Here is a 113575-nt window from a genome sequence, read left to right on the forward strand (position 1 = left end):
GCCGGTGGGGGTGACCCGCATGGTGCCACACGTCACAGGGGGGTGGAACGGCGGGGTGGGTGGTTCCCGCGGCTTTCCGGTGGTGCGGCAACGGCGGAGCGCCGTGCCCGAGTTCGCGGGCGCTGCCGGGAACTCGGGCATGTCAGGGGTGCGTTGTCCGCGGTGGGCGGCCGTCCACGGCACCGGGGCGGGCGGCGTGGGCCGCCCGCCCCGGTGGGTGGTGGTTCAGCGGCCGGCGCCGCCGTCGGCGTTGGGACCGGAGTAGTCCTCGCCGTAGGAGCCCTTGGAGGGGCGGCGGCGGCGCATGGGGGGCTCGACGCCGTCGGCGAGGCGGCGGGCGGTGAGCAGGAAGCCGGTGTGGCCGATCATGCGGTGGTCGGGGCGGACGGCGAGGCCCTCGATGTGCCAGTTGCGGACCATCGACTCCCAGGCGCTCGGCTCGTTGAAGCAGCCGATCTCGCGGATGGACTCGACGGTCCGGGCGAGCTGGGTGGTGGTCGCCACGTAGCAGCAGACGATGCCGCCGGGGACGAGGGCCTTGGAGACGGCTTCCAGGCACTCCCAGGGGGCGAGCATGTCGAGGACGACGCGGTCGACCTCGGTGTCGCTCAGGTTGTCCTGGAGGTCGCCGACGGTGAGCTGCCAGGCGGGGTGAGGGCCGCCGAAGTAGCGCTCCACGTTGGCCTGCGCGATCTCGGCGAAGTCCTCGCGGCGCTCGTAGCTGTGCAGCATGCCCTGGTCGCCGATGGCGCGCAGCAGGAAGCTGCTGAGCGAGCCGGAGCCGACTCCGGCCTCGACGACGCGGGCGCCGGGGAAGATGTCGGCGAAGGCGAGGATCTGCCCCGCGTCCTTGGGGTAGACCACGGCGGCGCCGCGGGGCATGGACAGGACGTAGTCGGGGAGCAGGGGGCGGAGCGCCAGGTAGGCGACGTTCCCCGTGGTGCGGACAACACTGCCCTCGGGAGCGCCGATCAGCTCGTCGTGCGGGAAGGAACCCTTGTGGGTGTGGAAGTTCTTTCCCTCTTCGAGCGTGAACGTGTAGTGGCGTCCCTTGGGGTCGGTGAGCTGGACCTGGTCCCCGACCTTGAAGGGCCCGCGACGGCGGGCGGCACCGGTCGGTTCGGACATGTGACCAGCCTACCGGTCCCCGGGGAGCGCGCCGACCATGGTCGCGGCCAGCTCAGCTGGGCCGTGCCATCGCCTTGACGAAGGCGCGTTCCACGTCGGCGGCCGAGAGGACTCCGTAGATCTCGCCGGAGTCCTCGACCACGAGGTACTCGGTGGCGGGGGCGGCGCGGAGGGCGTCGAGGAGTTCTTCGCCCGCCAGTTCGGCGGAGACGCGCATGCCGTCGGTGAGGTCCTGGGCGAGGCCGCCGACGGCGACCCAGGGGCGGCGGTGTTCGGGTACGCCGACGATGGCGGCCTCGCGGACGAGGGAGAGGGGTTCGCCGTCGGGGTCGACGACGACGAGGGCGCGGGCGCCGGCCTCGTTGGCGCGGCGCAGGGCTTCGGACAGGGGGGTGTCGGTTTCGACGGGGACGGCGCGGCGGGTGAGGGCGCGGGCCTGGAGTTCGGGCAGGTGTTCGCGCAGGCGGGCCATGCGGAGGCTGTTGCCGGCGCCGGTCCAGATGATCGCGGCGAGGATCGCGGCGAGCAGGGCGTCGAGGACGGTGTCCATGCCGACGCTGTCCTCGGCGGCGGAGCCGAGCAGGCCGGACTGAGTGAGGAGCGGCAGTCCGATGAGGACGGAGACGGCGAGGGCGCGGCCGACCCAGGCGGCGGCGACGGTGCCGCTCATGGGTTTGCCGGTGATCTTCCAGACGACGGCGCGGAGCATGCGTCCGCCGTCGAGGGGCAGGCCGGGGAGCAGGTTGAACGCGGCCACGATCAGGTTGGAGGCCATGAGGCCGGCGAGCAGGACGCCGGGGACGGTGCCCGGTTCGACGGCGAGCAGGGCGAGGTAGAAGACGCCCGCGAGGACGAGGGAGAGCAGGGGGCCGACGAAGGCGAGGACGAATTCGCGGCCGGGGGTCTCGGACTCCTTCTCGATCTCGGAGACGCCGCCGAAGAACTGGAGCTGGATGCGGCGCACCGGCAGTTTGTAGCGCAGGGCGGCGATGGTGTGGGCGAGTTCGTGGACGAGGACTGAGGCGTAGAAGGCGACCGCGAAGAAGAGGGCGACGAGATAGCGTGCGGCGCCGAGTTCGGGCAGGACGCGGTCGAGCTGGCCGCCGAAGACCCAGGTGATGAGGGCGGCGACGAGGAACCAGCTGGGGGCGACGTACACGGGGACGCCGAAGGGGCGGCCCATCAGGATGCCGCCGCCGGGCTCCTTGGGGCGTGCGGGAGGTTTGGGGGCGGCGTCCCTGGGGGCGTCGGGGCGTGCGAAGGCCGCCGTGCGCTCCTGTTCGTCCTCCGGCGCCTTGTCGAGGTCGACCGGGTCGGTCGGAGTTGCCGGGGCCCTCGGCGGTTCGTCCGCGGTGGGCGTGGGCGCGGGGTCCGCGGGGTCGCCTGGGGGCCGGGCGGCGGTGGGTTCTTCGGCGGGGTGCTGCTCGTCGGGCTCGCCGGTGGGCCGGGAGGAGTCCGGTGCGTCGGGCCGCTCGGGGGCTTGCGCTCCGGGGGCGTCGGTGGGGGTGGACGGTTCGTCGGGGGTGTGCGGGGCCGGGGTGGGGGCGTCGTTCTCGGCCGGTGGCTCGGTCGCGTCGCGGTGTGCGCGCTCGGGCGCCTCGTCGCTGTCGGACCGCGGCTGCCCGCTCCCGCCGCTCGTCTCCACGATGTCCCCTCGTTCGAAGCGTCTTCCGCGCCCGGTGGCCGGGCGGAAGGGTCTGCGGTCGATGCTATGCGGTCGCCGGGGCACGTTCCGCCCCGGCACCCCTCTGTTCTCCTCTGTTCTCCCCCGCGTCGCACCGGGCACACGGGTGTCGCGGTGCGGGTCGCCGGGCGGAGGCGGTGCGGGCCGGTGGCTGTCACTGTCAGTGGTGGGCCGTATGGTCTGAGGTCATGGAAACCAGCACCGACGGCGCCGGCACCGTCCCCGTGGGCGGCGAGGACGGCCGTCCCGCCGTGCGGGCCGCCGCGCCGCCTGCCTCGCTGTCGCCGTCGCGCGCCAGTGACTTCATGCAGTGTCCGCTGCTGTACCGGTTCCGGGTGATCGACCGGCTGCCCGAGAAGCCGAGCGAGGCGGCCACGCGCGGCACGCTGGTGCACGCGGTGCTGGAGAGACTCTTCGACGCGCCGGCGGCGGAGCGGACGGCGCCGCGGGCCAGGTCGCTGGTGCCGGGGCAGTGGGACCGGCTGCGGGAGACCCGGCCGGAGGTCGTGGAGCTGTTCGCGGACGACGCGGAGGGCGAGCGGCTGGCGCGCTGGCTGGCCGAGGCGGAGCAGCTGGTGGAGCGCTGGTTCACGCTGGAGGACCCGACGCGTCTGGAGCCCGCCGAGCGGGAGTTGTTCGTGGAGGCGGAGCTGGAGTCGGGGCTCAGGCTGCGCGGGATCATCGACCGGGTGGATGTGGCGCCCACCGGGGAGGTGCGGATCGTCGACTACAAGACGGGCAAGGCGCCTCGTCCGGAGTACGCCGAGGGCGCGCTGTTCCAGATGAAGTTCTACGCGCTGGTGGTGTGGCGGCTGAAGCGGGTGGTGCCGCGCCGGCTGCAGCTGGTGTATCTGGGCAGCGGTGACGTGCTGACGTACGACCCGGTGATCGCGGATCTGGAGCGGGTGGAGCGCAAGCTGCTCGCGCTGTGGGAGGCGATCCGGGTGGCCACGGAGAGCGGTGAGTGGCGGCCCCGGCCGACGAAGCTGTGCGGCTGGTGCGACCACCGGTCGGTGTGTCCGGAGTTCGGGGGCACTCCCCCGCCGTACCCCCTCCAGATCCTCCAGGTGAGGTCGCCCGAGTCGGGCGTCGACGGGCAGGGCAGAATGGGTCCGGACTAGGGTCTTCGGTGGATCAGGCCCGGGCCGGGGGGCCCGAAGCCGGTCTGATCCCGTATCAGGCTCTAGCGAAGGAGACTTTCGTGGCCGTCCGGGTCCTACTGGTCGACGACCAGCCGCTGCTGCGTACCGGCTTCCGGATGATTCTGGAGGCGGAGCAGGACATCGCGGTCGTCGGGGAGGCCGGTGACGGTCTGCAGGCACTCGACCAGGTGCGGGCGCTGCAGCCCGATGTGGTGCTGATGGACATCCGTATGCCCCGGATGGACGGGGTGGAGGCGACGCGGCAGATCACCGGCCCCGGGCGGGACGGTCCGGCGAAGGTGCTGGTGCTGACGACGTTCGACCTGGACGAGTACGTGGTGGAGGCGCTGCGGGCGGGTGCCAGCGGGTTCCTGCTGAAGGACGCTCCGGCCAATGAGCTGGTGCAGGCGATCCGGGTGGTGGCGGGCGGGGAGGCGATGCTCGCGCCGAGCATCACGCGCCGGCTGCTGGACAAGTACGCGGAGCATCTGCCGTCGGGCGACGAGCCGGTGCCGGACACCCTGCACACGCTGACCGACCGTGAGGTCGAGGTGCTGAAGCTGGTGGCGCGGGGTCTGTCGAACGCGGAGATCGCCGCCGACCTGTTCGTCAGCGAGACCACGGTCAAGACGCATGTGGGGCATGTGCTGACCAAGCTGGGGCTGCGCGACCGGGTGCAGGCGGCGGTGTACGCGTACGAGAGCGGGCTGGTGCGCCCCGGCGCGCAGTAGGTACCGCGCATCGTGTTCACGCGCCGAGGGCGCCCTCTTCGTCGGAAGAGGGCGCCCTCGGTGTGTGCGGCCGGGTGACGTCAGCCCTTGCTGAGCTCCCAGAAGCGGAAGACGGTGGAGGCGTCCAGGCAGTACTCCAGGCCGTAGACGTCGTCGCCGACGACGGCGTACTGCTTGGCCTGCCAGATGGGCAGGAGGGGGACGTCGGTGGCGACGATGTTCTGGAGTTCGGCGTACTCCTTCTCCGTGGCGGAGCGCTCGCTCTCGGCGGCGGTCTTGGGGAGGAGTTCACCGGTGATGGTGGTGTTGCTGTAGTTGTTGTCCAGCACGTTGCCCTTGCCGAAGAAGGGGCCGGTGAAGTTGTCGGGGTCCGGGTAGTCGGGGACCCAGCCCTTCACATAGACGCCGTACTTGCCGGCGGCGATGTCCTTCTCGTACTGGGCGAAGGCGACGGATTTGACGTCGGCGTCGAACAGGCCGCTGTCGTTGAGCTGCTTCGCGATGGCCTTCAACTCCTGGTCGGTGGAGGGGCCGTAGCGCGACGGGGTGGACCAGAGGGTCAGCTCGACCTTGTCGGTGATGCCGTCGGCGCGGAGGGCGGCCTCGGCCTTGTCCGTGGAGGGGCGGGCGCCGTAGGTGTCGAAGAAGGCCGTGTTGTGGCCGGTGATACCGGCCGGGATGATCGAGTACAGCGGTGTGGCGGTGCCCTGGTACACCTCGTCGACGAGGGCTTCGCGGTCGAGGAGGTGGGCGATGGCCTGGCGGACGCCGAGCTTGCCGGCGACCGGGTCGTCCATGTTGAAGACGAGGTGCTGGACCTCGGCGCCGGTGCCGTCGACGATGTCGACGCCGCTGGCGGTGGAGGTGTCGGTCTCGATGTCGGAGATGTCGGAGGCGCTGAGGCCGCGGTAGGTGACGTCGAGGTCGCCCTCCAGCAGGGACTTCTTCAGGGCGTCCTGGTCACCGTGGAAGAACCGGAGGGTGACGCCGGTGTTCTCGACGTCGGCGGTGCCCTTGTAGTTGTCGTTGACGGTGAAGACGGCCTCGTCCTCGCCGAAGGACTCCAGCTTGTAGGGGCCGGAGCCGACCGCCTCGCCGTCCTCGCGGAGTCCGTCGGCGTCGTAGGAGCTCTCGTCGACGATGGAGCCGGCGCCGGAGGCGATCTTGCTGGGGAAGGTGGCGTCGGCGTACTTGAGGTCGAAGCGGACGGTCTTGTCGTCCGGGGTCTCGACCTTGTCGAGCATGGGGAACATGATCGCGGGGCCGGCGTCGTCGTTGATCTTCAGCATGCGGTCGAAGGAGAACTTGACGTCCTTCGCGGTGAGCGCCTCACCGTTGCTGAACTTCAGCCCGCTCTTGAGGGTGCACTCGTAGACCTTGGTTCCGCCGTCGGTGAAGGAGCACTCCTCGGCGAGGTCCGGTTCGGGCTCGGTGGCGCCGTTGGGGAAGCTCAGCAGCGACTGGAAGACGTTGTTGAACAGCAGCCAGGACCCGGGGTCGTAGCCGGAGGCCGGGTCGGTGGCCAGGACGTCGTCGGACATCCCCATCACGATGGCGGAACCTGAGTCCCCGGATCCCCCCGAGTCGGAGCCGCAACCGGTCAGCAGGCCGGCGGCCAGCCCTGTCGCGATGGTCAGGACGGGCCACTGGGTGCGTATGTTCACGTATGGATGCCTTGTGTCGTCGGTGTATTGCGGGCGCTCCGGTTCCCCCGAGGCCGCCAACGGGCCCTGGTCCGGAGGGTGGTTGAGGTCCGGTCAGTTGCCGCGGCCGCGGCCCAGCTCCCAGAGCTGGAGCGTCGAGGCGGCGTTGAGGGCGTACTCGGCACCGGTGATGTCGTCCCGGGCCGCGACGTACTGCTTGCCCTGCCACAGCGGGAGGATCGGCACGTCCTCGGCGACGATGTCCTGGATGCCGGTGAGGCTGCCCGCGGCGGTGAGACGGTCGGCCGCGCGGCGGGACTCGGGGATCAGCTTGCCGCGGATCTCGCTGTTGGCGTACGGCGAGCCGAGGAAGTTGTCCTTGTCGAGGAAGGGGGCGAGGTAGTTGTCGGCGTCGGGGAAGTCCGGGAACCAGCCCATGCCGTAGACCGCGTACTCGCCCTTCTGCTCGGCGGGGCGGAACGTGGACCAGGGGGTGCCCTTGATGGTCACGTCGAACAGGCCGCTGTCGTCGAGCTGCTTCTTCAGCAGCTCGAACTCCTTCTTCGTGGCCGAGCCGTAGTGGTCGGTCGTGTAGTGGAGGGTCAGCTTCACCGGGGCGGTGACGCCCGCGCTCTGCAGGGTCGACTTCGCCTTGGCGACGTCCGGGTCGCCGTACTGGTTGAAGAAGGAGTTGGAGTGGCCGGTGATGCCGGCCGGGACCAGCGAGAAGAGGGGCTCGGCCTGGGTGCCGTAGACCTTGGCGACGAGTTCGCCGCGGTCGATGACCTCGGCCATGGCGCGGCGGACGGCGGTGCTCTTGACCGGGGCGGCGTCGGTGTTGAAGGCGAGGTAGCGGATCTCCAGGCCGGCGGACTCGATGACGTCGATGTCGCCGTCGGTGGACTCGGAGAGCTTGGTGATCTGCTCGGGCGTCATGGTGCGGGTCATCAGGTCGATGTCGCCGGCCTTCAGGGCGCTGCCCATGGCGTCGGCGTCCGCGAAGGAGCGCAGCTCGACCTTGTCGTTCTTCGGGTCCAACTGCCCCTTGTAGTGGGGGTTCTTGGTGAACACGGCCCGGACCAGCTCGTTGTTCTCGACCTCGGCGTCCAGGGTGTACGGGCCGGAGCCGTCGACCTGGAAGCCGTCGCGCAGCTTGCCCTTGTCGTAGTCGGCCGGGTTGACGATGCCGGCGACGGGGGTGGACAGCTTGTACGGGAGGGTCGCGTCGGGGCTGTTGAGGTGGAAGATCACCTCGTTGTCGCCCTTGGTCTCGACGAGGTCGATGGTGGACAGCAGGGCGAAGACACCGCTGTCGGCCTTGAGGGAGCGGGCGCGGTCGATGGAGAACTTGACGTCCTCGGCGGTGACCGGGGAGCCGTCGGCGAACTTCAGGCCGGTGCGCAGCGTGCAGGCGTAGCGCTCGTTGCCGCTGTCGGTGAAGGAGCACCGGGAGGCGGCCTCGGGTTGCGGTTCGCCGTCGCCGCGCGGCTGGACCAGGAGGGTCTGGACGGTCTGGCGCAGGATGTTCCACGTGCCGACGTCGTAGGCGTAGGCCGGGTCGATCGGGGCCGGGGCCTCCTTCGAGGCGGTGAACCGGTCGGTGGTGCCGACGACGATCGCGTCGCCGCTCGCGCCCGCGCCGTCGGTGGCGCCGCAGGCGGCGAGCACCGGGGCGAGCAGTCCGATCACGGCCGGCAGCACCAGGGTCTTGCGGTTCATGCTCGGTTTCTCCAGAGCTGTGGTCCGGGACGGGTGCCTGCGGGGTGGTGCGAGCGCGTCACGGGAAGTACGGCGATGTTCTCGCGTCGAGATTAGCCCGCACCGCCGAACAGGCCCGCGCGTACCGGAGTTGAGTTCCCATCACGCTGCGGAACCGGGTGTGGACACAAACGGTGTAGTGCGCACGGAATGTTTGGGTGCAGCCTTCGCCAATCGGGACACAAGGACGTGTCGAACTCCCCCGAATGCGGGATTTGAACCCGTCCGGAGGCCGCCCCGGACCCATGCGGGAGTGGCAAAGGTCACAGCCGAAAAGGGGTTCCCGGGCCCGGGAATTCAGTCATTACGACCGGACCGAATTCCCCGGCACCCGGCTCTGTTCACGATCTTGGAATTCCTTGCGCTTTCAATTGCCTGTCGTCACCATCAGACCGCGCAGAAATGGCAGGTCGACCTCTTCCAGCGAGGTCACGACGGTGCGGCGGACGGCGGGGGCGATGGGGGCGACGGACGGGACGGCGACCACATGGCAGCCGGCGGCCTCGGCGGCGGCGACACCGGTCGCGGTGTCCTCGATGACCGCGCACCGGATGGGCTCCGCGCCGAGGCCGGAGGCCGCGAGGAGGTAGGGGTCGGGGAACGGCTTGGTCCGCTCGACCTCGTCGCCCGCGACGGTCAGGGCGAAGTGCTGGGGGCCGAGGGAGGCCAGGACGCGGTCGATGATGCGCCGGTGCGAGGCGGAGACCAGGGCCGTGGGGACGCCGTGGGCGGCGAGCTCGGCGAGGAGCCTGGAGGCGCCGGGCATCAGGGGCAGCGCGCGCCCGATGCGGGCCTCGAAGCCGTCGTTGAGCAGCACGCTCAGCTCGGGGAGGGTGATGTCGGCGCCGGTGGCCTCGATGAGGAAGCCCGCGCTGCGGCTCATGGGGCCGCCGACCACGACATGGCGCCAGGAGTCGTCGAGAGCGTGGCCGAGGCCGGCGAAGACCTCCACCTCCACGTCCCACCAGAACCCCTCGGTGTCCACCAGGGTGCCGTCCATGTCGAGGAGCACGGCCTGCAGCGCGGAGCCTTCGGCCGTACGGGTTCCTGGCGCGGGAATCGTCGTGGTCATCCGGCGCACCTCCTTGGGGGACGAGCAGGCCGGTTCCCGGATGGGGAACCGGCCTGCGGTGGACCGACCAGTCTACGACGTCGCGCCCACAAACGCCTCGCGGGCGAGCCGGCCCCCGCCCGGCAGGGGCCGCGACCAGCGACGACGGCGCCGCGGCCGCCCCCGGGCCCCGCGAAGCCGCCCCCGACTCGTCCCGGTGGAGCTACCGGGCGTTGAAGTACTTCGCCTCGGGGTGATGGATCACGATCGCGTCGGTGGACTGCTCGGGGTGGAGCTGGAACTCCTCCGAGAGCTGGACGCCGATCCGCTCGGGCTCCAGCAGTTCCGCGATCTTGGCGCGGTCCTCCAGGTCGGGGCAGGCGCCGTAGCCGAGGGAGAAGCGGGCGCCCCGGTACTTGAGGTCGAACATGTCTTCGATCGCGGCCGGGTCCTCGCCTGCGAAGCCCAGTTCAGAGCGCACTCGGGCGTGCCAGTACTCGGCGAGGGCCTCGGCGAGCTGCACGGACAGGCCGTGGAGTTCGAGGTAGTCGCGGTAGGAGTTGGCCTCGAAGAGCTTGGCGGTCTCCTCGCCGATGCGGGAGCCGACGGTGACGACCTGGAGGCCGACCACGTCGGTCTCGCCGGACTCCTCCGGGCGGAAGAAGTCGGCCAGGCACAGCCGGCGGCCCCGACGCTGGCGCGGGAAGGAGAACCGGGTCCGCTCGTTGCCGTCGTCGTCCAGGATGATCAGGTCGTCGTCCTTGGAGACGCACGGGAAGTAGCCGTAGACGACGGCCGCTTCGAGGAGGTTGTCGGTCTGCAGCTTGTCCAGCAGGCCGCGCAGCCGGGGCCGCCCCTCGGTCTCGACCAGCTCCTCGTACGTGGGCCCGTCGCCGGTGCGGGCCTGCTTGAGGCCCCACTGGCCCTTGAAGAGGGCGCCCTCGTCCAGCCAGGTCGCGTACTCCTTGAGCTGGATGCCCTTGATGACGCGGGTGCCCCGGAACGGGGGCGTGGGGACGGGGTTGTCGGTGGCGACGTCGGAGCGGACGTGGCCCTCCTCGGGGCGTTCCTCGACCGCCGTGGCGGTGGCCGTCGCCCGTACCCGGCGCTGCCTCAGCTCGGGCAGGGCCGCCCCGGGGACGCCGCGCTTGACGCCGATGAGCGCGTCCATCAGGCGCAGGCCCTCGAAGGCGTCGCGGGCGTAGCGGACCTCGCCCTCGTAGATCTCGTACAGGTCCTGCTCGACATACGCCCTGGTCAGGGCGGCGCCGCCGAGGATCACAGGGAAGTCGGCGGCCATGCCCCGCTGGTTCAGCTCCTGAAGGTTTTCCTTCATGATCACCGTGGACTTGACCAGGAGGCCGGACATGCCGATGACGTCGGCCCGGTGCTCCCTGGCCGCGTCGAGGATCGCGGAGACCGGCTGCTTGATGCCGAGGTTGACGACGTTGTAGCCGTTGTTGGACAGGATGATGTCGACGAGGTTCTTGCCGATGTCGTGGACGTCGCCGCGGACGGTTGCCAGCACGATGGTGCCCTTGCCCTCGGCGTCCGACTTCTCCATGTGCGGTTCGAGGTGGGCGACGGCCGTCTTCATGACCTCGGCCGACTGGAGCACGAACGGCAGCTGCATCTGGCCGGAGCCGAACAGTTCGCCGACGACCTTCATGCCGTCCAGCAGGGTGTCGTTGACGATGTCCAGGGCGGGGCGGGTCTGCAGGGCCTCGTCGAGGTCGGCTTCCAGGCCGTTCTTCTCGCCGTCGATGATGCGGCGCTTGAGGCGCTCCTCCAGCGGGAGGGCGGCCAGTTCCTCGGCCTTGCCGGCCTTCAGGGACTTGGCGGTGGCGCCCTCGAACAGGGCCATCAGCTTCTGCAGGGGGTCGTAGCCCTCGGCGCGGCGGTCGTGGATGAGGTCGAGGGCCGTCTGCACCTCCTCCTCGCTGAAGCGGGCGATGGGGAGGATCTTCGAGGCGTGCACGATGGCGGAGTCGAGGCCGGCCTTCGCGCACTCGTCGAGGAAGACGGAGTTGAGGAGGATGCGGGCGGCCGGGTTGAGGCCGAAGGAGATGTTCGACAGGCCCAGCGTCGTCTGGACGTCGGGGTGGCGGCGCTTGAGTTCCCGGATCGCCTCGATGGTGGCGATGCCGTCCCCCCGGGACTCCTCCTGGCCGGTACAGATGGTGAAGGTCAGGGTGTCGATGAGGATGTCCGACTCGTGGATGCCCCAGTTGCCGGTGAGGTCGTCGATGAGCCGTTCGGCGATCTCGACCTTCTTCTCCGGGGTGCGGGCCTGCCCCTCCTCGTCGATGGTCAGCGCGATCAGCGCGGCGCCGTGCTCCTGGGCCAGCGCGGTGACCTTGGCGAAGCGGGACTCGGGGCCGTCGCCGTCCTCGTAGTTGACGGAGTTGATGACCGCGCGGCCGCCGAGCTTCTCCAGCCCCGCCCGGATCACGTCCACCTCGGTGGAGTCCAGCACGATCGGCAGGGTGGAGGCGGTGGCGAAGCGGCCGGCGAGTTCGGCCATGTCGGCGACGCCGTCGCGGCCCACGTAGTCGACGCAGAGGTCGAGCATGTGGGCGCCCTCGCGGATCTGGTCGCGGGCCATCTCCACGCAGTCGTCCCAGCGCGCCTCCAGCATCGCCTCACGGAACTTCTTCGAACCGTTGGCGTTCGTCCGCTCGCCGATGGCCATGTACGAGGTGTCCTGGCGGAACGGCACCGTCTGGTAGAGGGAGGCGGCGCCGGGCTCGGGGCGCGGGGCGCGCGCGGTGGGCGTGAGTTCCCGGACGCGCTCGACGACCTGCCGCAGGTGCTCCGGGGTGGTGCCGCAGCAGCCGCCGACGAGGGAGAGGCCGTACTCGCGGACGAAGTTCTCCTGCGCGTCGGCGAGTTCGGGGGCCGTCAGCGGGTAGTGGGCGCCGTCCTTGGTCAGCACCGGCAGGCCGGCGTTGGGCATGCAGGACAGCTGGATGCGGGAGTGGCGGGCCAGATAGCGCAGATGTTCGCTCATCTCGGCCGGGCCGGTCGCGCAGTTCAGGCCGATCATGTCGATGCCCAGGGGCTCCAGCGCCGTCAGCGCGGCACCGATCTCGGAGCCGAGCAGCATGGTGCCCGTCGTCTCGACCGTCACCGAGACGATCAGGGGGACGTCGTATCCGGCCGTCTGCATCGCGCGGCGGGCGGCGATGACGGAGGCCTTCGTCTGCAGCAGGTCCTGGGTGGTCTCCACCAGCAGGGCGTCGGCGCCGCCCGCGAGCAGGCCCTCGGCGTTCTGCTGGTAGGCGTCCCGGATGGCGGTGAAGGTGGTGTGGCCGAGGGTGGGCAGCTTGGTGCCGGGACCGATCGAGCCCAGCACCCAGCGCGGGCGGCCGTCGCGCGCGGCGAACTCGTCCGCCGTCTCGCGGGCGATGCGGGCGCCGGCCTCGGACAGCTCGGCGGTGCGTTCGGGGATGTCGTACTCGCCCAGGGCGGTGAGGTTCGCGCCGAAGGTGTTGGTCTCCACGCAGTCCACGCCCGCGTCGAAGTACGCGGAGTGCACCGAGCGGACGATGTCGGGGCGGGTGACGTTGAGGACCTCGTTGCAGCCCTCCAGCTGCTCGAAGTCCTCCAGTGTGGGGTCCTGTGCCTGAAGCATCGTGCCCATCGCGCCGTCGGCGACCACCACACGGGTGGCGAGGGCCTCACGCAGGGCCTCGGATCGGGCCCGGCCGGCGGCGGCGGACGAGGGGGACGGGTTCGGCAACGAGGCCATGGAGCTGCTCCCTGGAGTGCGACGGCTGTCGGCTTTGCGGCCTCCCATGGAAGCCGCACGCCGCAAGGGTAGCCCGCGGCGCCGCGGATGGTCAGGGCGGTCCACGGGGCGGACGGGCGTGGCGTACGCGGCCGAGTGCGGTTTACTCCGACGACGAAACGAACGCCGGACACCGCTCCGACACCACACGCACACCTCACGATCACACGGCCGTCGCACCCGCACCGGACGAACACCGCACGGGCACAGGGGCGGCACCGCGCGACGGGGTGTGTCCGAAAAGCTGGTGACGGCTATTAGCGAGAGGTCGGCAACGACCGGTAGTGTTCGACATTGCCGAACGATGGAAGTTCAGTCGCGTACGGCGGTCGAAGGGGACGGAGGCAGGACGGCGATGGCACGGAACATCCAGTCGCTCGAACGGGCGGCCGCGATGCTGCGGTTGCTCGCGGGCGGCGAGCGGCGGCTCGGCCTGTCGGACATCGCCTCGTCGCTGGGCCTCGCCAAGGGCACCGCCCACGGCATACTGCGCACGCTCCAGCAGGAGGGGTTCGTCGAACAGGACGACGCCTCCGGGCGCTATCAGCTGGGCGCGGAGCTGCTGCGGCTCGGGACCACCTATCTGGACGTCCACGAGCTGCGGGCCCGCGCGCTGGTCTGGACGGACGACCTGGCCCGCTCCAGCGGCGAGAGCGTCCACCTCGGGGTGCTGCACCTGCAGGGCGTGCTGATCGTGCACCACGTCTTCCGGCCCGACGACAGCCGGCAGGTCCTGGAGATAGGGGCCATGCAGCCCCTGCACTCCACCGCTCTCGGCAAGGTCCTCGCCGCGTACGACCCGGTCGCGCACAGCGAGGTCCTGGAGGCCGAGCGCAAGGCGTTCACCGACCGGACCGTGCACGCTCTGGACGACTTCGAGAACGTCCTGGACCTCACCCGCGCGCGCGGGTACGCGGCCGACGTGGAGGAGACCTGGGAGGGCGTGGCGTCCGTCGCCGCCCCCATCCACGACCGGCGGCGCATGCCCGTCGGCGCGGTGGGCATCACCGGCGCCGTGGAGCGGCTGTGCCGTGCGGGCGAGCTGCGCCCCGAGCTGGTCGCGGCCGTGCGGGACTGCGCCCGCGCGGTCTCGCGCGACCTGGGCGCGGCACGGTTCTGACGGCCGCCGCCTGACACGGCGAAGGCCGGGCCGCCCCCACCGGGCGTCCCGGCCTTCGCCGTACGCGCGCGTGCCCGCTCCCCGCCGCGGGGGCGCGCCCACCCGTCGCCGCACACGCGTGCGAGACCTCCGCCGCGCGCGCCGCCACGCTCCGCCGTACGCGCGTGCCGTCGCCCGCCCCGCCCACCTGCTCGCACGGGCCCCTAGCAGCAGTTTCAAGATCGATGGGCCGGTTCGATCAATAACGATCGTGTTTTCGACAACACAGCTCTTGACGCGCCCGTAACACCGAAGCAAGACTCCCGTCCATCGGTCGACATTGTCGAACACCTACCGGCAATACGCGCTAGAGTGTGACAACGCCATGGGCCGAACTCTTTCCCCTGGACGAAGGACAAAGGAGTCGCGGGTGTCCAGCTCCGACATCTTCATCGGCGAGACCATCGGTACCGCCCTACTCATCCTGCTCGGCGGCGGCGTCTGCGCGGCCGTCACCCTGAAGGCCTCCAAGGCCCGTAACGCCGGTTGGCTCGCCATCACCTTCGGGTGGGGCTTCGCCGTTCTGACGGCCGTCTACACCTCCGCGCCGCTGTCCGGCGCCCACCTCAACCCGGCCGTCACCCTCGCGCTCGCGCTGAAGAAGGACGGCATCCCCTGGGGCGACGTCCCGATCTACTGGGGCGGTCAGCTGCTCGGCGCGATGATCGGCGCGGCGCTGGTCTGGGTCGCCTACTACGGCCAGTTCCACGCCCACCTCACCGACCGCGAGATCGTCGGCGAGCCGGCGGAGGCCGCGAAGACCAAGTCGGTCGAGGCCCGGGAGAAGGGCGCCGGCCCCGTGCTCGGCATCTTCTCCACCGGCCCCGAGGTCCGCGTCGCGTGGCAGAACGTCGCCACCGAGGTCATCGGCACCATCGTGCTCGTCCTGGCGGTCCTGACCCAGGGCCTGAACGGCGACGGCAAGGGTCTCGGCACGCTCGGCGCCCTGATCACCGCGCTCGTCGTGGTCTCCATCGGTCTGTCCCTCGGTGGCCCGACCGGTTACGCGATCAACCCGGCCCGTGACCTCGGTCCGCGCATCGTGCACGCCCTTCTGCCCCTGCCCAACAAGGGTGGCTCCGACTGGAGCTACTCCTGGGTCCCGGTGGTCGGCCCCCTGATCGGCGCCGCCATCGCTGCAGGCATCTACAACGTCGCTTTCGCCTGAGAGCGCCGAGCCGCGGGTCCCGGGAAACCCGGGATTCCGCGGAACACTCGGTACGCGCCGTACGTACAGCCCCATACCCAGTGAACTTTCAGGAGCACACCGTGACCGACGCACACACCGCCGGGCCCTTCATCGCCGCCATCGACCAGGGCACCACGTCCAGCCGCTGTATCGTCTTCGACCGCGACGGACGCATCGTCTCCGTCGACCAGAAGGAGCACGAGCAGATCTTCCCGAAGCCGGGCTGGGTCGAGCACGACGCCACCGAGATCTGGACGAACGTCCAGGAGGTCGTCGCCGGGGCCATCGAGAAGGCCGGCATCACCCGCGACGACATCAAGGCCATCGGCATCACCAACCAGCGCGAGACCACGCTGCTCTGGGACAAGAACACCGGTGAGCCCGTCCACAACGCCATCGTCTGGCAGGACACCCGGACCGACGCCCTGTGCCGCGAGCTCGGCCGCAACGTCGGCCAGGACCGCTTCCGCCGCGAGACGGGCCTCCCGCTGGCCTCGTACTTCGCCGGCCCCAAGGCCCGCTGGCTGCTCGACAACGTCGAGGGCCTGCGCGAGCGCGCCGAGGCCGGCGACATCCTCTTCGGCACCATGGACAGCTGGGTCATCTGGAACCTGACGGGCGGTGTCGACGGCGGCAAGCACTACACCGACGTCACCAACGCCTCCCGCACCATGCTGATGAACCTGCACACCCTGGAGTGGGACGACAAGATCGCCGAGTCCATCGGCGTCCCGCTGTCGATGCTCCCCGAGATCCGTTCCTCCGCCGAGGTGTACGGCGAGGTCACCGGCGGCCGGCTCGGCGACCTGCTGGGCGGCATCCCGGTCGCCTCCGCGCTCGGCGACCAGCAGGCGGCCCTGTTCGGCCAGACCTGCTTCGAGGAGGGCGAGGCCAAGTCCACGTACGGCACCGGCACGTTCATGCTGCTGAACACCGGTGAGAAGATCATCAACTCCTACAGCGGCCTGCTGACCACGGTCGGCTACCGGATCGGCGACCAGAAGCCGGTCTACGCGCTGGAGGGCTCGATCGCCGTCACCGGTTCGCTGGTGCAGTGGATGCGCGACCAGATGGGCCTCATCTCCACCGCCGCCGAGATCGAGACCCTCGCGCTCTCGGTCGAGGACAACGGCGGCGCGTACTTCGTACCGGCCTTCTCCGGTCTGTTCGCCCCGTACTGGCGCTCCGACGCCCGCGGTGTGATCGCCGGCCTCACCCGGTACGTCACCAAGGCGCACCTCGCGCGCGCCGTCCTGGAGGCCACCGCCTGGCAGACCCGCGAGATCACGGACGCCATGACCAAGGACTCGGGCGTCGAGCTCGCGGCGCTCAAGGTCGACGGCGGCATGACCTCCAACAACCTGCTGATGCAGACCCTCTCGGACTTCCTCGACGCGCCCGTGGTGCGCCCGATGGTCGCCGAGACCACCTGCCTCGGCGCCGCCTACGCCGCCGGTCTCGCCGTCGGCTTCTGGAACAGCACCGACGACCTGCGCGCCAACTGGCGGCGGGCCGCCGAGTGGACCCCCCGCATGGACGCGGAGACCCGCGACCGTGAGTACAAGAGCTGGCTCAAGGCCGTCGAGCGGACCATGGGCTGGCTCGAGGACGAGAGCTGAGCCGGAGCCCGCGACGGCTCCGACACCGGCTCTGATGAGGAGTAATAACCCGACATGACCAGTCAGACCACCCTGCAGACCCTGCCTGCCCTGGGGACGCGCCCGGCGTCCGGCTCGAACCCGAGCCGTGCCGAGACCCGGGAGCAGCTCTCCAAGGCGTCGTACGACCTCCTCGTGATCGGCGGCGGCATCCTGGGCATCTCCACCGCCTGGCACGCCGCGCAGTCCGGGCTCAGGGTGGCTCTGGTCGACGCCGGCGACTTCGCCGGCGCCACCTCCTCCGCCTCCTCCAAGCTGCTCCACGGCGGCCTGCGCTATCTGCAGACCGGCGCGGTGAAGCTGGTGGCGGAGAACCACTTCGAGCGCCGTGCGGTGTCCCGCCAGGTGGCCCCCCACCTGGCGAACCCGCTCACGTTCTACCTCCCCGTGTACAAGGGCGGGCCGCACGGCGCGGCGAAGCTCGGGGCGGGCGTCTTCGCCTACTCCGCGCTGTCGGCGTTCGGTGACGGCGTGGGCCACCTCCTCTCCCCCGCCAAGGCGGCGCAGGACGTGCCCGAGCTGCGCACCGACAACCTCAAGGCCGTTGCCGTGTACGGCGACGACCAGATGAACGACTCCCGGATGGCCCTGATGACGGTCCGCGCGGCCGTCGAGTCGGGTGCCGTCGTCCTGAACCACGCCGAGGTCACCGGGCTGCGGTTCACCAAGGGCCGGGTGACCGGTGCCGAGCTGCGCGACCGGCTGTCCGGCGACGAGTTCGGCGTCGACGCCCGGCTCGTGCTGAACGCGACCGGGCCGTGGGTCGACCACCTGCGCAAGATGGAGAACCCGGACGCGGCCCCCTCGATCCGCCTCTCCAAGGGCGCGCACCTGGTCCTGAAGCGGACGGCTCCGTGGAAGGCCGCGCTCGCCACCCCCATCGACAAGTACCGCATCACCTTCGCCCTCCCCTGGGAGGACATGCTGCTGCTCGGCACCACCGACGAGGTGTACGAGGGCGACCCGGCGGATGTCGCGGTCACCGAGAAGGACACGGCCCAGATACTCGACGAGGCCGCGTTCTCCATCCGCGACCAGCAGCTCGACCGTGACCTGATCACCTACTCGTTCGCCGGTCTGCGGGTGCTGCCGGGCGGTCCCGGTGACACCGCGAAGGCCAAGCGCGAGACGGTCGTCACCGAGGGCCGGGGCGGCATGCTGTCCGTCGCGGGCGGCAAGTGGACGACCTTCCGGCACATCGGCCGCACGATCATGAAGAAGCTGGAGGCGCTCCCCGGCCACCCGCTGGGCGAGGACTTCGAGCCGGTCGCCTCCCTGCCCAAGAAGCTGCCGCTGCCGGGCGTCGCCAACCCGCGCGCGGTGGCCCACCGCCTCCTCGTCGACCGCCCGGCCCCCGGCCCCCGCATGGGCGCCGACACGGCCCGCCATCTGGCCACGCACTACGGCTCACTCGCCTTCGACATCGCCCGCCTCGCCAACGAGAGCCCCGAGCTGGGCGAGCGCGTCCACCCGGACGCCCCCGAGATCTGGGCGCAGGTCGTCTACGCCCGCGACACCGAGTGGGCCGAGACCGCCGACGACGTGCTGCGCCGCCGGACGACCCTGACGATACGAGGGCTGGCCACGGACGAGGTCCGCGCGAAGGTCCAGGCCCTGCTCGACAAGAAGTAACCGGGTTTCGGCGCCGGCCTCCTCCCCTGACCGGGGCGGGCACCGAGCGGAAGGGGCGGCTCCACACCTGTGGGGCCGCCCCTTCGGCATGCCCGACCGGCTGATGCGCCTCTCGCTGCCACGCCGGTCCCGTCGAGCCGGCCGCCCTGCGCGAGGCGTTCTCCGTGGACGACGGCGGGCAGTCGGCCCTCGGCTGGACGGCCGTGCACGCCTTCGAGGCGGAGCACGGGGTGGTGCTCCCAGAGCCGTACCGCACGTGCGTGGCGGAGGTGCCCGACGGACCGTGGCAGGGCCCGCCGGAGTACGGGCTCGTGGGGCCGGCCGGCCTGCCCGTGGACCGGGGCGACGGGGCGACGGGGCGACGGGGCGGACCGTGCCCTGGGCGAGCCGTTCGCGCTCACGGCCGCGTGGCTGTGGGAGGAGGACGAGGGGCCCTACGAGGACCCGGACTCCGTGATCGACGCGGTGAGCGACCATGGCTCCGTCGTGCTCGGGACCGATGGCCGCGCCATGAACTGGCATCTCGTCGTCACCGGCCCCCATCGGGGACACATAGGGCACGTCACCGATGTGGGTGCCCTGCCGTTCGGCGCGGAGTTCGGCCACACGACCTCCGCGCCCGGCTTCGCCGACTGGGTCGCCCACTGGGCCGCCGGGAAGGAGTGGTTCGACGCCGAGTCATCCCCGTGGTGAGGCCACGAGGTCGCGGACGGCGTCCGGTGAGGTCAGCTCCGTACGGCGGACGACGAGTTCACGGCCCAGCAGCAGCGCCCGACGCGACGCCGGGACCGGGTCGGGCAGGGTCGTCAGGTCGGTGAGGTGGGCGAAGCCGATGATGCGGCGGACGATCTCCGTGCCCGCGAAACCCAGGGACTCCGTCCAGACGCGACGCAGGAAGCGGTCCAGATAGGCGTCGTCGAAGAAGGTGTCGACGCGGGACGGCCACAGCCGCCGGAACTCGGTCTCGAACGCCTCCCAGGACAGCCGGAGCTGCTCGCCGTGGTCCGTGAGGGCCCCCAGGGCGCGGGCCCGTTCCTCGGAGACGAGCGCGTTGGCCCAGTACAGTCCGAGGTCGAACCCGATGGGGCCGACGAAGGAGAACTCGGGGTCGAAGACCCGCACCACGTGGGCACCCTCACGTTCGCCGACCATGACGCTGCCCGAGTGGAGGTCGCCGTGAAGGAGGGCCTGGGCGCTCGTCATGAAGACATGGCGCAGGTCGGCGACCTCGGTGCGCAGCACGGTGTCCGCGCGGAAGGCGGCGGCCAGGTCGTCGAGGGCCGGGTGCCAGTGGTTGTGTGCGTGCTCGATGTACGGCTCCGAGAGGACGACGTCCTCCGTGATCTTGCACAGCTCGGGGTTGACGGAGGCGGCGAGCAGCGCCTTGCGGTCGGCGGAGTCCATGCCGAAGTCGCTGGTGGCGAAGGAGAGCCGGGCGACGAGGCGGCCGATCTGCGGGGAGGTGTGCGGGCCGTAGGAGGCGCCCTCGTTGAGGAGGGTGCGCAGGACCTCCAGGTCGGAGAGGTCCTCCATGACCAGGGCGTGGTTCTCGGGGTCGTAGCCGTGGATCGACGGGATCTCGTCGGGCGCGACCTCGGCGAGCTGCTCGTACGCGCGTGCCTCGGCGTCGGAGCGGTCGGGGCTCAGCGGCCAGGACGGGCCGGCGACCCGGACCCAGGGCAGGGCCTGCTTGACGGCGAGACCCCGGGTCCCGGCGGCGTTCGAGGCGAGGAAGACGCGGTTGACGTTGCCGTCCGAGACCTCGCGGACGGTGATGTCGTCGGTGTCGTCCCAGTGGCCCCGCTCGCGCAGATACGCGGGGATGTCGTCGGTCTCCAGGATGCGGTAGCCCATGGTCGGTGAACTCCCTTATGCGGTGCGGCGCTTGGACAAGGTGAAGCTGAAGACCAGGGCGAGGATGAGGACCGCGCCCTCGACGACGTCCTGGGTGTAGTACGGCAGGCCCTTGATGGTGAGGCCGGTGGTGATGATGCCGATGAGTACGGCGCCGAGGGCGGTGCCCCAGACGTTCGGGCGGCCCCGGCCGAGGACCGAGGTGCCGACCAGGGCCACGGCGACCGCCTCCAGCAGCTGGGAGGTGCCGGCGCTCACATCGCCCTGGCCGATGCGGGAGGCCAGGATCAGGCCGCCGACGGAGGCGAGGACGCCGGACAGGACGTAGGCCAGCGCGCGGTACGCGCCGACGCGGATGCCGGCCAGACGGGATGCCTCGGGGTTGGCGCCGATGGCGTAGAAGACGCGGCCCCAGCGGGTGCGGGCCAGGAAGACCCAGGCGGCGACCGTCAGCGCGCCGAAGACGACCACCGAGATCGGGATGCCGAGGACCGTGCCCCGGTCGATCTCCAGGAAGCCGGCGGTGAACCTGCCGGGGGCGGTCGTGCCGTCCTCCAGGGTCATGCCTGGGGTGATCGACTGGCCGTCGACCAGGATCAGCTTCGTGCCCTGGATGACGAACATGGTGCCGAGCGTGGCCAGCATGTCGGGGATCTTCATGACCACGATCAACAGGGCGTTGAGGAGGCCCGCGAGGGCGCCCGCCGCGAGGACCGCGAGGATCGCGACCGTGCCGACCTGGTTGAGGACGACCATGCTCTGGGCGGCGACCGAGACGCCGAGGCCGGCGACCGCGCCCACGGACATGTCCATTCCGCCGACGGCCATGGTGAGGGTGACGCCCAGGCCCAGGATGGCGGCGACGGAGACGTAGCGGAGGGTGTCGAGGAGCGTCGCCGACTCGCGGAAGGAGCCCTCGCTCAGCGCGAAGTACGCGAAGAGCGCGACCGTGACGAAGATGAAGCCGTACTTGATGACGGCGTTCTGGACGCGTACGGCCGTGGAGGTGGCGGGCGGGAGCGCCGCCTTGGCGGGGACCTCGGTGCTCTGGGTGGTGGTCATGGGTGCTTCCTCGGACTTCCTGGTCCTGGTCCTGGTCCGGGTGTCGGTCCTGGTCCCGGGGCTGGGGCTGCTGCGCGGCGGGCCGGGGTCACACGGACGCCGAGATGGTCTGGATGACGCGGTCTCGCTCCGCGTCCTCGCCGTACGCGTCGAGGTGGATCTCTCCGGCGGCGAGCACGACGACCCGGTCGGCGACCTCCAGGACCTCGTCCACGTCGGCGGACAGGACGAGCACGGCGGCGCCCTCGGCGGCGAGCGCGCGGGCGCGGCGGCCGATGTCGCGCCGGGCGCCGATGTCCACGCCTCGGAACGGTTCGTCCAGGATGAGGACGCGTGGGGTCTCGGCGAGCCAGCGGCCGACGACGACCTTCTGCTGGTTGCCGCCGGACAGTTCCTCGACGGTGCTGTGCTCGTCGCGGGTGACGACGCCGAGGGCGGCGATGGTGTCGCGGCCGAGGGCGTTCTCCCTGGCCGTGTTCATCAGGCCCAGCCGGGACAGGGACTTCAGGAACGGCAGGGAGATGTTGCGGGCCACCGACCAGCCGGGGACGAGGGCGTCGGCGTGCCGGTCCTCGGGGACGAGGTGGACGCCGCCGCGGATGGCGTCGGCGGGGCGGCGGGGCGCGTAGGGCCTGCCGTCCAGTGCGACCGTGCCGGTGGTGAAGGGCTCGGCGCCGAAGAGGCCGCGGGCCAGTTCGGTCTTGCCGGCGCCCAGCAGACCGACGACGCCGGTGACCTCGCCGGCGCGGATGTCGAGGTCGAGCGGGGTGCGGCCCTCAAACAGGCGTACGCCCTTCAGGGCCAGGACGACGTCCTGCTGTTCGCCCTTCCGGACCGGGCGGGCGGTGGTCGTCTCGTGGGCCTGGGCGAGCATCGCGCGCAGGGCGGCGTCCCAGTCGAAGGGGCGGGCCTGGTCCTCGGTGAGACGGCCGTCCCGCAGGACGACCAGCCGGTCGGCGAGTGCGTCGATCTCGCCGAGTCGGTGGGAGACGTAGAGGACGGCGATGCCGTCGTCCCGCATCCGCTCGACGAGCGCGAACAGGCGCTCGGCCTCGGCGGCGGAGAGCGCCGAGGTCGGTTCGTCGAGGATGAGCAGGCGGGGGCGGGTGGCGAGGGCGCGGGCCAGGATGAGCAACTGGCGGTCGGAGATGCCGAGTTCGGTGACGTCCTGCTTGAGGACGGCGTCGGTCCAGTCGAGGCCGAGGCCGGCCTGGATCTCCCGGGCGCGGGCCAGCAGCCTGCCGCCGTTGAGGAACGGGTTGCCGCGGCTCTGCGCCAGCTCCTCGAAGACGAGGTTCTCGGCGACGGTGAGCCCGGGTACGACTCCCTCGCCGATGCGCTGGTGGACGGTCTGGATGCCCAGCTGCCGTGCGGCCAGGGGGCTGTGGAGGGCTACCGGAACGCCGTCGACCAGGACCTCGCCGCCGTGGTCGGCGTGGACCCCGGACAGGATCTTGATCAGCGTGGACTTGCCGGCCCCGTTCGCGCCGAGCAGCGCGACCACGCTGCCCGGCGCGATGTCCAGCGAGACCGAGGCGAGCACCGGCTTGCCCCCGAAGGCCTTGCTGATGTCCCGCAGGCGGACGGCGGGGAGGGCGTCGCCGCCGTCCGCCCGCTCGGGGCCCGTGTCAGTGGGCGACATTGGAGATCCAGTCGGCGGTCGAGACCTGCGAGAGGTTCAGCGCGGGGAGCGCCTCGCGCAGCTGGGCCATGTTCTCGATCTTCTTCTCGCGCAGGAAGTCCTGGGTGATGGCGACGGCCGGGAACTCGACCGAGGTCTTGTTCAGCTGGCCCGCCAGCTCCAGGGCGGTCGTACGGACCACGGCGGCGCCCACGGCGGACGGGTCGGTGCCGGCGGTGGCGACCCAGGGGCTGTCCTTGGCGGTGATGGCCTGGATGTCGGCGTTGGAGACATCGGCGCCGAAGACCTTCACCTTGTCCTGGAGCTTCTTGTTCTGCACGGCGAGGACGGTGCCCTTGGCCAGCTCGTCGTAGGGGGCGAACACGCCCGCCACGTCGGGGTGCTGGGTGAGGGCGGCGGAGACGAGGGGAACGTTGTCGGTGGCCGTGGAGTCGGTGACCTTGCCGACCTTGAACGCCTGCTTCCAGCCCTGCGTGTCGACCGTGGACTTCCAGACGGTGTCGCGCTTGTCGAGGGCCGCGTACCCGGCGACGTTGACGTAACCGACCTTGGCGTCCTTGCCGACCTCCTTCGCCATCACGTCGAGGACGGCCTGCGCCATGCTCGCGTCGTCCTGCTTGGTGGAGACGACGCCCTTGGTGTCGGTCTCGACGTCGTAGACGACGACCTTGATGCCCTTCTTCACGGCCTTGTCGATCTCCGGCTGGATGGTCGCCGGGAAGCCGTGGTCGATGATGATCGCCTTGGCACCGGAGTTGATCGCCGAGGACAGGTCCGTGGCCTGCTTGGCGTTGTCGGCCTGGGCGTCGTAGACCGTGAGGTCGATGCCGAGGGCCTTGGCCTGCGCCTTCGCGCCGTTGCCCCATTGCTCGAAGTAGTCGCCGGCGCCGCTCTGGCGGACGAGGGCGACCTTGACCGCGCCGTCGGCGAAGGGAGCCGGCTTCTTGCCGGTGGCGGCCGAGGCCTTGGCGGCGGTGCCGCCGGTGTCCTTGGAGGCGTCGGTGGACTGGGAGCAGGCCGACAGGAGCAGGGCCGAGGCGGAGGCGAGGGAGAGGGCGGCGAGGGGGAGGCGGGTACGGCGGGACGAGCGGGACATGACGGCTCCAGGTGCGGTGCGGTGCGAGGGGAGAAAGGGATTACGCGATCCGGAGCAGGGGGCGGAAATGCGCCACCGTGCGGTGCACGGCGAACGCCCGGGACGTCAGGGCGCGTCGGGGCGCGTCGGGGCGCGTCGGGGCTCCGGGAGTGGTCAGCGACAGCTGGCCGTGGTCGACCGGAGCAGGTCCACGTACAGCCGCCGTACGAGCAGCAGCGTCTTCATACGCAGATCATGAGAACGATTTCAGCCATGCGTCAAAGAAATGAGAGCGGTTTCTCAGCACGTGAGACAACGACTACGTCACACGTGGCGGGTACACGGACCGGCGTTACCATCGCGGTACCGGCACCCGACCGGCACCACGGTGAGGCCCTGATGACGACTTTCGACGCGACGGCGCAGCGCATGCCCGGTACGCGCTGTTGTCCCGGCGCCCCGTGTCACCGCTGACCGGTCGCTCGCCCCCTCACCTCTCCCGCCTCCCAGCCTCCCGGGTGCTCGTCTCGGTATCCGGACATCCCTTCCTGACTCCTGGAGTTGCTCTCATGACCCTGCTGACCACCTGGCCCGAATCCGGACCGGAGACCCTGGTGCGCCGCACCTCCGACCCCGTCGAGATCGCGGCCGCGCTGGCGCCGCTCGGGGTGCGTTACGAGCAGTGGCCGATCCGCGAGGACGTGCCGTCCGACGCCGACAGCGACACCGTGTTCGCCGCGTACGGCCCGGAGATCGACCGGCTCAACGCCGAGGAGGGCTTCACCACCGTCGACGTCCTCGGACTGCACCCGAGCGACGACCCCGAGTTCCCGGCGAAGGCGAAGGCCGCGCGCGCGAAGTTCCTCCAGGAGCACACGCACGACGACGATGACGAGGTGCGCTTCTTCGTCTCCGGCTCCGGCATCTTCTATCTGCACGTGAACGGCGAAGTGCACGCGGTCTACTGCGAGAAGGGCGACCTGCTGGGGGTGCCGCGCGGTACGACGCACTGGTTCGACATGGGCACCAGCCCGTCGTTCACCGCGATCCGCTTCTTCCACGAGGAGGACGGCTGGATCGGCACCTTCACCGGCTCCACCATCGCCTCCCGCTTCCCCGACTACGACACGATCGACGCGGGGTACCGGCAGGACAGGGCAGCGGCGTGAGCCAGGCTCCCGACGACCCGCTCCCCGTCGACTCCGTGGTGCTCGACATCGAGGGCACCACGAGCGCCACGGGGTTCGTCGTGGACGTGCTCTACCCGTACTCCCGCTCTCGCTTCGGAGCACTGCTCTCGGAACGGAGCGGCGATCCGGAGGTGGCGCGGGCCATCGCGCAGGTGCGGGACCTCATCGGCGAGCCCGACGCCGACCACGCGCGCGTCGAGAAGGCCCTGAACGAGTGGCTCGACGAGGACCGCAAGGCGACCCCGCTGAAGACCCTCCAGGGCGTCATCTGGTCCGAGGGTTTCGCCCGCGGGGACCTCGTCTCGCACTTCTACGACGACGTCCTCCCGGCCCTGCGCGCCTGGCACGCGGCGGGCGTGCGCCTCCACGTGTACTCCTCGGGCTCCGTGGCCGCCCAGCGCGCGTGGTTCCGGTCGAGCCCCGAGGGCGATCTGCTGCCGCTGGTCGAGGGGTTGTACGACACCGAGAACGCGGGACCGAAGCAGGAGGCCGCCTCGTACCGCACGATCGCGACGGCGCTCGGCCTCTCCGCGACCCCCGAGCGCATCCTCTTCCTCTCCGACCGGCCCGGCGAGCTGGACGCGGCACGGGAGGCCGGCTGGCGGGCCGTCGGCATCCGCCGGCCCGGGGAGCCGTACTACGAGCAAGGCGTCGGCGACCACGCCCAGGCGGGGACGTTCGACGAAGTCACCATCACCGGGAGCACCGCATGACCACCGAGATCTCCGCACTCGACCTGGAGGAGGCGGGGGCCGTCCTGGCCGCCGAGTCGGCCCGCTTCGCCTCCTTCGGCTGGATGCGCGGCACGTCGGGCAACCTCTCGGTGGTCCTGTCGCGCGATCCGCTGCGGCTGGCGGTCACCGCGAGCGGCCACGACAAGGGCGAACTCACCCCGGCGGACGTGGTGCTGGTCGACGGCGACGGCGCCGCCGTCAGGGGCGGCAAGCCCTCCGCGGAGGCCGAGCTGCACGCGCGCGTCGCCGCGCTGACGGGCGCCGGCGCGGTGGTCCATGTGCACACGGTCGCCTCCGTGGCGATGGGCCGCCGGGAGCCGGGCGGCATCGTCTTCCGGGACCTGGAGATGCTCAAGGGGATCGGCCGCCCCGCCCACGACGTCGAGGTCACCCTCCCCGTCATCGCCAACAGCCAGGACATGTCGGTCCTCGGCGACCGCCTGGAGGCCGCCCGCGACCCGCACATGCCCGCGGTGGTCGTCGCCGGACACGGCCTGTACGTCTGGGGCGCCACCCCCCGCCAGGCCCGTCACCACACCGAAGTGGTCGAGTGGCTGCTGGAGTTGGAGCTCACCCAGCGCTGACCACACCTGAGCCGGCCATCCGTGGGAAGGCGGCCCCGGTCGAGGTGACCGGGGCCGCCTTCCCGTACGGCGGGCGCGTGCCGTCCCTACCGCAGGCGCTCCCCCGGCAGTTCGCCCGCCGACACCTCCCACACGCCCTGCTCGGTGACCAGACCCGTCACCAGGCGGCCCGGGGTCACGTCGAACGCCGGGTTGTGGCCCCGCGACCCGGCCGGGGCGGTGCGCATGCCGCCCCACTCCAGCACCTCGTCCTCGCCCCGGAGTTCGATGTGGATGTCGGCGCCGGAGGCGGTGGCGACGTCGACCGTGGTGGTGGGGGCGGCGACGAGGAAGGGGATGCCCGCGTCGGCGCAGGCCAGGGCGATGCCCACCGTGCCGACCTTGTTCGCCGTGTCGCCGTTCGCCGCGATGCGGTCCGCGCCCACGACGGCCGCGTCGACCTCGCCCCGCAGGATCGTTCCGGCGGCGGCGGCGTCCGCCTGGACGTAGTGCGGGATGCCCTCCTGGGCCAGCTCCCAGGCGGTCAGCCGGGATCCTTGCAGCAGGGGACGCGTCTCGTCGGCGTAGACCACGTCGAGGCGGCCGCGCGCGTGGAGTTCACGGATGACGCCGAGCGCCGTGCCCCATCCGGCGGTCGCGAGCGCCCCCGTGTTGCAGTGCGTCAGCACGCGCAGCGGACGGTCGACGCCCACCCTCTTCAGCAGCCAGTCGGCGCCGTGCGCGCCCATCATCCGGTTCGCCTCGACGTCCTCGCGCTGGACGGCGGCGGCCTCCTCCAGCACCGCCTCCAGCCCCTCGTCGAAGCGGGTCATGACGCGGTCCACGCACACCATCAGGTTCACGGCGGTCGGCCGGGCCTCGCGGACCCGGGCGACGGCGGCACGTACCTCCTCGGCCGTCCAGCCCTCGCGCTCACCCTCCAGGATCGCGATCGCCACACCGTAAGCGCCCGCCGCCCCGATCGCGGGCGCGCCCCGGACGACCAGGCGCTGGACGGCGGAGACCAGGGCCTCGACGTCGCGGATCTCGACCGTCTCGGTACGGTGCGGCAGGACCGTCTGGTCGATGAGCGCGAGGCTGGTTCCGGTCCAGTCGACGGCACGCAGTTCCTGGGGCATAGCGGGGCACTCCTGGTGTTCCGAAGATGCCCGACACCGTACATGACCTCGGAAAACCGACGGGAACCACCGTTCGACGCGGCGGGGCGGAGCGGACTGACCTGATCCTGCCCCTCGCCGGCGTCGGCCGATTCGGAGGCTTTGGCCTGATAGAGGCGACGGAGCCTCCATAATGTCCTGAGACATCGGATGTCTGAACGACAGGGAGGGTTCGCCCATGGCAGTCACCGACGAGGCGATCGAGAAGATCAAGGGCATGATCGTCTCCGGCGCGCTGCGCCCCGGCGACCGGCTCCCCAAGGAGAGCGAGCTGGCCGCCGACCTCGGGCTGTCCCGCAACTCGCTGCGCGAGGCCGTGCGTGCCCTGTCGCTGATCCGCATCCTCGACGTACGGCAGGGCGACGGCACCTATGTCACCAGCCTCGATCCCCAGCTCCTCCTCGAAGCGCTGAGCTTCGTCGTCGACTTCCACCGCGACGACACGGTCCTGGAGTTCCTCGCCGTGCGCCGGATACTGGAGCCGGCCGCCACGGCGATGGCCGCCCTGCGGATCAGCGAGCAGCAGCTGGACGCGCTGACGACCCAGCTGGACAAGCTCGGCACCGAGCCGTCGGTGGAGGAACTGGTCGCCTGCGACCTGGAGTTCCACCGGGGCATCGTGCAGAGTTCCGGCAACTCCGTCCTGTGCTCGCTCCTCGACGGCCTGTCGGGGCCGACCACCCGGGCCCGCATCTGGCGCGGACTGACCCAGGAGGACGCCGTCAGCCGGACCCTGCACGAACACCGCGCCATCCTGGCCGCCCTGCGCGACCGGGACGCCGACGCCGCGCGTTCCTGGGCCACGGTGCACATCGCGAGCGTGGAGCAGTGGCTTCGTTCCACGCTCTGAGAAGTCGATCACCCGCGGGCCCGGACCGCCGACGCGTGTTTGTGCCGTGCGAACGGGGCATTGATCCGTTCACTCCCCCGTGCAAGGGGGCTGCGGAGGCCCCCTCGGCACGCCGTAAGGTTGGGGCGTACGCGAGGGCACGTCGGAAGGAGGCGCTGGGTGATCGAGCTGGAGGGGGTTCCCGAGCTGATCGACCCAGTGATGGTGGCCGCGTTCGAAGGCTGGAACGACGCCGGCGACGCAGCCTCCACCGCGGTCGCGCATCTGGACAAGGAGTGGAAGGGCGAGGTGTTCGCGGCGCTGGACGCCGAGGACTACTACGACTTCCAGGTGAACCGTCCCACGGTGTGGCTGGACGGCGGCGTGCGGAAGATCACCTGGCCGACGACAAGGTTGTCGGTGGTCCGGGTCGGCGGTGACAAGCCCCGCGATCTGGTCCTCGTCCGGGGCATCGAACCGTCGATGCGGTGGCGTTCGTTCTGCAACGAGCTGCTGGGCTTCGCGCACGAGCTGGGCGTGGAGCTGGTGGTCATCATGGGCGCCCTGCTCGGGGACACCCCGCACACACGTCCGGTCCCGGTCAGCGGTGTCACGTCCGACCCGGACCTGGCGCGGCGGATGGACCTGGAGGAGACCAAGTACGAGGGCCCCACGGGGATCGTCGGCATCCTCCAGGAGGCGTGCACGCACGCGGGCGTCCCGGCCGTCTCGCTCTGGGCCGCGGTGCCGCACTACGTGTCGCAGCCGCCGAACCCGAAGGCGACGCTGGCCCTGCTGAACCGGCTGGAGGACCTCATCGACGTGCGCATCCCGCTGGGCGAGCTGCCCGAGGACGCGCGTGCCTGGCAGGTGGGCGTGGACCAGCTGGCGGCGGAGGACAGCGAGGTCGCCGAGTACGTGCAGACGCTGGAGGAGGCCAGGGACACGGCGGAGCTGCCGGAGGCGTCGGGAGAGGCGATCGCGCGCGAGTTCGAGCGGTATCTGCGGCGCCGTGACGGGGGCGGTCCCGCGTCGGGCGGTCACGCCACGGTCGACGGCGGCGACGGGACCGCCGGGGCGTGGAATCCCAAGGACAATCCCAGCGGGCGTACGCGTCCGCCGAAGCCGGCGCGGCCCGAGGCCGACACGGAGGCCGGGACCGGGACGGACGCCGGGAGCGAAGCCGGAAGCGATGCCGGGACCGAGGACGAGGATTCGTCGGACGACTGAGACGCCCTGGCCCGGCGGGTGCCACCGCGCGGAATCCGGCGGCTTCGTGGTGGCTGCTCGCGTGGTTCCCCGCGCCCCTTCGGGACACGGGGAACGCACCGGCCGTCACCGCGTGGTCAGCGCTTCACCGCCACCACCGCGTACGAGGTGTCCGGCGTCGGGGTCGTCGTGAAGCGGGCGTTGGGCAGGTAGAGGCGGTTGTTGTGGGCCGCGGCCGTCGTCGGGACGTCGAAGTCGGGGTTCATCAGGCGGTCCTCGAAGATGCCGCTGCGGCCGTCGGCCGAGAGGTTGAACACGTCGATGGCGTTCTGCCGGTTCTGGACGACGTAGAGCCGCCGTCCGAGGAGCAGCAGGCCGTCGCCGTTGGTGAGGGGTGCCGCGTCGCCGAGGTCGACGAGTTCGGTGACTCCGGTCGCGGGATCGACCCGGTGGAGGCCGCCCGCGCCGGACTGGACGACCAGGAGGGCCCTGCCGTCCGGGGTGCCGGTGATCCCGTTGGCGTTGACGACCTCGCCGGGGGCCTGGGTCCAGTCGCCGCTCAGTGCGACCGTGACGACCTTGTCCGGGCCCGGCAGGCGGCCGTTGCCGCCGAGCGGCAGGGCGTAGAGGGCGGGCTGGAACGAGTCGGTGAACCAGGCGGCGCGCGGGGTGAGGAAGACGTCGTTGGCGAAGGTCGGCGTCTTCGTGGTGAGCCGGTACGACGCGATGATCCTGCCGGTACGGACGTCCACCACCCGGGCGCCCTGAGCGCGCCCGGCGACGAACAGCCGCCCCCGGTCGTCGAGTTTCAGCCCGACGGAGGGCGTGCCGGGGCCCGCGGAGACGATGCGCCCCTCGCCGGTGCGCAGGTCGGCGCGGTAGATCGAGCCGTCGCCGAGGGAGCCCAGGTAGGCGTGGTGGCCGCCGATGGCGATGCCCTCCGGGCGGAAGCCGCCCGGGAGCGGGATGAGGTCGGGCCAGGTGCTCTCGGAGGCGGAGGCGGAGGCGGAGGCGGAGGCGGAGGCGGTCGCGGCCGAGGATCCGACGAGCAGTGCGGCCGCGCCGGCGGCGGACGTCGTGAGCAGGGTTCGCCGGCTGAGGTGACGGGCGGAGGGGGGTTGCGAGGCCTGCGGGGGTTGCGGGGGTGCCACTGATCGTCCCTTCCACGAAGGGACCGGCAGCTGGCCGGTCCGGCCTTTCGACTGACGTCTGTCATGCCATCACATGCCGACCTGCCCCGCAGCCCTTCGCCGGTCGACCGACAGGGCCTTGACAGCCCCCGGCGCGGCTTCCTGCCGGATTGTGCCGGTCCGGCCCCCGCGCCGCTCTCGTGCCGGGGGCCCCGGGCCTGGGGGGCACACGAGGAACGGGCGGAGCGGTACGTGAGGAACGGTCAGGTACGGCCGGCCGAGGGCGCGGGGCGTACCGGGGCCGGAACCGGGGCCGAGAGCGTTCGCGGCGACGGGTGTCCGGGGGCCCCTGTTCTCCTCCGGGGCGGGTGGTACTCGTGAACTCCCGCCCAGGCTGCGCCTCTTCGCGTGCCGGCGGAACGGAACGAGAGTCCCGGGAATGACGGAGGGGCGCCTCCCCCGGCCGGAGGAGGCGCCCCTCCGCTCTCGTCCCGTGTCTGACGCGCGGGACACGGGTGCCGGCTGCGACACCTGTGCAGAGTCGTTACTTCAGGTGGGTCACAGAGCCACGCCGAGCAGCGCGTCCACGGCACGGGACACGATGCCGGGCGCCCCCTCGTCCGTACCGCCCCGCTCCTCCTGGAGCGCGGCCCAGCGGTCGACCGCGGTGAGTGCGGTCGGCGCGTCCAGGTCGTGCGCGAGGGCCTCGCGGATCTCCTCGACGAGGGCCTCGGCGGACGGCCCGTCCGGCCGGGAGACGGCGGCGCGCCACCGGCCGAGGCGGTCGACGGCGTCCTGGAGCACCTGGTCGGTCCACTCCCAGTCGGCCCGGTAGTGGTGGGCGAGGAGCGCGAGCCGTATCGCGGCCGGGTCGACCCCGTCGCGGCGCAGCCGGGAGACGAAGACCAGGTTGCCCTTGGACTTCGACATCTTCTCGCCGTGCAGCGCCACCATGCCGGCGTGGACGTACGCCTTGGCCATGGGGAACTCGCCGGTCAGGGCCTGCGCGTGCGAGGCGCCCATCTCGTGGTGCGGGAAGGCGAGGTCGGAGCCGCCGCCCTGGACGTCGAAGCCCATGCCCAGGTGGTCGAGGGCGATGGCGACGCACTCGATGTGCCAGCCGGGCCGGCCGCGGCCGAGGGAGCCGCCGTCCCAGCTGGGCTCGCCCTCACGCGCGGCCATCCAGAGCATCGGGTCGAGGGGGTTCTTCTTCCCGGCCCGGTCCGGGTCCCCGCCGCGCTCGGCGGAGAGCAGCCGCATCGTGGCGGCGTCCAGGCGCGAGACCTTGCCGAAGTCGGGGTCGGCCTCGACGGAGAAGTAGATGTCCCCTTCGAGTTCGTACGCGGCACCGGAGGCGAGGAGCCGCTCGACGAGCGGAACGATTCCGGGGATGGCCTCGACCGCGCCGATGTAGTGGCGCGGCGGGAGCACCCGCAGGGCGGTCATGTCCTCGCGGAAGAGGGCGGTCTCCTTCTCGGCGAGGGCCACCCAGTCGATGTCGTCGCGCGCGGCCCGCTCCAGCAGGGGGTCGTCGACGTCCGTGACGTTCTGGACGTAGTGAACCTGCCGCTTGGTGTCGAGCCACACGCGCTGGACGAGGTCGAACGCGTTGTAGGTCGCCGCGTGACCCATGTGGGTCGCGTCGTACGGGGTGATACCGCAGACGTAGATACGGGCGACGGGACCGGGGTCAAGGGTGATGAGCCCATCGGTCGCGGTGTCGTGGATCCGAAGGTCGCGGCCCTTGCCGGGCAGGACGGGGACCTCAGAAGCGGGCCAGGCATGCATGCCACGAGCCTAACCCGATCGCTGCGAGGTCATGCGGGGTCCCTCCGGGGGATCGGCCGGGACACCTTCCGGTTCGGGGGGACAGGCTGTTCTGCGGCTTGCGCCGGACGTGGCTGCTCGCACGGTCCCCGCGCCCCTGACGGGGCGCACCCGTGGCAGGGGTGGGCTACAGCGGTGCCTCAGACCGGGGGCCAGGGGATCGCCGGCCACTCGCCGCTCGGCTCCGGGTGGCGTCCGCTCCTCAGCAACGCGGCCACCCGCTCCCGCGTGGCGTCCAGCTCGGCCGGTGTGATCAACGCGACCAGCTTCGCGGCCAGCGGTCCGCCCTCGGCCAGTGCGCCCCGCAGCCGGCCCAGCACCTCGACGGCCTCCTCGGTGAGCGGTTCCCCCGCCCACCCCCACAGCAGCGTCCGCAGCTTGTTCTCGACGTTGAAGGTCACCCCGTGGTCGATGCCGTACAACCGCTCCCCGGCGGCCGGCAGGAGGTGTCCGCCCTTGCGGTCGGCGTTGTTGACGACCGCGTCGAGCACGGCGAGCCGTCGCAGCCGCCGGTCGTCGGCGTGCACGAGGAGCGCGGTCTCGCCGTCCCCGACCTCCGCGAAGCCGACGGCCTTCCAGCCCTCCCCGGCCTCCTCGCCCTCCACGAGGGCCAGCAGTTCGGAACCGGCCTCGCCCTCGATCCACAGCTGGCACATGCCCTGGCCGTAGGGCCCGTCGCGCAGCACGGTGGGCGGGACCAGCCCCCAGCCGGTCGCCTCGGACACCTCGTACGCGGCGACCTCCCGCTGCGCGAGCGTGCCGTCGGGGAAGTCCCACAGGGGCCGCTCCCCGGCGACGGGCTTGTAGACGCAGGCGGCCTCCCGGCCCTGGTGGGAGACCGTGCAGTACAGCACCGCGTTGGACGCCTCCCGCACCTGCCCGCGCACGGTCAACTCGCCCTCGGCGAGCAGCTCGACGGACGGCAGGTCGGGCGACGACGAGCCGGCGGAGGCAGCGGAGGCGGAGGAGGTCACGCCCCCCGCCGGTATCCGTTCTGGCGCGGACATACGTGTCCCTCCGGATCGAGCGGCAGACTGCACAGCGGGCACGGCGGCCGCCCCGCGTTGACGACGTCGAGGGCGCGCTTGGCGAAGGCACGGGCCTGGGAACCGGTGAGGCGGACGCGGAGCATCGGCGGGCCGTTCTCCTCGTCCTGGAGCATCCGCTCCTCCGCCTCGGCCAGGTCCTCCTCGGAGTCGGCGTCCAGCTCGACCAGGGCCTGGGCCTCGACGATCATCCGCTCCTCGTCGCCGTCCCAGGCCAGCGCCATGGTGCCGACCCGGAACTCCTCCTCGACGGGGGCCTCCAGCGGCGCCGTGTCCGACACCTCGGTGGGGGCGACGGCCGGCACCGCGGCGCTGCCGCCGCTGCGCCGCACGACCTCGTCGAGCAGCTCGTCCATGCGCTCGGCGAGCGCGGCGACCTGGGTCTTCTCCAGGGCGACACTGGTGACACGCTGCCCGGAGGAGGCTTGCAGGAAGAAGGTCCGGCGCCCGGGCAGCCCGACCGTACCGGCCACGAAGCGGTCCGGGGGGTCGTAGAGGAACACCTGACGGGACACGTCCTGTCTCCATTGGAATCGACGTCGGGACCGGTCGCGCCGGCTGTTGACTGGTTCAGCGCCGCCGCGACCGCTTCACCCTACTGCGGTTGACGATCACGGTGCCCCCGCACCGCCCCCGACGGTCGCGTCACCGCTCGGGGGCTGCTCGCGCGGCGCCAGGGACGCGAAGTCCCCGGTGTCGCCGAGACGGACGAGAAACGGCCTGAGTCGGGTGTAACGGATCGCGGTGATGGAACACGGTTCGACAGAGATCCGCTGGAAGAGGTCCAGATGAAGTCCGAGTGCGTCCGCGACGAGCGACTTGATGATGTCGCCGTGCGAGCACATCACATACACGGCGTCGGCCCCGTGCTCGCGCTCCACGCGCGCGTTCCACTCCCGCACCGCCTCGGCGGCCCGGTGCTGCATGGCCCGCATCGACTCGCCGCCCGGGAACTCGGCCGCCGTCGGGTACGTCTGGACGACCTGCATCAGCGGCTCGTCCATCAGTTCGGCGAGCTTGCGGCCGGACCAGTCGCCGTAGTGGCACTCGCCGATACGGTCGTCGGTGTGCGGGCTGAGGCCGGGCCGGGCGTCGAGGAGGGGGCGGATCGTCTCCTGGCAGCGCTGGAGCGGGCTGGTGACGATCTCGGCGATCGGCAGTCCGTCGAGGCGGCCGGGCAGCGCCGCGGCCTGCGCCGCCCCCCGCTCGTCGAGCGCGATCCCGGGCGTCCACCCGGCGAGCACGCCCTCGGTGTTGGCGGTGGAACGTCCGTGCCGGACAAGGATCAACGTGGGCATGCGTCCCAGCGTAGACGCCCGCCCGACCGCCCCCTGCGGCCCTGTGGACAAAGCCTCCGCGAACGAGACGGCTGTGGACAGAGCCCCCGAGAAAGGAACTCCCCGTGATCGTCGACTGTGCCGTCTACCACGACGGGCACCGCACCGAGGGGCCCGAGGACCTCTCCGACGCCCTGGCCGCGGCCCGCGCCTCGGGCGGCTTCGTCTGGATCGGCCTGCACGAGCCGTCGGAGAAGGAGTTCGCCCTGGTCACAGAGGAGTTCGCGCTGCATCCTCTGGCCGTCGAGGACGCCCTGAAGGCGCACCAGCGGCCCAAGCTGGAGGTGTACGACGATTCGCTGTTCCTGGTCCTCAAGCCGGTCGGGTACGAGCCGTCCACCGACACCGTGACCACCGGGGAGGTGATGGTCTTCCTCGGCCACGCCTTCGTGGTGACCGTCCGCCACGGCGAGGGTTCGCCCCTGGGCGTCGTCCGCAGCCGGCTGGAGCGGGAACCCGAACTGCTCGGCAAGGGGCCCACCTCCGTGCTGTACGCGATCACGGACGCCACCGTCGACCACTATCTGGACGTGGCGACCGAACTCCAGACGGACCTGGAGGAACTGGAGGCGGAGGTCTTCTCGCCCGATGTCGGCGGCTCCCGGAACACCGCCTCCCGCATCTACACCTTCAAGCGCCAGGTCCTGGAGTTCCGCCGGGCGACCGGCCCCCTCGCCGCACCGCTCAACCGGCTCTCCTCCACGGGCAACCCCGCGGCCGCGGTGCCCTTCGTCGACGAGAAGGCCCAGCCCTTCTTCCGCGACGTCAACGACCACCTCACCCGCGTCAACGAGTCCGTCGAGGGACTGGACCGGCTGGTCTCCGACATCCTCTCCGCGCACCTGGCGCAGATGAGCGTCCGGCAGAACGACGACATGCGGAAGATCTCGGCCTGGGCGGCCATGGCCGCGATCCCGACCATGGCCGCCGGTGTCTACGGCATGAACTTCGAGCACATGCCGGAACTGCACTGGACGTGGTCGTATCCGGCACTGATGGCGCTGATGGTCGTGACGGAGGTGCTGGTGTTCCGGCTGTTCAAGCGCCGGGGCTGGCTGTAGCCCTCCCTGGTTCGCCGAGGACAGCCTCCCGCACGCGCGCGTGGTGAGATCTTCGTGTCCACGCGCGCGCGGGGTGGCGTCTCAGGCGAACTCCGGGGCGGCCGTCGCCGGACCGCCGAGGGCGTCGCGGCGGGTCGGCATCTCCAGGGTGACCATGCGGCGCCAGCCGAGGGCCCGCTCGTACGCGTACACCGCGCGGATACCCGCGGCCAGGACGGCCGCCCTGGCCTTCGGCCAGCCCAGGATGCGCCCCATGCGGTCCATCACGGCGAGGCTGACGTCCCGGTAGACGGCGATCTCGGCGAGGGCGCACTCACGCAGGGTCCGCTGGATGAAGCGCCCGTGTCCGGCGGCCGCGTAGCGCAGCAGTTCCTCGTGGGTGTAGGCGAGGTGGTTGTCCTCGTCGTCGGAGATCATCCGGACGGCCCTGCCGATCTCGGGGTGAGTGCCGAAGTGCTTGCGGAGCATCACCATCTGGTCGGCGGCGCGCTGTTCGGTGACCCGGCTGTGGCACAGGTAGACGATGACGTCCCGCACCGAGAGAGCCTCTTCGGCGTTGAGTTTCTCGTGCGCGAGGCCGATGCCGCCGCGCTCCAGGAGCATGGTGTAGTCGGTCTCGGCGGGGACCTCCACGGGCTGGAGGCCGCGTTTTTTCATGAGCGCGTTGAAGATCCGCCCGTGCTTGTCCTCGTCGGCGCCATGGCGGGTGATCTTGGGTGCGAGCGCCCGCTCGCTCGGCGGGACGAGCGCGGCGATGCGCGCGTTCTCCCAGCCGCCCTGGGTCTCCCCGCCGGCGGCGATGGAGCAGAACAGCCGGAACGACTCGTCGTTGTCGACGATCTCCTGGAACAGACTCTTGGCCGAAAGCATCGAAGGACACCTCTCCGCAGGGGGCCTGGCAGGGGCCTGCAGAAAACGAGTCAAATGGGGTACCAGGAGCCGGGCAACAGCTGTGTCGGACAAATCCGCCGAACGAATGACACCGGGGCGGCGATGGGGCGTAACCGAGCGGGGCGGTGCCGCGTTGTCCGTGGTGACGGCCGTGGCGGGGAGGACCCCCGAGCCCCCACCACGGCCGTAGTGCTTTCTGATCGACCTGCCGGGGCCGACTCCCGCCGGTTCCCGGCTCTCGTCGGCCGCTGCGCCGTTCGGGTTACGCGAGGCCGGCCAGCTCCATGGCCTGCGAGCCGGCCCGCAGCGAGGCGATCCGCTCGTCGAGGGTGAAGCCCGCCGGCGCGAGCGTGAGGGTGGTGACCCCGGCCGCGGCGTAGGCCGTCATCCGGTCGGCGATGCGTTCCACGGAGCCGAGCAGCGTCGTCTGGTCGATCAGCTCGTGCGGGATGGCGGCCGCGGCCCCGGTCTTGTCGCCGGCCAGGTACTTGTCCTGGATCTCGGCGGCCTCCTTCTCGTACCCCATGCGCCGGGCGAGCTGGTTGTAGAAGTTCTGCTTGCGGCTGCCCATGCCGCCCACGTACAGCGCGGTGTACGGGCGGAAGGTGTCGGCGAGCGTCGTCACGTCCTTGTCGTCGCCGACGGCCAGCGGCACGGTCGGGCAGATGTCGAAGCCGTCGAGGGTCTTGCCGGCCTTCTCCCGTCCCGCCCGCAGGTACGTGACGGCCGTGTCCTCCAGGTGCGCGGCCGAGGGGAAGATCAGCAGGGCGCCGTCGGCGATCTCGCCGGTCTGCTCCAGGTTCTTCGGGCCGATCGCGGCGATGTACAGCGGGATGTGCTCGCGGGTGGGGTGCACGGTCAGCTTCAGCGGCTTGCCGGGGCCGCCGGGCAGGGGCAGCGTCCAGTGCTCGCCGTCGTGCGACAGGCGCTCACGGGTCATCGCCTTGCGGACGATCTCGACGTACTCGCGGGTGCGGGCGAGCGGCTTGTCGAACTTGACGCCGTACCAGCCCTCCGAGACCTGCGGTCCCGAGACGCCGAGGCCGAGCCGGAAGCGGCCGCCGGACAGCGAGTCCAGCGTCGCGGCGGTCATCGCGGTCATCGCGGGCTGGCGGGCCGGGATCTGGAAGATGGCAGAGCCCACGTCGATGCGTTCGGTCTTGGCGGCGACCCAGCTGAGCACGGTGGCGGCGTCCGAGCCGTACGCCTCCGCCGCCCAGCACACCGCGTAACCCAGCCGGTCGGCCTCCTGGGCCACGGCCAGGTTGTCCCCGTCCATTCCGGCGCCCCAGTAGCCGAGGTTGATCCCGAGCTTCATATAGACCAGCCTTCCCCTTACCGATCAGTAACGTCTTTGTCGCGCCGACCCTATCGGGCCGCCGCCCTCCCGGGCCCGCGAGGCGGGGGTTCGTGGGACCGGAAAGGGGCGGGCCCGGGGCCTCCGCCTCCGGAAATCGGTTGTCCACAGGCCCCCACGTGGGGAACTCCGGCCAGTAATGTCGCCGTCCATGGAGCAGAGGCATCTCGGCCGTACCGGCCTGCGTGTGTCCCGGATCGGGCTCGGCACCCTGACATGGGGCCGCGACACGGACGAGCACGACGCCGCGGACATGTTGAAGCTGTTCTGGGAGGCGGGCGGCACCCTGGTCGACACCGCCGACGTGTACGGGGACGGCGAGGCGGAGTACCTGCTGGGTCAGTTGATGGACGGACTGGTGCCCCGCCGCGACCTCGTCATCTCCACGAAGGCCGGCAGCGTCCCGGACCCCGACCGCCGCTTCGACGGCTCGCGCGGCCATCTTCTCGCCGCCCTCGACGCCTCCCTCTCGCGTCTCGGCACGGACTACGTCGACGTCTGGCACATCCACGCCTACGACCCCGAAACCCCGCTGGACGAAACGCTCCAGGCCCTCGACCTGGCCGTCAGCAGCGGCCGGGCCAGATACGCCGGGGTCTCCAACTTCTGCGGCTGGCAGCTCGCGAAGGCCGCCACCTGGCAGCTCGCCGCCCCCGGCATACGCACGCGCCTGGCCAGTACGCAGCTGGAGTACTCCCTGCTGCAGCGCGGCGTCGAGCGCGAGGTGCTGCCCGCCGCACTGGACCTGGGCATCGGTCTGCTCCCGTCCTCCCCCCTGGGCCGGGGAGTACTGACCGCCAAGTACCGCCACATCACGCCCCCGGACTCACGGGGCGGCTCGGAGCACATGGCCCCGTTCGTCGCGCCCTACCTCGACGACACGGCGACCAGCATCGTGGACGCGGTGCAGACGGCGGCGGACGGCCTCGCGGTGACCCCGATCCAGGTGGCCCTCGCCTGGGTCCGCGACCGGCCCGGCGTGACCGCGCCCATCGTCGGCGCGCGCAACGCGCTGCAGCTCACGGGGGCACTGTCAGTGGAGAGCCTTAGTCTTCCTGACGAGATCTGCCGGGCTCTCGACGACGTGTCGGCGCCCGTGCACCGCTATCCCGATCACGACTGGAGCACGCTGTGAGCACGGAGCCCGCGACCACGGAGCCGGACGAGCCGGGGGGACGGGGCGACGGGACGCCCGCCGACGGCACCGACGCGCCCGGCGGCACGCCCGAGGACCGGGACGCCGCGGTCACGGCGGCGCCGCGGGAGGAGGACGACGGGGACGGCTCCGGCGACGGCGACACCGAGGGTTCCGCCGAGGCCGTCGCCGGCGACGGCGGCGAAGCCGCACCCGAAACCTCCGAGGCGCAGGCCGAGTTGGCGGCCCAGCGGCTGGAGCGGGAGCGGATCGAACGACGCAAGGCGGAGAAGAAGGCGCCGATCACGAGCGGGGCCAAGCTCAGTGGGTCGGCCGCCGATCTGCTGGCCGCCGTACGGGCGGTGGAGGGCGGGCAGAATCCCACGGCCACCGCCTTCGCCGAGCCCGCGCCCGCTCCGCGCCGGCCGGCGCCGGAGCCCGTGCGGCGACCGGAGCCGATGGCGTCCTCGGGGGGTGCGCCTGCTCCTTCGGGCGAGACCGTCGAGGACGTGCGCGCGGTGCTGGCCGCGGGCGGTGCCCCCGAAGCGCTGGCGGCACAGGTCGCCGAGGCACTCGGCGAGGGCGCCGGCGCTCGACTGCGCGAGGACCCCTGGCAGTTGCTGCGGGTGGCGGGGGTGCGGCCGGAGCAGGCCGACGGTTTCGCGCGGGCGCTGCTCGGCGCCGAGTGCGGCCCGGACGACGAGCGGCGGGGCCGGGCGGTCACCGTGTGGCTGCTGGAGCAGGCGGCCGTCGCCGGGCACACGGCACTGGAGGCCCCGGCGCTGGCCGCCGCGCTCGCCCGGTGCTCCGTGCCCGACCCCGACGAGGCCGTCCGGAGCACGGTCGCCGAGGGCGAGGCCCTGGTCTTCCAGGACGCGCTCGACGACGCCCCGACCGCGGCCCGGTCCGCGCCCCCGGCCGACGACGCCGAGGGCGACGAGGCTGATCAGGAGCGCCCGGTGCGTGTCCTCATCGGTCTGGAGCGGTACGCCCTCGCCGAGGAGAGCCTCGCCGACGGACTCGCCCGCGTCATGAACTCCCTGGCCAAGGAGGACACGACGGACTGGGCCTCGGCGGCGGCCTCGGCACCGCGGTCGGCGGCGGAGCTGATCCGTGCCGTCGCCGGACACGGGCTGGTGCTCCACACCGGCGGCGAGGCGGCCCGCGCGGAACCGGCGGCCCTGGTCGCGGCCGCCCGGGCGCTCGGACTGAGGGCGTACGCGGCGACACACAGCGCGGACGGAAGGCGGCGCCTCGCCTCCGGCCCGGCCGGCGGTGAGGGAGCGGCCGTCGGGGGACCGGCCGGGGCCGAGGGAGTCGAGCCCGCCGCCGTGACGACTTTGGCCGGGCTGCTGTCCGGCGCCGAGGGTCCCGGCCGGGACCGGGACGGCGCCCTCGACCTCGACCTGCTCGTGGTGCTGGACGCGCCCCAGCTGGACGTCGAGACCGCCGCGCTGCTCGCCGAGTCGCTGTCCGACGGGGCCCGGCTGGTACTCAGCGGCGACCCGGGGGTGCTGTGGTCCGCCGGGCCGGGCCGGGTCTTCGCGGACCTGCTCGCCGCCCGTGCCTGCCCGCAGGTCGCCTCGCGGACACCCGACCCCGGGCCCGTCGGCGAGCTGGTCTCGGGCATCGGGATCGGGGAGCTGAACCAGGTCGACGCGCCCGGCAAGGAAGTGGTGATCGTGCCCGTGCGGGACGCGGGAGAGGCGGTGCACAGGACCGCGCAGCTGGTCGTGGACTCGGTGCCGAGGGCGTTCGGGATCCCCGCCGAACAGGTGCAGGTGATCACACCCGGCCATGGTGGGGCGGCCGGCACGCGCGCGCTCAACACCGCGCTCAAGGAGCGACTGAACCCGGGGCCGGGCCGCTTCGGCGGGTTCGACCCGGGCGACCGCGTGGCGTACTCCCCCGCGCCGGGCCGTTCGACGCCGGGACGGGTGGTGCGGGCCGACGCCGAGGGGCTGCATCTGGAGTGCGCGGGCACCGCCGTCGTCGTGCCGAAGGAGCGGGTCGAGCAGAGCGTGCGGCACGGGTGGGCGCTCACCGCGCACCAGGCCGTGGGGCACCGGTGGCCGGCCGCGGTCGTGGTGCTGCCGGGTGACGCGGCGCAGGCGCTGAGCCGGCCCTGGGTCTACACGGCCTTCGGCCGCGCCGAGCGGCATCTGTCGGTGGTGCACGGTGCGGAGCAGGCCCTGCCCCGCGCGGTCGCCGAGGTACCGGCGAAGCCGCGCACGACCCGGCTCCCGGCGCTGCTGAAGGCCCAGGTGCCGGCGGCCGATTGAGCGCGCCGGCGATGAGGGGCGGGCCGGGACCGGGGCGGGTGCGCGCGCCGGCGCCCGCCTGCCCCGGGCCACAGGGCGCTCGACGGCGGGGGGCCCCGCGTCAGCGATCGGCGTCCAGCGGTTCCAGCTCCTCGTCGTCCCCGAGATCCGGTTCCAGCGCGAGGTCGTCGTCCAGGTCGTCGTCCGGCTCGTCGTCGAAGACCGCGCTGACGTCGAAGCGGCAGACGACCCTCTGCGGATCGACCCCTTCGAAGGGTGCCTCCAGCCACTCGCCGGGCTCGGCGGTGTCGTCCGCGGCGGTCACCCAGAGCGTGGAGTCGCCCTCCTCCAGGCCGAACTCCTTGTGCCGGGAGGCGATCTCGTCCGGCTCGAACTCGCCGAACAGCAGACCCAGCGCACCGTGCACCGTGCGCCCCGGACCGTCGGAGCCGACCGGCTCCTCCGCCGCCTCCACCCGCTGGGCCTGGGCCAGCAGCCGCTGCGGCTCGGCCACCGTGTAGTCCCGGCGGATCATCACGCTGAGCGCGCCGGGTTCCCCGGGGCCGGTGTACGGCGGCATGTCCTCGGTGCCGGGGATCTCGAAGGGAGTGACCTCGTCGTAGCGGTCGTAGAGCAGTTCGTCGTACTCCTCGGCGGCCGCGGCCAGCTCGTTGAACGCCTCGTAGACGGCCGGGTCGTCCTCCCCCGACCGGCGTTCGACCGCGGCCAGGTGGCGGTCGAGCGCGGTCTTGACCGCCTCGGCGGCGGCGCGTACCTCGGCAGCGGTGGGCTGCGCAGCATCAGACATAGTGCAGACGCTATCCGTACCGGGCCCCAGCCCGCACAATAGATACCGATGCCGGAATACGAATTTGTCGACGTGTACGTACCGCGCGGGGTTTCCCGCAAGGACGCCACACGTCTGCTGACGGACCATGCCGAGTACGGACACTGGGAGTTGGACCGACTGAGCCTGCTGCGTGACGGCAGCCGCAGGGTGCGGTTGCGCCGACGGATCATCCGCCAGGTACGCGCCACCTGGTGAGCGTCCGGAGCGGAACGGAGCGGGCCCCGCTGGTGCGGGGCCCGCTCCGTTCGCCGCCGGCCGGGTCGGGTTACAGAGCGGCCGCCCGCGCCTTGCGGTAGATCAGGGCGCCCCCGATCAGTGCGCCCGCGCCCACCGGGAGGACGAGCCCCAGCGGCAGGTCGCCGCCGGTCTGGGCGAGCTGCGCGGCACCGTCGGGCTGGGTGACGGTCTGCGTGCCCGGGTGGTTGGTGTCACCGCCGGGGACCTCACCACCGGGCTTGCCCGGCTTGCCCGGCTTGCCCGGTGTCTGCGGGGACGCCTCCTCGGAGTCGCCCGGCGGGTTCTGGTGGCCACCGCCCGGGTTCTCGTGCGCCCCTCCGCCGCCCGAGTTCCCGCAGTCGTTGCCCGTGACCCCGTTGCCGATACCGATCACGCCGATGTTGTTCCCGCACAGGTTGACCGGCACGTCGACGGGCACCTGCACGCTGTTGCCGGAGCCCACGCCTGGCGAGCCGCCGGTGCGACCGTCCGAGTGGGAGCCGCCGTGGGACGAACCGGGACCGCCGTGGCCGTGGTCGCCGTAACCGCCGCCGCCACCGCCGTTCGAGCAGTCGTTGCCGGTGGCCGGGTTGCCGACGCCGACCACGTCGACGCTGTTGCCGCACACGTTGACCGGAATGTGCACCGGAGCCTGGACGTGGTTGCCGGAGGCCACGCCCGGCGAGTCACCGGTGTGACCGCCGGCCTGGGAGCCGCCGTACGACGAACCGTGACCGCCGCCGTCCTGGCCGCCGCGTGCGTGCTTGCCGCCTCCGCCGTTGGAACACTTGTTGCCCGCTGCCGGGTTGAGCAGTCCGACCACGCTCACCGTGTTGCCGCAGACGTTGACCTCGGCCTCCACCGGAGCCTGCACGGTGTTGCCGGAGAGCACGCCGGGCGAGTGGGTGGCGGAGCCCTGCGCACCGGCGTCGGCGTGCGCGGCACCGCCCGCCGCGGCGAGCACACCGGACGCGGCCGCCACCGTCATGAGGCCTTTGCGGGTGACCTGTCGCATTGCTGAATTACCTGCCTTAGCCCTATGTTCTGATCTTTTACACCTTGCCGGGATACCGGACGGCCCCGGAGTGCATGGCGCGCACTCCGGGGCCGACGGTTATTTCAGACCCTCACGAGGTGAGGCACAACGTCACTTGTTGATGCAGGTGTTGCCGAAGGCGGGGTTCAGCAGCCCGATCACCGAGATCGTGTTGCCGCACACGTTCACGGGGACGTGAACCGGCACCTGGACGACGTTGCCGGACGCGACACCCGGGGAGCCGATCGCGGCACCCTGGGCCCCGGCGTCGGCAACGGCCAGACCCGCGCCCGCGAGAACCAGACCACCGGTGGCTGCCGCAGCGGCGACGACCTTCTTGAGCATTATTCCTCCTTGTAGGCAAAGCGACCCCAAGTAGCGAGTCACACCACCTGTAACGAGGAGAATCCATTGGAGCTACGAGCTTATGGTCCGATTCACTCGACCCGGTCGGTCTTCGTACGCGCTGCCGAATAAAGCGCTCCGTTCAGGTCAGGACGCGTCGATGAAACGGTCGAGGACGCGCACCCCGAATTTCAGGCCGTCCACCGGCACCCTCTCGTCGACACCGTGGAACATGCCCGCGAAGTCCAGCTCCGGCGGCAGCTTCAGCGGCGCGAAGCCGAAGCCCCGGATGCCGAGGTCGTCGAAGGACTTGGCGTCCGTACCGCCGGAGAGCATGTAGGGCACCGCCTGCGCGGCCGGGTCCTCGGCGAGCAGCGCCGACTGCATGGCGTCGACGATCGCCCCGTCGAAGGACGTCTCCAGCGCCTTGTCGGAGTGCACGTCCTCGCGCCGCACCTTCGGGCCGAGGATCTTGTCCAGGTCGGCGAGGAACTCCTCCTCGAAGCCGGGCAGGAAACGCCCGTCGACGTGCGCGGTGGCCTCGCCCGGGATGACGTTGACCTTGTAACCGGCGCCGAGCTGGGTGGGGTTGGCGGTGTTGCGCAGGGTCGCGCCGATCAGCTTGGCGATGCCGCCGAGCCTGGCGAGGGTGCCCTCCATGTCCTCCGGGTCGAGTTCGGTGCCGAGCGCGTCGCCGAGTTCGTCGAGGAAGGCCCGGGTGGTCTTGGTGACCCTCACCGGGAACTGGTGGCGGCCGAGCCGGGCAACCGCCTCCGACAGCTCGGTGATGGCGTTGTCACGGTGGATCATCGACCCGTGCCCGGCCGTACCGGCCACGGTGAGCTTCATCCAGTGCATGCCCTTCTCGGCCGTCTGGATCAGATAGAGCCGCCGCTGCTCGTTCACGGTGAACGAGAACCCGCCGACCTCGCTGATCGCCTCGGTGACGCCCTCGAAAAGGTCGGCGTGGTTCTTGACGAGGTGCTTCGCCCCGTACGTGCCGCCGGCCTCCTCGTCCGCGAGGAAGGCGAGCACGATGTCGCGCGGGGGCCTGCGGCCGCTGCGCAGCCGGTCGCGGACGACCGCCAGGGTCATCGCGTCCATGTCCTTCATGTCGACGGCGCCCCGGCCCCAGACACAGCCGTCCGCGACCTCGCCGGAGAACGGGTGGTGGGTCCAGTCCGCCGCGTTGGCCGGCACGACGTCGGTGTGGCCGTGGATGAGCAGCGCGGGCCGCGAGGGGTCCTCGCCCTCGATCCGGGCCACCGTCGACGCGCGGCCCGGGTGCGACTCGAAGATCCGCGGCTCCAGCCCTACCTCGGCCAGCTTCTCGGCGACGTACTCGGCGGCCTTGCGCTCCCCCGGGCCCGAGTGGTCGCCGAAGTTGCTGGTGTCGATCCGGATCAGCTCGCGGCAGAGGTCGACGACCTCGTCCTCGCCGGTCACGCGCCTGCCCGTGTCCGTCTCGTTCACGCTGGTTCCTCCCGCTGTCGCTGCTGGTGGTTCCCCCTCATCCTCCTCCTGCCCCACCACTCGCCCCAAGACCGGGACCGGCCGGGTCACACGCCGTTCACACCCGGCCGCCCGGGGACGGGGGGTGATCGGGGGCTCCGGAAAGCCTGGTAATGTTTCCTTCGTCGCCACGGGGGGAACCCCGCGCGACAGACACCTTGTCCGGGTGGCGGAATGGCAGACGCGCTAGCTTGAGGTGCTAGTGCCCTTTATCGGGCGTGGGGGTTCAAGTCCCCCCTCGGACACACAGGGGCGAAGGCCGCGACCATCAGGTCGTGGCCTTCGTCGCGTTAGACTGACGAAATGTGGGCGACATCTCCCCCCACCAGGAAAACCCCAGGTCACGGCCCGTCCCTTTGCCCCTCCGGGCCACCCGGTGGACGCCCCCGCTTGGCCGACACGACAGGCCGTAGTCACCCGAGCACTAGAGTATTGGGCTTGTTCGGTGCCGATACGGAAATATCCCCAGGCAGACCTGCGGGTCCGTCGGCGCCCCCGGATGGTCCGGGTTCGAGAGGCGAGGATCCGATGGCCGCCGTGTACGAGAGTCCCGACCTGACGTTGCTCGACGGGGAGCTGGCGGAGGGAGCCGGAGGATTCGGCGGAGCGGCACTCTTCTCGGCCGGCCCGGCGGCCTCCCCGCGCACGCTCGTGGACGTCTTCGAGGCGTCCGTGCGGTCCTACCCGGACGAGCCGGCGCTGGACGACGGCAGGCGACGGCTCAGCTACAGGGCGCTGGCGGTCGAGGTGGAGCATCTGCGGCAGCGTCTGGGGGCGGCCGGGGTCGGGCTCGGGGACCGGGTCGGGGTGCGGGTGCCGTCCGGCACGAACGACCTGTACGTCGCGATCCTCGCGGTGCTCGCGGCCGGGGCCGCCTATGTGCCCGTCGACGCCGAGGACCCCGACGAGCGGGCCGAGCTGGTGTTCGGCGAGGCGGAGGTGCGGGCCGTCGTCGGGGCCGGGCACGAGCTGACCGTCACCGGCGCGTCCGACTCCCCCGCCGCCCGGCCCGGGGTCGAGCACGACGCGTGGATCATCTTCACCTCCGGGTCGACGGGGAAGCCCAAGGGCGTGGCCGTGAGCCATCGCAGCGCCGCCGCGTTCGTGGACGCCGAGGCGGCGCTGTTCCTGGCCGAGGAGCCGATCGGGCCCGGGGACCGGGTGATGGCCGGGCTGTCCGTGGCCTTCGACGCGTCCTGCGAGGAGATGTGGCTGGCCTGGCGGTACGGGGCCTGTCTGGTGCCGGTGCCGCGCTCGCAGGTCAGGAGCGGTGCCGATCTGGGGCCGTGGCTGGTCGAGCAGGAGATCACGGTCGTCTCCACCGTGCCGACGCTGGCCGCGCTGTGGGAGTCCGAGACCCTGAACGACGTACGGCTGCTGATCTTCGGCGGTGAGGCCTGTCCGCCGGAGCTGGCGCAGCGGCTGGTGACGGAGGGCCGCGAGGTCTGGAACACCTACGGGCCGACGGAGGCCACCGTCGTCGCCTGTGCCTCGCTGATGTCCGGCGAGGAGCCGATCCGGATCGGGCTGCCGCTCGACGGATGGGAACTGGCCGTAGTCGACGAGGCCGGGGAGCCCGTGCCGATGGGCGGCAGCGGGCAGCTCGTGATCGGTGGCGTGGGCCTCGCGCGGTACCTCGACGCCGAGAAGGACGCGGAGAAGTACGCGCCGCTCACGTCGCTGGGCTGGGAGCGCGCCTATCGCAGCGGCGACCTGGTGAAGGCCGAACCGGAGGGGCTGGTCTTCCTCGGGCGGGCGGACGAGCAGATCAAGCTCGGCGGGCGGCGCATCGAGCTGGGCGAGGTCGACGCCGCGCTCCAGGCGCTCCCCGGCGTCGCGGGCGCCGCGGCCGCCGTACGGACCGCGCGGAGCGGGAACCAGCTGCTGGTCGGCTATGTGGTCACCCAGGACGGGTGGGACCAGGCGGCGGCCGTGGAGAAGCTGCGGGCGGAGCTGCCGGCCGCGTTGGTGCCGCTGCTGGCACCAGTGGCGGAGCTGCCGACCCGGACGTCGGGGAAGGTGGACCGCGACGCCCTGCCGTGGCCGCTCGCGGAGCTGGAGAGCGCCGGGCCGGCCGAGGAGCTGTACGGGACCGAGGCGTGGCTCGCCGAGCAGTGGACGCAGGTGCTGGGCATCCCGGTCGGCGGCGCGGGTGACGACTTCTTCGCGATCGGCGGTGGCAGCCTGGCGGCCGCGCAGCTGACGACCCGGTTGCGGACCCGGTACCCGAGCGTCGCCGTGGTGGACATCTACCAGCGGCCGACCCTGCGGAAGCTGGCCCGGTATCTGGAGGCGTCGGGCGAGGAGGAGGGGCCGCGCCGGGCGGTGGAGCCCGTGCCCGTGCGGGCGCGGCTCGTCCAGCTCCTGCTGCTCGTGCCGTTGTTCACGCTGCTCGGACTGCGGTGGATCGTCCCGCTGGCCGCGCTCGGGAACCTGCTCGGGCCGTACGCCTGGCTGCCGACCGCGCCCTGGTGGGCCGTGGCGGTGGGGGCGGTGCTGTTGTACACCCCGCCGGGGCGGCTGGCGGTCGCGGCGGGCGGGGCGCGGCTGCTGCTGCGCGGGGTGGCGCCCGGGCGGTACGCGCGCGGCGGGAGCGTGCATCTGCGGCTGTGGGCGGCCGAGCGGCTGGCCGAGTTCAGCGGGGCGACCTCGCTGACCGGGGTGTGGCTGGAGCGGTACGCGCGGGCGCTGGGTGCCAGGGTCGGCGCCGATGTGGACCTGCACGCGCTGCCGCCGGTGACCGGGCTGCTGAAGCTCGGGCGGGGTGCGGCCGTGGAGTCCGAGGTGGATCTCTCCGGGTACTGGCTCGACGGGGACCGGCTGGAGATCGGGACCGTCAAGGTGGGTGCCGGCGCGGTCGTCGGGACGCGGAGCATGCTGCTGCCGGGGGCCAGGGTCGGCAAGCGGGCCGAGGTGGCGCCGGGGTCGGCGGTGGCCGGGCAGGTTCCCACCGGGCAGCGCTGGGCCGGCGCGCCGGCGGTGAAGCTGGGCAAGGCGAAGCGGAACTGGCCCAAGGAGCGGCCGCAGCGGGGCCTGTTCTGGCGGGTGTCGTACGGGGTGACGGGCTTCGGGCTGACGGCGCTGCCGGTGCTCGCCGGGGTCGCCGCGCTGGCCGTGCTGGGTCTGTTCGTGGCGCCGGACGCCGGGCTCGGAGCGGCTCTGCGGGGCGGGGCGCTGGGTCTGGTGCCGGCCACGCTCGTGTTCGGGGCCGCGTACGCGCTGCTGCTGCTCGTGGCCGTACGGCTGCTGAGCCTCGGGCTGCGGGAGGGCACGCATCCCACGCACAGCCGGGTCGGGTGGCAGGCGTGGACGGTCACGCAGCTCATGGACCGCTCGCGGCAGACGCTGTTCCCGCTGTACGCGGGGCTGGTGACGCCGGTGTGGCTGCGGCTGCTGGGGATGCGGATCGGCAAGGGCGCCGAGGTGTCCACCGTCCTGGCGCTGCCGAGTCTGACGACGGTCGGCGACGGGGCGTTCCTCGCGGACGACACGCTGACCGCGCCGTACGAGCTGGGTGGCGGGTGGCTGCGGATCGGGCGGGCGGAGATCGGGCGTCGGGCGTTCCTCGGGAACTCCGGGATGACCGCGCCGGGACGGTCCGTGCCGGACGGCGGTCTGGTGGGTGTGCTGTCGGCGACGCCGAAGAAGGCCAAGAAGGGCAGCTCGTATCTGGGGCTGCCGCCGGTCAGGCTGCCCCGGTCGGCCGCGGACGGTGACCAGAGCCTGACGTACGAGCCGCCCGCGCGGCTGCTGTGGGCGCGGGCGCTGGTGGAGCTGTGCCGGATCGTGCCGGTGTTCTGCTCGGCGGGTCTCGCGCTGCTGACGGTGGCGGCGCTGAGCGCGCTGGGCGGCTGGGCGTGGCCGCTGGGCGGGGTCGTGCTGCTGGCGGCCGGGGCCCTCGGATGTGTGCTCTCGGTCCTCGCGAAGTGGCTGCTCGTGGGGCGGCACCGCACCGGTGAGCATCCGCTGTGGAGCGGTTTCGTGTGGCGCAACGAGCTGGCGGACACCTTCGTGGAGGTGCTGGCCGTGCCGTGGCTGGCCGGGTCGGTGCCGGGCACGCCGGTGCTGAACGTGTGGCTGCGCGGGCTCGGGGCGACCATCGGCAGGGGGGTGTGGGTGGAGAGTTACTGGCTACCCGAGACCGACCTCGTCACGCTCGGCGACGGGGCGACGGTGAACCGGGGGTGTGTGCTCCAGACCCACCTCTTCCACGACCGGATCTTGCGGACGGATACTGTGGAACTCCGTGAGGGCGCCACTCTGGGCCCGGGCGGAATCGTCCTGCCCGGCAGCGTGGTCGGGGCCCGCACCACGCTGGGGCCGGCGTCGCTGGTCATGGCCGCGGAGTCCGTTCCCGACGACACCCGGTGGCTGGGCAACCCGATCGAGGCATGGCGCCGCTGAGTGCGGCTCGTGCGGCGTCGGGAGACTCGGGGGACGATGGACGTCGTACGAGAGCGCAGCGGGGAGCAGAAGCGGCAGTGGCGGTTCAGCAGTCAGTGGGTCCGGACCCGTACTTCCCGGCGAACGGTGATTCCCGTTACCGGGTGCATCGGTACGAGCTGGCTGTGGACTACCGGCCGGGGCCGAACCGGCTGTCGGGCACGGCGAGGCTCAACGCCATAGCGGGCCGGTCCGCGCTCGCCGAGTTCCAGCTGAACCTCGCCGACTTCAAGATCGGCCGGGTACGGGTGGACGGCCGGGCGCCGCACTACACGCACCGGGGCGGCCGGTTGCGTCTGCGGCCCGCGAAGCCGATCCGGCCGGGGGCCGCGTTCACGGTCGAGGTCCACTGGTCGGGCAATCCCAAGCCGGTGAACAGCCCCTGGGGCGGGCTGGGTTGGGAGGAGCTGACGGACGGGGCGCTGGTGGCGAGCCAGCCGGTCGGGGCGCCGTCCTGGTATCCGTGCAACGACCGGCCCGCCGACAAGGCCTCGTACCAGATCTCGGTCACGACGCCGTCCGCGTACCAGGTGGTGGCGGGCGGGCGGCTGCTCACCCGTACGGCGAAGGCGTCCACGACGACGTGGGTGTACGAGCAGTCGGCGCCGACGTCGAGTTATCTGGTCGGGCTGTCGATCGGCCGGTACCAGACGGTGCTGCTGGGCGACCCGAGGCCCGGCGGGGTGCCGCAGCACGGGCACATCCCCGCCCAGCTCCTCACGGAGTTCTCGCGGGATTTCGCGCGGCAGCCCGCCATGATGGAGCTGTTCGAGGAGCTTTTCGGGCCCTACCCGTTCGGGGAGTACGCGGTCGTGGTGACCGAGGAGGAGCTCGATGTCCCGGTCGAGGCACAGGGGTTGTCGCTGTTCGGTGCCAACCACGTGGACGGGGCGCGGGGTTCGGAGCGGCTGGTCGCGCACGAGCTGGCGCACCAGTGGTTCGGCAACAGCGTGTCCATCGCCGACTGGCGGCACATCTGGCTGAACGAGGGGTTCGCCAAGTACGCGGAGTGGCTGTGGTCGGAGCGCTCCGGCGGGCGCACGGCGCATCAACTGGCGCGTGCGGCGCACCAGAAGCTCGCCGCGCTCCCCCAGGATCTGCGGCTGGCGGACCCGGGCCGCAAGCTGATGTTCGACGACCGGCTCTACGAGCGCGGCGGTCTCACCGTCCACGCGGTGCGCTGCGCGCTCGGCGACGACGCGTTCTTCCGGATGCTGCGTGGCTGGGCGACCGTCCATCGCGGGGGCGCCGTGACGACGGCCGGGTTCGTCGCCCACGCCGGCCGGTACGCGGACGGACCGCTGGACGCCCTGTTCCGGGCGTGGCTCCAGGAACCGGCGCTGCCGCCCCTGCCGTCCCCGCCGCCCCCGCCGTCCGCCGGGGGTCCCGAGGTCCCGGCGCGGCCGCCGTATCCGCCGACGAACGCGGGGTCGGCGTAGGGCGGGCACAATGGCTGCCATGTCGTCGCGCCGCAGTGGTTCCAGGGCCGGTTCGAAGAGTGCCGCACGGGTCCCTTCGCCGGTCCCCCGCACCTGCCCCTGCGGGCTGCCCGCGGCGTACGAGGCCTGTTGCGGGCGGTATCACTCCGGCGGCGCGGCGGCGCCGACCGCCGAGGCGCTGATGCGGTCGCGGTACAGCGCGTTCGTCGTGCGGGACGCGGCGTATCTGCTGCGCAGCTGGCATCCCCGGACGCGGCCCACCGGGGTCGACTTCGACACGACCATGCGCTGGACCGGTCTGGAGATCCTGGACACGCAGGACGGCTCGGCCTTCCACAGCACCGGCACGGTCACCTTCCGCGCCTCGTTCCGGGGCGGCTCGATGCACGAGCGGAGCCGGTTCGAGCGCGTGGACGGGGCCTGGGTGTATGTGGACGGGGAGTTCCCGGAGTAGGCCCGCCGGGTCAACCGGCGGCCGGGGAACGGCCGTTGGGTGCCAGGATGTCGAGTTCCTGGAGGGCGCCCGCGGTGATCTCCCGGGTGAGCCGCTCGGCCCGGGGGGCGTCGTGTTCGCGGATGGCCTCGGCGACCTGGACGTGGAGGGTGACGGCCGCCGGGTCGGGGTCGTGGAACATGACGGCGTGATGGGTGCGGCCGGCGAGGACCTCCTCGACGACGTCGCCGAGGCGGGCGAACATCTCGTTGCCGGAGGCGTCCAGGATCAGGCGGTGGAAGGCGACGTCGTGGTGGAGGTAGCCCTCCAGCTTGTGGCCGCGTGAGTGGGCGACCATGCCGATGGCGCACTCGGTGATCGCGGCGCACTGCTCGTCCGTGGCGTGGCGCGCGGCGAGGCCCGCGGCGATCGGTTCGACGGCGCCGCGCAGCACGGTGAGCGAGCGCAGCTGGCGGGGGCGGTCCGCGCCGGCCAGGCGCCAGCGGATGACCTGCGGGTCGTAGACGTTCCACTCGGCGGACGGGCGGACGATCACGCCGACCCGGCGGCGGGACTCGACCAGGTGCATGGACTCCAGGACGCGGACCGCCTCCCGCATCACCGAGCGGGACACCTCGAAGCTCTGGGCGAGTTCGTCCGTGCGCAGCACGCTCCCGGGCGGGTACTCGCCCGCTGTGATCGCCGGTCCGAGGGTTTCCAGTACTCGGCCGTGCAGCCCTCGGCCCGGTGTGGTCATGGGGATCAGGGTACGAGGAGGGGAGCGCGGAGAAAAAGTCAGACTTATTTGGGTCGAGGGCTTGAATTCATCGTACTTATTGGGCTTCAGTGTCGTTGGCGTCGGGTGACGTCACAGATGTCGACGGAGGCAGCGAGGTAGTGATGCGTACCCCTCATGTCGTCGTGGTGATGGGCGTGGCAGGGACCGGGAAGACCACGATCGGACCCCTGCTCGCGGCCCGGCTCGGCGTTCCCTACGCCGAGGGCGACGACTTCCACCCCGAGGCCAACATCGCCAAGATGTCGGCCGGGACGCCGCTGGACGACGCGGACCGGGGGCCCTGGCTGGACGCCATCGGCGCGTGGGCCCACGGCCGGGACGGGCTCGGCGGGGTGGTGAGCTGTTCCGCGTTGAAGCGCGTGTACCGGGACCGGTTGCGGGCCGCCGCGCCCGGTGTGGTCTTCCTGCACCTCGCCGGTGACCGGGCGCTCATCGAGGACCGCATGTCGCACCGCCGGGGGCACTTCATGCCGACGGCGCTGCTCGACTCGCAGTTCGCCACGCTGCAGCCGCTGGAGGCGGACGAGGCGGGTGTCGCGGTCGACGTGTCGGGGTCGCCCGAGGAGATCGCCGAGCGGGCGGTCACCGCGCTGCGGGAGACCGGCCCGGCCGGGTCGTAGGGCCACCGCGGCCCAGCCCCCTCCTCCGCCCCTTTCTTCGCTTGCTTCCCCCCTCCCCCACCCTCTCCACTCAAGGACTCACCGTGACCGGACTCAACGTCGAGTTGCTGGCAGCGGACCCCGTCGAGCCGATCACCTCGGCGGGGCACGCGCAGCTGGGCATGGCCGTGCTGGCGGGCATCGCCGTGATCGTCGTGCTCATCACCAGGTTCAAGGTGCACGCCTTCCTGGCGCTGACCATCGGCTCGCTCGCGCTGGGCGCGTTCGCCGGGGCGCCGCTGGACAAGGCGATCGCGAGCTTCACCACCGGGCTCGGGGCGACCGTGGCCGGAGTGGGCGTGCTCATCGCGCTCGGTGCCATTCTCGGCAAGCTGCTGGCGGACTCGGGCGGCGCCGACCAGATCGTCGACACGATCCTCGCGAAGGCCGGCGGGCGGGCGATGCCGTGGGCGATGGTGCTGATCGCCTCCGTGATCGGGCTGCCGCTGTTCTTCGAGGTCGGGATCGTGCTGCTGATCCCGGTGGTGCTGATGGTCGCCAAGCGCGGCAACTACTCGCTGATGCGCATCGGGATCCCGGCTCTCGCCGGTCTGTCCGTCATGCACGGGCTGATCCCGCCGCACCCCGGTCCCCTGGTCGCCATCGACGCGGTGCGGGCCGATCTGGGCGTCACGCTGGCGCTGGGGCTGCTGGTGGCGATACCGACCGTGATCATCGCCGGGCCGCTGTTCTCGAAGTACGCCGCGCGCTGGGTGGACGTGCCCGTCCCCGAGCGCATGATCCCCGCGCGCGCCTCGGAGGAGCTGGAGAAGCGACCGGGGTTCGGCGCGACCGTCGCGACCATGCTGCTGCCGGTGGTGCTGATGCTGGCCAAGGCGCTGGTGGACATCGTCGTGGACGATCCCGAGCAGATGGTCCAGCGGGTCTTCGACGTGGCCGGCTCGCCGCTGATCGCGCTGCTCGCGTCCGTGATCGTGGGCATGTTCACGCTGGGGCGGGCGGCCGGGTTCACCAAGGAGCGGCTCGGGTCGACGGTCGAGAAGTCCCTCGCGCCCATCGCGGGCATCCTGCTGATCGTCGGCGCCGGTGGCGGGTTCAAGCAGACGCTCATCGACTCCGGGGTCGGGCAGATGATCCTGGAGATCTCCGAGGACTGGTCGATCCCCGCGCTCGTCCTGGCCTGGCTGATCGCGGTGGCGATCCGGCTGGCCACCGGCTCGGCCACGGTCGCCACGATCTCGGCGGCGGGGCTGGTGGCCCCGCTCGCCGCGGACATGTCGACCACGCACACGGCCCTGCTGGTCCTCGCGATCGGCGCCGGCTCCCTCTTCTTCAGCCACGTCAACGACGCCGGGTTCTGGATGGTGAAGGAGTACTTCGGGATGACCGTCGGCCAGACCATCAAGACCTGGTCGGTGATGGAGACGATCATCTCGGTGGTGGCGGGGGCGATCGTGCTGCTGTTGTCGCTGGTGATCTAGGCGTACGCCCGGTACCACGGGGCGCTGGTGCGCCGGTGATCCGGGGGGTACGGGTGGTACGGGGCCGGGGCTCCCGGCTGTGTGCGGCGCTACGGCCGCCACAGCGGGTGTTCCCGGTCCGCCCATTCCCGGCTCACCGAGCCCGTGCGCAGGCCCCGGCGGGCCTCCGGGTCGCCCAGGGCCATGCCGATGTGGCCCGCCAGGACGATCCCGATGGTCAGGGCCAGCCAGTCGTGGACGAAGGTCGCGCTGGTGCGCCACATCAGCGGGGTGAGGTGGGTGAACCACATCATCAGGCCCGTGGCGAGCATGACGAGGGTGGCGCCGGCGATCCAGGAGGCGTAGAGCTTCTGGCCCGCGTTGAACTTGGCGGCGGGGCGTGCGCCCGGGGCGCGGCGGCGGGCGGCGCGGAGCCAGACGCGGTCGTGCGGGCCCCAGCGGTTCAGCCGGCCGAGGTCGGCGCGGAACGCGCGGGAGGCCAGGCCCGCGAGCACGGGGAGGGGCAGCAGCAGGCCGGCCCACTGGTGGACGGTCACCACGAGCGCCCGGCGGCCGACCAGTTCGGCGAGTGCGGGCACGTAGAGGCAGGCGGCCGTCACCACGCAGATGCCCATCAGGGCGGCCGTGGTGCGGTGGATCCAGCGTTCGGCGGCCGTGAAGCGGGCCACGCGGGCCTCCGCCAGGACGGGGGGTTCCTCAAGTCGTCGGTTCATCGTCCCGCCCGTTCGATCGGCCGACCCACGCGTCGATGTCGTAGCCCCGCTCCTCCCAGTAGCCCGGCTCGACCTTCTCCGTGACCTCGATGCCGGAGAGCCATTTGGCGGACTTGTAGAAGTACATGGGAGCGACGTACAGGCGGACGGGGCCGCCGTGGTTGTGGGTGATGTCCTTGTCCTGCATGCGCAGGGCGACGAGGACGTCCGCGCGGCGGGCCTGTTCGAGGGTGAGGCTCTCGGTGTACGCCCCGTCGAAGCAGGTGAAACGGATGGCGCCCGCCGAGGAGCGGACCCCGGCCGCGTCCAGCAGCGCGGAGAGCCGTACGCCCTCGAACGGGGTGTCCGGGACGCGCCAACCGGTGACGCACTGGACGTCCTCGACCATTCGCGTCTGCGGGAGGGCCCGCAGGTCGGCGAGGGTGTACGAGGTGGGTCTGTCGACCAGGCCGCCGACGGTGAGGCGGTAGTCCTTCGCGGTCCTGCGGGGGACGGACGCCGTCACCGAGTAGTAGCGGAAGCCGCCGCCGTTGGGGAGCAGACCGGTCAGGCCGGTGGGGTCCTTCTGGGCCGCCTCGCCGAGGAACGCCTCCATTCCGCGTTGGAGGACGGGGGCCGCGACCACGCCGAGGGCGCCGAGTCCGAGGGTGCCGAGGAGGACACGGCGGCCGATGGGCGCGCCGCGCCCCGGTCCCCCGTCCTCGTCTTCGGGGGGTTCCGCCGGCGCCTGCCGCGCCGTGGGCTGTTCGGGGTTCACGTATTGATTCGAACATCCGCCGCCCCCGTCGGGCCAGCGACGGCGGAGATTCGTCAGGATTCCGTAAGGCTCGGCGGGGCCGGCCTCTTCGGCTCAGCCCGTCGCCTTCGCCGCCGCCCGGCCCGCCGTGCGGCCGGAGAACAGGCAGCCGCCGAGGAACGTGCCCTCCAGGGAGCGGTAACCGTGCACACCGCCGCCGCCGAAGCCCGCGGCCTCGCCCGCCGCGTACACGCCCTCCAGCGGGTCGCCGCCCTCGGTGAGGACGCGGGAGGAGAGGTCGGTCTCCAGGCCGCCGAGGGTCTTGCGGGTCAGGATGTTCAGCCGGACGGCGATCAGCGGACCCGCCTTGGGGTCGAGGATGCGGTGCGGGGTGGCGGTGCGGATGAGCTTGTCGCCGAGGTAGTTGCGGGCCCCCCGGATCGCCATCACCTGGAGGTCCTTGGTGAAGGGGTTGGCGACCTCCCGGTCCCGGGAGACGATCTCGCGGCGCAGTTCGGCCTCGTCGATCAGCGGTTCCTTCGTGAGCGCGTTCATGCCGCGGACGAGGGAGCCGAGGTCCTTCTCGACGACGAAGTCGACGCCCTTGTCCATGAAGGCCTTGACCGGCGCGGGCACGTCCGCGCGGGCCCGGATGAAGACGTCCTTGACGGACTTGCCGGTCAGGTCGGGGTTCTGCTCGGAGCCGGAGAGGGCGAACTCCTTGCCGATGATCTTCTGGTCGAGCACGAACCAGGTGTAGTCGTACCCGGTCCTCATGATGTGCTCCAGCGTGCCCAGGGTGTCGAAGCCGGGGAACAGCGGGACCGGGAGCCGCTTGCCGCGGGCGTCCAGCCAGAGCGAGGACGGGCCGGGCAGGACGCGGATGCCGTGGTTCTCCCAGATGGGGTTCCAGTTCTGGATGCCCTCGGTGTAGTGCCACATCCGGTCGCGGTTGATGAGGTGGGCGCCCGCCTCCTCGGCGATGCCGAGCATCCGGCCGTCGACGTGCGCCGGCACGCCGGAGATCATCCTCTCCGGGGCCTTGCCGAGGCGCTGGGGCCAGTTGGCGCGGACGAGGTCGTGGTTGCCGCCGATGCCGCCGGAGGTGACGATCACGGCCTGGGCCTTCAGTTCGAAGGCGCCGGTGACGTTGCGGGTGCTGGGCTGGCCCCGCTCGATGGTCGACGGTTCCAGGATCTCGCCGGTGACGGTGTCGACGGCTCCCGCGCTGCGCGCGAGGCCGGTCACCCGGTGCCGGAACTTCAGCTGGACGAGGCCCCGGGCCACACCCTCGCGTACCCGGCGCTCGAAGGGCTCCACGAGGCCGGGGCCGGTGCCCCAGGTGATGTGGAAGCGGGGGACGGAGTTGCCGTGGCCGTTGGCGTCGTACCCGCCGCGCTCGGCCCAGCCGACCACCGGGAAGAACCGGACGCCCTGGCGGTGCAGCCAGGACCGCTTCTCGCCGGCCGCGAAGTCGACGTACGCCTCGGCCCACTTGCGCGGCCAGTGGTCCTCCTCGCGGTCGAAGGCGGCCGTGCCCATCCAGTCCTGGAGGGCGAGCGCGTGGCTGTCCTTGATGCGCAGGCGGCGCTGCTCGGGCGAGTCGACGAAGAAGAGTCCGCCGAAGGACCAGTGCGCCTGGCCGCCGATCGACTGCTCCGGCTCCTGGTCGAGGAGGATCACCTTGCGGCCCGCGTCGACGAGCTCCGCGGTCGCCGCGAGCCCCGCGAGGCCTGCCCCGATCACGATCACATCTGCGTCGTACGACATTCGAGGACGTCCTCTCGGGAACGGGTCGGGCGGTGGGTCGGGCGAAGGAGGGCAGGCCGAAGCGGGCCAGACACGGCCCCAGGCCTTGTTACTGGCCGGTCAGCAGCTTTGGCACAGATCCTTCGGCAGAAGGAGTGACCTAGTCAACTGCCGAGGTGTGTCTCCTCCCACGGACAGGTTCCGGCGGGGGCGACTACAGTCGGTCGAATACGTATCGGGCCACCCGTCGGGGTACAAATCATCCTCCGTCCGGGATGCCTGGCGGATGCCCCTGGGGGTACCCGCCGTGGTCCGTCCGACGACCCGAGGTACTCCGCGTGTCGGTTCTTGTTCTTCTTCTCGCCGTGAGCGCCGCCTGCTGTCTGGGCTTCGGCTTCGTCCTCCAGCAGCAGGCCGCCTCGCACGCCCCGCTGGGCGACTTCCTCTCGCCCCGGCTGCTGCTCGACCTGATCCGGGTGCCGCGCTGGCTCGGCGGCATCGGGCTGATGGTGTGCGGGATGGCACTGGGCGCGGTCGCGCTCGGCCGGGGCGAGGTCACCCTCGTGGAACCGCTCCTCGCGACCAACCTCCTCTTCGCGCTCGGCCTCTCCCGCCGGCAGACCCGTCAGCCGCTGGGCCGTCAGGGCTGGGCGGGGCTGGTGCTGCTCGCGGGCGGGGTCACCGCGTTCATCGTCGCCGGGCGGCCGGAGGGCGGGGCGGCGGTCGGCGGCCCCTTCCGGCAGTGGCTGATCATCGGCGTCATGGTGGGGCTCGCGCTGCTGCTCACGGCCTACGCGAAGCGGTCCCGGCTGAGTGCCGCGCCGGTCCTCCTGGCGGTCGCCGCCGGGCTGCTGTACGGCGTCCAGGACGCGCTCACCCGGGTCAGCGGGCAACTGTTCGGCGAGGGCGGCTGGGGCGGGCTGCTCACCTCGTGGCAGCCGTACGGGGTCGCTCTGCTCGGGGTGACCGGGCTCCTCCTCGTACAGAGCGCGTTCGAGACGGGGCCGCTGCGGATGTCGCTGCCCGCGCTGACCGCCGCGCAGCCGCTGGCGGGGATCGCGTGCGGGGTGGGGTTCCTGGGGGACCGGCTGCGGATGGACGCGGGCGCCCTCGCGTGGGAGGCGGCGGGGTTGGCGGGGGTTGTGGTGGGGGTGGTGCTTCTCGGGATGCATCCGGCGATGCCGTGCGGCTCCGCCGGGGGGCGGGAGGGTGGGGTGCGGGCCGGGGCGGGCGCCTCGTAGGTCGGGGGTGCGGGTGGGCGCCCTATAGGTCGGGGGTGCGGGCTGCGTGGCGGGTGCGGGTGGGTGGGGGTTGTTCGCGCAGTTCCCCGCGCCCCTGGAAAGCGCCGGGCTCGGCCCGTGGCGGCGCTGGGCGTGCGGTTTCCCGCGCCCCTCACAAGCGGCGGGCTGGGCCCGTGGCGTCGGTCGGTGACCCGTGGCCGGGGCGGCGCGTTCACAATGAGGTCATGAGTGCCGCTGACGAGATTCTTGACATCGTGGATGAGGGCGACCGCGTCATCGGGCAGGTTCCGCGAGGGGAGGCGTATGCCCGGGGGTTGCGGCATCGGGCCGTGTTCGTGCTGGTCAGAGATGGGGACGGGCGGGTGTTCGTGCATCGCCGGACGGACACGAAGCTGATCTTCCCCTCGCTGTACGACATGTTCGTGGGCGGCGTCGTCGGGGCGGGCGAGTCCTACGACGACGCGGCCCTGCGCGAGGCCGAGGAGGAGCTGGGCGTCTCCGGGCTGCCCCGGCCCGCGCCGCTGTTCAAGTTCCTCTACGACGACGGGGCCCGGCGCACCTGGTGGTCGGCGGTGTACGAGGTCCGCTGCGAACTGCCGGTGGACCCGCAGACGGAGGAGGTCGCCTGGCACGGGTTCCTGACGGAGGCCGAGGTGGAGCGGCGGCTGGGCGAGTGGGAGTGGGTGCCGGACGGGGTGGCGGCGTACGAGCGGCTGAGGGCGAGGGGAAGCCGGGAGGCCGTTCTGGGCCCGGAAGCCGACCGGTAATGTCCTACACGTGATCGAATTTGCACGGAACGTCCGCCTCTGGTTCGCCCCCGGGGAGATCCGGGAGGAAGGCCGCACTCCCGACTACCGGTTCTCCCTGGCCAACGAGCGGACGTTCCTCGCCTGGCTGCGCACCTCGCTCGCCCTGATCGGCGGCGGTTTCGCGGTGGACCAGTTCCTGCCGGACCTGCGCTGGGGCTGGCGCGTCGGGCTCGCGCTGGTCCTGCTGGGCGCCGGGGTGCTGTGCGCGTTGCGGGCGGTCAACCACTGGGTGCGCTGCGAGCGGGCGATGCGACGCGGGGAGGACCTGCCGGTGTCCCGCTTCCCGGCGGTGCTCGGCATCCTCGTCGCGGTGGTGGCGGTCGCCATGGTCGCCGTGGTCCTGTTCCGGTGGGAGGGGTGAGCCCGTCGTACCCCGCGACGGAGCCCGCCGATCGCGACCCCGGCCTCCAGCCCGAGCGCACCCGGCTCGCCTGGCGGCGTACGACCCTCGCGGGTGCCGTGGCCGCCGTACTCGCGGCGAAGTCCGCCCTGCACGGCGGCCCGTCCACGCCCGGCGTACTGGCCGCGGCCCTGTGCGCGGTGCTGTGGCTGGGCTTCCTGGCGCTCGCCCATCGCCGTATCCACACCCTGGCGGCCTCCCGCCCGCCGGTCCTCCCGCCCCGGGTCGCCACGACGGCCGTCCTGTGCGTGATCGCCCTCGCGGTGTGCGGCGCGGCCCTGGTGTTCTGACCTCGCGGACCGCGAAGAGGGGCGATCGGGCGAACCGAAGACAGGGCAGGTCTTGGCCTGTGCATGGAGTTTCCAAAGGGATAAATGGGGCTTGTGTGCCTAGCCTGGACAGGTCACCCCCCGTCCCACCGAAGGTGAGCGCGATGACCACCCTGCACCAGGAGCACCCGGTCCACGACCACGACCACAGCCCCACCTGCGGGCACACCGCCGTGTCGCACGGTGACCACACCGACTACGCGCACGACGGGCATCTGCACCGCGAGCACTCCGGCCACTGGGACGAATGCGAGCCGAGCGGGCACACCGCCCACGACGGGCACGCCCACGAGCACGGCGAGGACTGCGGGCACCAGGCGGTCACGCACGGCGACCACGTGGACTACGTGCACGACGGACACCGCCACGCCGCCCACGACGGGCACTGGGACGACCACTGACGGTACCGACGGCGCCAAGGGCCGGCGCGGACGCCGGCACCGCCGCCCGCGCCGGATCCATACCCCCGGTTTCCCCCTGATCGTCGCCGACTGGCAGGCTCGGACCACCAGTTGGCGATCGATCCGGGGGGACGAAGGGGGTCACCATGACCGCGCAAGAGCCGTACACCGTCGAGCTCGCGAGCGACGTGTACGCGTATGTGCAGCCGGACGGCGGATGGTGTCTGAACAACTCGGGTTTCGTGAGTGACGGGACCAGCACTCTGCTCGTGGACACGGCGGCGACCGAGCGCCGCACCCGTGCCCTCGGCGCCGCGCTCGACGCGACCGGCGTCCCGAAGCCCCGTCTCCTGGTCAACACCCACCACCACGGGGACCACACCTACGGCAACGGCTTCTTCACGCCCTCCGCCACCCTCGTCTCGCACTCGGCCTGCCGCCGCGAGGCCCTCGCCGGCGGGCAGCACCTTCATCTGCTGTGGCCGGAGACCGACTTCGGCGCCGTCGACATCCGGGGCGCGGACCTCACGTACGACGACCGCCTGACGCTCCACGTCGGCGACATCGAGGCCCAGGTCATCCACCCCGGCATCTCGCACACGGTCGGCGACTCCGTCGTCTGGCTGCCGCACCGGCGGGTGCTGTTCGCGGGGGACCTGGTCTTCGAGGGAGGGACGCCGTTCTTCCTGATGGGCTCGCTGAGCGGTTCGCTGCGGGCACTGGCGCTGCTGCGCGAGCTGGGCGCCGAGACCGTCGTGCCGGGGCACGGGCCCGTCACCGACCCCTCCGCCTTCGACCGGGCCGAGCGGTACACGCGGTTCGTGGCCGAGGTCGCCGAGAAGTCGCACGCGGCGGGGCTGACACCGCTGGAGGCGGCGCGGAGCACGGATCTCGGCCAGTACGCCGAGCTGCCCGAGAGCGAGCGGCTGGTGGCGAACCTGCACCGGGCCTACGCCGAGCTGGACGGGAAGCCCGAGGGCGAGGGCGTCGACCCGTTCGCCGGGTTCATGGACATGGCCACCGTCAACGGCGGGGAGATGATGACCTGCCACGCCTGACGGCCGCCGTACGGGATCCGGCCGCGCCCGGCCGGATCCCGTCGGGACGCCGTCGGGACGCCGTCGGGACGCACCGGGACGCCGTCGGGACGCGTCGGGATCCCGCCGAGACTCCGATCACTTTCGTGTCACCCACTGGACGACATACCGACCGGTCGGCATCATGAGACGAGTCCCGTTCACCGTGTGTAGGAGCGATGATGCACCCAGACCACCCGCCAGGTCTCGATCCCGATCGGCTCCGCGTCCTGCTCGACGCCGAGCGGCCCGGACTCGTGGGCGGCCCGCTCACCGGCCGGCTGATCGAGGGCGGACGGTCGAACCTGACGTACGAGGTCACCGACGGCACCGCGAAGTGGGTCGTACGGCGCCCTCCGCTGGGCCATGTGCTGGCGACCGCGCACGACATGAGGCGCGAGCACCGCGTGATCAGCGCGCTGCACACCACCGCTGTGCCGGTGCCGCGTCCCGTGCTGTTCTGCGACGACGAGGACGTGCTCGGCGCGCCCTTCTACGTCATGGACTTCGTCGAGGGCACCCCCTACCGCACCGCCGAGCAGCTGGCGCCGCTGGGCGCGGAGCGCACCCGGGCCGCCGTGCTGAGCCTGGTCGACACCCTCGTCGAACTGCACGCGGTGGACCCCGCCGAGGTGGGTCTCGCCGACTTCGGTCGCCCTGAGGGCTTCCTGGACCGGCAACTGCGGCGCTGGGGAAAGCAGTTGGACGCGTCCCGCAACCGTGAACTGGCCGGCATCGACGAACTGCACGCGGCCCTGGGACGCCGGCTGCCCCCCTCCCCCGCACCGACCGTCGTGCACGGCGACTACCGCCTGGACAACGTGCTGCTCGGCGACGACGACCGGATCAGGGCCATCCTGGACTGGGAGATGTCCACGCTCGGCGATCCGCTCACCGACCTGGGCCTGCTGGTGATGTACAGCGTGCCGCTCGCCCTGCCCGACTCGCCGGTCTCCACGACCGCGGCGGCCGCCGGGCACCCGGATCCGGCCGAGATCGTCGAGCGGTACGCGGCCCGTTCGGGCCGTGACGTCTCCTCGGTGTCGTGGTACACGGCCTTCGCGTGGTTCAAGCTCGCCGTGATCCTGGAGGGCATCCACTACCGGTACACACTCGGCCAGACGGTCGGCCACGGCTTCGACCGCATCGGCGACCTGGTCCCCGTCTTCATCGAACACGGCCTGACGACTCTCCGCGCCGGCACCCAGGAAGGCTGACCCGCCATGGACTTCGCATTCGACGCCCGCACGGAGGAGCTGCGCACCAGGCTCCTCGCCTTCATGGACGCGTACGTGTACCCGGCGGAAGCCGTGGCCGAGGAGCAGCGGGCCGAGCTGGCCTCGCCGTGGGACACGCCCGCCGTGGTGGAGGACCTGAAGGCCGAGGCCCGCCGGCAGGGCCTGTGGAACCTCTTCCTGCCCGACTCCGAGTACGGCGCGGGGCTCACCAACCTGCAGTACGCGCCGCTCGCCGAGATCACGGGCCGCTCCCCGCAGTTGGCGCCGACCGCGCTGAACTGCGCCGCGCCCGATACGGGCAACATGGAGGTGCTGAGCCAGTTCGGCGACGAGACGCAGAAGAAGCAGTGGCTGGAGCCGCTGCTCGCCGGCGAGATCCGGTCGGCGTTCGCGATGACCGAACCGGAGGTGGCCTCCTCGGACGCCACCAACATCACCACGCTGATCGAGCGGGACGGCGACGACTATGTCGTCAACGGCCGCAAGTGGTACATCTCCGGGGCCATGAACCCCGACTGCCGGATCTTCATCGTGATGGGCAAGACGGACCCGGACCGGGCCGACATCCGCCGCCAGCAGTCGATGATCCTGGTCCCGCGGGACACTCCGGGTGTCACGGTGCGGCGGGCCATGCAGGTGTTCGGATACGAGGACCACTCCCACGGCGGCCACGCCGAGGTGGTCTTCGACAACGCGCGGGTGCCGGCCGCCAACCTGATCGGCGAGGAGGGCGGCGGTTTCGCCATCGCGCAGGCGCGGCTCGGACCGGGGCGCATCCACCACTGCATGAGGCTGATCGGGATGGCCGAGCGGGCGATCGAGTTGATGTGCCGGCGCGCGGTGGCCCGGGAGGCCTTCGGCAAGGCGCTGGCGCAGCAGGGGGTCGTGCACAACTGGATCGCCGACGCCCGGGTGGCGGTGGAGCAGCTGCGGCTGCTGGTGCTGAAGACGGCGTGGATGATGGACACGGTGGGCAACAAGGGGGCCCACGCGGAGATCCAGGCGATCAAGATCGCTACGCCTCGGACGGTCGTGGACATCATCGACCGGGCCATCCAGCTGCACGGCGCCGGGGGTGTCAGTCAGGACTTCCCGCTGGCGGAGCTGTACGCGGGGGCGCGCACGCTGATGATCGCGGACGGGCCGGACGAGGTGCACCAGCGGTCGCTGGCCCGACGGGAGCTGAAGCGGTACGTGTGAGCGGGGGCGCGTTGTCGGGCGCGGGTGCGTGGGGGCTGGTCGCGCAGTTTCCCGCGCCCCTGGGAGCCCAGGCCCTGCGGGCCTGAAAGCGCAGGCCCCGCGGGCCTGAAAAGCGGCGGGCGCAGCCCCTGCTTTTCAGGGGCGCGGGGAACTGCGCGAGAAGCCCCACCGGGCCCGCACCCGACGACGCACCCGCATGCGTCCTACGGCCGCAGCGCGCGCAGCAGCAGGTCAGCCAGGTGGTCCGCGACCTCCTGCGGGCCCATCGGGCCGTCGGGGCGGTACCACGTCGACAGGTGGTGGACCGAGCCGAAGTGGTAGTCGACGACCAGGTCCGCCGGGGTCGCCTTCGAGAAGACGCCGGTCTCCTGGCCCTCCTCCACGAGCGCGCGGAAACGCTCGTGGTACCGACGGCGTTCCGCGCGGACCTGCTTGTTCTTGTCCGGGCTCAGATGGTGCATGGACCGGAAGAAGATCATCGCGTCGTCGAGGTTGTCGATGGTGGTCACCACCACGTCGGCGGCGGCACCCCGCAACCGCTCCTCGACGGGCGCGTCGGCCCCCGCGAACGCGTCGAGCCGCTCCTGCTGGATGCGCAGCACGCGCGCGTACACCTCGTGCAGCAGGTCGTCCTTGGAACCGAAGTAGTGGTACAGCGCGCCCTTGGTGACGCCGGCCGCCTCGACGATCTCCTGCACGGAGGTGCGGTCGTAGCCCCGCTCGGCGAAGAGCCGGGTGGCGGCGGCGAGCAGCCGCTGCGGGACGGGCGTACCGTCTCCGTCCGTCGTCCTGGGCACTGCCGCCACCTGCCTTCCGAGGTTCTGCCGTCGCCTGCCGGTCGCGCGCCGGCCGTCGGCCGGTTCCCACCGGCCGGAACCGGGCGCTCCCGCCGGAGGATCATCCCACCCTCCGGCGGGCGTCCGCCGGGCAGGGCGGTCAGCCCGTCGTCTCCCACTTCTGCTGGATGTGGTTCATGTTCGTCAGCCAGCGGTCCGGGTCGGCCGCCCTGGCCTGGTAGAAACCGGCCACCTCGGGGTGCGGCAGGATCAGGAAGCGGTCCTTGTCGATGCCCTCGAAGAGCGCGTCGGCCACGTCCTCGGGCTCGATCGCGGTCGGTGTGAGCACCAGGTCGCCCGCGCTGCCGGAGGCGGTCAGCATGTCGGTGCGCACGCCCTGCGGGCAGATGGCGTGGACCTTGACGCCCCGGTGCCGGTAGGTGAGGGACAGCCATTCGGCGAAGGCGTACGCCCCGTGCTTGGTGACGCTGTAGGGCGCCGCGCCGATCATCGTGAGCAGCCCGGCCGCCGAGACGGTCGAGACGAAACGCCCGCTGCCCCGCTCCAGCCACGCCGGCAGCAGCTCGTGGGCCGCCCGGACGTGGGCCATGACGTTGACGTCCCAGGCGAGCGCCCACACCTTCTCGTCGGCCGCTTCCGTCCCGCCGGAGGCGAGTCCGGCATTGGCGCAGTAGACGTCCACGGTGCCGCCGAGCGCGTCCCGTGCCGCCGGGACGATCACGGACGCGTCCCCGGGGATCGCGGTCCCGCCGATCTCGTCGGCCACGGCCTTCGCCCGGTCACCGTCCAGGTCGTTCACGACGACCCGCGCGCCCTCGGCCGCGAACCGGCGGGCCAGAGCGGCCCCGATCCCGCCACCGGCTCCGGTGACGACCACACCCGCACCCCGCACGCTTCCCACGACCGGACTCCTTAGACGCGACATGTCTGACCGACCACGAACGGCTCGTCTGACTCTCTGGACAGTCAGACTAACCGGTCGGTATGTCGTGGAGGAAGGGCTCCGCCCGGCGCACTCGCAGGGGGCGCGGGAACCGCGCGACCCGCCGGGGACGGCGCGCGGGTGACGAACCGCCCGCCGGAGCGCTTAGCTTGCCTGTACGCCGCATCCCGCGACCGCGACCCGGAGGTCACCCCCATGCGCCTCTCCCGCCGCACGTTCCTCGCCGCCTCCACGGCGGCCACCGCCTCCTCGGCGGCCTCGGCCGGCCTCGCCGCTCCCCCGGCCGCCGCGACCGCCCCACGGCTGCGCACCGGCTTCGAGCGGCTGGCCGCCGACGGCTACCGGACCCTCGGCGGCCAGAAGGTCGGCATCGTCACCAACCCCACCGGCATCACCCGGGACGCCCGCCACATCGTCGACGTGATGCACGCCGACGACCGCGTGGACCTCAGGGCCGTCTTCGGCCCGGAGCACGGCTTCCGGGGCACCGCCCAGGCCGGCGGCTCCGAGGGCCGGCACGACGACCCGGCGACCGGGCTGCCGGTCTACGACACGTACCTCAAGAGCGGCCGGCCCCTGGCCGACGTCTTCACCGCCTCCGGCGTGGACACGGTCGTCTTCGACATCCAGGACGTGGGCGCCCGCTTCTACACCTACATCTGGACGCTGTACGACTGCATGGAGGCGGCCCGGCTGGCGGGGAAGCGTTTCGTCGTCCTGGACCGGCCGAACCCGGTGACCGGGCGGAGCGCCCAGGGACCCGTGCTGCACAAGGAGTTCGCGACGTTCGTCGGGCGGCAGCCCATCGCGCAGGCGCACGGGATGACGGTGGCGGAGCTGGCCCGGCTGTTCAACGGGGAGTTCCTCACCGAGCCCGTCCCGCTGGAGACCGTACTGATGTCGGGGTGGAAGCGGTCGTGGTTCCACGAGGACTCCGGGCTGCCCTGGGTGCCGCCGAGCCCGAACATGCCGACACCGGACACCGCCCTCGTGTACGCGGGGACGTGTCTCTTCGAGGGGACCAACCTGTCGGAGGGGCGCGGCACCACGCGGCCGTTCGAGCTGCTCGGCGCGGAGGGCGTCGACCGGCGGTGGGCGGCCGCCGCGAACGAACTCGGCCTGCCCGGCGCGCACTTCAGGGAGGCGTACTTCGCGCCGACGTTCTCCAAGTTCCAGGGGAAGACCATCGGGGGCGTTCAGATCCATGTGCACGACCGGGCCGCGTACGACCCCGTGCGCACCGGGATCGGCCTGCTCGTGACCGCCAGGAAGGTGTGGAGCGGGTTCGCGTGGCGTCCGGACAACTGGATCGACAAGCTGACCGGTTCGGCGCGGGTGCGGACGATGATCGACGCGGGGGCGGACACCGGCGAGGTCGTGGCGGGCTGGCGGGAGGAGCTGGCGGCGTTCCGCAGGGTGCGCAAGGAGTATCTGCTCTACCGGTAACGGGGGCGCCGAAAGCCGTGCGTACGGGACGTATGGCCATCCTTCGCCGTTGGCAGGACCATGCGCGTGAGCGCACCACCAGCGGGGCCGAAGGGGGCTCGTCGTGGCGGATCCGGAAATGAGCGTGTCTCCCTACTGGGAACTGACCTTCGACGCCGACGGTGACGTCGACACCGGTCAGCGGGACCGGCTGCTCGGCGGCGTCCGCCGACGCGGGGTCGAGGATCTGGTCGTCTTCGCGCACGGCTGGAACAGCGACCGGTCCGGCGCGAGGGAGCTCTACAGAAGCTTCCTCGCCCCGTTCCCGGAGCTGGCGCCGCACGCGAAGCTGGGTTACGTGGGCGTGCTGTGGCCCTCGATGCGGTTCTCGGACGAGCCGATCCCGGATCTCGAACCGGCCCCGGCCGTGGCGCCCCGCCGCCCCGCGCTCGACAAGAAGACCCGGCTCGCGCTGTCGGAGGTCTTCCCCGGGCGGGCCGTCGTCGTCGAGCGGCTCGCCCGGCTGCTGGAGGGGCGTGCGGACGACGGCCTCTCGCTGGAGGAGTTCGGGCGGCTCGTCCGGCTGCTGGTGGAGGTGCCGCCGCGGGGGCCGCAGGACGGGTGCGCGGCGGACACGGTCGCGGCGGGGGTGCCGGAGGGCATGCCCGGGATGCTGTGCGGGGACACGGCGGCCGTGTGCGCGGACTTCGCGGTCGCGCTGGCGGAGGTCGAGACCTCGGGGGTGATGACGGGGGCCGTGCCCACCCCGCCGCAGGCCTGGGACGGTGCCCATGAACTCCTGCGTCAGGCCACGTACTTCGCGATGAAGCGGCGGGCGGGGACGGTCGGCGAGCGGGGGCTCGGGCGACTGCTCGGCGGGCTCGCACGGACGGCACCGGAGGTGCGGGTGCACCTCGTCGGGCACAGCTTCGGCGCGCGTCTGGTGTCGTTCGCGCTGCGCGGGCTGCCCGAGGGCGTGCGCACGGTGAAGTCGGTGACGCTTCTGCAGGCGGCCTTCTCGCACTACGCGTTCGCGGCGCGGCTGCCCCACGACCACCGCGCGAGCGGGGTGCTCGACGGACGGCACAGGCGCATCGACGGGCCGTTGGTGTGCTGCCACTCCAGACACGACTCGGCGCTCGGGACCATCTACCCGCTCGCCTCCCGGATGGCGGGCGACGCGCGGACGGTGCTGGGCCTGAGCGTCAACAGCCTCCTCGGCACCAAGTGGGGGGCCCTCGGCTACGGCGGGGTGCGGGCGGTCGAGGGCACCCGGTCGTTCAAGCTGGCCGACGCCCTGCGGGTCCGGTTGCCGGCCTCGGGCTGCGTGAACGTCGACGCCTCGGCGGTGGTGCGGCGCGGCGGGGCTCCGTCCGGGGCGCACAGTGACATCTGCCACCGGGAGTTGGCGCGGGTGGTGCTGGCGGCGGGCCGTATCGTCTGATCCCGGCCCGCCGCCGTCCTGCTCACTCGCTCACTCGCACCGGTGCGCTCACCGGTGCGAGGTGAACTCCACGACCTGCTGGTAGGTAGGCCGGTTCTGCCAGCTGATCTTGTTGTGCTTGATGCCTCCCAGGGGCTGCTGGATGATCGAGTCGGCGCACCACTGGTCGCCGGCCGAGCAGTACGCGTCGCCGGGGTAGACCTGTGCGGCGGTCTTGCCGGCCGCCTCCTTGAGGGTGTTGATCAGCAGGGTGCGGCAGGCGCTGAGGCTGCCACCGCCGCAGTACTGGTTCGCCAGCGGGCCCCGCACCGTCTCGCCCAGCACCGAGCGGATGTCCTTGTCGACGTAGCTCCACCAGCCGTACTGGAAGGAGCTGCCGGCGTGGGAGCCGGTGGGGCCGTGCGCGGCCGACGGGGACTCGTCGATGGGGAGGTTGGCGGTGACGGCGGTGTACAGGTCGGTGCCGAGGCCGGGTTCGAACTCGGCCTTCACCAGCAGCGGCCACCAGGCGTCCAGGATGCGGATCGCCTCGGCGTTGGCGTAGGTCTTGGAGCCGGCGGAGGTCTCCGTGCGCTTGGCACCCGAGGTGACCCAGGTCTGGAGCTTGGTGACCGCCGCGGCGGCCGCGGAGTCCGTGACCGTGCTGCTGTTGATGACCTTGAGCAGGTCCGGGACGACGTCCTCGGCCCGCAGGTCGGCGAGGCCCGCCTCGGCCATCGCCCTGGTCAGCGAGGCCCGGGTGACCCCACCCGCCGCGACCAGTTTCTTCACCCGGTCGTCGAGGAGGTTGCCGCGGTGGACGGAGCCGTCGCCCCAGGAGGCCGTGGTGTAGTCCGCGGCCTGTTTGTTGTTCCAGGAGATGTAGTAGTCCTGGTCGACGGAGTTGGGGTGGGCGGAGGGCGCGGTGTAGTCGGCGGTGTTGGTGGTGGGGTTCCAGTTCCGCCACTCGTAGGCCGACTGCGCCCAGGCCGGGAACTCGGGGTCGACGGCCGCCGCGCGCACCGGGTTGTCACCGCTGTTGTAGTACGCGGTGCGCGTGGAGTCGGCGTAGAACCAGTTGAAGGTGTAGTTGATGTTCTGGACGGCCTTCTGGAAGGTCTCCGGGCCCTTGACGTAGTCCGGGTCGTTCAGCATCTGGAAGCCGATGATCGACTCGGCCTCGTTCAGGTACGAGGAGCGCAGGGTGGTGTAGGCGACCTTCTTGCCGTCGACCGTGGCGCGGTGCGTGACGGGGCCGTACTTGGTGCGCCAGACCTGCATGCGGTAGGAGCCGGCCGGGGTGGAGTCGGCGGTGGTGGGCTTCCAGGAGTTGGTCTGCTCGATCTTCTCCATGGCCGTGCAGGTGCCGTGGTAGAGGTAGTGGACGTCGTCCTGGCACAGCTCGACCGCGTACGCGTCGATGATGTCCTGGCCGGAGGTGGTGGCGCTCCAGGCGTAGTCCTGGCCGCGGCCGAGTTCGACGTACATGCTCAGTCCGGCGAAGGAGGCGCCGCGGGCGCTGATGCCGGGGCCCTGGATCTCCTGGAGCATGAGCAACTGCGGGGCGAAGTAACCGGTCTGCGGGCCGAAGACGGCGACGGGATGTCCGCTCGCGGTGTGCTCGCCGCCGACGACGAGGGCGTTGGACATGCCGCGCCGGGCGGAGCTGAGGGCGCTGTCGGTGGCGGCGGAGGACAGGGTGGTGGAGGCCTTCGTGGCCGCGCTGCCGGTGCGGTCGTACACGAGGGGTTCCTCGGCCACCGTGCCGTCGTCGGGCAGGGCCATGCCCTGCGGGTTCGCGGGCTTGGTGGCGTAGGGGAAGCTGCCGTCGTGGACGGTGAGGGCGGCCTCGGGGTCGTTGCGCTCGCGGAAGGACTCCCAGACCTTGGTGCCCTCGGTGACGCCGTACTTCTCCTGGGCGGCCAGCAGGGAGAGGGCGTTGTTGACCTCGCCGCCGCCTCCGGAGCCGAAGAGGGCGCCGATGACGGAGGCCAGGGCGACCAGGTCGGTGGTCTTGAACTTCTCGATGGTGCCGGCGTTGGTGACGGAGTCCTTGTGGCCGGTCAGGACGTACTCGCCGGGGAAGTAGCGGCCGCTGTCGGAGGCGTCGATGTAGGCGTTGATGCCGGCGACGTAGGCGTTGACGTCGGCGAGGGCCAGCTGCCCGCGCTCGCCGTTGCTGGCCACCGCCTTGTCGATCTGGGCCTGGAGGTCGGCCTCGGTGTAGGGGGCGTGACGCCAGAACTCCTGTTCCAGGCCCTGGTTGGAGGGGGCGCCGCCGGCGAACGGGGTCAGCTTGCCGCGACCGACGTGGCGGAAGACGTCCATCAGCCACAGCCGGTCCTGGGCGGCGGCGTAGCCCGCGCCGAACTCGGTGCCGTAGCGGGTGGTGCCCGTGATGTGCGGCACACCGGTCTTCTTGTCGCGGACGATCGTGACGTCCGTGCGGCCCGCCGGGCTCAGGGTGGAGGCGACCTGACCGGAGGGCACGCCGAAGGAGGCGTCGTTGAAGAAGGTGTTGATGGTGGAGTTGGTGAGGCCCGGGTAACCGGTGGCCAGGTTGTTGTACGGGCCGAGCTGGTTGCTCGCGTTCTCCGGCATGGAACCGAAGGCCTGGTTGAGGAGGATCTGGGCGAGGGTGGCGTTGCCGTTCTGACCGGGCGGCAGGATGTCGGAACACTGTCCGCCGCAGTGATCGGTGACCGCTGCCGAGGCGGCCGTGTCGGCCGCCGCAGCCGGGGCGGCAGGGGAAAGAGGCGACAAAAGACCGGCAACGAGTGCGCATATCGAAGCGGCCTTGAGGAACTCCGGGAATCGACGGGGAGTTCTCAGTCTGTCGAGTGCGGTGCGTGAGGGGCGTGGGGTGCGCCAGGGCATGGCAGCTCCTACCGACGAGGGTGGGCCGGATGTTACCGCCGGTATCCCCGGCTTTGAAGATGAACATGCGTCACGTTTTTTGGATCACCGCGTAGCGGACAGGTGATGGACAGCGTGAACAGGTACTCAGAAGTAGTCGTAAGCAGACGAGAAGAAGTCAGAGACAGTCAGACGTAGGTAGGAACGGTTCGTGAACGGCTCAGTAGACGACTTATGGAGGTCATCGGAAATCGGATGGAGCCGAATCGCGTGTCGATACGTCTATTCGGCGACGTCCCGACGACGACGCCGAAGTGACCGAAGTACAGGTGCAGGTGTGACGGAGGTGCAGGGCGATGGCTGGTTTCCGGAGTCTGGCAAGACAGGTGCGAGATCCCAGGTGCGATCTGGCACTGCGGCGTTATTCGCTGCGCAAGTGCCTTGAGCGCTTCGCCCCCTACGGGCATCGGGCGACCTGGGACCACCTGTGCTCACGGGCCGGGTTCGGACCCGAGGACCGCGACCCCGACCCGGCGCGGCTCGTGGCCGCACTGGAGGAGTTGGAGGAGGCCCGCTCCGTGTGGCTCGACTACGAGGTGCAGTTCGCGCGGCGCCGCAAGAAGGAGAAGCACGACGGTCTGCGCCGGCCGGGCAGTGTCGACGACTGGCACCGGCTGACCTGGGGAGGCTTCGGAGTCGCGTGGTGCGACGACCCGAACGTCCATCCCCGTGAACCGATGGCGGAGGTGCTGCGCCGGCTCATCGCCGCGCTGGAGCGCGAGCCCGGCTCGACCTGCCCGGTGTGCGAGGGCGACGGGCTCGTGTGGAGGTACGACCTGGCCCACGAACCGTCCTCGGGCCCGGTCTGCGCGGAGTGCGGAATCGTGGTGCCGCGACCGGTGCTCACACCCGAGGCCCTGGCGGAGTCCAGGCGCGGACGGCTGCTGATCTCGGCGTAGCACGACGGGGGTGCGCCGGGGATGCCGCACCCCCCGTGCAGGTGTGGTACGGCCGTGGCGGGTGGGCCGTGTTGCGGTACGGCCGAGTGCGGGTGCCGCCGTGTGCCGGTGCGGCCGTTGCGGGTGAGGCCGTGTTGCGGGTACGGCGCGAACCGCCCGTACGGAGTGACGCCTACGGCTCCTTGACGTCCGTGTGGATGGCGAGCTTGAACTCGGCGAGGGTGAGCGCCGTGGCCCGCCTGGTGTCCCCCGACCCACGCCCGGATATCTTCAGCCCGAGCGGCATGCCCTTGTGCACGAACATCTGCCACAGGAAGGTGCGGTGCTGCCCGCCCCGGGTGGACATGCCGTCCGTCGTGGCCGTCGAGTCGTACTTCTTCTTCGTCAGGCTCAGCGGATCGCGCACGAAGCGGGCCCGGTACTCCAGTGTCCTCGGGTCCGCCTCCCAGAACACCATCGCCGAGAGCACGCCCCAGCCGTCGTGGCTGGGCCAGATCAAACCGGAGCGCGCATCGGGGAACCTCGACGGGGTGGCGCCGCCGTTCGCCGGATCGTGCATCTTCCAGGGGTCGTAGGACTCCTGGGTCTTGTCGTACGGGAAGCGCACCAGGTGGTAACCATCGGGATCGTAGGTGATCCGCTGGACGCCCGAGTGCGCCTCCTCCCACTTCAGTGAACATATGACGACGCTCATCGGCGCCCCTTTGCTCGTGCCGGAGGGTGCCGTTCCACCCCCTCCGTGCCCATGACAGAGTTTCGGGGGAAGCGGTTGCGGCGCGAAGGGAGAACGCGCCGGGGAGCGCGGATTCACAGGTTCGCGTGCCGCCCCGTCGGCGCCTCGCGCGGACGCGCTCCCGCCCGTGCCCGGCGGCCGGAGGCCGGGACCTTACCAGCGGCAAATCCCCTCGCTCCACCCCTTTCCCATGACGACAGTGGGGGTGATGACACAGCCCTGAGCAACCCAGGAACCCGAGGGAGAGCCCCTATGTCGACGCTGCGCGTCACCGCCGAAGTGCTGACGATCCACGAACACCCGAACGCCGACGCGCTCGAACTGGCCCAGGTCGGCCTGTATCGAGCCGTCGTGGCGAAGGGCGCGTACCGCACCGGTGACACCGCCGTCTACATCCCCGAGCAGTCCGTGCTCCCGGCCGAACTGATCGAGGAGCTGGGGCTGACGGGGCGGCTCGCGGGGAGCGGGGCGGACCGGGTGAAGGCCGTGCGGCTGCGCGGCGAGCTGTCCCAGGGCATCGTCTGCCTGCCCCGGGCGCTCGCGGACCTGGACCTGGCCGCCGCCGCCACGGACGGCACGGACTTCGCGGAGCGGCTCGGCATCGTCAAGTGGGTGCCACCGATCCCGCCGACGATGAGCGGCGAGGTGGAGTCGGCGCCGGATCTGCTGCCCTGGGTCGACATCGAGAACATCCAGCGCTATCCGGATGTCTTCACGCCCGGCGAACAGGTCGTCCTGACGGAGAAACTGCACGGCACGGCCTGCCTGCTGACGTACTTCGCCGAGGACGGCCGCGTCCAGGTGTCCTCGAAGGGCTTCGGCGCGAAGGCCCTCGCCCTGAAGGAGGACCCGCGCAACCTGTACTGGCGTGCCGTCCACGGCCATGAGGTGGCCGAGACCGCGTCCCGGCTCGCCGAGCGGCTGGGAGCCCGCCGCGTCGGGATCTTCGGCGAGGTCTACGGCGCCGGGGTGCAGGATCTGACGTACGGCGCCGACGGCCGTCGCGCCACCCTCGGGTACGCCGTGTTCGACGTCTCGGCCGACATCGACGGCCGGATCCGCTGGCTGGACCCGGCCGAGCTGTGCGAGCTGCTCGACGGTGAACTGCCGCTCGTGCCCACGCTCTACGAGGGGCCGTACGCCATCGACCGGGTGCTGGAGGTGGCCACCGGCCGGGAGACGGTCTCCGGGCATGATCTGCATCTGCGTGAGGGCGTCGTGATCCGGCCGGCCACCGAGCGGTACAGCCCGGTGACCGGCGGGCGGGCCATCGCCAAGGCGGTCAGCCCGGCGTACCTGACCCGCAAGGGCGGCACCGAGTACGAGTGAGCCGGGGGCGGGGCCCGGGAGTCGCCGCTCAGCGGCAACTCCCGGGCTCCTCCTCCCGCTTGTCCTGCCGTTCCGCCCTCCGGCGCTCGACCAGAAGACGGGAGCCGCTGCGGCTCTGGCCGAAGGCGTCATCGGGGTTGGACAGCACGCAGGTGGCCAGGGACAGACAGCCGCAGCCGATGCAGTCGGTGAGGTGGTCGCGCAGCCGGTTGAGCTGCTTGATCCGTTCGTCCAGTTCGGATCGCCAGACCTCGGAGAGGTGGGCCCAGTCCTCACGGGTCGGCGTCCGCTCCTCGGGCAGCTCGGCGAGCGCCTCGCGGATCGTGGCGAGCGGGATGCCGACACGCTGCGCGGCGCGGACGAAGGCCACCCGGCGCAGGGCGTCCCGGCTGTAACGGCGTTGGTTGCCCGTCGTGCGGCGACTGCTGATCAGCCCCTTGGACTCGTAGAAGTGCAGCGCCGAGACGGCGGCACCGCTACGGGCCGACAGCTGGCCGACGGTCAACTCGTGGATCTTCTCAGGGATCTGGGGCACCCCTCCGAGCCTACCCACACCCGAAAGGGTCACCGTCCGTTGACAGGGGCCCCGCCGCCGACCATGCTAAGCAGTCGCTTAGATATGTGGCACCAGGGAGGCCGGGACATGGCAGAGCCGAGGATCTTCACGTCCGCCGAGGAACTGAAGGCGGCGGTGGGTGAGCAGCTGGGGCACAGCGACTGGCTGGAGGTCGATCAGAAGCGGATCGATCTCTTCGCCGAGGCCACCGGTGACCACCAGTGGATCCACGTGGACCCGGAGAAGGCGGCGGTCGGCCCCTTCGGCACGACCATCGCCCACGGCTATCTGACCCTGTCGCTGCTCCCGTTGCTGGTGCCGCAGATCCTCAAGGTCGAGAACGTGAAGATGGGCGTCAACTACGGCACGAACAAGGTCCGTTTCCCGGCACCGGTCCCGGTCGGTTCGCGGCTGCGCGCCACGGCGACCCTCCAGGAGGTCACGGAGGTCGGCGGCGGCGTGCAGGTCACGGCCGCGGTCGTCGTGGAACGCGAGGGTGGGGACAAGCCGGTGTGTGTCGCGGAGTCGGTGTCCCGGTACTACTTCTGAGCCGGTGCCGCTTCTGTGCCGGTGCGGTGACGTGGCCCGGTGGGTTGGCGCGGTGCGGTGACGTGGCCCGGTGCGGTGGCGCGGCGGTCGCGGCCGTCGCGCCACCCGCCGTGCCACCCGCCGGGTTCCGGCGGGTGGCACGGCCGCGCGCCTACGCGGGTGCCACGGCGCGACCGGTCTGCGGTGAGATCATCCCGGCGCACAGGCCCCGGCCGGCCAGCCCCCGCGCGATGCGCGGGACGGCCGCGAGGGTGTTCGCGGACCAGTCGTGCATGAGGATGACCTGACCGTTGGTGAGCCGGGCGGCGGCCTGCACGATCGCGTCCGTGCCGGCCCCGTTCCAGTCCTGCGAGTCGACGTTCCAGATGATCTCGGTCAGCCCGTACCGGGCGGCGACCGACCGCACCGTCGCATTGGTCTCGCCGTACGGCGGCCGGAACAGCCTGGGAGTGCCACCGCCCGCCGCCGCGATGGCCTGCTGGGTCCGGGAGATCTCCGAGTCGATCTGCGCCTGACCCAGCTGGGTCAGGTGCGGATGGGTGTAGCTGTGGTTGGCCACCCACATACCGGCGGCGACCTGGGCCCGGACCTGGGCGGGGTTGGCGGCGGCGGACTGGCCCTGATTGAACATCGTGGCCCGCAGCCCGTTCTGGCGGAGCGCGTTGAGCAGGGCCGGGGTGTTGCCTGAGGGGCCGTCGTCGAAGGTGAGGCCGACATACCCGGTGCAGGCGGCGGCTCGCGCCGGGGCGGCCTCGGCGGCCGTGAGCGCGAGGGTGACGGTGCTCGCGAGAGCCGTCGCGACGACCAGCGTGCGCTTGCCCAGGTGACGGAGCAGGCGGCGTGGTCCGGTGGTCACGGGGCCACCGCGATGGAGGAGTTGCCGCTGCTCCGGTATCCCTCGGTGGCCATGATCATGTAGTACCGGAAGCTGCCGAGGGGCATCCCCGCCCGGGCCCAGGCGTCGAAGTGGTTGCCGGTGGTGATGGTCCCACCCGTCCGCCTCGACTGACGGACGCTCCAGTACTGGTCGAAGGTGCGGTTGCCCTCGACGGACGGGGCGTTGTAGCGCGTCGTGCGGTAGATGTCGTACGTGCCGCCGTCGCTGCTGACCGTGCCCCGGTAGGTCCCCGTGGGCCGGTAGTTGCCCCAGTTGTCGACGATGTAGTACTCGACGAGCGGACTGGCCGTCCAGCCGTAGAGGGTCAGATAGGCGTTGCCGGACGGATTGAACGAGCCCGAGTAGCTCACGGTCCTGCGGGAGCCGTTGCTCCAGCCCTTGCCGGCGACGAAGTTCCCGGTGTTGTTCCAGGAGGTGCGGTAGTTGCCGCCGGAGGCCAGGGTCATGGAGACCGTGCCCGGGGCGTCGGTCCAGAACGAGTAGTAGAACCCGTTGTCGGTGCCGGTCCGGTTGCTGGTGATGACCGTGTCCGCGTGGGCGGTGCCGGGCAGGGCCACCGCTGTCGCGGCGGCCAACGCGGTGGTGCAGAGCCCGCCGATGAAGAGCCTGCGGCTCGGGGGCGGGGTGGGAGTGGGTGCGGATGCGTCGTTCATGCGCGCGTCCTCCTCGGGCTGTCGGGGGTTCGCCCTGTCATCCCGGGAGTGTTGGCCTGCTCCTGTCAACTGTCAATACTTTCGGCAGTGATCCCGAAACATTCGCAGGCTGTACCAGCCATGATCCACCACAGACCGCTACCACCGATCGCCCTCTCGCCCCGAATCTTCGAATGTTTCGAAGATGCCGCCGACCGAACAGGCCGCAACGCCCCGCAGCGGGGCGCGGAGTCGCGCGCAGGACCGCAAGGGGGTTCGGGTCGCAGGGGGGTTCGGACGGCAGAGGCGTCCGGGCCGCAGAGGCGTCCGGGCCGCTCCCGGCTACTTGGGCGCGGCCACCATGCGCAGGACGAGGTCCGCGTAGAGGGAGCCGACCTCGTCGGGGGTGCGCGGGCCGTTGACGTTGAACCAGCGGGCGACGTCGATGCAGAGGGAGAGGATGGCGACGGTGGTGCCCCGCACGTCGGGGACGTCGAAGTCGCCCGCGGCGACACCGTCCTCGATGATGCCGCGCACGGCCGCGTCGTTCTCGCGGCGCAGGGTGACGATCTCGGCGCGGGCGTCGGGGCCGAGGGCGTCCAGCTCGTACTGGACGACACGGGCCACGGTGTGCTGCCCGGCGTGCCAGCGGACGAAGGAGCGGACGGCCTCCGCGAGACGGTCGGCCGGGCTGCCGTCACCCTCGGCCGCCGTGCGCAGCACGTCGAGGGCCTTCTCGTGGCCGATGCGGCTGATCCGGTGGAGCAGCTCTTCCTTCGTCTTGTAGTGGATGTACAACGCGGCGGGGCTCATGCCCGCGCGGCCCGCGATGTCCCGGGTCGTCGTCGCGTGGTAGCCGCGCTCGGCGAAGGCCTCCACGGCGGCCACCAGCAGCCGCCGGGCCGCGTCCGGGTTGACCTCGCCCCACGGCTGCGGCTCGCCGCCCGCCGTGTCCTCCGCCGTACTCATCGCTCGTTCGCCCCTTCCTGTGGCCGGGCACCACCATACCGCCGAAAGGTGAGCGGGCGCTTAGAAGGCCCGCTCAGGGCTGTGACGTACGGGCCGTGCCGCACCGGGACGGGGCTCGTCAGAGCTTTTCGAAGGGGTCGTGCTCCGCGAGGAGCTTCTCCAGTCTGGCCTGGTCGACCCGGCTGACGATGCGCCCGGCCTCCTGACGGTCGCGGATCACCTTGGCCAGGGTGAACGCCGAGGTGACGAGGTAGAGGACCGCGACGGCCAGGAAGGCGCGGACCCAGGTGTCGGCGTCGAGGTTGTAGATACCGACGGTGGTGGCCGCCATGGCGACGGCGAAGGACGCGACGGACTGGCCGTAGAAGGCCGCGGTGTTCTGCTGCTTGACCGGTGTCTCACTCATGGGGACATGGTTCGCCGGATATGGCCCGGACCGCATCCGTCGGGATACTCAGGCGGCGGCCTCCGGATACTCAGTCCGGCTCGTCCCGCTCGTCGTCCGACCGGGCCCTCCGAGCCGCTCGTCCGCCCGGCTCGTCCGACCGACTCGGCCGTCCGCCCTCGCGTCCGTCCGTCCGCCCGCGGCTCAGAACGCCGAAACGCCCGTCAGCGCCCGCCCGATGAGCAGTTTCTGTATCTGGCTGGTGCCCTCGTAGAGGGTCATCACGCGGGCGTCGCGCAGGAGCTTTCCGGCCGGGTACTCGTCGATGTAGCCGTAACCGCCGAAGACCTGAAGGGCGTTGTTCGCGGCGCGGACGGCGGCCTCGGAGGCGAAGAGCTTGGCCATGCTGGCCTCGGTCGCGAAGGGCTGCCCCCGGTCGACGAGGTCGGCGACGCGCCAGGTCAGGAGCCGGGCGGCGTCGACGTCGACCGCGATGTCGGTGAGCAGCTCCTGCACGAGCTGGTGGTGGGCGATGGTCCTGCCGAACTGTTCGCGCTCGCCGGCGTGACGGACCGCCGCGTCCAGGGCGGCCTGGGCGATGCCGACGCAGCCGGCGGCGACCGACATCCGGCCCTTGGCGAGCGCGGACATGGCGACGGTGAAGCCCTTGCCCTCCGGTCCGAGCAGGGCGGAGGCGGGAACGCGGACCTCCTCCAGGACCAGTTCGGCGGTGGCCTGGCCACGCAGACCGAGCTTGCCGTGGATGGGGCGGCGGGTCAGGCCGGGGGTGTCGGTGGGCACGAGGAAGGCGGAGACACCCTTGTGGCCGGGAGCGTCGGTGGAGCGGGCGAAGAGGAGGACGACATCGGCCCAGGTGCCGTTCGTGATGAACGTCTTGGTGCCGCTGATGACGAAGTCGTCGCCGTCCCGGACCGCACGGGTGATGAGGTTGCCCGCGTCGGAGCCGGTGCCGGGTTCGGTGAGGCCGAAGCAGCCGACGTACTCCCCCGACGTGAGCCCCGGCAGCCAGCGGCGCTTCTGCTCCTCGTCACCCCAGGCCGCGACGGTCTTCGCGACCAGACCGAGGGAGACGGAGACGATGCCGCGCACGGAGGAGTCGCCCCGGCCCAGCTCCTCGGTGACCAGGCAGTACGCGAGGTGGTCACCACCGGAGCCGCCGTACTCCTCGTCGACGGTGAGCCCCAGGAAGCCCACCTCGCCGAGCTTCTTCACGATGGCCCGGTCGACCTCCTCCGCACGGTCCCAGGCGATGACGTGCGGGGCGATCTCGCGCTCCACGAAGTCCCGCGCGAGCCGGCGTACGGCGGTCTGCTCCTCGCTCAGCTCCAGGTTCACGCGACCCGCCTCTCGTCCGTTCTCCATTTAATTACCACTGCTAGTTTTAAGGGCGCAGCCCCTACTATGTGCGCCATGGCCAGACCGCGCAAGCCCCTGCTGAGCACCGACCGCATCGTGGAGACGGCGCGGGCGCTGGTGGACACGGAGGGGCTGGCGGCGGTCTCCACGCGACGGCTCGCGGCCGAGCTGGGCGTGAGCGGACCGTCGCTCTACAACCACTTCCGCACCATGGACCAGATCCTGGAGGCCGTCGCCGACTCGGTGAGCGCGCAGGTCGACCTGTCGATGTTCGAGGACGGGCGGCCCTGGCGGACCGCGCTGCACGACTGGGCGGTCTCGTACCGGGCCGCGCTGCGCGACCACCCCAACATCGTGCCGGTCCTCGCGCGGGGGCCCGGCCGGCGGCCCGCCGGGCTGAAGGTCGCCGACGTCGTGTTCGGGGCCATGGTCGAGGCGGGGTGGCCCGCGGCGCAGGCCACGTCCATCGGGGCGTTGATGCGGTACTTCATCATGGGGTCCGCGGTCGGGTCCTTCGCCGGGGGCTTCGTGGACGACGAGAGCGCGTACGACCCGGCCGACTATCCCCATCTCGGGCAGGCGCACCTGCTGGCGGAGCAGCAGGAGAAGGTCGACGAGCGGGCGTTCGAGGTGGGGTTGCGGGCGTTGCTGGACGGGCTGGAGCAGCAGTACGCGCGGGTCGGGCGACGGGATCTCTAGGCACCGACCGACGGCGACGCCGAGGCCCGCGGAGGCCCGCGTCCGAAAACCGCGAGCCCGGACGGCGTCGCGGCGCCTAGCCTCGGCCCCATGACGAACACCTCCCGCGCCGAACCCACCCGCAAGGTCGACCTGCTCGCGGCGGGGGCGGCGACCGTCACCGTCGTGCTGTGGGCGTCGGCGTTCGTGTCGATCCGGAGCGCCGGAGAGGCGTACTCCCCCGGCGCGCTGGCGCTCGGACGGCTGCTGGCCGGGGTGGTGGCGCTGGGGGCGATCTGGCTGTGGCGCGGCGAGGGGCTGCCGCCCCGGGGCGCGTGGCGGGGCATCGCGGTGTCCGGGGTGCTGTGGTTCGGGTTCTACATGGTCGCGCTGAACTGGGGCGAGCAGCAGGTCGACGCGGGTACGGCGGCGCTGGTCGTGAACATCGGGCCGATTCTCATCGCCCTGCTCGGCGCCCGGCTGCTGGGTGACCCGATGCCGCCCCGGCTGCTGGCCGGCATGGCGGTGTCGTTCGCGGGCGCGGCCGCCGTGGGGCTGTCGATGTCCGGCGAGGGCGGAGCCTCGGTGCTGGGTGTCGTCCTCTGTGTGCTCGCGGCCGTCGCCTACGCGGGCGGGGTCGTCGCCCAGAAGCCCGCGCTGGGTGCGGCGAGCCCGCTGCAGGTGACCACCTTCGGCTGCCTCGCGGGAGCCGTGGTGTGTCTGCCGTTCGCCGGGCAGCTGGTGCGGGAGAGCGCCGCCGCGCCCGTCCAGGCGACCCTCAACATGGTGTACCTGGGCGTCTTCCCGACCGCGCTGGCCTTCACCACCTGGGCGTACGCCCTCGCCCGTACGACCGCGAGCCGGATGGGCGCGACCACGTACGCCGTGCCCGCGCTGGTCGTGCTGATGTCGTGGCTGGCGCTGGGCGAGGTGCCGGGGCCGCTCACGCTGGCCGGTGGCGCGCTGTGCCTGGCGGGGGTGGCGGTGTCGCGGTCCCGGGCGCGTACGCGGGAGGCGGTGCCCGGCGCCGGTGCCGCGGTCCCGGAGGTCGTTCCGGAACCGCGGCCCGGGCCGGGCGCGCGTGGTTAGTCCTGCGGCTGGCCGGGCTCGCGAGGTCGGTCCTGTGCCCGGGCCGGGTGCGCGAGAGGGCCTGGTTTCCGCTGCTGGAGGGTCTGGGCGTTCAGTCCTCCGGTCGTGAACCCGCCCTTCCCGCCAGGATCTTGATCGACACCAGGGCGATGACCGAGAGCCCGATGATGTACGCGGAGACCGCCATGGAGGTGCCGGTGGCCTCCAGGAGCAGGACCATCAGGAACGGGGCGAGGCCACCGCCGAGGACCGCGGCGATCTGGTAGCCGAGGGAGGCGCCCGTGTAGCGCATCTCGGGGGTGAACAGCTCGGCGAACAGGGCGGCCTGCGGCCCGTACATGATGCTGAGGAAGCAGCTGGCGACGAAGGTGCCGACGGCCAGCCACAGCAGGGAGCCGGTGTCGATGAGCAGGAACAGCGGGACGGCCCACAGGGCGATGCCGGCGGCGCCGAACGCGTAGATCCGGATACGGCCGACGCGGTCGGACAGGGCCGCGGCGGCGGGGATCAGCACCAGCTGGGTGAGGCTGACGCAGAGGGAGACCGCGAGCACCGCGCCGCGCTTCATGCCGAGTTCGCGGGTGGTGTAGTCGAGGACGCCGGTGATGAGGATGTAGAACGTCGCGGTGTTCACGGCGAAGGAGCCGCCGGCCAGGAAGACCGTGCCGAGATGACCGCGCAGGATCGTCCTGAGCGGGGAGCTCTGCTCGCCCTTCTCCTGCTCCGCCAGCTTCCGTTCCGCCGCCCGGAATTCGGGGGTCTCCTCCACATGACGGTGGATGTACCAGGCGAGGCCGAGGACGAACAGGCCGACCAGGAAGGGCACGCGCCAGCCCCAGGCGGTGAACGCCGAGTCGTCGGTGGTCGCGCCCACGACGAGGAACATCGTGTTGGCGCTCACCACGCCGATGGGGACGCCGAGCTGCACGAAGCTGCCGTACACCCCGCGTTTGCCCTCGGGGGCGTACTCGGTGGCCAGCAGCATCGCGCCGCCCCACTGGGCGCCGACGGCGACGCCCTGTGCGACCCGGAGGAGGACGAGCAGGATCGGGGCGGCGATGCCGATCGTCTCGTACGTGGGGAGCAGGCCGATGGCGGTGGTGGACAGGCCCATCAGCGTGAGGGCCAGGACCAGCATGGGCTTGCGGCCCCGTTTGTCGCCGAGGTGGCCGGCGACGATGCCGCCGAGGGGACGGGCGAGGAAGCCGACGGCGAAGGCGGCGAAGGCGGCGAGGACTCCTGCGGAGGAGCTGCCGGCCGGGAAGTAGAGATCGCCCAAAACCAGGGCGGCGGCTATGCCGAAGACGAAGTAGTCGTACCACTCGACGGCCGAGGCGAGTGCCGCGGCGGTGGCGACCTTGCGATGACTCTGGGGACGGGAGGTGGTGGCGGGGGAGGAAACTGGAGCGGTGTCCATGCGAGCACACTCCGGTGGGTGCGGGGACGTTCCGGGGAACGTACTGACCGGACGGTATGGAGGTCAACGGTCGTGCACGGGTCGCTTCGCGTGGGGTGGGTGGTCCGGGTGCCGGGGAGCGGGGGCGACCGGCCCCCGCTCGGTGGCACCCGGATCAGAACGTCACCAAGGCCCTGCCGCCCTTGCCGGCCCGCATGTTGTCGAAGGCCGCCGGGATGTCGGCGAGGGAGATGCGGTCGGTCACGAGGACGGACAGGTCCAGACGGCCGGCCCGGATGTGGTCCGCGAGGACGGGGACGTCACGGGCCGGGTCGGAGTTGCCGTAGACGCAGCCGGAGAGGGTGCGGCCCCAGTGGAAGAGTTCCAGCGCGTTGAAGGTGACCTGCTGGTCCTTGCCGCCGATGCCGACGACGGTGGTGCGGCCACCGCGCCGGGTCGACTCCCAGGCCGTCCGGATGGTGACCGCGCGGCCGACGCACTCCACGGCGACGTCCACCCCCTGCTTGCCGGTCAGGCCGCGGATCTCGCGGGCGGTGTTCTCGGAGGCGACGACATAGTCGGTGGCTCCCGCCGCGCGGGCCAACTCCTCCTTCGCCGGGGAGACGTCCACGGCGACGATCCGGGACGCGCCCGCGATCCGCGCGGCCTGGAGGGCGGCCAGCCCGACACCGCCCACCCCGAACACGGCGACGGTCTCGCCCTCCCGGACCCGGGCCGAGTGGTGGACCGCGCCGTATCCGGTGAGCACGGCGCAGCCGAGCAGGGCCGCGTCGGTGAGCGGGACGCCGTCCGGGGCGGGCAGCACACACCCGGCGGCCACGACCGTCTCCTCCGCGAAGGCGGCTACGTTCAGCCCGGGGTGCAGGTCGGCGCCGTCGCAGACCCGCCGGGCGTGGATGTCACCGGCGCCGACCAGCGCGTTCGCGCACAGCCACACCTCGCCGAGCGAGCAGGCGTGGCAACTCCCGCAGGAGGGAGCCCAATTGAGGACGACGCCGTCGCCGGGTGCCACATGCGTGACCCCCTCGCCGACCGCGAGGACCGTGCCCGCGCCCTCGTGGCCGAGCACGGCGGGCACGGGCACCCGCATGGTGCCGTCGGACAGCGACAGGTCGGAGTGGCAGACCCCGGCGGCGGCGAGCCGCACCCGGACCCGGCCGGGCCCCGGGTCCGGCAGTTCGATCCCGGTGATCTCCAACGGGGCACCGACGGCGGGCAGTACGGCGGCTCGGACGGCCATGGGGGACGCTCTCCTACGTTCGCTGGGAAACGGCTCGCTCAGAACTGCAGGGACTTGGTCTGCAGGAACTCGGCCAGGCCGTGGGGACCGAGTTCGCGGCCCACGCCCGACTGCTTGTAACCGCCGAACGGGGCCAGCGGGTTGAAGCGGCCGCCGTTGATGTCGACCTGGCCGGTGTCCATGCGGCGGGCGAAGGCCACGGCCTCGGTGTCGTCACCGGCCCAGACGGCACCGGCCAGCCCGTAGACCGTGCCGTTGGCGATCCGCAGGGCGTCGTCCTCGTCCTCGTAGCGCAGGATCGACAGGACCGGGCCGAAGATCTCCTCCTGGGCGACGGTCATCTGCGGGGTCACGTCGGCGAGGACGGTGGGGCTGACGAAGTAGCCCTGCTCACGCGGGGGTTCGGCCCCGCCGGCGATCAGGCGGGCGCCCTCGGCCACGCCCTGCTCGATGTAGCCCCGCACCCGCTCCCGCTGCTTGGCGTTGACCAGCGGGCCGATGCGGTCGCCGTACTTCGCGGCGGCTTCGGCGGCCAGCCCGACGGCCTCGTCGTACTGGGAGGTGTGGACGAGCATGCGGGTCCAGGCGCTGCACGTCTGACCGGAGTTGGACATGACGTTGGCGACGCCGGTGGCGACCGCCTTGCCCAGGTCCGCGCTCGGGAGGATGACGTTGGCGGACTTGCCGCCGAGTTCCAGCGCCACCTTCTTGACGGCGGCCCCTGCGGTCGCGGCGATGCGCCGGCCCACGGCCGTGGAGCCGGTGAAGGAGACCAGGTCGACGCCGTCGTGCTCGGCGAGCGCCTGTCCGGCGACCGGGCCGAGACCGGTGACCAGGTTGAACACCCCGGCGGGTACGCCCGCCTCGTGGACGGCCTCGGCGAAGAGCTGGGCGATCAGCGGGGTGTCCTCGGCCGGCTTCAGCACGACCGTGCAGCCCGCGGCGAGGGCCGGGGCGACCTTGGCCACGATCTGGTGGAGCGGGTAGTTCCAGGGCGTGATCGCGCCGACGACGCCGATGGGCTCGTGGTAGACGGTCGAGTTGCCGATGCGTTCCTCGAAGGGGTGCTTCGCGGCCAGCTCGGCGTACGATCCGGCAACCGCGACCGGCAGGTCCGCGTGCACCCGCTGGGAGAACGGCAGCGGTGCGCCCAGCTCGGCCGTGACCGTCTCGGCGATCTCCTGCCGGCGCGCGGCGAGCGCGTCGCGCAGTGCGCCGATGAGCGCGCCCCGTTCGGCGGGCGGGGTCGCGGCCCAGCCGGGAAGAGCGGCGCGCGCGGCGCGCACGGCGGCGTCGACGTCCTCGGCGGTGCCCGCCGGGACCCGGTCGATCACCTGCTCGTCGGCCGGGTTCACGACCTCGATCGCGCCGGTCCCGGCGGCGGGCCGCCAGCTACCACCGATGTACATACCGTCGTGTGCCTTCATCGCGCTGCCTCCCGAGCGGGCGTGGTCGTCCGCCTCAAAAACTAGCCCTGATAGTTTTCCGGCACCAGGGCCTTGAGCAGTGAGGCAGGACTCGTCGGCCGAGGGGTTCGGACCCGGGTGAGGGAGAGGCGGCCCCGGTCGGGCCGGACGCCCTGGTCGTGCCGGACACCCTGGTCCTTCCGGTGTCCTGCCCCGCCGACGTTCCTGCTCCGCCGGTTCCGGCTCAGAAGTCCACCCGGGTCCGGTCGTCCACCCGGGCCACCGCCTCCTGGGCGAACTCCTTCCGGTAGTCGCCGCGGATCTCCTCGATCTTGTGGTCGTTCGCGGTGGCCGCCGTCACCGGATACAGCAGCAACAGCTCGTACGACCGCTCCTTCTCGATCGCGCCGCTCGCGTCCCGCCACTGCCCGCGTCCCTCCCGCACGGTCAGGCCGTCCGGGAACCCGGGGGTGACCCGGCGGTCGACGAACGCCGTGAACTGCTCCGCGGTGACGGCCGGACCGCCGCCCGGGCGTTCGGTGCCGAAGAACAGCCGCGTCTCGATGTACGGCGTCCCGCGCGCCGGGGCGATCACGGGACCGCTGGGGGCGCTTTCGGCGAGGGTGGCGTACGCGGTCGGGGCGCCGGCGGTCAGCAGGCAGACGGCGGTCCCGAGCGCGACGCGCGTACGGGTGAGGGTGGGGAGTCGGGTCATGTGATCAGCTCTAGTGGAGTCGACCGCTCCGGATCAGTCGGCCGCGCCGGTACCGGTCCGCGCGTGCGCCCGTACGCCCCAGGGGCTCGCCAGGGGCGTACGGCACGCACCGCGCGCTCCGGATGCACGGCGGGCGCGCCGGATTCACGGCTTGCGCGCCGGTTCCCGGGTCGCGGTGAGATGGGCGAAGACGACGACGTTGCTCGCGTAGCCCTTGCGCCGGTCGTACGTCCCGCCGCAGGTGATCAGGCGCAGCTCGGGGCGACCGCGGTGCCCGTACACCTTCTTGTTGGGGAAGCGGCTCTTCTCGTACGTCCGCACGGCGTCCACCGTGTAGACGGCGGTGCGGCCGTCGGCCCGCAGGACCTCCACGATCCGGCCGGGCTTGATCACGTCCAGCGCGGCGAACACGGCGGGGCCGGTCCTGGTGTCCCGGTGGCCGACGACGACCGCCGTACCGGGCCCGCCGGGCGCGGGACCCTCCGCGTACCAGCCGACCAGCTCGGGCTTGTCGTCCGGCGGTGCGGGAAGCCGCCGCCCGCTGTCGAGGCGGAGCGCGGTCACCGGTGCCTCGATGCCGAGGTAGCGGATGGTGACGGTCTTCGCCGGGGACGGCGGCAGCGTACGGGGCCGGGCGGGCCGCTTCGGGCCGGCGGGGGTGGAGGCAGGGGCGGAGGCGGTGGCGGGGGCGGACCGCGTGGGCTCGGTGGGAGTCGGGCGTACCGGCTCGGCCGGGGCCGTACGCCCGGCCGGCGCCCCCTGGTCGGTCGCCTCGGTCGGGGGCGGGGTGCGTACGGGCTCGTCGGGGGGCGGGGGCGTGAAGTGCTGGGAGGCCTGCGCGCCGGGCGCCCCCGCACCGCGTGCCCCGGAATCGGCCCAGGCGGAGGGGGCGTCGGCGGCCGCGGTCCGCTCCCGGTGCTCCGCCAGGTGGACGCCGCCCACCACCAGCGCGACGGTCATCACGACCGTCCGCGTCAGGCGGTAGGCGCGCGTCCGGTACCAGGGCCTCGGCCGGCGTCTACGCGGCGCCATCGGCGCGACGACGGCGCAGCCGCAGGTAGGCCACCCCGCCGACCGCGGCGAGGCCCACGGCGGCCGCGCCCGCGACGGGCGCGAAGTCCTGGGTCATGGCGAGACCGCCGGCACCGGCCGGGACGGCACCCTCGGGACCGGCGAGACCGGCGGGCGGGCAGTTGACGTTGATGCTCCTGCGCCCCTCCTCCAGCGTCCCGCCCACGGTCCTCCAGGTCAGCACGTACTCCCCGTCGGGAAGCCGCGCGGCGTTCTCGGGCGCCACGGGCGTGCTGTGCCCGGTACCGTCGGCCGCGAGCGTGATCTCACCCGTGGCGACGGGGTCGGTCCGCGGCGCGGGGGGCTCGTTGTCGATGGTCCAGCTGATGCGCTGCGACGGCGTGGGGTCCTCGGGGAAGTTGAAGGCGGAGAGGTAGAAGTCGCAGACCAGCGGCTGGTTGCGCTGGTTGTCGAACGGGAAGCCCACCTTGTGGATCACGACGTCGGGGTCGCCCGGGGCGGCGACGGCGGCCGGTGCCGTGATCAGGCTGGCTCCCGTGACGGCGAGTGCCGCGAGGACGGTGGCGGCACTCGCGCGCACTCCGGCGGGGCGCGGGCGGGACGAGGTGGACATGCAGAACCTCCGAGTCAGACGATTTTCACACAAATCGCTCTTTCGCCTGACTCTCTGTCACATCACACCGGGCGTGGGGGGAGCCGCGCCCGACACCCCGTCAGATATCCCCCTTCCGGCCCAGGCGGACCTCCAGCCGGAAAGGCCCTCCCCCTCACCCCTCCCCGCCCTACGCGGTCTCCGGCCCGCCGCTCCCCCGCCCCGGCTGCGCCGGTGAGCGCAGGGCGATGCCCGCCGACACCAGCAGCAGCGCGCCGAGCATCACGAACGGCGCGGCCACACCCGCGACACCGGCGATCAGACCGGCGGCGGCGGGTGCCCCGGCCTGCCCCAGCCGGTTCCCCGTCAGCCGCAGCGCGAGGGCGGTGGACCGCGCCTCGTGCGGCGCCGCCTGCACCACCGTCGTCATGGACAGCGGCTGTCCGACCCCGAGACAGAACCCGAGGGCGGCAAGGATCAGGGCCAGCCCCCACACCGGCACCGGCACCGCGATCCCGGCGCACAGCACGGCCCCGAGCACGCAGGTGACGGTGAGCAGCGCGGTCCGGCCCAGCAGGCGCAGCATCGGGGTCATCACCAGACGGCACGCGATGGTCGCCGCCGCCCGCAGACTCAGCAGGACACCGATCACCGAGGGCGCGATGCCCCGGTGTTCACCGACCACCGGCAGATACGCGGTGAGGATGTCGGTCGCCGACAGCACGGCGAGGCTGATGAAGATGCCGCCCGGCACGCCCCGGGTGCGCAGGATGCGGTGCACGGGCACCCGATCGCCCTGCCAGGTACGGGACTTGGGCTCGAAGGGGCGCTCTATCCGCCACAGCGAGGTGAACGCGACCGCGGCGCCGGCGCCCGCGACCACCAGGGCCAGGGCGCTCGTGCGGGCCATGTCCGGACCGCCGATCAGGGCGCCCGCGGCGATCGGGCCGACCAACTGGCCGAGGGAGGCGCCGATGGTGAAGTGACCGAAGTTGCGGTCGTGTTCGTGCGGCGCGGACTGGCGGGCCACCAGCGACTGGGCGCCGATCACGAAGGAGAGGTGGCCGAGGCCCATCACACCGCTCCATACGGCCATCGCCACCAACGAGTCGGCCAGACCGCTCAGGACACAGCCGCCGGATATGAGGACGACGCCGACCGGCAGCAGGGGCGCGCACCGGCCGTGGTCGGTCCGGCGGCCGAGCGGGACGGCGGCGAACAGCGGGAGCAGGGCGTAGACCCCCGCGATCACACCGATGGCGCGCTCGTCGGCGCCCAGCGCGAGGGCCCGGTAGGACACGGCGGGCCGGGCCATCGACACCGCCCCCTGCGCGAAGCCGAAGGCGATGACGAGGCGGAGCAGCCAGCCGCGGTTCCTACCGGGCCTCACGATGCGGGTCCTCCTTGGGACGTTCACGCCGGTGCGGGCGAACGTCGCACCGGCGCGGGGGAGTCGGGCTGCGGGGAGTCGGACTCCGGGGTTCAGATGATGCCGAACAGCACACCGGCGCCGAGGATGATGAGCGAGGTCGCCGCCGCCCACTTCACCACGAACTTCGTGTGGTCGCCGAACTCGACCTTCGCCATGCCGACGAGCACGTACACGGCCGGCACCAGCGGGCTGGACATGTGCAGCGGCTGGCCGACCAGGGAGGCGCGGGCGATCTCCAGCGGCGAGACACCGTGGGCGGCGCCGGCCTCGGCGAGGACCGGGAGGACACCGAAGTAGAAGCCGTCGTTGGACATGAAGTAGGTGAGCGGCAGGCTCAGGAAGCCGGTGACGAGGGCCATGTGCGGGCCCATGCCGCCCGGGATGCCGTCGACGATCCACTTGGCCATCGAGTCGACCATGCCGGTGCCCTGGAGGACGCCGGTGAAGACGGCGGCGGCGAAGACCATGCCGGAGACGTTGAGGACGTTGTCGGCGTGGGCGGCCAGCCGGTCCTTCTGGTCGGGGATGTGGGGGAAGTTGACCGTCAGGGCGAGCGCGGCGCCGAGCAGGAAGAGGACCGGGATCGGCAGCCACTCCATGATCATGGCGGTGAGCAGCGTGACCGTGAGCAGCGCGTTGAACCAGTACAGCTTGGGGCGCAGCGTCGGGCGGTTGGGGTCCAGGCCCTGGAGGCGGACGTCGTCCTCGGCGTCGTCCTCGGCGTCGGTGCCGGAGCCCGCGCCGCCGGTGGTCTTCGCCGTACGGAGCTTGTCGTCGCCGGAGTGGGACCCTGCGGCGGACGCGGCGCCCGCGCCGACGAGGACCGTCTCCTCGGAGCCGGTGGTCTCCCCGTCCTCGGCGCCGTCCTTGACGATCTTCTCCTGCTCCAGTACCTCGTCGAGGCTCAGCACACCGAGGCGCTTGCGCTCCCGCAGGCCGAGGAAGTAGGCCAGGACGAAGACGAAGAGCAGGCCGACGAGGAGCGCGGGGATCATCGGGACGAAGATGTCCGCGGCGTCGAGCTTGAGCGCGGTGGCGGCGCGGGCGGTCGGGCCGCCCCAGGGCAGCGTGTTCATCACGCCGTTGGCGGTGGCGGCGACACCCGTCATCACGACCAGGCTCATCTTCAGCCGCTTGTACAGCGGGTACATCGCCGAGACGGTGATCATGAAGGTCGTCGAGCCGTCACCGTCCAGGGAGACGATCGCGGCGAGCAGGGCCGTGCCGACGACGATGCGCAGCGGGTCGGCCTTGCAGAACTTCAGGATGCCTCGGACGATCGGGTCGAAGAGACCGACGTCGATCATCAGGCCGAAGTAGACGATGGCGAACATCAGCATCGCGGCGGTGGGCGCGAGGTTGCCCACCCCCTCGATGACGTAGTCGCCGAGATGGGCTCCCTTTCCGACGAACACACAGAAGAGCGCGGGGATCAGTACGAGCGCCGCGATCGGCGACATCTTCTTCATCATGATCAGGACCAGGAAGGTCGCGATCATGGCGAAGCCGAGGATGGTCAACATGTGGATACCTAACGTTCGCCCTTGAACTCCCACCAGGGCACCGGCGGTGCGACGACGTTAGGGCGGGTCCACAAGTCTTAACAAGGAGTTGACATGCGAGCAATAAGAGCAGAACTCCTGGTCACAGCGTTGCGCCTGCTCGGGACAGCTCCACGGGGATGCCGTTGAGGACCGCGTTGCCCGACAGCGGGTCCAGGAGAGAGCCGTCGAGAAGCTGGTTCACGTTCACGCCGGGGTCGATCGCGGCGTGCCGCATCCGGGTGCCCGGACGGTCGTGGCCCCAGCCGTGCGGAAGGCTGACGACACCGCGCCGTACGACGTCGGTGACCTCCACGGGAGCGGTGACCTCTCCCCCGGCGCCCTTGATCCGCACGGCGTCTCCGTCGGCGATCCCGAGCCGGTCGGCGTCCTCGGGGTGGAGGTGGAGCGTGCAGCGGTTGGTGCCGCCGGTGAGGGCGGGGATGTTGTGCAGCCAGCTGTTGTTGGACCGCAGATGACGCCGGCCGATGAGGACGAGACCGTCCGGGCGCTCGCGCAGGGCGGCGCGGAGCCGCGGCAGGTCGTCGGCGATCGGCCGCGGCAGCAGTTCGATCCTGCCGCTCACCGTCTTCAGCGGCTGCGGCAGACGCGGCTGCAGCGGGCCGAGGTCGATGCCGTGCGGGTGGGCGAGGAGCTTCGCGAGGGTGAGCCCGTCCGGGGCGGCGCCGAAACCCTCTCCGTACGGGCCGAGGCGCAGCATCATGTCGAGGCGGCGCTCGGGGCCGGTGTCGCCCGTGAGCAGACCGGCGAGTTCCTTCGGGTCGCGGCCGTGGACGGGTGAGTGGGCCTCCTTGACGGCCTTGCCCAGGGTCTGGCCGATGACCAGGTCGTCGACGGCGGCCGGGTCGGCGCCGTGCATGCCGGTGGCGGCGAGGACGAGGCGCGCGAGGATCTCCGTCTCGGCCATGCGCCCGTCCTCCAGAGGGACGGCGGCGGGGTTGTAGCGGACCTGGTTGTGCACGGCGAAGGAGTTGAAGGCGAAGTCGTAGTGCGGGGCCTGGGAGGGCGGCGGCGGGGGCAGGACGACGTCGGCGTGGCGGGCGGTCTCGCCCAGATAGGGGTCGACGCTGACCATGAAGTCCAGGGAGTCGAGCGCCTTGTCGAGGCGGTCGCCGTCGGGGGCGGAGAGCACGGGGTTGGCGGCGATCGTGATGAGCGCGCGGACCGGGCTGCCCTCGGGGGTGCTGGTGTCGATCTCCTCGGCGAGCGCGGACAGCGGCAGCTCGCCCTTGGCCTCCGGGTGGCCGCTGACCCGGCTGTGCCAGCGGCCGAGCGCGAAGCCGTGGCCGGGGCCCGCGGGCCGGGGCGTCCTGTCGGTCGCGGACTGCGGGAAGAGGGCGCCGCCGGGCCGGTCGAGGTTGCCGGTGAGGATGTTGAGCACGTCGACGAGCCAGCTGGCGAGGGTGCCGTGCGGGACGGTGCAGCTGCCGATGCGGCCGTACACGGCGGCGGTGGGGGCGGCGGCCAGCTCGCGGGCGAGCGTGCGGATGGTCCCGGCGTCGACGTCACAGGCCTCCGCGACGGCCTCGGGCGTGAACTCCCCTACGGCGGCGGCCAGTTCGTCGGTCCCCAGCACCAGCGGGGCGAGGTCGCCGAGGTCGACGAGGTTCTCCTCGAAGAGGACCTGCGCCATCGCCGCGAGCAGCAGTGCGTCCGCGCCGGGGCGGATCGCCACGTGCCGGTCGGCGAGCTTGGCCGTACGGGTCGTGCGCGGGTCGACGACGGTGAGGGTGCCGCCGCGCGCCCTGAGGGCCTTGAGCTTGCCGGGGAAGTCGGGGGCGGTGCACAGACTGCCGTTGGACTCCAGGGGGTTGGCGCCGAGGAGCAGGAGGTGGTCGGTGCGGTCGAGGTCGGGCACGGGGATGGCGTTGGCGTCGCCGTAGAGCAGTCCGCTGGAGACGTGCTTGGGCATCTGGTCGACGGTGGAGGCGCTGAACAGGCTGCGGGTGCCGAGGCCCGCGAGGAGGGCGGGCGGGTAGAGGGCGCCGGCCATCGTATGGACGTTCGGGTTGCCGAGGACCACGCCGACGGCGTTCGGGCCGTGGGCCTCGACGACGGGCCGGAGCCCCGCCGCGACGGCGTCGAACGCCTCCTGCCAGGTGGCCTCCCGCAGTTCGCCGTCCCTGCGCACCAGCGGGGTGCGCAGCCGGTCGGGATCGCCGTCGGCGGCACCGAACGAGGCACCCTTCGGGCAGATGAACCCCTTGCTGAACACATCGTCCCGGTCGCCGCGCGCCTTGGTCACCCGGGTGCCCTCGATGGTGAGGGTGAGGCCGCAGGTGGCCTCGCAGAGCGGGCAGACGCGCAGGGCGGTGCGGGAGTCGGTGGTGGTGGACACGGGTCCTCCCGGAGGGGCGGCGGCGACGGTGACGCTCGGACGCGGGCCGCGGACGGAAAGCCCGCGGCACCGAGGCCGAGCATACCGACCGGTATGCATCAGGGGGAGGGGCTGCCGGGAGTCTTGTCGCGAATCCGCGCGACCGTCACCGGTTCGGGGCCCGGTCGCCCCCGGCCGGGCGGGCCGGTCACCCCCGCACCGCGGCCCGCCCCCGGCCGGTCCGAGCCGGCGCCGTGGTCAGTCCAGCACGCGCGCGAGATAGGCCCGCAACAGCTCCCGCATCTCCTGGATGATCTGCGCGTCGCCCTCCGGGGAGACCCGGAAGGCCAGGTGGACGAGGGTGTCGGCGGTCTCGACGGCGATGAGGAAGGTGCGACGGAGGTCGTCGTCGGGGGTGCGGTCGATGAAGGCGGAGAGCAGGTCGGACAGCCGGTCGGCGACCCGGTGGTTGGGCTCCTGCCGGCTGCCGCCCACGGGGATCTGGTTGCCGAAGTCGATGAGGGCGAAGCCGGGGGCGTTGCGTTTCATGTCGAGGTACTCGTCGAGGACGGCGTCCATCGCGGTGCGCCAGTCCCGGCCGCCCATCGCCCGGAGGCGGCGGGTGACCCGGTCGGTGAAGCGGTCCAGGTTGCGTTCGGCCAGCGCGTCGGCCATCGCGCGCTTGTTGCCGAAGAAGCGGTAGACGGAGCCGATGGGCACGCCCGCGCGCAGGGCCACGGCACGGGTGCTCAACGCGTCGTAGCCCACCTCGTCGAGGAGGTCGGCGCAGGCGTCGAGGATCCTGGTCAGTCGTTCGGCACTGCGCCGCTGCACGGGTGCGCGGCGCAGGGAGGTCGCCTGGGACACGGGCTTCATGATGCCTTTCCGCCGAGGTCCGATGAGCTGTCCGAATATCAGTACGGCCGCTGCCACCGCTCCCGCTCAGCCGTGGGCCACGACCGGCCGCGGACATCCGCACGTCGCACGGCCTGCCGGGAGACTAGAGCACCGCACTGACAGGACGGATCCCCCGTCGATCCGGTTCTCCCCCTCGGCCCGATGCACCCGATCTGTCGACGTCCACCGGCGTCCGGTTGCCGCCCTGTCCCCTTGCGTCCGCCTCGACCGAATCCTACGGTGAAGCATAGGAATCGAGAACGGCGAGGGAGCGGGCATGAGCGGGGACGCGAGGAAGACGGCCGAAGGGCTGGAGTACCTCTCCGGTTTCGGCAACGAGCACGCCTCGGAGGCGGTCCCGGGCGCGCTGCCGCACGGCCGCAACTCCCCGCAGCGCGCCCCGCTCGGGCTCTACGCGGAGCAGCTCAGCGGCACCGCGTTCACCGAGCCGAGGTCCCACAACCGCCGCTCCTGGCTCTACCGGATCCGCCCCTCGGCCGCCCACCCGGCCTTCACGCGCACCGGCAACGGCGCCCTGCGCACGGCCCCCTTCACCGAGACGGTGCCCGACCCCAACCGCCTGCGCTGGAATCCCCTCCCCGAGCCCCCGGCCGGCACCGACTTCCTCGCCGGTCTGTGGACGCTCGGCGGCAACGGCGACGCGGCCCAGCGTTCGGGCATGGCCGTGCACCTGTATCACGCCGACACGGCGATGGAGCGGGTCTTCAGCGACGCGGACGGCGAACTCCTGATCGTCCCGGAGCGCGGCGGCCTGCTGCTGCGCACCGAGTTCGGCCTGCTCCACGCCGAGCCAGGCGAGATCGCCCTGATCCCGCGGGGCGTCCGCTTCCGCGTCGACCTCCTCGACGGCTCCGCCCGCGGCTACGTCTGCGAGAACTACGGCGCTCCCTTCCGCCTCCCCGACCTCGGCCCGATCGGCGCCAACGGCCTGGCGAACGCCCGCGACTTCCGGGCGCCGGTGGCCGCGTACGAGGACGTCGAGGGCCCGGTGGAGGTGGTGAACAAGTACTGCGGCAACCTCTGGACGGCCACGTACGGCCACTCCCCCCTCGACGTGGTCGCCTGGCACGGCAACTACACGCCGTACGTCTACGACCTGCGCCGTTTCAACGTCATCGGGAGCATCTCGTACGACCACCCGGACCCGTCGATCTTCACGGTCCTGACGTCGCCGAGCGACACCCCCGGTCTGGCCGGGGTGGACTTCGTCGTGTTCGCGCCGCGCTGGCTGGTCGGCGAGGACACGTTCCGGCCGCCGTACTTCCACCGGAACGTGATGAGCGAGTACATGGGTCTGATCGAGGGCGCGTACGACGCGAAGGCGGAGGGTTTCGTGCCCGGTGGCGGCTCGCTGCACTCCATGATGTCGGCGCACGGACCGGACCGGGAGACCTTCGACCGGGCGAGCGCGGCGGAGCTGCGGCCGCAGCGGGTCGACGACGGCCTCGCCTTCATGTTCGAGACACGCTGGCCGATCCTCGTGACCGCGCAGGCGGCCCGCGCGGAGCACCTGCAACAGGGGTACGACGAGGTGTGGTCCGGGCTCCAGCGCCACTTCGGCCCGTTGCACTGAACGTGTCGCGCCGGGTACGGATAGCGTCGTGACCTCATTCGCTCCGGACTCGATCGTCCTGAACCGCAAACTGCCGCTCTGGTATCAGGTGTCGCAGTCCCTGCGTGCCTCGATACTCGGCCGGTCGCCCCAGGACCCCCTGCGGCTGCCGACCGAGGAGCAGTTGGCCGGGCACTACGGCGTGAGCGTGCTGACCATGCGGCAGGCGCTGAAGGAGCTGGAGGACGAGGGGCTGATCACCCGGCACCGCCGGCGTGGCACGTTCATCGAGCCGAGCGCCCGGCGGGGCTCGCCGGTCCGTCTGCTGGGCTCGGTGGACGCGATCGTGGCCCAGCAGTCGGGCATGACGACCGAGCTGCTGGACCAGGGCAGCACCCCCCTGTCGGGTGAGCTCGTCGAGTACTTCCCGGACTTGACCGAGGTCGCCACGTACCACCGGCTGCGCGGCGACGAGAAGACGGGCGAGCCGACCAACCACGCGCGCAACTACGTGCGTCCCGAGCTGGCCGCGCTCATCGACCGCGACGATCTGCTCCGCTGGCCGATGACGAAGGTCCTGCGCGATGTCGTGGGTGTGGCCATCGGCCGGATCACCGACACCGTCGAGGCCCGTCTCGCGGACCCGGAGACGGCCCGCCTCCTCCAGGTCCCGCTGCTCAGCCCGATCCTGCGCTATACGGGTGTCACCTACGACGACACCGGCCGCGTCCTCGACGTGGCGGTCATCCACTATCGCGGCGACCGCTTCTCGTTCACGGTCACCCTCGACGCCCACTGACCCGGAGGACCAGGTCGTACGATGCCCAGCGTGACGCTCGACGACGCTCCGCTCCTCGCGGACCTGATGCCGTGGTCAGTCGCACCGCCACGGCTGGGGCGGGGGTGGCCGGCGGCCCCCGACGCGGCCTCCCTGAGGGCCCGCTGGGACGCGCTGATGAAGGCCGGGGGCCCGGATCGCGAGGCCCTGTTCGCGCCCACCCGCTCCCGTACCCCGTCCTCGGCGGTGGCCCAGCTGCCGGGCCGGGCCGGCGGCACCGGCCGGCTGGCCCGTGAGTCGGGTCCCTGCGCCGAGCCGGTCCGTGTCCTGGCCGCCCCGTTCGACGAGCAGTGGCTCATCCCCGACCACCGCCTGATCGACGCCGCTCGTCCGGAGCTGTGGCGGGTGGCGGACGAGCACCAGGTCTTCGTGGTCGAGCAGACGGTCGCCCCGAACGCGCCCGGCCCCCTGCTCCTCGCGTCGGCCGTGCTCCCGCTCGCCCCGCCGCACGGCCCCCGCGCCGGCCGTGTCCACCCGCTGTACCGCCGCCCGGGGGCCGTCGAGCCGAATCTCGCACCGGGTCTGGCGGAGCACCTCGGCGAGCGTCTGGGCACCGGTCCCGTCGATCCCGTCGACGTCCTCGCCTGGGTCCTGGTCGCCGCGCGCTCCGGCGCGCGCGGCACCCGGGTTCCGCTGCCCGCCGAGGCGGACGTCTGGTCCGAGGGTGTGGAGCTGGGCCGCCGGACCCTGTGGCTGATGCGCCGCGACGGCGACCGTCCCAGGCTTCCCGGTGGCCGCCGTCCGTACGTGCGCGCACCGCTCCCCTCCCGGCCCGTGGAGATCCGCTACGACCGCGACGAGGAGACCCTCCTCATCGACGAGGGCCGTATCTCCCCCGTCCCGTCCGAGGCGTGGGACCTCCATGTCGGCGGTGTCCGTGTGCTGGAGGAGTGGCTGGCCCGCAGAACGGAACAGGCGGAGCCGGGCACGCTGGAGGCGATCCGCCCGGCGGCCTGGCCACAGACCTGGACGTCGGAGCTGCTGGAGCTGGTCACGGTGCTGGCGCTGCTGGCGGAACTGCGTCCCGGGCAGGCCGAGCCGGTGGTCGGCCGGCCGATCACGACGTCGGAGTTGCGTGGAGCGGGTGTGCTCCCGGTCCCGGAGTCGGCCCGCAGGCCCGCGTCGGTCCTGGACCATCAGGAGGAGGGACCGGAGGGTCAGTTCACGCTGCTGTAGGGCCGGTCACGGCGCGAACGAGTCCAGCACCCTCCCCACCATCCACGCGAACACGGCTTCCAGATCGATCGGCCCCGCGTCCTCCATGAACGCCGCGGCCAGCCGGGGATAGGCCCCGCCGGCGATCTGCGCCCCGAGATAGGCGATCCTGACCTCGTTCTCCCGGTCCTCCGACCAGGGCAGTGACCGCACCCGCTCGGCCGTCGCCAGCTCGTTCGCCACATAGGTCGTCACGCAGCCGTTCAGCATGCCCAGGAGCTGCATCTTCGTCCCGTAGGGCGCGTCGAGCGGATCCATGCAGGCGAGGCAGTGCTCCAGGTAGCGCATGGCGTGGGGGCTGAACCCGTAGACCGGCGACATGAGCCGAGGCATCCACGGGTGCCGGCGCAGCAGGTCACGTGTCTGGTACGCCACCCGTCGCAGCTCGGCCCGCCAGTCCTCGCCGGGTTCCCACAGCTCGTGCTCCCCGGCGACCGCGTCGACCATCAGTTCGTACAGGTCCTCCTTGCGGGGCACGTAGTTGTACAGCGACATGGTGCCGCAGCCCAGCTCGGCCGCGACGTGCCGCATGGAGACCGCGTCGAGACCCCCCGCGTCGGCGAGCCGCACGGCCACCGCCGCGATGTCCGCGCGGCTGAACGCGGGCCTGGGGCCCCGGCCGGTGCGCTCGGGGCGCGCCCAGATCACTGCGGGTTCGGCCGCTCGGCCAGCCATCGGTCATCACCTCGATCACCATCGTAGTTACGTACAGCGTACGTAGTGCGCTATGGTCGACCCATGACAACTACGTACGCTGTACTTAGTGAGGGTCTGGAGAAGCGCTTCGGAGACGTCCACGCCGTGCGCGGGCTCGATCTGGCCGTGGCGGAGGGCACGGTGGTCGGGATGCTCGGCCCGAACGGGGCGGGCAAGACGACGGCCGTACGGCTGCTGGCCACACTGTTGCGGCCGGACGCCGGCTCGGCCCGGATCGCGGGTCACGACCTGCTGCGGGAGCCGGGCGCGGTCCGGCGGGCGATCGGCGTGACGGGGCAGTACGCGTCGGTGGACGGCGATCTGACCGGGCGCCAGAACCTGCGGCTGTTCGCCCGGCTGCACCGCGTCCGCGACACGGCCGGCCGCGCGGGCGACCTCCTCGACCGCTTCGGCCTGACCGAGGCCGCCGACCGGCCCGCCTCCACCTACTCGGGCGGCATGCGCCGCCGGCTCGACCTGGCGGCCAGCCTGATCCGGCGCCCGGCGGTGCTCTTCCTCGACGAGCCCACCACCGGGCTGGACCCGGTCAGCCGCAACCAGATCCGGGACGCCGTGCGCGCCCTGAAGGAGGACGGGACGACCGTGCTGCTGACCACGCAGTACCTGGAGGAGGCCGACCAGCTCGCCGACCGGATCGTGCTGATGGACCGGGGCCGGATCGCGCACAGCGGCTCACCGCCCGAGCTCAAGGCGCTGATCGGCTCCTACGCGGAGGTCGTCGTCGCCCACGCGGACGCGATGACCGGCGCCGCGGCCGTCCTCGACCGACTGACCGGCGCGCGGCCCTCGTTCGACGACGAGCGGCGCGCGGTCGGCGCGGTCACCCTCGACCCGACGCTCACTCTCCCCCGGCTGGTGCGCGAACTCGACGCGGCGGGAGTCCCGTTGCTCGACGCCAGTCTGCGCCCGCCGACCCTCGACGACGTGTTCCTCCGCCTCACCGGGGGCACCGGCCCCAACCCCCGCGACCTCTCCGACCTGAAGGAGCGTGCGGCATGAGCGCGTTGGCGTACGACGGCACGGCGATGCTGGGCCGGCAGCTGCGACGGCTGCGGAACAACCCCGGACTGCTGATCCTGACGCAGACCATGCCCGTGTCGATGCTGCTGTTCTTCGGGTACGTCTTCGGCAGCGCCCTCGCGGTGCCGGGTGAGGAGTACCGGCGGTTCCTGGTGCCCGGTCTGCTGGTGGCGACGGCCGCCGGCGGGATCATGACCGGCATGTTCGAGGCCGCGCGGGACACGCACCGGGGCGTGATGGACCGCTTCCGCGCCCTGCCGATGAGCCGGGCGGCCGTGCCGCTCGGGCAGGCGTTGGCGGACGTGCTCGTCACGGCCGCGGGAGCGGTGTTGTTCCTGCTGGTCGGGCTCGCGGTGGGCTGGCGCGTCGAAGGGGGCGCACCGGAGGCGGTCGGTGCGTTCGGGCTCTTGCTGCTGTTCCGGTTCGCGGCCGTGTGGACGGGCATCTACCTGGGCCTGCTGACCCGCAACGAGGAGGCGGCGGGACAGCTGGGCGGCGCGACGTTCCTGCTGCCGCTGCTGTCCAACGCGTACATCCCGGCCGAGGGCCTGCCCGGCTGGCTGCGCACGGCCGCCGAGTGGAATCCGATCAGCGCGCTCGCCACGGCCCTGCGCGACCTCTTCGGCAACGCGCCCGTCCCCGAGGGCGCCGCCTGGCCGGTGGCCCATCCCGTCGCCGGGTCGCTGCTGTGGTGCGCCGTCCTGCTCGCGGTGTTCGTGCCGCTCGCCGTCCGCACCTACGCCGCCGGGCCCCGGTGACCGCCGTCCCCCGCCGAGGGCGGGCCGGAACCGGGTGAGCCGGGGCGGACGCCGGGGCACGTGACGCGCGGCACGCCCTGATGACAACCGGGTCCCGGCGGGGACATGATCCACGGCATGCGTCCACTCCCCCGCACCGGCGAACCGCTGCCCCTGGACGGCGTCACCGTCGTCGCCGTCGAGCAGGCCGTCGCCGCCCCCTTCGCCACCCGGCAGCTCGCCGACCTGGGCGCACGCGTGATCAAGGTCGAGCGGGTGGACGGCGGTGACTTCGCCCGCGGCTACGACACGGCGGCCCGGGGCCTGGCCTCGCACTTCGTGTGGTGCAACCGGGGCAAGGAATCCCTGGCGCTGGACCTGAAGGACCCGCGCGGCCTGGCCGTCGTACGGCGGCTGGTGGCGGACGCGGACGTGTTCGTGCAGAACCTCGCGCACGGTGCGGCGGCCCGGCTCGGCCTGGACGCGGCCACGCTGTGCGCCGCGCACCCCCGGCTGATCGCGGTGGACATCTCGGGCTACGGGGCGTCGGGACCGTACGCGGACAAGCGGGCGTACGACATGCTCGTGCAGTGCGAGGCCGGTCTGGTGTCGGTGACGGGGACACCGGAGCAGCCGGTGAAGGCGGGCATCCCGGCGGCGGACATCGCCGCCGGGATGTACGCGTTCTCCGGGGTGCTGGCGGCGCTGGTCCGGCGGGGGACCACCGGGCGGGGCGGGCCGGTGGAGGTGTCGATGCTGGAGGCGCTGGCCGAGTGGATGGGGCATCCGCTGCACCACACGATGCACGGCGGGACCGCGCCGGCGCGCACGGGGCTCGGGCACGCGGTGATCGCGCCGTACGACGCCTACGCGACGGCGGACGGCGGGCGGGTGCTGCTGTCGGTGCAGAACGACCGGGAGTGGCGACGGCTCGCCGAACAGGTGCTGGCGCGGCCGGAGTTGGCGGACGATCCCGCGTTCGCGACGAACCCGGCCCGGGTCGAGCGCCGGGAGCGGACCGACGAGCTGGTCGCGTCGGCGCTCGGGGTGCTGGGCACCGACGCGGCGCTGGAGCGGCTGGAGGCGGCGGGGATCGCCTGTGCACGACTGCGGGACGTCACGGAGGTGGCGGAGCATCCGCAGTTGGCGGCGCGGGACCGGTGGCGGGAAGTGGAATCACCGGCGGGGCCGCTCAGGACGCTGCTGCCGCCCATCACGCTGCCCGGCGGGGACGAGGCGCGGATGGGAGCGGTGCCCGCGCTCGGGGAGCACACCGGGTCGCTGCTCCGTGCCGCGGGGATGACGGACGAGGAGATCGCAGCGCTGCGCCGGGACGGTGTGGTCGCCTGAACGCGGGCCTCCTGCGGAAGCCCTTGGTGCCTTGGTGCCTTGGTGCGGCCGGCGGCTAGCGGCTGCCGAACAGCGAGCGGCGCAGCCTCTTCAGGGGTGCGAACAGCGAGACCCGGCCGAGGCGCGTGTCCTTGCGGCTGCTGCGCTCCTGCGGGGAACGTGACGTTATCTCGCGCATCAGCGAGGTCGCCTCGGCCGCCTCGCGCTGCGGCACGGCTGGGCCGCTCAGCACCGAGAGATGGCGGTCGAGCCGCGAACTGGTCGCGGTGCTCCCGCACGTGATCGCAGGGACTCGCGCCCTGCGCACTGCTATCTGTTCCATGTCACTCCCCACCCGTACGAGTCCACCCGGCCCGGGCAGCGTAACCATATCGCCCCGTTGGAGCACTCGGGAATCACGGGCCCGCTATTCCTCTACCCCGCAAGGGGGTTGTTGACTACTCTCCGAATCCGACCGATTCCAGGGCGAGTTGGACAACTGGCTGGCTGGTGGGCTGTGCTGATCCACCGTCGGGTTCGACGGTCACCGCGAGTGACGTCGCGTCGGTGTTCATTCCGTCCGCGACCAAGGGCGTGTCGCCGTCGAAGAGACCCAGGGAGCGTGGTTGCACGTCGGGGCGCATGAGCCAGAGCTGGTGCACCCGGTTCTTCGGGAGGTCCTCGAATCCGCTGAGGGTCACGATCGCGCTCCCCTCCTCGGCGGAAGCGATCACTCCGATCACATGACCCTCCGTGTCCCGGTCGTTGCTCGCTCGCGCGTCCGGCGCGGCGAGAACGTGGGCGATCTCACTGGCCCGTGCCCGTTCGGCGGCCAGCTCGTCCCGGGTTCGGTCGGCCTGGACGGCGAAGAGGGACGCCACCACGAGTGCGGCGGCGGCCGTGACGGTGGCCAGCGGAACGAGCCAAGAGCGCAGACGGGGCGCACGGGCGCGCGACTTCGGCGGCGGCTCGGTGCCCCACACATGCCGCGGCAGATGCTGCTGCCGTGAGGGCTGAGCGCTCCAGGAACGGTTTTCCTGGGGCGTGTTGCGTACGGCGGCGAAGACCCGGTCGCGCATCGCCGCCGGCGCCGGGGCGGCCGTCGACCAGGCGAGGCGGACGGCGTCCTCGGACAGGGCGCGCACCTCGGCGGGACAGCGGTCGCAGCCCTCCAGGTGCTTCTCGAAGCGGCGCCGCTCGTCGGGTTCCAGGGCGTCGAGCGCGTAGGGAGCGGCGAGCGAGTGGAGGTCCTCGCGGCGGAAGAGGCTCATGCCACGCCTCCCGTCGGCGCACACGCCCCGCGGGGCGCGCGAGCGCGTGGACCCCCGGGTTCCACGCGGTGGATCAGGGCGCTCATGCGACTCCTCCCAGGCATTCGCGCAGCCGTGTGAGTCCGTCGCGCATACGGGTCTTGACCGTGCCGAGGGGGCAGGAGAGCCGCTCGGCCACTTCACGGTAGGTATAGCCGTCGTAGTAGGCGAGGGTGACGGACTCGCGCTGGAGGGTGGTCAGCTTGTCCAGGCAGTGGCGCACCCACTGGCGTTCGAGGCCGGCCTCGACCTCCTCGGCGACCTGGTCGAAGGCCGGGTGGTGGTAGCGGCGTCCCTCGCGCTGTTCGCGCTCGGTGGCGGCGCGGGCGCTGCGCACCCGGTCCACCGCACGCCGGTGCGCGAGGGTGAGTATCCAGGACAGGGCGCTGCCCCGGGCCGGATCGAAGCGGCCCGCGGAACGCCACAGTTCGAGCAGCACCTCCTGAGCCACTTCCTCCGACTGCGCGGGGTCGCGTACGACCCGGCGCACCAGCCCGAAGACCGGGCCGGACACCACCACGTACAGCTCCTCGAACGCCCGTTGATCGCCTCCGGCCACCCGGACCAGAAGCTTGTCCGCCTCCACACGCTCCCCCTCGTCTCCGGCCGAGCACGGCCATCCCCGCGCGTAAGGCATTCGCAACAGACCCACCTCCGGATGGGATTACGGATCAGGCTGCCCGAAACGCGGGTGTTCGGTCGACCGATCCGAACATCGGATCAACGAATCGTGCTCTCCGCTGAGTGAACCTTTCAAACGCGCCGTAAGAACGTTTGGGATTCGACCAATCCACCCTGCCGACCGCTCCGAATGGCGTTCGTCAGGCAAGTTGGGACAGAGGACGGACGGCATGACACCTACTTCCAGGAGCGGCTCGGGACGCAGGAGCGTCGCGTCCCTCATCTGCGCTTCGCTGGCCGCCGGCGGGCTCGCCGCCGCCGGCGTGACCGTACTGGAGCCGGGGGCGGCCTCCGCCTCCAGCCACCGGGAGGCCCCGCTGATCTCGGGGGACCCCCAGTTCGACAACACCGATGTCTACGCGTTCGTCAGCCCGGACAAGCCGGACACGACGACGGTCATCGCGAACTGGATCCCCTTCGAGGAACCCGCGGGCGGACCGAACTTCTTCACCTTCTCCGAGGACGCGCAGTACGACATCCGCGTCGACCAGGACGGCGACGCGCAGGAAGACCTGATCTTCCGGTACACGTTCGACACGAAGACGAAGAACGACAAGACCTTCCTGTACAACACGGGCGTCGTGGAGAGCCTCGACGACCCGGACCTCAACATCACGCAGACCTACGACATCGAGCTCATCAAGCTGAAGAACCGCCGCGCGGTCTCCAAGACGCGGCTCGCGGACGATGTGTGGGTGGCCCCGTCGAACGTCGGCAAGGCGTCGATGCCGAACTTCAAGAAGCTGCGCGACGAGGCGGTCTACAAGACGGCGAGCGGGGTGACGACGTACGCCGGCCAGGCCGACGACCCGTTCTTCCTGGACCTGCGCGTCTTCGACCTGCTGTACGGCGGTGACCTCTCCGAGGTCGGGCGGGACACGCTCAAGGGCTACAACGTCAACTCGATCGCGCTCCAGGTCCCGAGCGAGGCGCTCGTGCAGTCCAAGGACCAGCCGATCGTCGGTATCTGGTCCACGACCCAGCGTGCGGGCGCCGACGGCCAGTACCGCCAGGTGTCGCGCCTCGGCATGCCGCTGGTGAACGAGGTCGTCAACCCCATCGGGGACAAGGACAAGTTCAACGCGTCCTCACCGGCGGACGACGGCCAGTTCCTGAAGAACGTCACCGAGCCGGAGCTGCCCAAGCTCATCGAGGCGATCTACAAGATCCCGGCGCCGAAGGAGCCGCGCAACGACCTCGTCGACGTCTTCCTCAAGGGCGTCGAGGGCCTCAACCAGCCGCCGCACGTGACGCCGTCGGAGCAGCTGCGCCTCAACACCTCCATCGCGCCCACCAAGAAGCCGAAGCGGCTCGGTGTGCTGGACGGCGACAACCAGGGCTTCCCGAACGGACGCCGGCTCACCGACGACGTGATCGACATCGCGCTGCAGGTCGTCGAGGGCGAACTCGTCGACGCGCCCAACGACCTGGGTGACGCGGTGAACAAGAACGACAAGAAGTTCGGCCACTCGTTCCCGTACGTCGGTCTGCCGACGGCCGGTTCGCGTGGCAAGACCGTCAAGGGCAACACCACCAACAGCGTCCGCAGCGCGATCGGTACCGGTGTCGAGAGCGGCACCGAGGACACCACGCTGATCGCCGCCTCGGCCGGCGCCGGCGCGGCCGGTGTCCTGCTCATCGGCGGTGGCCTGCTGTGGTGGCGCCGTCGGAACGACCGCGCCTACTACTAGGCCGCCCCGACCGGGCCCTCCCCCATCGGGCCCGGTCACCGAGACCGGCGCGGCCCGCCCGTATCCATCCCCCACGGCGCGGGCCGCGCCCCACGATCACCACCATCGCGCTCGGCAAGGATGTTGAGGAGAGGGCATGTCCCCGCGTACGAACGACAGCGCGTCGCAGGACGGACGTCGGCGTCCCGGCGAGGGGACTCCCGAGACCGAGGCCGCCGAGCGCGACCAGGCCGGGCCCGCCCGCGCCCGCGAGGACGACACCGCTTCGTCCGGCGTCACCACGGCCGCGCCCGCGACCGAAACCGAGACCGCGTCCGAAACCGAGTCCGAGACCGGGGCCGGCCCCGGGGCCGACGACCGCCGGCCCGCGTCCGAGTCCGGGCGGCGGCGGCTGGTGCGGCTCACCGCGTGCGCGGCCGCGCTGGCCGTCGCGTTCACCGGGTTCGCCGTGGCGCTCGGGGCCAAGGACGACGACCGGACGACGGTGGCGGCCTCCACCTCGCAGGGCGTCTCGGCGGCCCAGCTCGCCCATGGCGACCTCGACACGGGGGTCAGGCTGCTCCAGGCCCATCTCCGGCAGCAGCCCAAGGACTTCGGCTCCTGGTCCACGCTCGGCCTCGCCTATGTCGAGCAGGCCCGGGTCAAGGGCGACTCCTCCCGCTACCCGCAGGCCGAGAAGGCCCTGCGGCGTTCGCTGAAGCTGCGGCCGGACAACGACCCGGCGCTCGCGGGCCTCGCCGCCCTCGCCGCCGCCCGCCACGAGTTCGCCGACGCGCTGCGGTACGCGGACCGGGCACTCAAGGAGAACCCCTACAGCGAAAGGGCGTTGTGCAGCCGCGTCGACGCGCTGGTCGAACTCGGCCGCTACGACGACGCGTCGAAGGCGGTGAAGCTCGCCGACAGCCGCCGCCCCGGCATCCCGGTGTTCACCCGGTACGCCTACGTCCACGAGCTGCGCGGCGACGTGAAGACCGCCCGCCGTGTCCTGAACATGGCCCTGAGGTCGGCGGCCACGCGGGGCGACATCGCCTACGTGGCCACCCAGCTCGGCCAACTCGCCTGGCGGCAGGGCGACTACAAGACCGCGCTCACCCACTACGCGCGCGCCCTCGGCGCCGACGACACCTACCTCCCCGCGCTGGAGGGCCGCGCCCGCGCCCAGGCCGCGAGCGGCGACCGCGCGGAGGCGATCCGCGGACTGGAGCAGGTCGTGGCCTCCTATCCGCTGCCCGGACCGCTCGTCGTGCTCGGCGAGCTGTACGAGGCCAAGGGCGACAAGGCCAAGGCCCGCGACCAGTACGCGCTGGTGGACGCCTACACCGCCATCGCCCGGTCCTACGGCGTCAACGCCGACCTCGACACCGCCCTCGCCGCCGCCGACCACGGTGACCGCAAGGCCGCGCTCAAGGCCGCCGAGGCCGAGTGGAAGCGCCGGGAGACGGTCCACACGGCGGACGCCCTCGCCTGGGCGCTGCACGTCAACGGCCGCGACGACGAGGCCCTGCCGTACGCCCGCCGCGCCACCGCCACCGGCTACCGGGACGCGACCTTCCTGTACCACCGGGGCATGGTCGAGAACGCGGCCGGCGACAAGAGGAAGGCGAGGGCCTCGCTGAAGGGGGCGCTCGACCTCAACGCCGGTTTCTCGCCGCTCGGCGCGGCACGGGCCCGCACCACCCTGAAGTCTCTGGAGACCGTCAAGTGACCACTCCGCGGCGCGCGTTCGCCTCCGGCACGGCCGTGTTCCTGGCCGCCTGCGCACTCGTCCTGGTCCCCACCGGGACGGCGAGCGCGCACCCGCTGGGCAACTTCACCGTCAACCGGTACGACGGCCTGGTCGCCGCCCCCGGGCAGCTGAGGATCCTCCATGTCGAGGACCTGGCGGAGATCCCGGCCACCCAGGCCGCGCCCGCCGTCGAGCGGCAGGGCATGGGCGACTGGGCCCGGGAGCGGTGCGAGAAGGCCGCCGAGGGCAGTGAGGTCACGGTCGACGGGAGCGCCGTCGAGGTGGCGCTCGGGTCGAGCCGGGCCGCGGAACGGCCGGGCCAGGCGGGGCTGAAGACGCTGCGCGTGGAGTGCCGGCTGACGGCCGCCCTGCCCGACCGGGCCGCCGACGTACGCTTCCACGCGGCCGTCGACTCCGGGCCCGGCTGGCGCGAGGTCACCGCCCAGGGCGACCGGACGACCCTGGCCGGGTCGGACGTGCCCGAGGAGTCGGTCTCGAAGCGGCTCACCAGCTATCCCGAGGATCTGCTGCAGTCACCGGAGGACACGGCGACGGCGTCCCTCCAGGTCGAGCCGGGCGGCCCGGCGCTGGCCGAGCAGCGGAGCGACGCGCCCGGCGCCTCGATCCTGCCGCGGGGCGCCGACCGCTGGACCAGGGCCCTCGACGACCTGGTCTCCAGCCACGACCTCACCCTCGGCTTCGGCGCCCTGGCCTTCGGCATCGCCATGTTCCTGGGGGCCATGCACGCACTCGGCCCGGGTCACGGCAAGACCCTGATGGCCGCGACGGCCGCCGCCCGCGACCGGGCCCGGATGCGCGACGTGCTGCCCATGGCCGCGTCCGTGACGGTCACCCACACCCTGGGCGTGGTCGCCCTCGGCCTCCTCGTCCTCGCCGGCTCCGCCGCCGCCCCGTCCGTCATCACCTGGCTGGGCATCGCGAGCGGCCTGTTCGTGATGGGCGCGGGGCTGTCGCTCGCACGACGTGCCTGGCTGAACCGCAAACTGACGCTCACGCACGCGAAGGCCCAGGACCACGGTCACACGCACGACCACGGGCACGACCACAGCCACGATCATGAGCACGACCACGGGCACTCCCACAGCCACGGCGACGGCCACTCCCACACGCACGACCACGCGCCCGCGCCCGAGCCCGCCCGTGAACTGGTCCTCGCCCAGGCCGCCCCCTCCCCCAGCCACGCGCACGGCGAGACCCGCGCGCACACCCACGCGTCGGTCGCGACCCACACCCACGACCACCAGCACGACGACGACCACCAGCACGACCACGGTCACGGTCACAAACACGACCACGACCACCCGCACAGCCACGAACACGAACACGATCACGACCACCACCACGCCCCCGCCCAGAAGCGCTCCCTCTTCGGCGGCGGCGTCACCCACACCCACGGCGGCTTCACCCACACCCACCCCACCGCCCCCACCCTGCGCGGCACGATCCTGCTCGGCTTCGCGGGCGGCATGGTGCCGAGCCCGTCGGCCGTGGTCGTCCTGGTCGGCGCGGCGGCGCTGGGCAAGGCCTGGTTCGGACTGCTGCTCGTGGTGGCGTACGGCATCGGGCTGGCGCTCACGTTGACGGCGGCCGGGTACGCCGTCGTGAAGGCGGGCGGCTGGGTGACGCGGGTGATGGACCGGGGCGAGGGCCGGCTCGGCGGGCCGACGGCCGCGCTGGTGCGCAGGACGGTGCCGTTGATGTCGGCCCTGCTGGTTGTCGCCCTGGGGGCTGGTTTGGTGTTCAGGGGGGCAACATCCGCACTCGGCTGAGCTACTTTTGTGGGGAAATCGCACGGAGTGGAGATTTCAGGCGGATGCGAGTGACGGGGGATGGCCGTGTCCGAAGAACCGGGCAGTGAACGGGTGATCGCGGGCCGGTACCGGCTCCTGACCCCGCTGGGCGAAGGCGGCATGGGGACCGTGTGGCGGGCCCGTGACGAGGTGCTGCACCGCGAGGTCGCCGTCAAGGAGGTGAAGGCGCCGGGCGGGATCCCGGTGTCCGACGTCGAGCGGATGTACGCCCGGCTGGAGCGGGAGGCGTGGGCGGCCGCGCGGGTCGCCAACCGCAATGTCGTCACCGTGTACGACGTGGCCATGGAGGACGGCCGCCCGTGGATCGTGATGGAGCTGGTGCGCGGTGTGTCGCTCGCCGACCTCCTGGACGCCGAGGGCCCGATCGACCCGCAGCGCGCCGCGCACATCGGCGCCGAGGTGCTGTCCGCGCTGCGGGCCGCGCACGAGGCCGGGGTGCTGCACCGGGACGTGAAACCGGCGAACGTGCTGATGTCCAACGACGGCCGGGTCGTCCTCACCGACTTCGGTATCGCGACGGTCGAGGGCAGCTCCGCGCTGACCATGACCGGCGAGGTCATCGGCTCTCCCGAGTTCCTCGCCCCCGAGCGCGCCCTCGGCCGGGCCTTCGGCCCCGAGTCGGACCTGTGGTCCCTCGGCGTGCTGCTGTACGCGGCGGTCGAGGGCAACTCCCCGTTCCGGCAGAACACTCCGCTCAGCACCCTGCGCGCGGTCGTCGACGAGGAGCTTCCGCCGCCGCACCGGGCCGGTCCGCTGGCCCCGGTGATCGAGGGGCTGCTGCGCAAGGATCCGGCCGACCGGATGCCCGCCGAACAGGCCGAGCGGGACCTGCGGATCGTCGGCGCCGGCGGTACGCCCTCCGGCACGGGGCCCACGCGCTCCGACACGCTCGCGTCGGCGCCGTACGACCCGACGGTGTCCGCCTTCCCCGCCGCGGGCACGGGGCGGAGCACGAACCAGTACGGCGCGCCGACTCCGCCGCGCCCCGTCCCCGCCGCGGCGACGCACCCCTCCGCGGTGCCGGCCGGCGGGCGGGACCGCAACCGCCGTGCCCTCGTCTTCCTGGTCGCCGGTATCGCGGCGATCGCCCTTGCCGTCGCGGGGCTGACGTACGCCCTGGTCAACCGTGACGACGGTGGTAAGGACGGCAATCCCACCAACGGCGCGGGCACGGTGGGCGGAACCGACGGCGGGACGGCCGACGGCGGTACGGGCGAGGAGGAACCCGGCGGCGGCGCCACGGAGGACGACAGCGAGACCCCCTCCGAGACGCCCGAGGAGAAGCCGACCACGAAGCCGCCCGCGCAGTCGGTCGACGTGACGGTGACGGGCGCGAACACCGACTACTCCGGCACCTGTCCGCCGCCGGACGACCAGGTGCCCAACTTCACCGCGACGTTCACCGTGGGCAGCGTCCCCGTGGACGTCCAGTACCGCTGGGTGGCGGAGAACGGCCAGATCGACGACACCGGCTGGAAGACGCTGTCCTTCTCCGCCGGCGGCGAGAAGACCAAGCGGGACCAGGTCGTCGTCTCGACGAACGGCAGTCACACGGACGAGATCAGCGTCGAGGTGCGGGGACCGGTGAGCAAGAAGTCCAACGCGGTCGCGTTCTCGGTGACGTGCGAGACGGAGGCCCCGACCACGGGCGGGACCTCCCCCGGCGACGACCAGGAGAACCCCGGCGAGTACAGCGACTCCGACGCCGACTACGACGACGAGGCCGGGGTTCTCACCGGGGCGGCTCCCTACGGGGCCGTCAGGCCGCGTTCCTGAGGACCGGCAGATAGCCGCCGGACTGTCCGGCGGCCTTCGGGTGGTAGGACTCGCCCGTGTTCAGCAGGTTGAGGCTGTGCAGCCACGCGCTGCCCGAGCACAGCTCGTGCCCGGTGAACGTCGGGCGGACGTCGCCGAAGGTGAAGCCGTGGTCGGCGGCGCGTTTGGCGATCGCGGTGTTCAGGTGGTCGGCCGCGTTGTTGATGGCGGACCGCTTGGCCTGGGAGAGGCCGGGACAGGTGCCGCCGAGCCGGTAGAAGCGGGGGTAGCCGAGCACCACCACATGGGCGGCCGGTGCCTTCGCGCTGATCGCCGAGTAGACCTTGTCGAGTTGGCCGGGGAGCGTGGAGTCGACGTACGCCTTCGCCGTGTTGATGCGCGCGAGGCAGGAGCTGTCGGACTGCAGGACGCAGGTGGTCATGACGTCGGCGAAGCCGGCGTCGTTGCCGCCGACGCTCACGGAGACCAGCCCCGTGCCCGTGCCGAGCGGTCCCAGCTGACGCGCCAGAACATCACCCGTTCGGGCGCCCGAGCAGGCCGTGAAGTCGAAGGACGAGGGTGAGTTGGCGGCCGCCCAGAGGTACGGGTAGGCCTTCGTGCTGCGCTTGCAGTCGCCGCTGGAGGAGAGGTAGCTCCCGGCGCCGACGCCCGAGGAGTAGGAGTCGCCGAGCGCCACATAGCCGGTGGCAGCGGCCTGTTGGGACGCCTCGGCCGTCGTGGCCCCGGTGAGGGCGACGCCGACGGCGAGGAGGAGTGAGGTCATGTATGCCGCAAGTCGGGAACGTCTCATGGAACCTCCCTTTAGCAGGATCTCTGCCTCAACCGTCGTAGCAACTACGCGTGTTGATCGGAAGTGTCCATGTCAATACTTTCCTGGTCGCAACAGATCGGATCCACCGCGAACCACGTCCGCCCGATTGCAGGCGCATGACATACGCATGACAAGAACTCAACTCCCTTGAGCCGCACCCCTCGATCGCACAGTCTGCTTGTCGGCCGGGAGCGGAACGCGACGCTCCAGGCCGTGCGCGCGAGACCGCGCGCACCCCCCACAGGCGCGCGCCCCACTCCGGCGCGCGCCGCCCATGAGGAGGAACCCCTCGTAATGGCACACCTGCGTAGCGAGAACATCCGGGTCGTCACCGTCGCCACCCTGGCGACAGCCGCTCTGCTCGGCGGCCTCACCGCGCTCCCCGCCCAGGCCGCCCCGGCCGAGGGCAGGGTGCTCGCGGCCGGCTCCCCCACCGCCGTCAAGGACAGCTATGTCGTCACGCTCAAGAAGGGCTCGGGCCTCAAGGCCGCGTCGAGCGCGGGCAAGGACCTGGTCGAGCGGTACGGCGGCACGGTGAAGCGCACCTTCCGGTCCGCGCTCAACGGCTACTCGGCCCAGCTGTCCGCGGCCGAGGCCGGGAGACTGGCCGCCGACCCGGCGATCGCCTCCGTGGAGCAGAACCAGGTCTTCACCGCCGACGCCACCCAGTCCAACGCCCCCTGGGGCCTGGACCGTTCCGACCAGGCGTCGCTGCCGCTGTCCGGCACGTACACCTACCCGGACAGCGCGGGCGGCGGCGTGACCGCGTACGTCATCGACACCGGCGTGCGTGTCTCGCACGCCCAGCTCGGCGGCCGGGCGGTCAACGGCTACGACGCCGTGGACGGCGACAGCGTGGCGCAGGACGGCAACGGCCACGGTACTCACGTGGCGTCCACCATCGCGGGCTCGACCTACGGCATCGCCAAGCAGGCGAAGATCGTGGCCGTGCGCGTGCTCGACAATGCCGGCTCGGGCACCACGGCCGGCGTCGTCGCGGGCATCGACTGGGTGACGGCGAACCACAGCGGCCCCTCGGTCGCCAACCTGTCGCTCGGCGGCGGCGCCTCCACCGCCATCGACACGGCCGTCCGCACCT

97 protein-coding genes, 1 tRNA gene and 1 pseudogene (1 of these 99 cut by a window edge) are annotated in these 113575 nt (G+C 71.9%); 48 read left to right on the plus strand and 51 right to left on the minus strand.

Annotated features, from left to right (window positions below):
- Positions 1-225: 225 nt before the first annotated feature.
- Together H4687_RS09795 and H4687_RS09800 are read right to left on the minus strand one after the other, a co-directional pair.
- Positions 226-1128: a tRNA (adenine-N1)-methyltransferase gene (locus tag H4687_RS09795; RefSeq protein ID WP_005485220.1), complete on the minus strand. Its 903-nt coding sequence runs from the start codon at positions 1126-1128 to the stop codon at positions 226-228.
- 52 nt (positions 1129-1180) lie between these two features.
- On the minus strand, positions 1181-2773 hold the full coding sequence (locus H4687_RS09800) for a site-2 protease family protein (RefSeq protein WP_192781661.1): 1593 nt from the start codon (positions 2771-2773) through the stop codon (positions 1181-1183).
- Between the two features lie 227 nt (positions 2774-3000).
- On the opposite strand from H4687_RS09800, the gene H4687_RS09805 reads away from it, so the two are divergent.
- Positions 3001-3933, plus strand: a complete 933-nt coding sequence (locus tag H4687_RS09805) for a RecB family exonuclease (protein ID WP_046917205.1) — start codon at positions 3001-3003, stop codon at positions 3931-3933.
- A gap of 80 nt (positions 3934-4013) precedes the next feature.
- Positions 4014-4685, plus strand: coding sequence for a response regulator (locus H4687_RS09810; protein ID WP_005485214.1), 672 nt, complete (start codon positions 4014-4016; stop codon positions 4683-4685).
- A gap of 80 nt (positions 4686-4765) precedes the next feature.
- On the opposite strand, the gene H4687_RS09815 is transcribed toward H4687_RS09810, so the two are convergent.
- From H4687_RS09815 to metH, 4 genes are all read right to left on the minus strand, one after another.
- On the minus strand, positions 4766-6349 hold the full coding sequence (locus H4687_RS09815) for an ABC transporter substrate-binding protein (RefSeq protein ID WP_046917204.1): 1584 nt from the start codon (positions 6347-6349) through the stop codon (positions 4766-4768).
- A 93-nt stretch (positions 6350-6442) separates the two neighbouring features.
- Complete coding sequence (locus H4687_RS09820; protein WP_046917203.1) at positions 6443-8047, minus strand: ABC transporter substrate-binding protein; 1605 nt, start codon at positions 8045-8047, stop codon at positions 6443-6445.
- 406 nt (positions 8048-8453) lie between these two features.
- Positions 8454-9158, minus strand: coding sequence for an HAD family hydrolase (locus H4687_RS09825; protein ID WP_046917202.1), 705 nt, complete (start codon positions 9156-9158; stop codon positions 8454-8456).
- Between the two features lie 202 nt (positions 9159-9360).
- The gene (metH, locus tag H4687_RS09830) at positions 9361-12888 is read right to left on the minus strand and encodes a methionine synthase (protein ID WP_046917201.1); all 3528 of its coding nucleotides are present in this window, start codon (positions 12886-12888) and stop codon (positions 9361-9363) included.
- 394 nt (positions 12889-13282) lie between these two features.
- On the opposite strand from metH, the gene H4687_RS09835 reads away from it, so the two are divergent.
- From H4687_RS09835 to H4687_RS09855, 5 genes and pseudogenes are all read left to right on the plus strand, one after another.
- Positions 13283-14047 carry an IclR family transcriptional regulator gene (locus tag H4687_RS09835; RefSeq protein WP_046917200.1) on the plus strand — a complete coding sequence of 255 codons (765 nt, stop codon included), beginning with the start codon at positions 13283-13285 and terminating at the stop codon, positions 14045-14047.
- A gap of 409 nt (positions 14048-14456) precedes the next feature.
- On the plus strand, positions 14457-15254 hold the full coding sequence (locus H4687_RS09840; RefSeq protein ID WP_046917199.1) for an MIP/aquaporin family protein: 798 nt from the start codon (positions 14457-14459) through the stop codon (positions 15252-15254).
- A gap of 101 nt (positions 15255-15355) precedes the next feature.
- Positions 15356-16894, plus strand: a complete 1539-nt coding sequence (glpK, locus tag H4687_RS09845) for a glycerol kinase GlpK (RefSeq protein WP_046917198.1) — start codon at positions 15356-15358, stop codon at positions 16892-16894.
- A gap of 54 nt (positions 16895-16948) precedes the next feature.
- Positions 16949-18565: a glycerol-3-phosphate dehydrogenase/oxidase gene (locus tag H4687_RS09850; protein ID WP_046917197.1), complete on the plus strand. Its 1617-nt coding sequence runs from the start codon at positions 16949-16951 to the stop codon at positions 18563-18565.
- A 146-nt stretch (positions 18566-18711) separates the two neighbouring features.
- Positions 18712-19258 (plus strand): annotated as a pseudogene (locus H4687_RS09855) (SMI1/KNR4 family protein).
- Here H4687_RS09855 and mtnK read toward each other — a convergent pair.
- The 4 genes from mtnK to H4687_RS09875 form a co-directional block, all read right to left on the minus strand.
- Entirely contained in the window at positions 19244-20419 is a 1176-nt protein-coding gene (mtnK, locus tag H4687_RS09860) for an S-methyl-5-thioribose kinase (RefSeq protein WP_046917196.1), read from the minus strand. The pseudogene H4687_RS09855 and the gene mtnK overlap by 15 nt on opposite strands.
- Before the next feature lie 15 nt (positions 20420-20434).
- Complete coding sequence (locus H4687_RS09865; protein WP_046917195.1) at positions 20435-21481, minus strand: ABC transporter permease; 1047 nt, start codon at positions 21479-21481, stop codon at positions 20435-20437.
- Positions 21482-21569: 88 nt separating this feature from the next.
- Entirely contained in the window at positions 21570-23123 is a 1554-nt protein-coding gene (locus tag H4687_RS09870; RefSeq protein ID WP_046917194.1) for a sugar ABC transporter ATP-binding protein, read from the minus strand.
- Positions 23110-24219 carry a substrate-binding domain-containing protein gene (locus tag H4687_RS09875; RefSeq protein WP_046917193.1) on the minus strand — a complete coding sequence of 370 codons (1110 nt, stop codon included), beginning with the start codon at positions 24217-24219 and terminating at the stop codon, positions 23110-23112. Before H4687_RS09875 ends, H4687_RS09870 begins: the two co-directional genes overlap by 14 nt.
- Positions 24220-24767: 548 nt before the next feature.
- Between H4687_RS09875 and H4687_RS09880 the strand changes: the two genes are divergently transcribed.
- From H4687_RS09880 to mtnB, 3 genes are read left to right on the plus strand one after another with little or no spacing between them, the layout of a single operon-like run.
- Positions 24768-25367 (plus strand): 1,2-dihydroxy-3-keto-5-methylthiopentene dioxygenase, encoded by a 600-nt coding sequence (locus H4687_RS09880; protein WP_046917192.1) that lies wholly within the window; start codon positions 24768-24770, stop codon positions 25365-25367.
- Positions 25364-26101, plus strand: a complete 738-nt coding sequence (mtnC, locus tag H4687_RS09885) for an acireductone synthase (RefSeq protein WP_046917191.1) — start codon at positions 25364-25366, stop codon at positions 26099-26101. The genes H4687_RS09880 and mtnC overlap by 4 nt, the downstream gene beginning before the upstream one ends.
- On the plus strand, positions 26098-26706 hold the full coding sequence (gene mtnB / locus H4687_RS09890) for a methylthioribulose 1-phosphate dehydratase (protein WP_046917190.1): 609 nt from the start codon (positions 26098-26100) through the stop codon (positions 26704-26706). The genes mtnC and mtnB overlap by 4 nt, the downstream gene beginning before the upstream one ends.
- Positions 26707-26792: 86 nt before the next feature.
- Here the strand turns inward: mtnB and mtnA are convergent, their stop codons facing one another.
- The gene (gene mtnA / locus H4687_RS09895; protein ID WP_046917189.1) at positions 26793-27824 is read right to left on the minus strand and encodes an S-methyl-5-thioribose-1-phosphate isomerase; all 1032 of its coding nucleotides are present in this window, start codon (positions 27822-27824) and stop codon (positions 26793-26795) included.
- A 217-nt stretch (positions 27825-28041) separates the two neighbouring features.
- On the opposite strand from mtnA, the gene H4687_RS09900 reads away from it, so the two are divergent.
- Together H4687_RS09900 and H4687_RS09905 are read left to right on the plus strand one after the other, a co-directional pair.
- A complete protein-coding gene (locus H4687_RS09900; protein ID WP_005485190.1) occupies positions 28042-28713 on the plus strand; it encodes a FadR/GntR family transcriptional regulator in 672 nt (223 codons plus the stop codon).
- A gap of 159 nt (positions 28714-28872) precedes the next feature.
- On the plus strand, positions 28873-29922 hold the full coding sequence (locus tag H4687_RS09905) for a PAC2 family protein (protein WP_046917188.1): 1050 nt from the start codon (positions 28873-28875) through the stop codon (positions 29920-29922).
- 116 nt (positions 29923-30038) lie between these two features.
- On the opposite strand, the gene H4687_RS09910 is transcribed toward H4687_RS09905, so the two are convergent.
- From H4687_RS09910 to H4687_RS09930, 5 genes are all read right to left on the minus strand, one after another.
- Entirely contained in the window at positions 30039-31052 is a 1014-nt protein-coding gene (locus H4687_RS09910) for an SMP-30/gluconolactonase/LRE family protein (protein WP_050398506.1), read from the minus strand.
- 537 nt (positions 31053-31589) lie between these two features.
- Entirely contained in the window at positions 31590-32819 is a 1230-nt protein-coding gene (gene mshC / locus H4687_RS09915) for a cysteine--1-D-myo-inosityl 2-amino-2-deoxy-alpha-D-glucopyranoside ligase (RefSeq protein WP_046920155.1), read from the minus strand.
- Positions 32820-32998: 179 nt separating this feature from the next.
- Positions 32999-33865 (minus strand): SCO1664 family protein, encoded by an 867-nt coding sequence (locus H4687_RS09920; RefSeq protein WP_179860167.1) that lies wholly within the window; start codon positions 33863-33865, stop codon positions 32999-33001.
- Positions 33829-34419: a DUF3090 domain-containing protein gene (locus H4687_RS09925; protein ID WP_037701872.1), complete on the minus strand. Its 591-nt coding sequence runs from the start codon at positions 34417-34419 to the stop codon at positions 33829-33831. The genes H4687_RS09920 and H4687_RS09925 overlap by 37 nt, the downstream gene beginning before the upstream one ends.
- A gap of 96 nt (positions 34420-34515) precedes the next feature.
- Positions 34516-35202, minus strand: a complete 687-nt coding sequence (locus tag H4687_RS09930) for a histidine phosphatase family protein (protein WP_046916762.1) — start codon at positions 35200-35202, stop codon at positions 34516-34518.
- Positions 35203-35306: 104 nt separating this feature from the next.
- Between H4687_RS09930 and corA the strand changes: the two genes are divergently transcribed.
- Positions 35307-36302 (plus strand): magnesium/cobalt transporter CorA, encoded by a 996-nt coding sequence (corA, locus tag H4687_RS09935; protein ID WP_046916761.1) that lies wholly within the window; start codon positions 35307-35309, stop codon positions 36300-36302.
- Between the two features lie 81 nt (positions 36303-36383).
- Here the strand turns inward: corA and H4687_RS09940 are convergent, their stop codons facing one another.
- Both H4687_RS09940 and H4687_RS09945 read right to left on the minus strand, forming a co-directional pair.
- The gene (locus H4687_RS09940; protein WP_046916760.1) at positions 36384-37172 is read right to left on the minus strand and encodes a hypothetical protein; all 789 of its coding nucleotides are present in this window, start codon (positions 37170-37172) and stop codon (positions 36384-36386) included.
- A 283-nt stretch (positions 37173-37455) separates the two neighbouring features.
- Complete coding sequence (locus H4687_RS09945; protein WP_046916759.1) at positions 37456-38511, minus strand: LLM class F420-dependent oxidoreductase; 1056 nt, start codon at positions 38509-38511, stop codon at positions 37456-37458.
- Positions 38512-38701: 190 nt separating this feature from the next.
- On the opposite strand from H4687_RS09945, the gene H4687_RS09950 reads away from it, so the two are divergent.
- Both H4687_RS09950 and H4687_RS09955 read left to right on the plus strand, forming a co-directional pair.
- Positions 38702-39685: an aldo/keto reductase gene (locus H4687_RS09950; protein ID WP_046916763.1), complete on the plus strand. Its 984-nt coding sequence runs from the start codon at positions 38702-38704 to the stop codon at positions 39683-39685.
- Positions 39682-41967, plus strand: a complete 2286-nt coding sequence (locus H4687_RS09955) for a helix-hairpin-helix domain-containing protein (RefSeq protein WP_046916758.1) — start codon at positions 39682-39684, stop codon at positions 41965-41967. The genes H4687_RS09950 and H4687_RS09955 overlap by 4 nt, the downstream gene beginning before the upstream one ends.
- 100 nt (positions 41968-42067) lie before the next feature.
- Here the strand turns inward: H4687_RS09955 and H4687_RS09960 are convergent, their stop codons facing one another.
- On the minus strand, positions 42068-42754 hold the full coding sequence (locus tag H4687_RS09960) for a hypothetical protein (RefSeq protein ID WP_005485168.1): 687 nt from the start codon (positions 42752-42754) through the stop codon (positions 42068-42070).
- A 48-nt stretch (positions 42755-42802) separates the two neighbouring features.
- Here H4687_RS09960 and H4687_RS09965 point away from each other — a divergent pair, with 48 nt between their 5' ends.
- The gene (locus tag H4687_RS09965) at positions 42803-42991 is read left to right on the plus strand and encodes a DUF5703 family protein (RefSeq protein WP_005485166.1); all 189 of its coding nucleotides are present in this window, start codon (positions 42803-42805) and stop codon (positions 42989-42991) included.
- A 70-nt stretch (positions 42992-43061) separates the two neighbouring features.
- Here the strand turns inward: H4687_RS09965 and H4687_RS48005 are convergent, their stop codons facing one another.
- The 3 genes from H4687_RS48005 to H4687_RS09980 all read right to left on the minus strand — a co-directional run bounded on the left by H4687_RS48005 (position 43062) and on the right by H4687_RS09980 (position 45866).
- Positions 43062-44027, minus strand: coding sequence for a chaplin (locus H4687_RS48005; protein WP_046916757.1), 966 nt, complete (start codon positions 44025-44027; stop codon positions 43062-43064).
- 132 nt (positions 44028-44159) lie between these two features.
- Positions 44160-44393: a chaplin ChpH gene (gene chpH / locus H4687_RS09975; RefSeq protein ID WP_005485162.1), complete on the minus strand. Its 234-nt coding sequence runs from the start codon at positions 44391-44393 to the stop codon at positions 44160-44162.
- Between the two features lie 147 nt (positions 44394-44540).
- Entirely contained in the window at positions 44541-45866 is a 1326-nt protein-coding gene (locus H4687_RS09980) for a M20/M25/M40 family metallo-hydrolase (protein ID WP_046916756.1), read from the minus strand.
- Positions 45867-46065: 199 nt separating this feature from the next.
- Between H4687_RS09980 and H4687_RS09985 the strand changes: the two genes are divergently transcribed.
- The 4 genes from H4687_RS09985 to H4687_RS10000 all read left to right on the plus strand — a co-directional run bounded on the left by H4687_RS09985 (position 46066) and on the right by H4687_RS10000 (position 52241).
- A tRNA-Leu gene (locus H4687_RS09985) sits at positions 46066-46150 on the plus strand.
- A gap of 283 nt (positions 46151-46433) precedes the next feature.
- A complete protein-coding gene (locus H4687_RS09990; RefSeq protein ID WP_046916755.1) occupies positions 46434-50309 on the plus strand; it encodes a Pls/PosA family non-ribosomal peptide synthetase in 3876 nt (1291 codons plus the stop codon).
- Between the two features lie 77 nt (positions 50310-50386).
- On the plus strand, positions 50387-51787 hold the full coding sequence (locus tag H4687_RS09995) for a M1 family metallopeptidase (RefSeq protein ID WP_046916754.1): 1401 nt from the start codon (positions 50387-50389) through the stop codon (positions 51785-51787).
- Positions 51788-51797: 10 nt separating this feature from the next.
- Positions 51798-52241 carry a YchJ family protein gene (locus H4687_RS10000; protein WP_078907271.1) on the plus strand — a complete coding sequence of 148 codons (444 nt, stop codon included), beginning with the start codon at positions 51798-51800 and terminating at the stop codon, positions 52239-52241.
- Between the two features lie 10 nt (positions 52242-52251).
- Here H4687_RS10000 and H4687_RS10005 read toward each other — a convergent pair whose 3' ends face one another.
- On the minus strand, positions 52252-52977 hold the full coding sequence (locus H4687_RS10005; RefSeq protein WP_046916752.1) for a FadR/GntR family transcriptional regulator: 726 nt from the start codon (positions 52975-52977) through the stop codon (positions 52252-52254).
- 143 nt (positions 52978-53120) lie between these two features.
- Between H4687_RS10005 and H4687_RS10010 the strand changes: the two genes are divergently transcribed.
- Both H4687_RS10010 and H4687_RS10015 read left to right on the plus strand, forming a co-directional pair.
- The gene (locus tag H4687_RS10010; RefSeq protein WP_046916751.1) at positions 53121-53639 is read left to right on the plus strand and encodes a gluconokinase; all 519 of its coding nucleotides are present in this window, start codon (positions 53121-53123) and stop codon (positions 53637-53639) included.
- An 83-nt stretch (positions 53640-53722) separates the two neighbouring features.
- Positions 53723-55120, plus strand: a complete 1398-nt coding sequence (locus tag H4687_RS10015) for a GntP family permease (RefSeq protein ID WP_046916931.1) — start codon at positions 53723-53725, stop codon at positions 55118-55120.
- Positions 55121-55209: 89 nt separating this feature from the next.
- On the opposite strand, the gene H4687_RS10020 is transcribed toward H4687_RS10015, so the two are convergent.
- The 3 genes from H4687_RS10020 to H4687_RS10030 all read right to left on the minus strand — a co-directional run bounded on the left by H4687_RS10020 (position 55210) and on the right by H4687_RS10030 (position 58339).
- Positions 55210-55833 (minus strand): cytochrome b/b6 domain-containing protein, encoded by a 624-nt coding sequence (locus H4687_RS10020; protein WP_005485146.1) that lies wholly within the window; start codon positions 55831-55833, stop codon positions 55210-55212.
- Positions 55817-56590, minus strand: coding sequence for a molybdopterin-dependent oxidoreductase (locus tag H4687_RS10025; RefSeq protein ID WP_046916932.1), 774 nt, complete (start codon positions 56588-56590; stop codon positions 55817-55819). The genes H4687_RS10020 and H4687_RS10025 overlap by 17 nt, the downstream gene beginning before the upstream one ends.
- A 93-nt stretch (positions 56591-56683) precedes the next feature.
- A complete protein-coding gene (locus H4687_RS10030; RefSeq protein WP_046916933.1) occupies positions 56684-58339 on the minus strand; it encodes an FAD-binding dehydrogenase in 1656 nt (551 codons plus the stop codon).
- Between the two features lie 317 nt (positions 58340-58656).
- Here H4687_RS10030 and H4687_RS10035 point away from each other — a divergent pair, with 317 nt between their 5' ends.
- The 8 genes from H4687_RS10035 (at position 58657) to H4687_RS10070 (ending at position 65012) form a co-directional block, all read left to right on the plus strand.
- A complete protein-coding gene (locus tag H4687_RS10035) occupies positions 58657-59559 on the plus strand; it encodes a DMT family transporter (protein ID WP_050398505.1) in 903 nt (300 codons plus the stop codon).
- A 224-nt stretch (positions 59560-59783) separates the two neighbouring features.
- Entirely contained in the window at positions 59784-60326 is a 543-nt protein-coding gene (locus H4687_RS10040) for an NUDIX hydrolase (protein WP_046916892.1), read from the plus strand.
- Between the two features lie 10 nt (positions 60327-60336).
- Positions 60337-60729: a YidH family protein gene (locus H4687_RS10045; RefSeq protein ID WP_046916891.1), complete on the plus strand. Its 393-nt coding sequence runs from the start codon at positions 60337-60339 to the stop codon at positions 60727-60729.
- Positions 60726-61058, plus strand: coding sequence for a DUF202 domain-containing protein (locus H4687_RS10050; protein ID WP_046916890.1), 333 nt, complete (start codon positions 60726-60728; stop codon positions 61056-61058). The genes H4687_RS10045 and H4687_RS10050 overlap by 4 nt, the downstream gene beginning before the upstream one ends.
- A 143-nt stretch (positions 61059-61201) precedes the next feature.
- Positions 61202-61498 carry a hypothetical protein gene (locus tag H4687_RS10055; RefSeq protein WP_046916889.1) on the plus strand — a complete coding sequence of 99 codons (297 nt, stop codon included), beginning with the start codon at positions 61202-61204 and terminating at the stop codon, positions 61496-61498.
- A gap of 146 nt (positions 61499-61644) precedes the next feature.
- A complete protein-coding gene (locus tag H4687_RS10060) occupies positions 61645-62556 on the plus strand; it encodes an MBL fold metallo-hydrolase (RefSeq protein ID WP_046916888.1) in 912 nt (303 codons plus the stop codon).
- A gap of 200 nt (positions 62557-62756) precedes the next feature.
- Entirely contained in the window at positions 62757-63791 is a 1035-nt protein-coding gene (locus H4687_RS10065) for a phosphotransferase family protein (RefSeq protein WP_046916887.1), read from the plus strand.
- Between the two features lie 6 nt (positions 63792-63797).
- Complete coding sequence (locus H4687_RS10070) at positions 63798-65012, plus strand: acyl-CoA dehydrogenase family protein (protein ID WP_046916886.1); 1215 nt, start codon at positions 63798-63800, stop codon at positions 65010-65012.
- 203 nt (positions 65013-65215) lie between these two features.
- Here H4687_RS10070 and H4687_RS10075 read toward each other — a convergent pair whose 3' ends face one another.
- The gene (locus H4687_RS10075) at positions 65216-65809 is read right to left on the minus strand and encodes a TetR/AcrR family transcriptional regulator (RefSeq protein WP_046916885.1); all 594 of its coding nucleotides are present in this window, start codon (positions 65807-65809) and stop codon (positions 65216-65218) included.
- A 139-nt stretch (positions 65810-65948) separates the two neighbouring features.
- The gene (locus tag H4687_RS10080) at positions 65949-66734 is read right to left on the minus strand and encodes an SDR family oxidoreductase (protein ID WP_046916884.1); all 786 of its coding nucleotides are present in this window, start codon (positions 66732-66734) and stop codon (positions 65949-65951) included.
- 213 nt (positions 66735-66947) lie between these two features.
- On the opposite strand from H4687_RS10080, the gene H4687_RS10085 reads away from it, so the two are divergent.
- Together H4687_RS10085 and H4687_RS10090 are read left to right on the plus strand one after the other, a co-directional pair.
- On the plus strand, positions 66948-68198 hold the full coding sequence (locus H4687_RS10085; RefSeq protein WP_046916883.1) for an exo-beta-N-acetylmuramidase NamZ family protein: 1251 nt from the start codon (positions 66948-66950) through the stop codon (positions 68196-68198).
- A 118-nt stretch (positions 68199-68316) separates the two neighbouring features.
- On the plus strand, positions 68317-69621 hold the full coding sequence (locus tag H4687_RS10090; protein WP_225966649.1) for a serine-threonine protein kinase: 1305 nt from the start codon (positions 68317-68319) through the stop codon (positions 69619-69621).
- Positions 69622-69669: 48 nt separating this feature from the next.
- Here the strand turns inward: H4687_RS10090 and H4687_RS10095 are convergent, their stop codons facing one another.
- Positions 69670-72477 carry a penicillin acylase family protein gene (locus H4687_RS10095; RefSeq protein WP_046916881.1) on the minus strand — a complete coding sequence of 936 codons (2808 nt, stop codon included), beginning with the start codon at positions 72475-72477 and terminating at the stop codon, positions 69670-69672.
- A 335-nt stretch (positions 72478-72812) separates the two neighbouring features.
- Between H4687_RS10095 and H4687_RS10100 the strand changes: the two genes are divergently transcribed.
- Entirely contained in the window at positions 72813-73415 is a 603-nt protein-coding gene (locus tag H4687_RS10100) for a hypothetical protein (protein WP_046916880.1), read from the plus strand.
- A gap of 172 nt (positions 73416-73587) precedes the next feature.
- On the opposite strand, the gene H4687_RS10105 is transcribed toward H4687_RS10100, so the two are convergent.
- Positions 73588-74109: a hypothetical protein gene (locus tag H4687_RS10105; protein WP_046916879.1), complete on the minus strand. Its 522-nt coding sequence runs from the start codon at positions 74107-74109 to the stop codon at positions 73588-73590.
- Positions 74110-74400: 291 nt separating this feature from the next.
- Between H4687_RS10105 and H4687_RS10110 the strand changes: the two genes are divergently transcribed.
- Positions 74401-75477: an RNA ligase (ATP) gene (locus tag H4687_RS10110; protein ID WP_046916878.1), complete on the plus strand. Its 1077-nt coding sequence runs from the start codon at positions 74401-74403 to the stop codon at positions 75475-75477.
- A 28-nt stretch (positions 75478-75505) separates the two neighbouring features.
- On the opposite strand, the gene soxR is transcribed toward H4687_RS10110, so the two are convergent.
- A complete protein-coding gene (gene soxR / locus H4687_RS10115; protein WP_046916877.1) occupies positions 75506-76012 on the minus strand; it encodes a redox-sensitive transcriptional activator SoxR in 507 nt (168 codons plus the stop codon).
- 108 nt (positions 76013-76120) lie between these two features.
- Here soxR and H4687_RS10120 point away from each other — a divergent pair, with 108 nt between their 5' ends.
- The gene (locus H4687_RS10120) at positions 76121-76582 is read left to right on the plus strand and encodes a MaoC family dehydratase (protein ID WP_046916876.1); all 462 of its coding nucleotides are present in this window, start codon (positions 76121-76123) and stop codon (positions 76580-76582) included.
- A 151-nt stretch (positions 76583-76733) separates the two neighbouring features.
- Here H4687_RS10120 and H4687_RS10125 read toward each other — a convergent pair whose 3' ends face one another.
- The 5 genes from H4687_RS10125 to H4687_RS10145 form a co-directional block, all read right to left on the minus strand.
- Entirely contained in the window at positions 76734-77438 is a 705-nt protein-coding gene (locus tag H4687_RS10125) for a polysaccharide deacetylase family protein (protein WP_046916875.1), read from the minus strand.
- Entirely contained in the window at positions 77435-78133 is a 699-nt protein-coding gene (locus H4687_RS10130) for a glycoside hydrolase family 11 protein (RefSeq protein WP_046916874.1), read from the minus strand. Before H4687_RS10130 ends, H4687_RS10125 begins: the two co-directional genes overlap by 4 nt.
- A 321-nt stretch (positions 78134-78454) precedes the next feature.
- Positions 78455-79081, minus strand: a complete 627-nt coding sequence (locus H4687_RS10135) for a TetR/AcrR family transcriptional regulator (RefSeq protein ID WP_005485102.1) — start codon at positions 79079-79081, stop codon at positions 78455-78457.
- 118 nt (positions 79082-79199) lie between these two features.
- Positions 79200-79487 carry a YiaA/YiaB family inner membrane protein gene (locus H4687_RS10140; RefSeq protein WP_005485101.1) on the minus strand — a complete coding sequence of 96 codons (288 nt, stop codon included), beginning with the start codon at positions 79485-79487 and terminating at the stop codon, positions 79200-79202.
- Positions 79488-79670: 183 nt separating this feature from the next.
- Positions 79671-80822, minus strand: a complete 1152-nt coding sequence (locus tag H4687_RS10145) for an acyl-CoA dehydrogenase family protein (protein WP_046916873.1) — start codon at positions 80820-80822, stop codon at positions 79671-79673.
- Between the two features lie 75 nt (positions 80823-80897).
- Between H4687_RS10145 and H4687_RS10150 the strand changes: the two genes are divergently transcribed.
- Positions 80898-81542, plus strand: a complete 645-nt coding sequence (locus tag H4687_RS10150) for a TetR/AcrR family transcriptional regulator (protein ID WP_046916872.1) — start codon at positions 80898-80900, stop codon at positions 81540-81542.
- Positions 81543-81632: 90 nt separating this feature from the next.
- Entirely contained in the window at positions 81633-82610 is a 978-nt protein-coding gene (locus H4687_RS10155; RefSeq protein ID WP_046916871.1) for a DMT family transporter, read from the plus strand.
- A 91-nt stretch (positions 82611-82701) separates the two neighbouring features.
- On the opposite strand, the gene H4687_RS10160 is transcribed toward H4687_RS10155, so the two are convergent.
- From H4687_RS10160 to H4687_RS10205, 10 genes are all read right to left on the minus strand, one after another.
- Positions 82702-84027: an MFS transporter gene (locus tag H4687_RS10160; protein ID WP_046916870.1), complete on the minus strand. Its 1326-nt coding sequence runs from the start codon at positions 84025-84027 to the stop codon at positions 82702-82704.
- A gap of 154 nt (positions 84028-84181) precedes the next feature.
- Positions 84182-85267, minus strand: a complete 1086-nt coding sequence (locus H4687_RS10165) for a Zn-dependent alcohol dehydrogenase (protein WP_046916869.1) — start codon at positions 85265-85267, stop codon at positions 84182-84184.
- A 38-nt stretch (positions 85268-85305) separates the two neighbouring features.
- The gene (locus H4687_RS10170) at positions 85306-86694 is read right to left on the minus strand and encodes an aldehyde dehydrogenase family protein (protein WP_046916868.1); all 1389 of its coding nucleotides are present in this window, start codon (positions 86692-86694) and stop codon (positions 85306-85308) included.
- A 223-nt stretch (positions 86695-86917) separates the two neighbouring features.
- Entirely contained in the window at positions 86918-87388 is a 471-nt protein-coding gene (locus H4687_RS10175) for a DUF3574 domain-containing protein (protein ID WP_046916867.1), read from the minus strand.
- Between the two features lie 144 nt (positions 87389-87532).
- Positions 87533-88420 (minus strand): class F sortase, encoded by an 888-nt coding sequence (locus H4687_RS10180; RefSeq protein WP_078907270.1) that lies wholly within the window; start codon positions 88418-88420, stop codon positions 87533-87535.
- Positions 88407-89033, minus strand: a complete 627-nt coding sequence (locus tag H4687_RS10185) for a hypothetical protein (RefSeq protein ID WP_063784590.1) — start codon at positions 89031-89033, stop codon at positions 88407-88409. Before H4687_RS10185 ends, H4687_RS10180 begins: the two co-directional genes overlap by 14 nt.
- Positions 89034-89202: 169 nt before the next feature.
- Positions 89203-90402: an MFS transporter gene (locus H4687_RS10190; RefSeq protein ID WP_046918669.1), complete on the minus strand. Its 1200-nt coding sequence runs from the start codon at positions 90400-90402 to the stop codon at positions 89203-89205.
- Positions 90403-90494: 92 nt separating this feature from the next.
- On the minus strand, positions 90495-91967 hold the full coding sequence (locus H4687_RS10195) for a CitMHS family transporter (RefSeq protein ID WP_046918670.1): 1473 nt from the start codon (positions 91965-91967) through the stop codon (positions 90495-90497).
- 121 nt (positions 91968-92088) lie between these two features.
- Positions 92089-94344 carry a molybdopterin oxidoreductase family protein gene (locus H4687_RS10200; protein WP_046918671.1) on the minus strand — a complete coding sequence of 752 codons (2256 nt, stop codon included), beginning with the start codon at positions 94342-94344 and terminating at the stop codon, positions 92089-92091.
- Between the two features lie 237 nt (positions 94345-94581).
- Positions 94582-95199, minus strand: a complete 618-nt coding sequence (locus H4687_RS10205) for a TetR/AcrR family transcriptional regulator (protein WP_046918672.1) — start codon at positions 95197-95199, stop codon at positions 94582-94584.
- A 298-nt stretch (positions 95200-95497) separates the two neighbouring features.
- Between H4687_RS10205 and hmgA the strand changes: the two genes are divergently transcribed.
- Genes hmgA through H4687_RS10220 form a run of 3 tightly spaced genes read left to right on the plus strand, consistent with a single transcriptional unit; the run spans position 95498 to position 98807 of the window.
- Positions 95498-96814 (plus strand): homogentisate 1,2-dioxygenase, encoded by a 1317-nt coding sequence (gene hmgA / locus H4687_RS10210; protein ID WP_050398503.1) that lies wholly within the window; start codon positions 95498-95500, stop codon positions 96812-96814.
- A 28-nt stretch (positions 96815-96842) separates the two neighbouring features.
- Entirely contained in the window at positions 96843-97592 is a 750-nt protein-coding gene (locus tag H4687_RS10215; protein ID WP_046915925.1) for a GntR family transcriptional regulator, read from the plus strand.
- A gap of 21 nt (positions 97593-97613) precedes the next feature.
- A complete protein-coding gene (locus H4687_RS10220; RefSeq protein ID WP_046915924.1) occupies positions 97614-98807 on the plus strand; it encodes a type ISP restriction/modification enzyme in 1194 nt (397 codons plus the stop codon).
- Positions 98808-98813: 6 nt separating this feature from the next.
- On the opposite strand, the gene H4687_RS10225 is transcribed toward H4687_RS10220, so the two are convergent.
- Complete coding sequence (locus H4687_RS10225) at positions 98814-99521, minus strand: TetR/AcrR family transcriptional regulator (RefSeq protein ID WP_046915923.1); 708 nt, start codon at positions 99519-99521, stop codon at positions 98814-98816.
- Positions 99522-99584: 63 nt separating this feature from the next.
- On the opposite strand from H4687_RS10225, the gene H4687_RS10230 reads away from it, so the two are divergent.
- The 3 genes from H4687_RS10230 (at position 99585) to H4687_RS10240 (ending at position 102670) form a co-directional block, all read left to right on the plus strand.
- A complete protein-coding gene (locus H4687_RS10230; protein ID WP_046915922.1) occupies positions 99585-100562 on the plus strand; it encodes an ATP-binding cassette domain-containing protein in 978 nt (325 codons plus the stop codon).
- Positions 100559-101341 (plus strand): ABC transporter permease, encoded by a 783-nt coding sequence (locus H4687_RS10235; protein WP_046915921.1) that lies wholly within the window; start codon positions 100559-100561, stop codon positions 101339-101341. Before H4687_RS10230 ends, H4687_RS10235 begins: the two co-directional genes overlap by 4 nt.
- Positions 101342-101446: 105 nt before the next feature.
- Positions 101447-102670 (plus strand): CaiB/BaiF CoA transferase family protein, encoded by a 1224-nt coding sequence (locus H4687_RS10240; RefSeq protein ID WP_046915920.1) that lies wholly within the window; start codon positions 101447-101449, stop codon positions 102668-102670.
- 55 nt (positions 102671-102725) lie between these two features.
- Here the strand turns inward: H4687_RS10240 and H4687_RS10245 are convergent, their stop codons facing one another.
- The 3 genes from H4687_RS10245 to H4687_RS10255 all read right to left on the minus strand — a co-directional run bounded on the left by H4687_RS10245 (position 102726) and on the right by H4687_RS10255 (position 104545).
- The gene (locus H4687_RS10245; RefSeq protein WP_046915926.1) at positions 102726-102992 is read right to left on the minus strand and encodes a hypothetical protein; all 267 of its coding nucleotides are present in this window, start codon (positions 102990-102992) and stop codon (positions 102726-102728) included.
- 115 nt (positions 102993-103107) lie between these two features.
- Positions 103108-103920, minus strand: a complete 813-nt coding sequence (locus H4687_RS10250) for an anti-sigma factor (protein WP_046915919.1) — start codon at positions 103918-103920, stop codon at positions 103108-103110.
- An 82-nt stretch (positions 103921-104002) separates the two neighbouring features.
- The gene (locus tag H4687_RS10255; RefSeq protein ID WP_046915918.1) at positions 104003-104545 is read right to left on the minus strand and encodes a sigma-70 family RNA polymerase sigma factor; all 543 of its coding nucleotides are present in this window, start codon (positions 104543-104545) and stop codon (positions 104003-104005) included.
- A 265-nt stretch (positions 104546-104810) separates the two neighbouring features.
- On the opposite strand from H4687_RS10255, the gene H4687_RS10260 reads away from it, so the two are divergent.
- The 4 genes from H4687_RS10260 to H4687_RS10275 all read left to right on the plus strand — a co-directional run bounded on the left by H4687_RS10260 (position 104811) and on the right by H4687_RS10275 (position 111665).
- Complete coding sequence (locus H4687_RS10260) at positions 104811-106331, plus strand: DUF4331 domain-containing protein (RefSeq protein ID WP_046915917.1); 1521 nt, start codon at positions 104811-104813, stop codon at positions 106329-106331.
- Positions 106332-106467: 136 nt separating this feature from the next.
- On the plus strand, positions 106468-108036 hold the full coding sequence (locus H4687_RS10265; protein WP_046915916.1) for a tetratricopeptide repeat protein: 1569 nt from the start codon (positions 106468-106470) through the stop codon (positions 108034-108036).
- Positions 108033-109847: a HoxN/HupN/NixA family nickel/cobalt transporter gene (locus H4687_RS10270; RefSeq protein ID WP_046915915.1), complete on the plus strand. Its 1815-nt coding sequence runs from the start codon at positions 108033-108035 to the stop codon at positions 109845-109847. The genes H4687_RS10265 and H4687_RS10270 overlap by 4 nt, the downstream gene beginning before the upstream one ends.
- Positions 109848-109907: 60 nt before the next feature.
- Entirely contained in the window at positions 109908-111665 is a 1758-nt protein-coding gene (locus H4687_RS10275) for a serine/threonine-protein kinase (protein ID WP_046915914.1), read from the plus strand.
- Here the strand turns inward: H4687_RS10275 and H4687_RS10280 are convergent.
- Positions 111649-112455 (minus strand): SGNH/GDSL hydrolase family protein, encoded by an 807-nt coding sequence (locus tag H4687_RS10280; RefSeq protein WP_046915913.1) that lies wholly within the window; start codon positions 112453-112455, stop codon positions 111649-111651. The genes H4687_RS10275 and H4687_RS10280 overlap by 17 nt on opposite strands.
- Before the next feature lie 315 nt (positions 112456-112770).
- Between H4687_RS10280 and H4687_RS10285 the strand changes: the two genes are divergently transcribed.
- A protein-coding gene (locus H4687_RS10285; RefSeq protein WP_046915912.1) for a S8 family peptidase crosses the window boundary here: on the plus strand, positions 112771-113575 show its 5' portion. It continues 401 nt past the right edge of the window; the window shows 805 of its 1206 coding nt (coding positions 1-805); its start codon is at positions 112771-112773; its stop codon lies off the right edge, out of view.

The sequence above is a fragment of the Streptomyces stelliscabiei genome (assembly GCF_014873495.1).
Lineage (GTDB): Bacteria > Actinomycetota > Actinomycetes > Streptomycetales > Streptomycetaceae > Streptomyces > Streptomyces bottropensis.

What these genes read in the sequence shown, in the direction of transcription:
- H4687_RS10240 (WP_046915920.1), top strand. Translation starts at nt 101,447, where the DNA reads ATGATCCACGGCATGCGTCCACTCCCCCGCACCGGCGAACCGCTGCCC.
- H4687_RS10245 (WP_046915926.1), bottom strand. Translation starts at nt 102,992, where the DNA reads ATGGAACAGATAGCAGTGCGCAGGGCGCGAGTCCCTGCGATCACGTGC.
- H4687_RS10135 (WP_005485102.1), bottom strand. Translation starts at nt 79,081, where the DNA reads ATGAGTACGGCGGAGGACACGGCGGGCGGCGAGCCGCAGCCGTGGGGC.
- metH (WP_046917201.1), bottom strand. Translation starts at nt 12,888, where the DNA reads ATGGCCTCGTTGCCGAACCCGTCCCCCTCGTCCGCCGCCGCCGGCCGG.
- H4687_RS10105 (WP_046916879.1), bottom strand. Translation starts at nt 74,109, where the DNA reads ATGAGCGTCGTCATATGTTCACTGAAGTGGGAGGAGGCGCACTCGGGC.
- H4687_RS10130 (WP_046916874.1), bottom strand. Translation starts at nt 78,133, where the DNA reads ATGAACGACGCATCCGCACCCACTCCCACCCCGCCCCCGAGCCGCAGG.
- H4687_RS09850 (WP_046917197.1), top strand. Translation starts at nt 16,949, where the DNA reads ATGACCAGTCAGACCACCCTGCAGACCCTGCCTGCCCTGGGGACGCGC.
- H4687_RS10180 (WP_078907270.1), bottom strand. Translation starts at nt 88,420, where the DNA reads ATGGCGCCGCGTAGACGCCGGCCGAGGCCCTGGTACCGGACGCGCGCC.
- H4687_RS10100 (WP_046916880.1), top strand. Translation starts at nt 72,813, where the DNA reads ATGGCTGGTTTCCGGAGTCTGGCAAGACAGGTGCGAGATCCCAGGTGC.
- H4687_RS10000 (WP_078907271.1), top strand. Translation starts at nt 51,798, where the DNA reads ATGGCTGCCATGTCGTCGCGCCGCAGTGGTTCCAGGGCCGGTTCGAAG.
- H4687_RS10110 (WP_046916878.1), top strand. Translation starts at nt 74,401, where the DNA reads ATGTCGACGCTGCGCGTCACCGCCGAAGTGCTGACGATCCACGAACAC.
- H4687_RS10080 (WP_046916884.1), bottom strand. Translation starts at nt 66,734, where the DNA reads ATGTCGCGTCTAAGGAGTCCGGTCGTGGGAAGCGTGCGGGGTGCGGGT.
- H4687_RS10175 (WP_046916867.1), bottom strand. Translation starts at nt 87,388, where the DNA reads ATGACCCGACTCCCCACCCTCACCCGTACGCGCGTCGCGCTCGGGACC.
- H4687_RS10230 (WP_046915922.1), top strand. Translation starts at nt 99,585, where the DNA reads ATGACAACTACGTACGCTGTACTTAGTGAGGGTCTGGAGAAGCGCTTC.
- H4687_RS10205 (WP_046918672.1), bottom strand. Translation starts at nt 95,199, where the DNA reads ATGAAGCCCGTGTCCCAGGCGACCTCCCTGCGCCGCGCACCCGTGCAG.
- H4687_RS10030 (WP_046916933.1), bottom strand. Translation starts at nt 58,339, where the DNA reads ATGTCGTACGACGCAGATGTGATCGTGATCGGGGCAGGCCTCGCGGGG.
- H4687_RS09930 (WP_046916762.1), bottom strand. Translation starts at nt 35,202, where the DNA reads ATGCCCACGTTGATCCTTGTCCGGCACGGACGTTCCACCGCCAACACC.
- H4687_RS10160 (WP_046916870.1), bottom strand. Translation starts at nt 84,027, where the DNA reads ATGGACACCGCTCCAGTTTCCTCCCCCGCCACCACCTCCCGTCCCCAG.
- H4687_RS09795 (WP_005485220.1), bottom strand. Translation starts at nt 1,128, where the DNA reads ATGTCCGAACCGACCGGTGCCGCCCGCCGTCGCGGGCCCTTCAAGGTC.
- H4687_RS09945 (WP_046916759.1), bottom strand. Translation starts at nt 38,511, where the DNA reads ATGAAGCTCGGGATCAACCTCGGCTACTGGGGCGCCGGAATGGACGGG.
- H4687_RS09880 (WP_046917192.1), top strand. Translation starts at nt 24,768, where the DNA reads ATGACCCTGCTGACCACCTGGCCCGAATCCGGACCGGAGACCCTGGTG.
- H4687_RS10010 (WP_046916751.1), top strand. Translation starts at nt 53,121, where the DNA reads ATGCGTACCCCTCATGTCGTCGTGGTGATGGGCGTGGCAGGGACCGGG.
- mtnA (WP_046917189.1), bottom strand. Translation starts at nt 27,824, where the DNA reads ATGCCCCAGGAACTGCGTGCCGTCGACTGGACCGGAACCAGCCTCGCG.
- H4687_RS10140 (WP_005485101.1), bottom strand. Translation starts at nt 79,487, where the DNA reads ATGAGTGAGACACCGGTCAAGCAGCAGAACACCGCGGCCTTCTACGGC.
- H4687_RS09820 (WP_046917203.1), bottom strand. Translation starts at nt 8,047, where the DNA reads ATGAACCGCAAGACCCTGGTGCTGCCGGCCGTGATCGGACTGCTCGCC.
- H4687_RS09875 (WP_046917193.1), bottom strand. Translation starts at nt 24,219, where the DNA reads ATGTCCCGCTCGTCCCGCCGTACCCGCCTCCCCCTCGCCGCCCTCTCC.
- H4687_RS10065 (WP_046916887.1), top strand. Translation starts at nt 62,757, where the DNA reads ATGCACCCAGACCACCCGCCAGGTCTCGATCCCGATCGGCTCCGCGTC.
- H4687_RS09950 (WP_046916763.1), top strand. Translation starts at nt 38,702, where the DNA reads ATGGAGCAGAGGCATCTCGGCCGTACCGGCCTGCGTGTGTCCCGGATC.
- H4687_RS10170 (WP_046916868.1), bottom strand. Translation starts at nt 86,694, where the DNA reads ATGAAGGCACACGACGGTATGTACATCGGTGGTAGCTGGCGGCCCGCC.
- H4687_RS10235 (WP_046915921.1), top strand. Translation starts at nt 100,559, where the DNA reads ATGAGCGCGTTGGCGTACGACGGCACGGCGATGCTGGGCCGGCAGCTG.
- H4687_RS10120 (WP_046916876.1), top strand. Translation starts at nt 76,121, where the DNA reads ATGGCAGAGCCGAGGATCTTCACGTCCGCCGAGGAACTGAAGGCGGCG.
- H4687_RS10090 (WP_225966649.1), top strand. Translation starts at nt 68,317, where the DNA reads ATGAGCGTGTCTCCCTACTGGGAACTGACCTTCGACGCCGACGGTGAC.
- H4687_RS10260 (WP_046915917.1), top strand. Translation starts at nt 104,811, where the DNA reads ATGACACCTACTTCCAGGAGCGGCTCGGGACGCAGGAGCGTCGCGTCC.
- H4687_RS10185 (WP_063784590.1), bottom strand. Translation starts at nt 89,033, where the DNA reads ATGTCCACCTCGTCCCGCCCGCGCCCCGCCGGAGTGCGCGCGAGTGCC.
- H4687_RS09960 (WP_005485168.1), bottom strand. Translation starts at nt 42,754, where the DNA reads ATGTCTGATGCTGCGCAGCCCACCGCTGCCGAGGTACGCGCCGCCGCC.
- H4687_RS10055 (WP_046916889.1), top strand. Translation starts at nt 61,202, where the DNA reads ATGACCACCCTGCACCAGGAGCACCCGGTCCACGACCACGACCACAGC.
- H4687_RS09870 (WP_046917194.1), bottom strand. Translation starts at nt 23,123, where the DNA reads ATGTCGCCCACTGACACGGGCCCCGAGCGGGCGGACGGCGGCGACGCC.
- mtnK (WP_046917196.1), bottom strand. Translation starts at nt 20,419, where the DNA reads ATGGGCTACCGCATCCTGGAGACCGACGACATCCCCGCGTATCTGCGC.
- H4687_RS10040 (WP_046916892.1), top strand. Translation starts at nt 59,784, where the DNA reads ATGAGTGCCGCTGACGAGATTCTTGACATCGTGGATGAGGGCGACCGC.
- H4687_RS10060 (WP_046916888.1), top strand. Translation starts at nt 61,645, where the DNA reads ATGACCGCGCAAGAGCCGTACACCGTCGAGCTCGCGAGCGACGTGTAC.
- H4687_RS10165 (WP_046916869.1), bottom strand. Translation starts at nt 85,267, where the DNA reads ATGGCCGTCCGAGCCGCCGTACTGCCCGCCGTCGGTGCCCCGTTGGAG.
- H4687_RS10265 (WP_046915916.1), top strand. Translation starts at nt 106,468, where the DNA reads ATGTCCCCGCGTACGAACGACAGCGCGTCGCAGGACGGACGTCGGCGT.
- H4687_RS10020 (WP_005485146.1), bottom strand. Translation starts at nt 55,833, where the DNA reads ATGAACCGACGACTTGAGGAACCCCCCGTCCTGGCGGAGGCCCGCGTG.
- H4687_RS10155 (WP_046916871.1), top strand. Translation starts at nt 81,633, where the DNA reads ATGACGAACACCTCCCGCGCCGAACCCACCCGCAAGGTCGACCTGCTC.
- H4687_RS10220 (WP_046915924.1), top strand. Translation starts at nt 97,614, where the DNA reads ATGCCCAGCGTGACGCTCGACGACGCTCCGCTCCTCGCGGACCTGATG.
- H4687_RS10070 (WP_046916886.1), top strand. Translation starts at nt 63,798, where the DNA reads ATGGACTTCGCATTCGACGCCCGCACGGAGGAGCTGCGCACCAGGCTC.
- hmgA (WP_050398503.1), top strand. Translation starts at nt 95,498, where the DNA reads ATGAGCGGGGACGCGAGGAAGACGGCCGAAGGGCTGGAGTACCTCTCC.
- H4687_RS09920 (WP_179860167.1), bottom strand. Translation starts at nt 33,865, where the DNA reads ATGTCCGCGCCAGAACGGATACCGGCGGGGGGCGTGACCTCCTCCGCC.
- H4687_RS10085 (WP_046916883.1), top strand. Translation starts at nt 66,948, where the DNA reads ATGCGCCTCTCCCGCCGCACGTTCCTCGCCGCCTCCACGGCGGCCACC.
- H4687_RS09805 (WP_046917205.1), top strand. Translation starts at nt 3,001, where the DNA reads ATGGAAACCAGCACCGACGGCGCCGGCACCGTCCCCGTGGGCGGCGAG.
- H4687_RS10150 (WP_046916872.1), top strand. Translation starts at nt 80,898, where the DNA reads ATGGCCAGACCGCGCAAGCCCCTGCTGAGCACCGACCGCATCGTGGAG.
- H4687_RS10250 (WP_046915919.1), bottom strand. Translation starts at nt 103,920, where the DNA reads ATGAGCCTCTTCCGCCGCGAGGACCTCCACTCGCTCGCCGCTCCCTAC.
- H4687_RS10005 (WP_046916752.1), bottom strand. Translation starts at nt 52,977, where the DNA reads ATGACCACACCGGGCCGAGGGCTGCACGGCCGAGTACTGGAAACCCTC.
- H4687_RS09940 (WP_046916760.1), bottom strand. Translation starts at nt 37,172, where the DNA reads ATGCTTTCGGCCAAGAGTCTGTTCCAGGAGATCGTCGACAACGACGAG.
- H4687_RS10095 (WP_046916881.1), bottom strand. Translation starts at nt 72,477, where the DNA reads ATGCCCTGGCGCACCCCACGCCCCTCACGCACCGCACTCGACAGACTG.
- H4687_RS10195 (WP_046918670.1), bottom strand. Translation starts at nt 91,967, where the DNA reads ATGTTGACCATCCTCGGCTTCGCCATGATCGCGACCTTCCTGGTCCTG.
- H4687_RS09825 (WP_046917202.1), bottom strand. Translation starts at nt 9,158, where the DNA reads ATGACCACGACGATTCCCGCGCCAGGAACCCGTACGGCCGAAGGCTCC.
- H4687_RS09900 (WP_005485190.1), top strand. Translation starts at nt 28,042, where the DNA reads ATGGCAGTCACCGACGAGGCGATCGAGAAGATCAAGGGCATGATCGTC.
- chpH (WP_005485162.1), bottom strand. Translation starts at nt 44,393, where the DNA reads ATGCTCAAGAAGGTCGTCGCCGCTGCGGCAGCCACCGGTGGTCTGGTT.
- mshC (WP_046920155.1), bottom strand. Translation starts at nt 32,819, where the DNA reads ATGCATGCCTGGCCCGCTTCTGAGGTCCCCGTCCTGCCCGGCAAGGGC.
- mtnB (WP_046917190.1), top strand. Translation starts at nt 26,098, where the DNA reads ATGACCACCGAGATCTCCGCACTCGACCTGGAGGAGGCGGGGGCCGTC.
- H4687_RS09865 (WP_046917195.1), bottom strand. Translation starts at nt 21,481, where the DNA reads ATGACCACCACCCAGAGCACCGAGGTCCCCGCCAAGGCGGCGCTCCCG.
- H4687_RS10280 (WP_046915913.1), bottom strand. Translation starts at nt 112,455, where the DNA reads ATGAGACGTTCCCGACTTGCGGCATACATGACCTCACTCCTCCTCGCC.
- H4687_RS10275 (WP_046915914.1), top strand. Translation starts at nt 109,908, where the DNA reads ATGGCCGTGTCCGAAGAACCGGGCAGTGAACGGGTGATCGCGGGCCGG.
- H4687_RS09990 (WP_046916755.1), top strand. Translation starts at nt 46,434, where the DNA reads ATGGCCGCCGTGTACGAGAGTCCCGACCTGACGTTGCTCGACGGGGAG.
- H4687_RS10225 (WP_046915923.1), bottom strand. Translation starts at nt 99,521, where the DNA reads ATGGCTGGCCGAGCGGCCGAACCCGCAGTGATCTGGGCGCGCCCCGAG.
- H4687_RS09835 (WP_046917200.1), top strand. Translation starts at nt 13,283, where the DNA reads ATGGCACGGAACATCCAGTCGCTCGAACGGGCGGCCGCGATGCTGCGG.
- H4687_RS09965 (WP_005485166.1), top strand. Translation starts at nt 42,803, where the DNA reads ATGCCGGAATACGAATTTGTCGACGTGTACGTACCGCGCGGGGTTTCC.
- H4687_RS48005 (WP_046916757.1), bottom strand. Translation starts at nt 44,027, where the DNA reads ATGCGACAGGTCACCCGCAAAGGCCTCATGACGGTGGCGGCCGCGTCC.